61 protein-coding genes and 5 tRNA genes (1 of these 66 running past the window's edge) are annotated in these 86,701 nt (G+C 46.8%); 15 read left to right on the top strand and 51 right to left on the bottom strand.

The window, feature by feature from the left end:
- The 18 genes from rplL to panC form a co-directional block, all read right to left on the bottom strand.
- Positions 1 to 286, bottom strand: the 5' portion of a protein-coding gene (gene rplL, locus SAPGRDRAFT_RS07255; RefSeq protein WP_002658380.1) for a 50S ribosomal protein L7/L12. Its footprint begins 89 nt before the window's first position; the window shows 286 of its 375 coding nt (coding positions 1-286); it begins with the start codon at positions 284 to 286; the stop codon falls past the left edge of the window.
- Positions 287 to 359: 73 nt separating this feature from the next.
- Entirely contained in the window at positions 360 to 896 is a 537-nt protein-coding gene (rplJ, locus tag SAPGRDRAFT_RS07260; protein WP_002658382.1) for a 50S ribosomal protein L10, read from the bottom strand.
- Between the two features lie 42 nt (positions 897 to 938).
- Positions 939 to 1,631, bottom strand: coding sequence for a 50S ribosomal protein L1 (rplA, locus tag SAPGRDRAFT_RS07265; protein ID WP_002658383.1), 693 nt, complete (start codon positions 1,629 to 1,631; stop codon positions 939 to 941).
- A gap of 73 nt (positions 1,632 to 1,704) precedes the next feature.
- Positions 1,705 to 2,163: a 50S ribosomal protein L11 gene (gene rplK / locus SAPGRDRAFT_RS07270; RefSeq protein WP_002658385.1), complete on the bottom strand. Its 459-nt coding sequence runs from the start codon at positions 2,161 to 2,163 to the stop codon at positions 1,705 to 1,707.
- Positions 2,164 to 2,165: 2 nt separating this feature from the next.
- Positions 2,166 to 2,708, bottom strand: a complete 543-nt coding sequence (nusG, locus tag SAPGRDRAFT_RS07275) for a transcription termination/antitermination protein NusG (RefSeq protein ID WP_002658387.1) — start codon at positions 2,706 to 2,708, stop codon at positions 2,166 to 2,168.
- 57 nt (positions 2,709 to 2,765) lie between these two features.
- Positions 2,766 to 2,960, bottom strand: coding sequence for a preprotein translocase subunit SecE (gene secE, locus SAPGRDRAFT_RS07280; protein WP_002658388.1), 195 nt, complete (start codon positions 2,958 to 2,960; stop codon positions 2,766 to 2,768).
- Positions 2,961 to 2,984: 24 nt separating this feature from the next.
- Positions 2,985 to 3,057: transfer RNA gene (locus tag SAPGRDRAFT_RS07285), tRNA-Trp, on the bottom strand.
- A gap of 58 nt (positions 3,058 to 3,115) precedes the next feature.
- The gene (tuf, locus tag SAPGRDRAFT_RS07290; protein WP_002658390.1) at positions 3,116 to 4,303 is read right to left on the bottom strand and encodes an elongation factor Tu; all 1,188 of its coding nucleotides are present in this window, start codon (positions 4,301 to 4,303) and stop codon (positions 3,116 to 3,118) included.
- Positions 4,304 to 4,402: 99 nt separating this feature from the next.
- A tRNA-Thr gene (locus tag SAPGRDRAFT_RS07295) sits at positions 4,403 to 4,477 on the bottom strand.
- 48 nt (positions 4,478 to 4,525) lie between these two features.
- A tRNA-Gly gene (locus SAPGRDRAFT_RS07300) sits at positions 4,526 to 4,598 on the bottom strand.
- A 27-nt stretch (positions 4,599 to 4,625) separates the two neighbouring features.
- Positions 4,626 to 4,708 (bottom strand) — tRNA-Tyr (locus SAPGRDRAFT_RS07305).
- 19 nt (positions 4,709 to 4,727) lie between these two features.
- Positions 4,728 to 4,804: transfer RNA gene (locus tag SAPGRDRAFT_RS07310), tRNA-Thr, on the bottom strand.
- A 168-nt stretch (positions 4,805 to 4,972) separates the two neighbouring features.
- On the bottom strand, positions 4,973 to 5,275 hold the full coding sequence (hpf, locus tag SAPGRDRAFT_RS07315; RefSeq protein ID WP_002658392.1) for a ribosome hibernation-promoting factor, HPF/YfiA family: 303 nt from the start codon (positions 5,273 to 5,275) through the stop codon (positions 4,973 to 4,975).
- Positions 5,276 to 6,021: 746 nt separating this feature from the next.
- Positions 6,022 to 6,825 (bottom strand): 3-deoxy-8-phosphooctulonate synthase, encoded by an 804-nt coding sequence (gene kdsA / locus SAPGRDRAFT_RS07325; RefSeq protein WP_002658393.1) that lies wholly within the window; start codon positions 6,823 to 6,825, stop codon positions 6,022 to 6,024.
- A 12-nt stretch (positions 6,826 to 6,837) separates the two neighbouring features.
- Positions 6,838 to 8,745, bottom strand: a complete 1,908-nt coding sequence (asnB, locus tag SAPGRDRAFT_RS07330; RefSeq protein WP_002658394.1) for an asparagine synthase (glutamine-hydrolyzing) — start codon at positions 8,743 to 8,745, stop codon at positions 6,838 to 6,840.
- A gap of 419 nt (positions 8,746 to 9,164) precedes the next feature.
- Positions 9,165 to 9,557, bottom strand: coding sequence for a hypothetical protein (locus tag SAPGRDRAFT_RS07340; RefSeq protein ID WP_002658395.1), 393 nt, complete (start codon positions 9,555 to 9,557; stop codon positions 9,165 to 9,167).
- 6 nt (positions 9,558 to 9,563) lie between these two features.
- The gene (locus tag SAPGRDRAFT_RS07345) at positions 9,564 to 10,199 is read right to left on the bottom strand and encodes an inorganic pyrophosphatase (protein WP_002658396.1); all 636 of its coding nucleotides are present in this window, start codon (positions 10,197 to 10,199) and stop codon (positions 9,564 to 9,566) included.
- 44 nt (positions 10,200 to 10,243) lie between these two features.
- Positions 10,244 to 11,098 (bottom strand): pantoate--beta-alanine ligase, encoded by an 855-nt coding sequence (gene panC / locus SAPGRDRAFT_RS07350; RefSeq protein ID WP_002658397.1) that lies wholly within the window; start codon positions 11,096 to 11,098, stop codon positions 10,244 to 10,246.
- A gap of 164 nt (positions 11,099 to 11,262) precedes the next feature.
- Between panC and SAPGRDRAFT_RS07355 the strand changes: the two genes are divergently transcribed.
- From SAPGRDRAFT_RS07355 to SAPGRDRAFT_RS07370, 4 genes are all read left to right on the top strand, one after another.
- Positions 11,263 to 12,078 (top strand): glycogen/starch synthase, encoded by an 816-nt coding sequence (locus tag SAPGRDRAFT_RS07355; protein ID WP_002658398.1) that lies wholly within the window; start codon positions 11,263 to 11,265, stop codon positions 12,076 to 12,078.
- A 429-nt stretch (positions 12,079 to 12,507) separates the two neighbouring features.
- The gene (locus SAPGRDRAFT_RS07360) at positions 12,508 to 13,797 is read left to right on the top strand and encodes a DUF4270 family protein (RefSeq protein ID WP_002658399.1); all 1,290 of its coding nucleotides are present in this window, start codon (positions 12,508 to 12,510) and stop codon (positions 13,795 to 13,797) included.
- A gap of 3 nt (positions 13,798 to 13,800) precedes the next feature.
- A complete protein-coding gene (gene glmS / locus SAPGRDRAFT_RS07365) occupies positions 13,801 to 15,657 on the top strand; it encodes a glutamine--fructose-6-phosphate transaminase (isomerizing) (protein ID WP_002658400.1) in 1,857 nt (618 codons plus the stop codon).
- A 250-nt stretch (positions 15,658 to 15,907) separates the two neighbouring features.
- A complete protein-coding gene (locus tag SAPGRDRAFT_RS07370; RefSeq protein ID WP_002658402.1) occupies positions 15,908 to 16,537 on the top strand; it encodes a DUF4290 domain-containing protein in 630 nt (209 codons plus the stop codon).
- A gap of 339 nt (positions 16,538 to 16,876) precedes the next feature.
- Here the strand turns inward: SAPGRDRAFT_RS07370 and SAPGRDRAFT_RS07375 are convergent, their stop codons facing one another.
- The 5 genes from SAPGRDRAFT_RS07375 to SAPGRDRAFT_RS07395 form a co-directional block, all read right to left on the bottom strand.
- The gene (locus SAPGRDRAFT_RS07375; RefSeq protein ID WP_002658405.1) at positions 16,877 to 18,763 is read right to left on the bottom strand and encodes a TaqI-like C-terminal specificity domain-containing protein; all 1,887 of its coding nucleotides are present in this window, start codon (positions 18,761 to 18,763) and stop codon (positions 16,877 to 16,879) included.
- Complete coding sequence (locus SAPGRDRAFT_RS07380; protein ID WP_002658407.1) at positions 18,753 to 19,289, bottom strand: DUF1697 domain-containing protein; 537 nt, start codon at positions 19,287 to 19,289, stop codon at positions 18,753 to 18,755. Before SAPGRDRAFT_RS07380 ends, SAPGRDRAFT_RS07375 begins: the two co-directional genes overlap by 11 nt.
- A gap of 352 nt (positions 19,290 to 19,641) precedes the next feature.
- Positions 19,642 to 21,354 carry an ABC transporter ATP-binding protein gene (locus tag SAPGRDRAFT_RS07385; protein ID WP_002658409.1) on the bottom strand — a complete coding sequence of 571 codons (1,713 nt, stop codon included), beginning with the start codon at positions 21,352 to 21,354 and terminating at the stop codon, positions 19,642 to 19,644.
- A gap of 181 nt (positions 21,355 to 21,535) precedes the next feature.
- Positions 21,536 to 22,324, bottom strand: coding sequence for a hypothetical protein (locus SAPGRDRAFT_RS07390; protein ID WP_002658410.1), 789 nt, complete (start codon positions 22,322 to 22,324; stop codon positions 21,536 to 21,538).
- Between the two features lie 45 nt (positions 22,325 to 22,369).
- Positions 22,370 to 22,969 carry a sigma-70 family RNA polymerase sigma factor gene (locus tag SAPGRDRAFT_RS07395; protein WP_002658411.1) on the bottom strand — a complete coding sequence of 200 codons (600 nt, stop codon included), beginning with the start codon at positions 22,967 to 22,969 and terminating at the stop codon, positions 22,370 to 22,372.
- A gap of 537 nt (positions 22,970 to 23,506) precedes the next feature.
- On the opposite strand from SAPGRDRAFT_RS07395, the gene SAPGRDRAFT_RS07400 reads away from it, so the two are divergent.
- On the top strand, positions 23,507 to 26,467 hold the full coding sequence (locus SAPGRDRAFT_RS07400; protein WP_253271287.1) for a M16 family metallopeptidase: 2,961 nt from the start codon (positions 23,507 to 23,509) through the stop codon (positions 26,465 to 26,467).
- Positions 26,468 to 27,004: 537 nt separating this feature from the next.
- On the opposite strand, the gene SAPGRDRAFT_RS07405 is transcribed toward SAPGRDRAFT_RS07400, so the two are convergent.
- The gene (locus SAPGRDRAFT_RS07405) at positions 27,005 to 27,412 is read right to left on the bottom strand and encodes a thiol-disulfide oxidoreductase DCC family protein (protein WP_002658416.1); all 408 of its coding nucleotides are present in this window, start codon (positions 27,410 to 27,412) and stop codon (positions 27,005 to 27,007) included.
- Complete coding sequence (locus SAPGRDRAFT_RS07410; RefSeq protein WP_002658417.1) at positions 27,396 to 28,949, bottom strand: GH3 family domain-containing protein; 1,554 nt, start codon at positions 28,947 to 28,949, stop codon at positions 27,396 to 27,398. Before SAPGRDRAFT_RS07410 ends, SAPGRDRAFT_RS07405 begins: the two co-directional genes overlap by 17 nt.
- A 136-nt stretch (positions 28,950 to 29,085) precedes the next feature.
- Here SAPGRDRAFT_RS07410 and SAPGRDRAFT_RS07415 point away from each other — a divergent pair, with 136 nt between their 5' ends.
- Together SAPGRDRAFT_RS07415 and pdxA are read left to right on the top strand one after the other, a co-directional pair.
- A complete protein-coding gene (locus SAPGRDRAFT_RS07415; protein WP_002658418.1) occupies positions 29,086 to 29,538 on the top strand; it encodes a low molecular weight protein-tyrosine-phosphatase in 453 nt (150 codons plus the stop codon).
- Positions 29,539 to 29,570: 32 nt separating this feature from the next.
- Positions 29,571 to 31,010 carry a 4-hydroxythreonine-4-phosphate dehydrogenase PdxA gene (gene pdxA, locus SAPGRDRAFT_RS07420; RefSeq protein ID WP_002658420.1) on the top strand — a complete coding sequence of 480 codons (1,440 nt, stop codon included), beginning with the start codon at positions 29,571 to 29,573 and terminating at the stop codon, positions 31,008 to 31,010.
- 264 nt (positions 31,011 to 31,274) lie between these two features.
- On the opposite strand, the gene SAPGRDRAFT_RS07430 is transcribed toward pdxA, so the two are convergent.
- The 3 genes from SAPGRDRAFT_RS07430 to SAPGRDRAFT_RS07440 form a co-directional block, all read right to left on the bottom strand.
- Positions 31,275 to 32,837, bottom strand: coding sequence for a leucine-rich repeat domain-containing protein (locus SAPGRDRAFT_RS07430; RefSeq protein WP_002658421.1), 1,563 nt, complete (start codon positions 32,835 to 32,837; stop codon positions 31,275 to 31,277).
- Between the two features lie 142 nt (positions 32,838 to 32,979).
- Positions 32,980 to 34,449, bottom strand: a complete 1,470-nt coding sequence (locus tag SAPGRDRAFT_RS07435) for an IS4 family transposase (RefSeq protein ID WP_037349936.1) — start codon at positions 34,447 to 34,449, stop codon at positions 32,980 to 32,982.
- Between the two features lie 102 nt (positions 34,450 to 34,551).
- Entirely contained in the window at positions 34,552 to 35,496 is a 945-nt protein-coding gene (locus SAPGRDRAFT_RS07440; RefSeq protein ID WP_002658424.1) for a KpsF/GutQ family sugar-phosphate isomerase, read from the bottom strand.
- A 191-nt stretch (positions 35,497 to 35,687) separates the two neighbouring features.
- On the opposite strand from SAPGRDRAFT_RS07440, the gene pdxH reads away from it, so the two are divergent.
- From pdxH to SAPGRDRAFT_RS07455, 3 genes are all read left to right on the top strand, one after another.
- Positions 35,688 to 36,359 carry a pyridoxamine 5'-phosphate oxidase gene (gene pdxH, locus SAPGRDRAFT_RS07445; protein ID WP_002658426.1) on the top strand — a complete coding sequence of 224 codons (672 nt, stop codon included), beginning with the start codon at positions 35,688 to 35,690 and terminating at the stop codon, positions 36,357 to 36,359.
- A 3-nt stretch (positions 36,360 to 36,362) separates the two neighbouring features.
- Entirely contained in the window at positions 36,363 to 37,241 is an 879-nt protein-coding gene (locus tag SAPGRDRAFT_RS07450; protein WP_002658428.1) for a phosphorothioated DNA-binding restriction endonuclease, read from the top strand.
- Between the two features lie 81 nt (positions 37,242 to 37,322).
- Positions 37,323 to 37,781 carry a hypothetical protein gene (locus SAPGRDRAFT_RS07455; RefSeq protein ID WP_002658429.1) on the top strand — a complete coding sequence of 153 codons (459 nt, stop codon included), beginning with the start codon at positions 37,323 to 37,325 and terminating at the stop codon, positions 37,779 to 37,781.
- 245 nt (positions 37,782 to 38,026) lie between these two features.
- Here SAPGRDRAFT_RS07455 and SAPGRDRAFT_RS07465 read toward each other — a convergent pair whose 3' ends face one another.
- The 6 genes from SAPGRDRAFT_RS07465 to SAPGRDRAFT_RS07495 all read right to left on the bottom strand — a co-directional run bounded on the left by SAPGRDRAFT_RS07465 (position 38,027) and on the right by SAPGRDRAFT_RS07495 (position 44,365).
- Complete coding sequence (locus SAPGRDRAFT_RS07465) at positions 38,027 to 39,346, bottom strand: TIGR02594 family protein (protein ID WP_002658430.1); 1,320 nt, start codon at positions 39,344 to 39,346, stop codon at positions 38,027 to 38,029.
- Between the two features lie 41 nt (positions 39,347 to 39,387).
- Positions 39,388 to 40,038 (bottom strand): hypothetical protein, encoded by a 651-nt coding sequence (locus SAPGRDRAFT_RS07470; protein WP_002658431.1) that lies wholly within the window; start codon positions 40,036 to 40,038, stop codon positions 39,388 to 39,390.
- Between the two features lie 394 nt (positions 40,039 to 40,432).
- The gene (locus SAPGRDRAFT_RS07475) at positions 40,433 to 41,212 is read right to left on the bottom strand and encodes a peptidoglycan-binding protein (protein ID WP_002658433.1); all 780 of its coding nucleotides are present in this window, start codon (positions 41,210 to 41,212) and stop codon (positions 40,433 to 40,435) included.
- 101 nt (positions 41,213 to 41,313) lie between these two features.
- Complete coding sequence (locus tag SAPGRDRAFT_RS07480; protein ID WP_002658434.1) at positions 41,314 to 42,222, bottom strand: DUF368 domain-containing protein; 909 nt, start codon at positions 42,220 to 42,222, stop codon at positions 41,314 to 41,316.
- Between the two features lie 2 nt (positions 42,223 to 42,224).
- Complete coding sequence (prfA, locus tag SAPGRDRAFT_RS07485) at positions 42,225 to 43,307, bottom strand: peptide chain release factor 1 (protein WP_002658436.1); 1,083 nt, start codon at positions 43,305 to 43,307, stop codon at positions 42,225 to 42,227.
- Positions 43,308 to 43,534: 227 nt separating this feature from the next.
- Positions 43,535 to 44,365, bottom strand: coding sequence for a purine-nucleoside phosphorylase (locus tag SAPGRDRAFT_RS07495; protein WP_002658437.1), 831 nt, complete (start codon positions 44,363 to 44,365; stop codon positions 43,535 to 43,537).
- A 322-nt stretch (positions 44,366 to 44,687) separates the two neighbouring features.
- Between SAPGRDRAFT_RS07495 and SAPGRDRAFT_RS07500 the strand changes: the two genes are divergently transcribed.
- The 4 genes from SAPGRDRAFT_RS07500 (at position 44,688) to trpS (ending at position 48,263) form a co-directional block, all read left to right on the top strand.
- Positions 44,688 to 45,149 (top strand): T9SS type A sorting domain-containing protein, encoded by a 462-nt coding sequence (locus SAPGRDRAFT_RS07500; RefSeq protein WP_015692607.1) that lies wholly within the window; start codon positions 44,688 to 44,690, stop codon positions 45,147 to 45,149.
- A 164-nt stretch (positions 45,150 to 45,313) separates the two neighbouring features.
- Positions 45,314 to 45,925 carry a redoxin domain-containing protein gene (locus tag SAPGRDRAFT_RS07505; RefSeq protein ID WP_002658439.1) on the top strand — a complete coding sequence of 204 codons (612 nt, stop codon included), beginning with the start codon at positions 45,314 to 45,316 and terminating at the stop codon, positions 45,923 to 45,925.
- An 8-nt stretch (positions 45,926 to 45,933) separates the two neighbouring features.
- A complete protein-coding gene (locus tag SAPGRDRAFT_RS07510; protein WP_002658440.1) occupies positions 45,934 to 46,836 on the top strand; it encodes a flavin reductase family protein in 903 nt (300 codons plus the stop codon).
- Between the two features lie 410 nt (positions 46,837 to 47,246).
- Positions 47,247 to 48,263: a tryptophan--tRNA ligase gene (trpS, locus tag SAPGRDRAFT_RS07520; RefSeq protein WP_002658442.1), complete on the top strand. Its 1,017-nt coding sequence runs from the start codon at positions 47,247 to 47,249 to the stop codon at positions 48,261 to 48,263.
- A gap of 44 nt (positions 48,264 to 48,307) precedes the next feature.
- Here trpS and SAPGRDRAFT_RS07525 read toward each other — a convergent pair whose 3' ends face one another.
- The 14 genes from SAPGRDRAFT_RS07525 to SAPGRDRAFT_RS07600 form a co-directional block, all read right to left on the bottom strand.
- Positions 48,308 to 49,723: an ankyrin repeat domain-containing protein gene (locus SAPGRDRAFT_RS07525; RefSeq protein WP_037349942.1), complete on the bottom strand. Its 1,416-nt coding sequence runs from the start codon at positions 49,721 to 49,723 to the stop codon at positions 48,308 to 48,310.
- Between the two features lie 1,135 nt (positions 49,724 to 50,858).
- A complete protein-coding gene (locus SAPGRDRAFT_RS07530) occupies positions 50,859 to 51,632 on the bottom strand; it encodes a succinate dehydrogenase/fumarate reductase iron-sulfur subunit (protein ID WP_002658445.1) in 774 nt (257 codons plus the stop codon).
- Between the two features lie 39 nt (positions 51,633 to 51,671).
- The gene (locus tag SAPGRDRAFT_RS07535; RefSeq protein ID WP_002658447.1) at positions 51,672 to 53,675 is read right to left on the bottom strand and encodes a fumarate reductase/succinate dehydrogenase flavoprotein subunit; all 2,004 of its coding nucleotides are present in this window, start codon (positions 53,673 to 53,675) and stop codon (positions 51,672 to 51,674) included.
- Positions 53,676 to 53,780: 105 nt separating this feature from the next.
- Complete coding sequence (locus tag SAPGRDRAFT_RS07540) at positions 53,781 to 54,455, bottom strand: succinate dehydrogenase cytochrome b subunit (protein ID WP_002658450.1); 675 nt, start codon at positions 54,453 to 54,455, stop codon at positions 53,781 to 53,783.
- A 348-nt stretch (positions 54,456 to 54,803) separates the two neighbouring features.
- Positions 54,804 to 56,222 (bottom strand): hypothetical protein, encoded by a 1,419-nt coding sequence (locus SAPGRDRAFT_RS07545; protein WP_002658452.1) that lies wholly within the window; start codon positions 56,220 to 56,222, stop codon positions 54,804 to 54,806.
- Between the two features lie 283 nt (positions 56,223 to 56,505).
- A complete protein-coding gene (locus SAPGRDRAFT_RS07555) occupies positions 56,506 to 58,275 on the bottom strand; it encodes a MutS-related protein (RefSeq protein ID WP_002658454.1) in 1,770 nt (589 codons plus the stop codon).
- A 148-nt stretch (positions 58,276 to 58,423) separates the two neighbouring features.
- Positions 58,424 to 58,999 carry a hypothetical protein gene (locus SAPGRDRAFT_RS07560; protein WP_002658456.1) on the bottom strand — a complete coding sequence of 192 codons (576 nt, stop codon included), beginning with the start codon at positions 58,997 to 58,999 and terminating at the stop codon, positions 58,424 to 58,426.
- Positions 59,000 to 59,108: 109 nt separating this feature from the next.
- Positions 59,109 to 59,771, bottom strand: coding sequence for a hypothetical protein (locus SAPGRDRAFT_RS07565; protein WP_253271288.1), 663 nt, complete (start codon positions 59,769 to 59,771; stop codon positions 59,109 to 59,111).
- Positions 59,755 to 61,302: a hydroxymethylglutaryl-CoA reductase gene (locus SAPGRDRAFT_RS07570; protein WP_002658458.1), complete on the bottom strand. Its 1,548-nt coding sequence runs from the start codon at positions 61,300 to 61,302 to the stop codon at positions 59,755 to 59,757. The genes SAPGRDRAFT_RS07565 and SAPGRDRAFT_RS07570 overlap by 17 nt, the downstream gene beginning before the upstream one ends.
- Positions 61,303 to 61,609: 307 nt before the next feature.
- Positions 61,610 to 62,494, bottom strand: coding sequence for an alpha/beta fold hydrolase (locus SAPGRDRAFT_RS07575; protein ID WP_002658462.1), 885 nt, complete (start codon positions 62,492 to 62,494; stop codon positions 61,610 to 61,612).
- Between the two features lie 275 nt (positions 62,495 to 62,769).
- Positions 62,770 to 63,483: a PIG-L deacetylase family protein gene (locus SAPGRDRAFT_RS07585; protein WP_002658464.1), complete on the bottom strand. Its 714-nt coding sequence runs from the start codon at positions 63,481 to 63,483 to the stop codon at positions 62,770 to 62,772.
- A 13-nt stretch (positions 63,484 to 63,496) separates the two neighbouring features.
- Positions 63,497 to 64,135, bottom strand: coding sequence for a peptidylprolyl isomerase (locus SAPGRDRAFT_RS07590; RefSeq protein ID WP_253271289.1), 639 nt, complete (start codon positions 64,133 to 64,135; stop codon positions 63,497 to 63,499).
- A gap of 126 nt (positions 64,136 to 64,261) precedes the next feature.
- On the bottom strand, positions 64,262 to 64,645 hold the full coding sequence (locus SAPGRDRAFT_RS07595) for a hypothetical protein (protein ID WP_002658466.1): 384 nt from the start codon (positions 64,643 to 64,645) through the stop codon (positions 64,262 to 64,264).
- Between the two features lie 3 nt (positions 64,646 to 64,648).
- Positions 64,649 to 65,125, bottom strand: a complete 477-nt coding sequence (locus SAPGRDRAFT_RS07600; protein ID WP_002658467.1) for a hypothetical protein — start codon at positions 65,123 to 65,125, stop codon at positions 64,649 to 64,651.
- A gap of 55 nt (positions 65,126 to 65,180) precedes the next feature.
- Between SAPGRDRAFT_RS07600 and SAPGRDRAFT_RS07605 the strand changes: the two genes are divergently transcribed.
- Positions 65,181 to 65,762: a hypothetical protein gene (locus tag SAPGRDRAFT_RS07605; RefSeq protein ID WP_002658468.1), complete on the top strand. Its 582-nt coding sequence runs from the start codon at positions 65,181 to 65,183 to the stop codon at positions 65,760 to 65,762.
- A gap of 473 nt (positions 65,763 to 66,235) precedes the next feature.
- On the opposite strand, the gene SAPGRDRAFT_RS07615 is transcribed toward SAPGRDRAFT_RS07605, so the two are convergent.
- The 3 genes from SAPGRDRAFT_RS07615 to SAPGRDRAFT_RS07635 all read right to left on the bottom strand — a co-directional run bounded on the left by SAPGRDRAFT_RS07615 (position 66,236) and on the right by SAPGRDRAFT_RS07635 (position 86,106).
- The gene (locus tag SAPGRDRAFT_RS07615; protein ID WP_002658469.1) at positions 66,236 to 67,294 is read right to left on the bottom strand and encodes a PorP/SprF family type IX secretion system membrane protein; all 1,059 of its coding nucleotides are present in this window, start codon (positions 67,292 to 67,294) and stop codon (positions 66,236 to 66,238) included.
- A 175-nt stretch (positions 67,295 to 67,469) separates the two neighbouring features.
- Positions 67,470 to 85,472 carry a gliding motility-associated C-terminal domain-containing protein gene (locus SAPGRDRAFT_RS23090; RefSeq protein ID WP_002658470.1) on the bottom strand — a complete coding sequence of 6,001 codons (18,003 nt, stop codon included), beginning with the start codon at positions 85,470 to 85,472 and terminating at the stop codon, positions 67,470 to 67,472.
- Positions 85,473 to 85,740: 268 nt separating this feature from the next.
- Complete coding sequence (locus SAPGRDRAFT_RS07635; RefSeq protein ID WP_002658471.1) at positions 85,741 to 86,106, bottom strand: hypothetical protein; 366 nt, start codon at positions 86,104 to 86,106, stop codon at positions 85,741 to 85,743.
- Between the last annotated feature and the right edge of the window lie 595 nt (positions 86,107 to 86,701).

Raw genomic sequence — 86,701 nt, forward strand, 5'->3', positions numbered from 1 at the left:
CGGGAGCGCTATCAACCATAGCTTTAGCTTCTTTTAGGCCTACACCGAGAAGAGTTTTAACAGCCTTAACTACTTGTAGTTTGGCGGCACCAGCAGACTTGAGGATTACGTCAAATTCAGTTTGCTCAGCAGCAGCAGCTTCGCCACCAGCAGCGGGGCCAGCAACAGCAACAGCGGCAGCAGCGGGTTCGATACCGTACTCATCCTTAAGGATGTCAGCCAAGTCTTTTACTTCTTTAACGGTTAGGTTAACTAGTTGTTCTGCTAGTTGATTTAGATCAGCCATTTTATTAGCTTTTAGAGATTGTTGTTAAAAGGAATGTTGGATATATGGGTGATGTTGGTGGAAGCCAAAATCTTTAGGCAGACTCACGCTCTTCGAGCGCTTTGAGGAGTCCTGTGATGGTATTGCCTCCAGATTGGAGAGCGCCCATAACATTTTTGATAGGAGATTCGAGTAGACCGATGATCTCGCCAAGAAGTTCTTCTTTAGATTTGATCTGAGTCAGAGCTTCTACTTGATCGTCTCCGATATATACTGAAGAGTCGATAAAAGCGGCTTTAAGTAGCGGCTTACCATTCTCCTTACGGAACTCTTTAATGAGTTTAGCGGGAACGTTTCCAGTCTCAGTAAACATCACAGCAGAGAAGCCTTTGAGGGCTGAATAGATCTCTGTGTAGTTTTCTTCATTGGCGTCGGCTGCACGTTCGAGAGCTTTACGAATGAGGGTATTTTTGACTACCTTCATTTGGATGTTGCTTTCGAAGCACTTACGACGGAGCTGATTTGTTTTTTCAACAGTTAGCTCAGAAGTATCTGTGATATAGAAATACTTAGAATCTTGGAATTGGCTAGCTAGCTCTTCGATCACCGCAGTTTTCTGTTCGCGTGTCATTATATTGCTATTTTAAAGACCTTACCAATAGTTGAATTTAAATTATCGAGCCGCTTTGGGGTCGATTTTGATACCGGGGCTCATTGTAGAGGCCACAGTAATGCTTTTGAAGTAAATTCCTTTAGCAGAAGAGGGCTTCATGCGAGAGAGGGTATCAATTACTTCTTGGGCATTTTCTACAAGTTGATTAGGTTGAAATTGTACACGTCCGACAGAAGTGTGAACGATACCGTACTTATCTACCCGGAAGGAGGTCTTTCCTTTTTTAATTTCGCGAACAGCATCACCAACATTGGGTGTTACAGTTCCTGTTTTAGGGTTAGGCATGAGGCCACGGGGACCTAGAACACGACCTAAACGACCTACTTGAGCCATTACACTAGGCATTGCCACTACTACATCAACATCGGTCCAACCATCTTGGATTTTAGTGATATATTCCTGTAAACCAGCGTAGTCTGCGCCCGCCTCTTTAGCCTCCTGTTCTTTATCAGGTGTACAGAAAACAAGAACCTTCTTTTCTTTACCTGTACCGTTAGGGAGAGAGATGGTACCTCTTAGATTCTGGTCAGCCTTACGGGGGTCTACCCCTAGTCTGATGTGCAAATCTACAGAAGCATTAAACTTCGCATAGTTCACTTCTTGGAGAAGTGTCATTGCTTCCTCTAGTGTGTACAATTTCTCGGCATCAACTTTTTTAAGCGCTTCGGCTTTTTTCTTACTCAATCGAGCCATTTGATAAATTGTGTTTGAATAGTTATCTCTACTTAGAGGTTCAAGTAGAGACTTAAATAATTTTGTTTACTGCTTACGCCTGAGCCTCTTCCCAGGGTGCGGTGCCTTCTACTGTAAGCCCCATAGAGCGAGCAGTACCTGCGACCATGCGCATACCTGATTCTACTGTAAAGCAGTTAAGGTCAGCCATTTTGTCTTCTGCGATTGCGCGGACTTGGTCCCAAGTTACAGATCCAACTTTCACCAAGTTGGGTTGTGCAGAACCGGGCTTACCCTTAAGGCCAGCGGCCTCTTTTAGCTGAACAGCAGCAGGGGCTGTTTTAATTACAAATGTAAAGGACTTGTCTTTAAAGACTGTGATAATCACAGGACAAACTTGGCCCATTTTATCTTGGGTTTCTGCATTAAAACGTTTGCAGAATTCCATGATGTTCACCCCTTTGGCACCTAGAGCGGGACCTACGGGGGGAGCTGGGTTGGCTTGTCCGCCTTTCACCTGCAATTTAATGAGGGTTTCGACTTCTTTCGCCATTATTAAGATTGTTTTTCAACTTGCATAAAATTTAATTCGACTTCTGTTCCTCGGCCAAAGACTTTGATAATTAGCTTTAGCTTCTTCTTCTCTTCATTTACCTCTTGGATAGTTCCGATAAAGTTTTGGAAGGGGCCTTCAATCACCTTAACATCTTCTCCAACGATAAATGGATCGGCTAGTGATTCGCCCTCTTCCTCTGAAGAGTCAACCTGAGAAAGCATTCGTTTTACTTCATGCTCTTTCATGGGCTCTGGATTATCTCGGCCCAAAAAATGAATAACATCCTTGCTATTAGCAATAGCTTGGATGATTTCAATAGTAAAACGATGTGGATCCGCTTCTACCATAATGTAACCAGGCGTAAGCGTACGCTCTTGGATTACCTTCTTTCCGTTACGGATCTTGTAAATTTTTTCAGTGGGAACAATGATGTGGGGAACGATTTCCCTCCAATTAGAACGTTCAATATGCGAATCTAGACGCTCTTTGATTTTACGTTCTTTATTTGAAATTACTCTAAGGCAATACCAATTTGTAGACATGACAGCTTTAATTCTCTTGATTTGTAGTCGTAATGTTTCCTAAGGAGAAGTCTAGGCTTATCCGCCTATGCTATAAAAGACTTCTAGAACAAAAACTACAAGTTTGTCCATACCATATAATAGCAATGCCAAAAGAATGGAGGCAACAATTACTACCACAGTGGTTTGCTCTAACTCGTTCCATGCGGGCCAAGTCACCTTATGCTTCAGCTCATTGTAACTGTCGCGGAAATATTGTACGATATCATTCATTTTGCCTCCTGTTTAAGGATTTTGCACGGGCGGAGGGACTCGAACCCCCAACCTGCGGTTTTGGAGACCGCTGCTCTACCAATTGAGCCACACCCGTGTATAAAAGTTGGGTGCTTAGAAAGCACCCAACTTTGTATATTCAAAGTAAGAAATTCTTACTCGATGATTTCAGTTACCTGACCAGCTCCTACGGTACGTCCACCTTCGCGGATAGCGAAACGAAGACCTTTTTCCATAGCGATGGGGGCAATCAACTCAACAGATAGTGTCAAGTTATCACCAGGCATTACCATTTCTACGTTCTCAGGAAGAGAGATAGATCCAGTAACGTCAGTTGTACGGAAGTAGAACTGAGGGCGGTATCCGTTAAAGAAAGGCTTGTGACGTCCACCTTCGTCCTTAGATAGTACGTATACTTCGCACTTGAACTTAGTATGAGGAGTTACAGAACCAGGCTTACAGATAACCATACCACGCTTAAGCGCTTTCTTATCTACACCACGGAGAAGAATACCAGCGTTGTCACCAGCTTCACCACGATCTAGAATCTTACGGAACATCTCTACTCCAGTTACAGTAGAAGTCAATTTATCTTCTTGTAGACCGATGATCTCTACAGATTCACCAACGTTTACTACACCGCGCTCAATACGACCAGTAGCAACAGTACCGCGACCTGTGATAGAGAATACATCCTCGATAGGCATCAAGAAAGGCTTATCTACAGCACGCTCGGGCTCAGGAATTTCAGCATCAACAGCAGCCATCAAAGATTCGATAGCAGCAACGCCTTCAGCATCACCTTCTAGAGCTTTCAAAGCAGAACCTTGAATAACAGAAATGTTATCGCCATCAAACTCATAAGAGCTCAACAATTCGCGAACTTCCATCTCTACCAATTCTAGCATTTCTTCATCATCAACAAGATCAACCTTGTTCATGAAAACTACAATCTGAGGTACACCTACCTGACGAGCCAACAAGATGTGCTCGCGAGTTTGAGGCATAGGACCATCAGTAGCAGCTACTACTAGGATAGCACCGTCCATTTGGGCAGCACCAGTAACCATGTTCTTCACATAGTCGGCGTGACCGGGACAGTCTACGTGAGCGTAGTGACGGTTGTCAGTTTCATACTCTACGTGAGCAGTGTTAATAGTAATACCACGCTCTTTTTCCTCAGGAGCTGAGTCAATAGAAGAGTAGTCTTTCTTCTCTGCAGTACCTTTGTTAGACAAAACAGTGGTAATTGCAGCAGTAAGAGTAGTTTTACCGTGATCCACGTGCCCGATAGTACCAATATTCACGTGGGGCTTGGTGCGCTGAAACGTATCCTTAGCCATTGTTTAAATAGGTGTTAAATGATTTTATAAATATATAACTTACTCGTAAACTCGGCTAAGCTGAACTAATTGCAACTAACCTCGTTACTTACACAAGACTGGAGCCAACGATGAGATTTGAACTCACGACCTCTTCCTTACCAAGGAAGTGCTCTACCCCTGAGCTACGTTGGCTTGTCATAAAAAAGACAAAAAGGGAACAAACTCCCTTTTCGTCTGTAGAGCGGGAGACGAGACTCGAACCCGCGACCGTTAGCTTGGAAGGCTAATGCTCTACCAACTGAGCTACTCCCGCTTGATACTGTGTAATCATTAAAATCTGTGGGGATGGAGGGACTCGAACCCCCTCAGCTATAAGCAACAGATTTACAGTCTGCCCCGACTCTCCAACTTCGGCGCATCCCCAAACATCTTGAAAAGAAAGTGGAGCCGGCAGAGGGATTCGAACCCACGACCCCGAGATTACAAATCACGTGCTCTGGCCAACTGAGCTATGCCGGCTTCTTTTCAAGATGCAAATATAAGTTAAAAAAACTTAAGTATCAAAATTTATCAAGAAACTTTTTTTCTTGTCGCTTTTTAAAGGCAGTACTTCCTTAGAAGCGCATGCAAATATAGCAGCTATTTTTGTAATTCAAAACTTTTTATAAAAAAAAGTGAAGTTTTTTTTTAGTTGCGGTCCAAAACCTTCGCTTTGTACTTCAATAACTGGCGCCTTAGCGATTCGGCGCACAAATCTACAGCTTCTTCAAAACTTTTGCAAGTTTCTTTAGCTAAAAGTACATTTCCGGGGACATTTAATTTAACCTCCACGACTTTATCCTGGACTTGCCCTGTTTTTTCAAGCTTCATGATTACATCGGCGCTAACAATGCGGTCCAAAAACGTACTCAACTTGCCTACCTTCTTGTCAATAAAGTCTAACAACTTGACGTCTGCATCAAAGTGAATTGATTGCGTTCTGATATCCATAGGCGTTTCTATTTTCAAAGTTTATAATGAAAAAGTTAGCTCCCTTTTGAAACCAACTTCTTTTGCTTGCTTTTACGGCCTTTCGGCTATTGAAAGTTGCAAATTCAATCAGGATTTTCCAAATTTTACTCTCTTTATTTTAACAATAAATTCCCATTTAGTTTGCATTGGCCCTTTAATCGCTTATTATCAAGCCATTGTAATTTTAGTGGGCAGAGAGGGCTTCTTTTGCGTTTTGCAGGGGGCGAAGCCCCCGCAGGCCTAGCGATGTGCAGCAGTGGCCGTCAGGCCAGACCGAGCCGCTGAAAGCGGCGCAGGGCCGAGCAGACCTGCGAGCTGCGAAACGTAGCGCCGACGAGCGAAGCGAGGCGGAGGCCCCAAAACAGCAGCGAGCTGCGACAACGACAACAAGGACTTTAGTCCGCAGTTCGACGACCAGAGGAAGTAACCGCCGACGAGCCTAGCGATGTGCAGCAGTGGCCCCAAAACAGCAGCGAGCTGCGACAACGACAACAAGGACTTTAGTCCGCAGTTCGACGACCAGAGGAAGTAACCGCCGACGAGCCTAGCGATGTGCAGCAGTGGCCCCAAAACAGCAGCGAGCTGCGACAACGACAACAAGGACTTTAGTCCGCAGTTCGACGACCAGAGGAAGTAACCGCCGACGAGCCTAGCAATCTGCAGCAGTGACCCCAAATAAAAAAGAGGAGCATTTGCCCCTCTCCTACTCTATTATATATATGCCTTTAGAACGTCTGTACCAATTGATGCAAAGCTAGGAGTTGCTGCAAAAGCGTTTCCAGCTCGGCCAGCGGGACCATATTGGGGCCATCAGAGAGGGCTTGGCTAGGGTTGGGATGGGTTTCTATGAAAAAAGCACCGACTCCGATAGCGGCTGCGGCCTTGGCCATATAGGGGGCATAAGCGCCATTTCCGCCACTTTTGCCATTGGCTGCGCCGGGTTTTTGGACCGAATGGGTGGCATCCATGACCACAGGATAGCCCAACTCTTGCATGGCTAAGATGCCCGTATAATCCACTACCAAATTATTGTAGCCAAAAGAGGTTCCTCGTTCCGTTAGCAACAACTGTTTGTTGCCAGCCGCCTCTAGTTTGCCGAGTACGTGTTTCATATCGGGGCCAGAGAGGAACTGGGCCTTTTTGACATTGATAATTTTGTTGGTTTTGGCTGCGGCTACCAACAAATCGGTCTGGCGGCAAAGAAAAGCGGGAATCTGCAAAATGTCGAGCACCTCCGCAGCGGGAGCCGCTTGGCTAGGCAAATGAATATCGCTCAAAATGGGCAGGCCAAACTCCTCTTTGATTTCGGCCAGCATTTGCAAGCCTTTTTCTAGGCCTGGGCCCCGAAAAGAGCCGATAGAGCTGCGGTTGGCCTTATCAAAGGAAGCCTTAAAGACAATTTGCACTGGATATTTCTCTTGCAGGCGAACCAACTCTTGGGCCACTTCCTGCAATAATTCTTTAGATTCGATCACGCAAGGGCCTGCAATCAAGAGCAAGCGCTCGCCAATTTTATGATAATCAATCATTGTAGTAATAATTTAGAACCAGCGCTTGTACCATTGCCGAAGCACATACAAGAACCAGATGAAATGAGGGTTGATATAAGCTTTGCGGTCTAAAAACTGCCGCAAAATATCTTCTAAGACCGTTTGTTGCAGCCCAAAGCAATCGGCAAAGGCCTTATCTTGGGCCAAAGCTTCTAGATCGGGGCGAAGCAAGCCGCGCAGCCATTGCTCAATGGGAATAGAAAATCCCTGCTTGGGGCGTTCAATTAACTCTTTGGGGACAAAATCATACAGCAGCTGCCGCAACAAATATTTGCCTTGGCCAGAGCGAATTTTGAGCTCATCGGGCAAAGAAAGCGCAAAATCAAGCAGTTGATGGTCCAGTAAGGGCTCTCTGCCCTCCAAGGCGACGGCCATTGTGGCCCGATCCACCTTAACCATAATATCGCCTTCTAGGTAAGTGAGCAAATCTAAACTGCCCAAATAGCCAATATAGCGGCCTGCTTGGGGCTTGAGCTCGCCTTGATAGCGAGGCGTGGGCGCTCCAAATAAAGCCTGATGTTTTTGGGGCGAAATATAAGAGGAAGACTGATGAAAAAAAGCCTCTTGATCTTTGGCGCCCAAGGCGGCCACCAATTTTGGCCATTTATTGCTAATATTTTTATAGCCTTTGAGGAGGGGTAACTTGCTGGCATTTCGCTCTAGCCAAAAGGGGTTAACTTGGCCCATTAATGCAGCTACCAAGGGGCGAATAGGGCCCAGTTTCTTTATTTTCGGATAAAAGCGTTGGCAAACCTCATATTTAGTGTAGCCGCCAAAAAGCTCGTCTCCTCCATCGGCTGAAAGGCTCACTTTGACCGATTGCTTGGCCATTTGAGCCACCAAATAAGTGGGAATACCTGAGCTATCGCCAAAAGGCTCGTCATATAGTTCGGCCCAATTGGGAATCAGCTGCTCAAAATCTTCTGGTCCACAATAAAGCTCTTCATGCTGGCTGCCAATATGCTCCGCCACGGCCTTGGCCTGATTGGCCTCATTATATTCTTTGTCCTTAAACCCAATAGTAAAAGTACGCAGTTGCTGGGCCGATTGATCTTGCAGCAAAGCCGCCACAATGGAAGAATCTACACCACCCGACAAAAATACGCCCACGGGCACATCCGCCACCATCCGCAGGGCAAAAGATTGCCGCAACTCTTTCTCCAAAGCCGATTTGAGTTCGGCCTCTGAGGCAGCTGGAATTTCTGCGGCCGCATAGCGCTCGGCCAAAGACCAATAGGGATAAGTTTGCAGCTCGCCTTTTTGGTTGAGCTTGAGAAAATGCCCTCCTTTTAGCTTTTGGCAGCCCTTAAAAATGCAATAGGGCGCAGGAATATAGCCCTGCTGTAAATAGAGCGAAACCGCCTGAGGCGAAATTTCTTTGCGAAAACGAGGATGCTGATGAAAGGCCTTGAGCTCCGAGGCAAACAAAAAGAGCCCATCCTGATAATAATAGTAAAGCGGCTTCACGCCCAAACGATCTCGGCAAATTAATAGCTCCTTATTGGCCTTATCCCAAAGCGCAAAAGCAAACATACCATGAAAGCGATTGACGGCAGCCTCTCCCCATTCTTCTAGGGCCTGAAAAAGCACTTCCGTATCCGATTCTGTTTGAAACCCTCGGCCCAAAAGCTGCAGCTCCTTTCGGATCTCCTGATAATTATAAATTTCCCCATTAAAAATCAGGGCCTTCTCTTTATAATAAAGCGGTTGGTTGCCGGCGGGGCTCAAATCAATAATAGACAAGCGGCGATGGCCTAGGGCCAGGCCCGTTTCGGCATCTAAAAAAGCGCCGCCATAATCGGGGCCACCATGTTGCAGACTATCTCGCATTTTTTGCAAAACCGCCTGGGGGTCATAAGTAGGGCTAGAAAAATCCCAAAATCCGCTAAGTCTACACATATATATAAGGGGCTATTTTTTTGGGGCTTCCCCTTCGGCCCTTTGGGCCTTCGGGTCGGGCTGTGTCGGGGCTCGCAGGTCTGCTCGGCCCTGCAGTTTTTTTCGCTTTGCTCAAAAAACTTGGGTCTGCGGCTTCGCCGCCCCCCTATCCATCCCTAAGCCTGCGGCGGCTTCGCCGCCTGTCTGACCTAAATTTGGTCCAAAACATGCTAAAATTTGGGTAAAACAGCCGCTTTTAGCAAAGGAAAAGGCCGGGCGGCTGTTGGCCTAGCGCTGCGCAGCCGTGGCCCGAAGGGCCAGACCCAAGCCGCCTGCGGCGGCTGCAGGGCCGAGCAGGCTTGCGAGCGGCGCAGCATAGCGGCGGCCAAGCCAGGCAATGCCTGGCTTGGCCGCAGGCCCCAAATTCATTTAAAAAGAGGCTAGAGGTCAATACCTTCTAGGAGGAACTGACCATCTTCACGGAGATGAACTTCAAACTCTCGGCCATCTTTGGCAGAAGTGAGTTCAAACTCAAAGCTAAGGTCGCCATTGCTATAGTGCACCCAAGTGCAGGCATCTACGCTATGGTCGGGATAAAGTTCTGCCAATACATTGCGTACTGATTTTGGTGCTTCTGGGCCTTCAATTTCGGTAAGGAGATGGTGGCCAGTAACGGTAATTTCCACCTCATACTCATGGCCATTCAGTTCAAAATCGGCTTCATAGATTTTGCCGGGCAGTTCCCAGCTCCATTCTACTTGGCAGAGGTCTACATTAGGGTAAAGGCCTCTAAAAACGCGAAGGATATCATTTGGAACAAAAAAATCTTGCATAATTGGTTAGTTTTTGGCCATTTCTTTTTGGCCATAATGCGTGAGATAATCTTTTTGGCCGGCGGTAATCACCTCGAAAGCTTCTTTTTGGCCATATTCCTGAGTAATTTCCACCTTAGGGGCTTGTTTACCGAGGGTATCGGGATGCTCCTTATAGGTAAGGAAATAATGTTTGATACGTTTGATGAGTTTTTCGGGTAGATCGCTCATTTCCTTAATATCGCCATAAGTAGAGTCGCCTTTAAGGATGGCAACAATTTTGTCATCGGCTTCGCCGCCATCGATCATGCGGAAACCGCCTACGGGAATAGCTTCTAGGAGGAGGTCGCCATGTGGGACTTTGCGGTCGGTGAGGACCACGATATCGATGGGATCGCCATCGCCTTCAATATTGCTTAGGCCAGATTGCTTCATGCAATAATTGGCACAAGCCTCGGCAGAATAAGTTTGAGGAATAAAGCCGTATAGGGCGGGCAGAATATTAGAAAACTTATTGGGGCGATCGATCATGAGATAGCCGCTTTCCTTATCTACTTCATATTTCATTTCGTCTCCGGGGACTACTTCGATAAAGCAGGTCACCAATTCGGGAGCTTTCTTACCGGCAGAGATGCCGTGCCATGGGTGGGCTTTGTATTTCATTTTCTCTATAAGTTATAATAATTGCTTTGTGGCGGGGCCACAAATTAAATTTTCTTTAGAATCTGGTTATCGAGCAAGCGTACGCCATCGATACGGACCGTAGCGCAGGCGACCGCAAAGTTAGTATTTTCTAGGGACTTTAGGGGCTGCAAATTATAGCCATCTACAATTTCGAAATAGTCAATTTCTTGGATGCCTGCTGCTTGCAAGCTTTTTTGGGCTTGTTCGACTAGATTTTTGGCCTGAGGTTCCTTTTCGCTAGCGGATTGCATGGCTTGTAGCGATTGGTAGAGGGCGGGGGCCAGGGCGCGGCCTTTGGGGCTGAGGCGCACATTTCGAGAGCTCATAGCTAGGCCATCTTTTTCGCGGACTATAGGGCTGCAGTGCAGCTCTACTGGCAATTGCAGTTCTCTAATCATTTTGCCCACGACAGCATACTGCTGAAAGTCCTTTTGGCCCATATATAGGGCTTTGGGTTGGCAGAGTTCGAGGAGGCGGTAGACCACCTCTACCACCCCCTTGAAGTGGCCTGGGCGATGGGTGCCCTCCATGGGAAGGTCTAGGCCATCTAGCGGGACCTTTGGGGCGGTCCAGTTAGTGGGATAGACCTCTTCTACAGGGGGCAAAAAAAGCAGGTCGCAACCTATGGCTTCTAGGGCGGCAATATCTTTTTCTATGGGGCGGGGATAGGCCTCTAGGTCTTTGGGATCATTAAATTGGGAGGGATTAACAAAGATAGAGCAGAGGGCTAGGCCCTGTTCTTCTTTGGCCTGTTGGAGGAGGCTAAGGTGTCCTTGATGTAGGGCGCCCATAGTGGGCACAAAGCCCCAACTTTTGTTGGCGGCCTTCCAATTGTTTAGAGCTGCTTGCAAGGCAGATCGACTTTTACAAACCAGCATAATTTTCTTGCTTAAAAAACCTACAAACTCCTATGTACAAAGCGCTTGACCGATAGGAATCTGCGAATAAATTCGGAAAAGTCGGTTTTTTTTTGTAATTTTGCAAACGCTTTGAAGTTCGATTTCAAAGAAAATTTTCTTTTAACTATATACATATAAGGTCTATGGCTGATAAAAAAAGAATCTTGGTTGTGAGCCAGGCGTTCAAGCCCTACACAACTGCGTCGGAGATTGCGGAGATTGCTCGTCAGTATACTCAATACATACAGGAGCAGGGTGCGGAATTGCGCATTTTGATGCCTCGATATGGATTGATCAACGAGCGTCGCCACCGTTTGCATGAGGTGGTTCGTCTCTCTGGTATGAACATTAACGTCAGTGATGAAGACTACCCTTTACTTATTAAAGTTGCCTCTTTGCCTGGTACACGTATGCAGGTATATTTTTTGGACAATGATGACTTTTTCAAGCGCAAGCAATTGTTTTTGGACAAGGACGAGCAGCCTTTTGAGGATAACATGAGCCGCATGACCTTCTTTTGTAAGGGAGTCATTGAAACGGTTAAGAAATTTGGTTGGGCGCCTGACCTAATTCATTGCCATGGTTGGATGAGCAGTTTATTGCCTGCTTACCTCAAGAATCATTATAAGAACGAGCCTATTTTCCAAGATAGTCAGTTGGTTTACTCTGCTTATCCTGTGGATGAGAAAGTACAGACAGCTTTGGCTGGGCAGTTTGCTCAGGTAGCTGCAGACAACCAATTGAGTGAAGAAGAGCAGGCCGCTTATATGCCTGAGGGGCAATTGGACCTCAATGCTGGGGCGATTGCCTATGCCGATGCCTTTACGGCGCCGGAGGAGATGATGCAAAAGAGCGATAAAGCTAGCTTTTGCTGTGGGGTAGAAAAAGATGCAGAGGCATGGGGCAAGCAATGGGATTTTTTCCAGGATTTGCTTAAGCCTGTAGAAGAAAACGCCTAGTCGTTTGCCGAGGCTTTCATTTATTTGGAGCAATAAAAAGCGCTTATCAATTTATTGATGAGCGCTTTTTTTGTTTTTGGCCCCACACTTTTGGCCTAAGGGGCGTTGCTAAGGGAGAGCTCCCCTTTTGGCGGCCTACAGGCGGCGAAGCCGCCGCAGGCTTAGGGATGGACAGCAGTGGCCCGCAGGGCCAGACCGAGCCGCCGCAGGCGGCGAAGGGCCGAGCGAAGAGCGAGCTGCGATACAGCCCGGCCCGACCGCAGGGAGGGAAAGCCCCTAAAAATCAAGCTATTGATCTCAATAAGCCGCCCAGTTATATAAAATCTAGAGAAAGCTAAATACTATTTTGTACCTTTGTGACCGCTTAGCGGCCTTGGCCTCTCTAGCATTGAATCACCGCCCGATATGGGCCTTGTAGTCTAAACGTTTATGCAAATTAGAACCCTCTTTTTTTGGAGCAGCCTTTTTTTCTTGGCCGCTTGTAGCAAACCTAGCGAATTAGGTCTTTCTTTAGTAGAGCAAGACCCTGCCAATATTATTTATACCGACAGTTTGAGTCTGGATCTACAAACAGTATTGACCGATCCGCTTACGAGCTCGGCTCGGACGCGTTGGGTTTGCGGCAGTTATTTGGATCCTATTTTTGGTCAGACGGAGGCTGGAGTTTATGCCAACTTTCGATTGACCAGTAGTAATGCTAGTTTTCCCAATGCTAGTTTTGATTCTTTGGTGTTGAGTCTGGCCTATGATTCGGTGGGGCATTATGGTGGAAACATCAGCCAATTGGGGCTTCAGGAATGGCAGGTTTATCGTTTGGCCGAAGACATTGACCCCGATGAAGACTATAGCGCTGATGCTGAATTTTTGACAGGCGATTTGTTGGCTGACTTTAGCTTTATTCCTAAGGTGAATGAGCTCGTGAGTGTGGATGATGCGGCCCTTGACCCTCAGTTGCGTATTCGCTTGGCCGATTCTTTGGGCCAATACCTTATGCAGCCCGATTCGGCTATTTATAGTAGTAATAGTGTTTTTAAAGAAGCCTTTAAGGGGGTCTATATTCGCCCAAAAACCAATGGACAGCAATCGGCTATTCTGCGTTTTTTATCAGAGAGTGCCTATTCTAAGCTGACGCTTTATTATACAGATTCTGCGGGTGTGGCCCAAAGTTACGACTACTTGATGGACGATGATGCGGAATCGGTTTTGAACATTAGCCATAATTATAGCAATACGACTGTGCTTCAAAATAATAGCAGTGATAGCATCGTTTACCTTCAGGGGATGAACGGACTGGGTGTTCGTCTGGCCTTTCCGCATCTGGCTAACTTAGGCGCTATTGTTGTGAACAAAGCGGAGCTAGTCATTCAACTAGCCGAAGAGCAGGATCGAAATTTTCCCGCCCCAGATCAACTTTTTTGTTTAGAGAAGACGAGTACTGACGGTTACCTATTGATTGATGATGTGACCAGTTCTGTCAATCTTAACCCAAGCAACCCTTTCCTCTTATTTGGTGGATTGTTGAGCTATGATGAAGATCAAGCCTATTTTGCCATGAATTTATCTGAGTACCTACAACGCCTAGTTGATCAGGAAACAGAAGAGGCAGCACTTTATATTCAAACGGCTGCTATTACGGATACCGAGCGTATGCGTATTGGAAATGGGCAGGCGAGTAGCCTTCAGGCCAAACTCTTCTTAACCTACACCAAAATCGATTAAATTATGTGTGGAATTGTTGCCTACATTGGAGAGCGTCAGGCTTTCCCTATTCTTATTAAAGGGCTTCAGCGCCTAGAGTATCGTGGCTATGATAGTGCCGGTGTGGCGCTTTTTAATCCTGCCGAAGGAGAAACAGAGATTAAGGTTTATAAACGGCAGGGAAAGGTCAAGGAATTGCTTGATTTTTCTACCGGAAAAAGTACCCAGGCCAATATTGGCATTGGGCATACTCGCTGGGCAACGCATGGCGCACCGAACCACATTAACGCGCACCCCCATATTTCGGGCAACAAGCAGCTGGCCATTATTCATAATGGAATTATTGAAAACTACGATAGCCTTCGGATGGCCCTAGAAAAAGAAGGGCATGAGTTTGAGTCGGAAACCGATACCGAGGTATTGATTCACCTCATTGAAGAGATTCAGAAAAAAGAGGATGTTTCTATTGAGGAGGCGGTAAGAATGTCGCTTAACCGAGTAATTGGCGCTTATGCGATTGTGATTATTGATAAAACGGCTCCCGACCGCATTATTGCCGCCCGAAAAGGCAGCCCAATGGTCCTTGGCTTGGGCGAATCTGGCGAGTTTTTTATTGCCTCTGATGCCTCTCCAATTGTAGAGTATACCAAAAATGTGGTTTACCTCAATGATGAGGAAATCCTAATTGCTCGCGATAATGGCGAGTTTGTGATTAAAACCATTGGCAATGAGGTTCAAACGCCTTTTATCCAATATCTCGAAATGGAGATTGACACTATCGAGAAGGGCGGTTTTGACCACTATATGCTCAAGGAGATTTATCAGCAACCCAAAACTATTGCCGATGCTATGCGTGGGCGAATCAATGCCAAGCAAGGTATTATTACTTTGGGGGGAATCAATGAGTTTGAAAACCGCTTTTTGAATGCCGATCGCATTATTATTGCCGCCTGTGGTACTTCTTGGATTGCCGGCCTAATTGGCGAACACCTTTTTGAAGACCTAGCTCGCATTCCAACCGAAGTAGAGTACGCTTCGGAGTTTCGCTACCGCAACCCGATTATCAAAAATAATGATATCGTTTTGGCCATCTCTCAATCGGGAGAAACTGCCGATACTATTGCCGCTCTAGAATTGGCCCGCGACCGCGATGCCCTGCTCTACGGTATTTGTAATGTGGTGGGCTCTTCTATTGCCCGAATGACGGATGCCGGCTCTTATATTCATGCTGGTCCAGAAATTGGCGTGGCTTCTACCAAGGCCTTTACTGGCCAATTGGTCCTCCTTACCTTGATGGCCCTGCAACTGGCTCGCAAAAAGGGGACGATCTCTAGCTCTTACTTTTTCCAGCTCCTCAATGAGCTAGAAAATATTCCCGCCAAGGTGGAAAGCCTGCTGCAAAATGACGCCAAAATTAAGTACGTGGCCCAGGAAATTAAGGATGCCAATAATGCCCTCTACCTAGGCCGTGGCTATAATTTCCCCGTGGCCCTAGAAGGGGCCCTCAAACTCAAAGAAATTTCTTATATTCACGCAGAGGGCTATCCCGCAGCCGAAATGAAGCATGGTCCAATTGCCCTTATTGACGAGAATATGCCCGTGATCGTGGTGGCCTCCAATGATAGCACCCGCGAAAAGGTCATTAGCAATATTCAGGAAGTTAAGGCCCGAAAAGGGAAGGTGATCGCCATTATCAAGGAAGGCGATCAGGCCATTGAGAAATTGGTCGATTATGCCATCGAAATTCCAGATACCGAGGAGCCACTTTCTCCCCTACTTTCTGTTATCCCCCTGCAATTGCTGGCTTATCATATTGCCATTTTGCGCGACTGTGATGTAGACCAGCCCCGCAACCTTGCCAAATCTGTTACTGTAGAATAGTCTCCTTTTTTGGGGCCTCCCGCAGCCCTCTTCAGTGGGGCTGCGGGCGCTACCTTTCGCAGCTCGCAGGTCTGCTCGGCCCTGCAGGCTTTTTCGCTTTGCTACAAAAGCCTTTGGTCTGCCGCCTGCGGCGGCCCTGCTACAGATCGCTAGTCCGTTCGGCCTAACGGCCGTGGCGGCTTTGCCGCCCCATACCACCGCAAAGGGCCAAATTGGTCCCTTGCTTTCCTTTGTACACAGAATACTATTTATGCAACATCCATCTACTTATCATACTGAAAAGGAGCCCATTCTCGTGCGTGAGTTTGGCCGAAATATGCAAGCCATGATTCTTCATGCCAAAGCCATTGAAGATGCAGAAGAACGACAGGCCGCTATAGAACATATTGTCAAGTTGATTACCAATATGTATCCCGACCCACAAAGAAGCACCGAAGATTACCGCATCAAAATTTGGTCGCATATTTTGCAAATTTGCAATTATGAGCTAGCGGTTGATATTCCAGAGGAGGTTCCTCGCAAGAAGGAAAAAATCAAACCCGATGCTATCCCCTACCCTGAAAACAATCTCCGCTACCGCCAATATGGCCGTGGCATCCCTCAGATGATTGAGAAAGCGATTGCTATGGAGGATGAAGACAAGAAGGCTGATTTTACTCGCATTATTGCGGCCTTTATGAAGCAGGCCTACAATAAATTTAATCAGGGGCATGCGACCAATGAGCTCATTGCCGATGAGCTGCATCGTTTGAGCAATGGAGAGCTAAGTATTTCGCCCAAGGTCTACTTAGACTTTCTCAAGCCGAAGTATCGCCGCAACAATTATTATAAGAAGAACAATAATTACCAAAACAAGCGGCAGTATAACAACCGCCGCTAGGGCAAAGCAAAAGGGCCTCGCTAGATATAGCGAGGCCCTTTTTAGGTCCTACAGGCGGCGAAGCCGCCGCAAAGGAGCGAAGCGACGCGGCTGAGGGATGGACAGCAGGGCCGCCGCAGGCGGCAGACCCAGGCGCCAAAGGCGCCGCAGGGCCGAGCGAACAGCGAGCTGCGACAACCAGCCCCTATAGGGGCGCCAGTTCGACGACCAACGGGAGTACCCAGCCCGACCCGCCCGAAAACTCATGAGGGTTTTAACCCTCATTTTGTATCGCTTCGCAAAGCGATACCGCTTTGCGCTGGGTTTCAAGCCGGCGGAAGGGGCAGCCCCCAAAAAAGCTTAAAGATCTTCTCCGCCCATAGTTTTCCAGAGGACCTCTGTTTCTAGGTCGTCTAGGCCATACATTTTGGCGGTGAGTACATGTAGTTCCCAGCGGCCTTCATGGCCTTCCACCTGCCAATCGTGCAGATTTTCTAGGGCTGGGCTATATTCTTTGAAGGCTTGCGGGATAGGAAAATGCTCAATTTGGCGGCGCAAGACCTTAATAGAATTGAAGAGTCGTTGATAGAGGAAGCTTGCCACAGGCGAGTTGAGGAAGGCGCAAAGGGCCTTAATAGACAGCCGGCGGTCGGGCACAATAAAATTGATACTATTGAGCAGCAAGCTGCCTTTAAAATCGGCCACCACCTTTAGTTCTTTAGAGATAAATCGGTAGCAAATTTTGGGTTGGCGGTAGAGTTGCAGGGGGGCCACCTGTTGTAGTTTTGCGGGTTCAAATCGGATAAACTTGCGGGGGGCATCAAAGGCGAAGGGTTGTAATTCTTTGCCGGTATAAATGGGTTCTAGGCCTGGGGCGGGTTTATTTTTGAGGTGGGCCTTATTATTTCCGGTAACGATACCGAGGCCAAAAGTGCTATCGCCTTGGGCCAGGGTAAAAGAAGGGCGGTCTAGAATTTTTTGGAGAATTTGGAGTTCGGCCTTAGTTTTTAGGGCTGGGGGGCGGAAATAATTTTGGGCCAAGAGCTCAAAGGGAATTTCCATAGACTGGCCCTCTCTTTCGAGTTGGAGTTGGCGTTTTCCTCTTTGGAGTTCTAGGCGAATCACGCTAGACATTACTCCTTTGAAGGCTTTGCCAAAAAAGCGGATTGCAATTTTGTATTGGCGTTCGAAGAGAATTTCTCTTATTCCTTTGTGGGCATCTACATAGAGTAGGGACTCGGGCAGGATAAAAATCAGGCGGCTATCTTGGCGGCTACTGTTTTGTTTTTTGAGTTTGTCTAAGGCATTGAAGACTGCGATACTAAAAGACTCTGGGCTTTTGAGATCTGGATAAGTTTTGCGTAATTCTTTTTTGCGTTTTTTATCTAATTTGGCGCCCCAGGGGGGGTTAGTAATAATATAATCGAATTGTTCTTGGGGTTGTTCCTCTAGCACATCCATTACTTCGGTATGGACCAGTTGATCGATACGGTGAAAAAAGAGGGCAAAATTGACCTTAGCGATGCGGAGTGCTAGGCTATCGACATCTCGGAGGTGGATAAGAGAGGGGGCGTGTGAGCGGTCTAAGACATGGAGTAGAATGGTTCCGGTTCCGCTACAGGGGTCGAGAACAGAAGCGGTAGCGGGCAGTACAATATCCTCGACTAATTCGGCGGGAGTAAAGAAAGCGCCCAGCTTAGCTTTTTCGCTTAGGCTGCGCATAGATTCGTAGATCACCCCCATAAAATCGGGTTCTTTTTCGGGCACACTAAGGCCGAGTAGATCTCTTTGGAGGGGTTCTAAGTTTTTGGGCAGGCTTTGTTCATCTAGCCAAGTTTGCAGAAAGGCGGTAAACTCCTTGGAGTTAGAATTGAGTTGGCTATTGGTCCAATCTATTTTGATGAGTTGAGCATCATCAAGGGCCTTAATAGAGAGGCAACACATGAGTGCATCTATTGAAAGCTGGTGGCGTTCGGAGAGTTGGAGTAGCCATTCGACCAAAAGCTTACTTTCGGCATAGCTTAGGGTTCCGGTTACGATTTGCAATTCATGTTTATGGCTGCGGTTCACTCTACTTTTCAGTTTGTTTGTGGCTTGTATCTGGCTCATGATATCCTCTATCGTTCTGGGGCTATATCCTTCTTGGCCTTTTTGGTAATCGGGTAGCAGGCCGGTTCTAATCCAGTTGCTAATGGTTGAGTTACAGACGCCAAGGGAAGAACTCAACTCTTGTTTGCTAATCAACATAGGTGCTTTTGGCTAAGGCGAGTAAATGCAGGCAAGTTTTATAGTTGCGGCTAGTGCAGGGCATTTTTAGTTGTCGTTCCCAATAGTTGTTGGTTCGTTTTGAGCGGCCATAGCCATTGGGGTAATAGAGAAATAACATTCCTTTTTGCCACTTCCATTTTTCTACTTCATCGCTGGCTTCTTGCTGCCCCTGATAATCAGCAGATTTGAGAAGACAAAGATAAGATTTTTCTAAGGCCTGCTCTTGAAATGGTCGATTTTCTATGGCAGAAATATAATCTTCTATGGTTCGGGCTAGGATACTGGGGGCATCTTGCATTTTGCTTTGGAGCAATTTTTCTAGTTGGTCTTCTAATGCTTTGGGGGATTTTGCTGTTGTTTTGAGCAAAACATTACCGGTTTGCAGGTAGCTTTTTACGGCATGGTAGTTTCCGCTTTCGGCTAGCCAGTTTTGGAGCGACTTCATAGGCAGTTTGCGTTTGCCGCCGACATTGATTCCTCTTAGAAAAACGATATAGCTCTTCAATTTCTGCTAATTTATTAATTCTCAATTGGTTAAGCAATTAGCGTAACTTTTTTATTTTCAGTTAGTTAACTACGGCTGCTAATATATTAATTGTTTTTTGATTCTGCCTAATTTTTTCTTTCTTTGCTTAAGTTTTCTGTTTTGGCCGAGCGTTATTTGGCCCAGCGCTGCGGAGTGGGTGGCCGCAGGCCAGACCGAGTTTTTTGAGCAAAGCGAAAAAAGCGAAGGGCCGAGCAGGCTTGCGAGCCCCGTAGCATAGCGGCGGCCAAGCTAGGCGGAGCCTAGGTTGGCCGCGGGCCCCAAAGCAGTAAAAAAAATAAAGGGGAGAATTTATTTTAATTATGATTTTCAGCTAGTCTTTTGGGATAGCAGCAATAAGTTCTTGGGTATAGGTTTTTTGGGGATTTTCATAAATTTGTTGGCTACTGCCGGCTTCTACAATTTTTCCGTTTTGCATAACGAGCAGGCGGTCGGCCATAAACTTGACTACGGAGAGGTCGTGAGAGATAAAGATATAGCTCAATTGGTACTGTTCTTTTAGGTCTAGCAATAAATTGAGGACCTGTGCCTGCACCGAGACATCTAGGGCCGAAACCGATTCATCGCAAACAATCAGGCGGGGTTGCAGGGCCAAGGCACGAGCGATACAGATTCGTTGTCGTTGTCCGCCAGAAAACTCATGGGGGTATCGGTTATATTGATTGGCAGAAAGCCCTACTTGTTCGAGCAATTCCTCTACTCGTTTTCGGCGTTTTAGTTTAGAGGACAAGATGCCGTGCATGCGCATAGGTTCTTCAATGGCGGCTCCAATTTTTTGTCTAGGATTGAGTGCGGCTAGGGGGTCTTGAAAAATGATTTGCATTTGTGGGCGGAGTTGACGCAACTTTTTGGGCGACAAATTTTGGAGATCTTGTCCATCAAAGCAAAGCTTATCGGCTTGGCAGTCTTGTAGGCGCAGCAAACTGCGGCCTAGGGTAGTTTTGCCTGAGCCTGATTCTCCGACCAGGCCCAACACTTCGCCGGGGTATAAAGCAAAGGACACCCCATCAACGGCTTTAAGGTAGCTTTTGCTACGGCCAAAGAAATTGCGTTGATTGGGGAAATAGGTCCTTAGGTTTTCCACCTCCAAAAGCGGCTGAACGCTAGGTACTTTATAGGTAGGGGCTGGTTTAGCGAGTGCTTTTCGGGCGGCCTTAGCCGAGCTATATTTGGGGGGCTGTCCCATAAAATCGGCCACAGTAGGCAATCGTTTGAGCCAACTATTTAGGGGGGGGTGGCAGGCCAGCAGGCTTCTGGTATAAGGTGATTTTGGTGATTCATAAATCTCTTTGATAGGGCCTTCTTCCATTCGTTTAGCCTGATACATCACTAGGACTCGGTCGGCAATTTCGGCTAAAACGGCCAAATCGTGTGTTACGAATATTACGGCCATATCTAGTTCCTTTTGCAGCTGTTTAATGAGGGCCAAGATAGACTTTTGGACCGAGACATCTAGGGCCGTAGTGGGTTCGTCGGCAATTAGGATTTTAGGGCGGCCTGCCAAAGCCATGGCGATCATTAGGCGTTGTTTTTGGCCACCAGAAAGCTGGTGTGGATAAGCTGCAAAAATGCGTTCACTATCATCTAGGCGTACTTTTTTCAATAAGGCCAAGGCTCGAGCTTTGGCGGCTTCGGTCTCTTTTTTTTCCTCTTTGGGAATAGCTTCTATTAGTTGTTTTCCACAAGAGAGAACGGGATTTAAAGAGCTCATAGGCTCCTGAAAAACCATAGCGATTTCTTGGCCTCGAATCTTTCGCATTTCGGCATCTTTCAGTTGTAGAAGGTCTAGCTCCTCCTCTCCTTTTCGATAAATAATTTGTCCGGCGGTATACTGTGCTGCGGGCCTTGCCAACAGCCGTAGTGCGGCCAGGCAGCTCACTGATTTACCAGAGCCCGATTCTCCGACAATGCCCAACAGCTCTCCAGATCGCAACTGAAAGCTCAGCTGGTCCACGGCTCGGACAGCAGGCAAATTGCCCTGTTTAAAGTCTATTGTCAAGCCTTTATATGCTAACAAAACGGCCATAATATGATACAGATTTAGTCCATTAACTTACGGTAGTTTGGCAAGTTAAACAAACTTATGCTTTATATTTTGGGGCATCTGCCTTCTTTCTATAGTCTCTAGTTTTTTGTGCATTAGCCAAACAAAAAGGCCAGCCCTAAGGTAAGGCTGGCCAGTAGAATTCTATCTTAACAATCACTAATTACTGAGGTAAGGCAAGGTCTTTTTCCTCATAAAAGGCTTGTACTTGCGCATAGCACTCATGTCGAGGCTGCTTTAAGATTTGGGCAGCAAGTGCCTGCATAGCCTCTTGCTTTCCTAATTGATAACTAATCAGAAAGAGTTGAAAGTCCTTGAGCTGCATTAAGCGTATTTTGTTCTCTTCTTGAGGAAAAGCCAAGAGCATAGCCTCTGCTTTTTCCAACTCTTTGCCTGTTTTCACACTACTAAACCCAAAGGCCAGTTGTGTTTTAAGATCCTTGGCTTGCAGTTCGGCCAAAGACAACTGGGCCATCTGTTCTACAAGAGCGGGATAATCTTTATCTCGGTATTTCTGGGCAATCAATGTTTGGCTAGCCTTAGGAGCTTGTCCTCGGGTAAAGCTATACAAAGGAGCGGCCTCCAAGCTAGCAAAATAGCGGTCCTCTTGCGGAAACAACTGATAAAGGCTATAACTCAGGCCAAACAACAAAAGTACAGAAGCGGCCAGCTGCCAAAACTTAAAGTTTGACAAGAAAGAACCCTTTGCAGCAGGCTTTTCTTTTGTCTCCTCCTCCGCTGCCGCTGCCTCTGCATCCCAGCTTTTCATATCGGCCAATAAGCTGTCTGCGGCCAAACCATCCAAACCCTTAAAGAGCATCTCATAATCTTTATACTCTTCTGTAGGCATTGTCTCTTTTAAATCATTTGCCTTTTGGCGCTCTTCTGCCGTCATTTCATAATTGAGGACCAGCTTTTCAATAAGCTCTATTTTCTTCTCTTCTGTGATCATTATTAGGGGCATTTTACTACTAGCAAATATAGGGGGGGCTAGCAATTAGTGAAGCTTATCTTTAAATGACTCTGCAATCTCTCGGAGCTTCTTCATGCAAATCGATTTTCGCTTGCGTGCAACTCGCTCATCAGAGTATTGCATTTGCTCGACAATCTCAGCTAAGCTATAATTTTTATAAAAAATAAGATTGAGCAACTTTTGGCAAGAAGGACTAATGCGACTTAGTAAACCCCTTACTATCTTTTTACGATGCTCATCTTCGTAATGTTCCAAAATAGAGGTATCAACAGAACTAGACTCCCCATCTACATTTAACCAAAATTCGGTATCATGAGTAGACGACTTATCTCTTTGCTTATTCCGGAAAGATTCCTTACGCAAACGCTTAGATATAGCCAGTAAATAAGTATGTAGCTGACAAGTCAGCCTCGTTAATTTACCTTTCTGCACATTATCTACAAAAACAAGAAAACATTCATGATAGTACTCATTGACCTCCGCTTCTTTTTGCATAAAAATTTTACAAGCTGCAGGTACAAACTTTTTCTTGTTCTCCAGATATATCTGCTTTATTACTTTATCGTCTCTCAACCGAATCGCTTCAAGCAATGGAGCGTTCTCTTTACTTCTATCTTTAGACATTTATGCCAAAATTTTGGTTTTTGTTACCTCAAAAATCGAAAAATTAACCCCCTAATAATAAAAAATATTACAACACCTTCACAATCAATCTATTAAGACCCAATTTATTTTATCAGGAATTAACAAAACAATGAATAGGCTAGCCAAAAACTCAGCTATAAACCTCCACAGATTAGAATATTTTAGGTATTTCTCAACAGACAACTCAAAATAATTACAAAAAGTGACGGGGCAAACAGAAAAGGAAAGCCTTGTACTTTAAGGTTGTTCATTTTTAAATACATCCTATAGGTTAACTATCTCGCTCTTCTTTTTCCCTTCTCTCAAGAAGGAGAAAACACTATACAGCCCTATTTAGAGGTTTTACTGCAATATAGCAAAAGTTAAATTTAACTGTTTTTATGGCCTATAAAGGCATATCAGTCGAAAAAAATTCAGTTTCTATTTTCAAATTTTATTTTTGCTTAAATGAAAGTAAAAAATACAACACTAACATACACGCATTACATATACCTTATTTCTTAATTGACATATCTCATGATGAAGCTAAAACAATGGGGCTTGGCCCTAGGATTGCTCCTAATGGGAGTAGCCGCCTGTAAAACTTCTACTAAAGTAAAAGGTGGGCTCTCCTCTAATGATGAGCAGCAAAATAGCCCAGCCCAAGATACTAGCTCGCCCCTTAGCGGCCTAGGCAGTATCTCAGCAAACACCTCTACCGTAAAAGAAAAAGCAAGTGGCATGGAAGCCGCTCTGCCTTTTGACGAAAGTATCCGAACGGGCCAACTCGAAAATGGTATGCGCTATTACCTGCGCAAAAATGCCAAGCCCGAAAACCGCATAGAATTACGCCTAGCTATCGATGCCGGCTCTATGCAAGAGGAAGATAGCCAAAGAGGCCTAGCCCACTTTGTAGAGCATATGTGCTTTAATGGTACCGCCAACTTCAAAAAGAATGAGTTGGTCGACTTTCTAGAAAAAACAGGGGTCCGATTTGGTGCCGACCTCAATGCCTATACTTCTTTCGATGAAACGGTCTATATGCTCCAACTCCCTACCGATAAGGAAGGCCTGGTCGATAAAGGCCTGGTCGTTATGCAAGATTGGGCTTCTGCGGTCTCTTTTGAAGAAGATGAAATTGATAAGGAAAGAGGCGTGATCCTCTCAGAATGGAGAACCCGCCTAGGCGCCGACGAACGTATGCGCCAAGTCTACTGGCCCAAACTCTTCTATAATTCTCGCTATGCCAATCGCCTGCCTATCGGCACAACAGAGGTAATCCAACATGCACCCTACGAACGCCTCACAACGTTCTATAAGGATTGGTACCGCCCCAACCTTATGGCCCTTATCGTGGTCGGCGATATCGACCTAGATGAGATCGAAGCCAAAATCAAAACGAATTTTTCCAAAATGGAAAATCCCGAAAACCCCAAAGAGAAAAAACTCTTTGAGGTCCCCGGCCATAAGGAAACTTTTGTCTCTGTAGCTACCGATAAAGAAGCTACTAATGTAAGCTTCCAAATGATCCATAAACATGCTCCCAAAAGTATTAAGACCCTAGACGATTTTCGGAGCTCTATTGCACACCAACTCTATAATATCATGCTTAATGCTCGCTACGATGAGCTAAGCCAAGACCCCAAAGCCCCCTTCCTCTATGCAGGTTCTGGCTATGGCAATTATGTGCGTAATTCCGACGCCTACTTTATCCAAGCTGGCGCCAAAGAAAATAGTATCGAAGAAGCTATCGCACTGGTCCTACGCGAACAAAAACGAGTGCTAGAACACGGCTTTACCGATACCGAACTAGAACGAGCCAAAGCCGAATACCTCAATTATGTAGAACAAGCCTACCGCAAACGCGATAAGGTCACTTCAGCCTCTATCGCCGGCGAATGCGTGAGCCACTTCCTCCAAGATGCCCCCCTATTCGGTATCGAAAAGGAACTACAGTTGGTCAAGGAGTTTCTCCCTAGTATTAAACTTAAGGAAATGAACGCCCTGCCCAAAACTTGGATCACTAAGGAAAACCGCACGGCTATCCTTACCGCCCCAGCCAAAGAAGGACTCAAAATTCCTACAGAAGAACGCATCCGAGAACTGCTAGCCGAAAACGAAAAGATTGAAGTAGAAGCCTATAAGGATAAATTCCTCGATATGCCGCTGCTCGAAAAAGCCCCCACTGCAGGTAAGGTTACCGCCCAAAAAGAAGTGAAGGAGAAAGATCTCAATATCACAGAATGGACGCTCTCTAACGGCGCTAAGGTGATCTTGAAACCCACCGACTTTGAAGGCGACCAAATTATGCTGCAAGCCTATAGCCCTGGTGGCCACTCTATCTATGATATTAAGGATTTTCTTACGGCTTCTAGCGCCGCCGAATTAGTCAACCGCTCTGGCGTTGGCCAATTTGACCGTATCGCCCTAGATAAGAAATTGACCGCCAAAACAGTCAGCATTAGCCCCTATATTAGCGAACTGAGCGAGGGCTTCTCTGGCCGCTCTTCTACCGCCGATTTCGAAACAATGCTCAAACTACTTTATCTCTATGCCACCCAAAGCCGCCTAGACAAAAAAGCCTATGATGCTTATCTGGAAGAGGCCATTGAGCAAAGCCGTAACGCCCTCTCTAACCCCCAACAGTATTTCTTCAACGAGTACCAAAAGGCCCTTAGCCAAAATCACCCCCGCCGCCCTGGCCTCCTCTCCGAAGAACAAATCCGTAGTATCGATATGAATCGCGCTCAGGAGATTTATAAAGAACGCTTTGCCGATTTTAGTGACTTTACTTTTGTGCTCGTCGGTAACTTTAAACCCGAAGAGATTAAAGGACAGGTAGAGCAATATATCGCTAGCCTCCCTAGCACAAACCGCAAGGAGAATTATCGCAACCCTGAGGTGAAGTTCCCCGCTAAAGGAATGACCAAAAACCTCAAGAAAGGGCTCGCCCCTCAGTCTAATGTGATTCTATCTTTTGCCCAAGAGACCAATTGGTCCGCCCAAGAGGCCTTTAAACTCGATGCCGCTATTAGCGTCCTGAGCATCATGGTCCGCGAAAACCTCCGCGAAGATAAAGGAGGCGTCTATAGCCCATTTGTAGGCGGTGGCATGAGCCGCGAACCCAAGGGAACTAGCCAAATTATTGTCTTTTTCCAATGCGCGCCCGATGATGTGGAGGTCCTCGTAGAAGCCGTTAAAGAAGAAGTGGCCAAGCTCCAAAAAGAGGGCCCCTCTGAGGAAAATCTCGAAAAGGTCCGCGAAACTAAACGCCGTGGCCTAGAAACTTCGCTCAAGGAAAACCGCTTCTGGCTCGGCCAATTACTCAATAAATACCGCTTCAATGAAAACCCCTTGAGCATTTTCGACAAAGAAAAAATGATCGAGGAACTCAAAGCAGAGGATATCAAAAAGGCCATTAACCAATATGCCGATATCGAAAAAGCATTGATTATGACCATCAAACCCGAAAAAGAGGTGGATAACGAACGCCCCTAATCTTTTTTTGACAATTGTCTAAAGGTCTAGTCCATTAAGGGCTAGGCCTTTTTTGTTTTTTTGGGGCCTCCCGCCTGCGGCGGGCGCTACGTTTCGCAGCTCGCAGGTCTGCTCGGCCCTGCGGCGCAAGCGCCTTGGTCTGGCCTGACGGCCACTGCTGCACATCGCTAGGCCAGTCGCTTCGCTCCTTCTAAACGCAGGAATATAATCTTGCTTCTTATGAATCTGTTTAAACTTTTGTGTTTCGCCTTTTACTGCCTAGGGATAAGCCCCTAGACAACTATTGGCAAAACCCTAGCTCGAGCTCAACCAACAGCAGCTCCAGCTAGCAAAACCCTAGGGTTTTGCTCCTTTTTGCGGGCCGAAGAAGAGAGCCAAAAGAAAGCCGAAAAGAGGAGCGGCCCAGCGCTGCGGAGGGGTGGCGCACAGCGCCAGACCGAGCTGGCGAAGCCAGCGAAGGGCCGAACAGACCTGTGAGCCCCGCAGCATAGCGGCGGCCGCCTTGGCAAAGCCAAGGCGGCCGCGGGCCCCAAATTATTAGGATAAAAAACGATCTTGCCAATCCGCTTTAGGCAACATGCACTGCTCTTTTTGGCCAAACCAGCGATAGCGATTTTTGGAAATCCAGTAGTAGACGGGATCTCGAAAGAAGCGAGGCAGCCACAAAAAAACGCCAAATATGGGCCAAGGAAAAGGCAGCAAACAAAGCAGGCGCAAAGCCGCCGTAGAGCCCAAATAGGCCCGGCCATTTTCTACTAAAACCAGGGATTTAAAATCGCTTTGGGCCAGTTGGTGTTGGGCCAAAAGCTGCTGCCCCACCTCCGATTGCAAGGCGGCAAAATGAACCTTAGCCTGCCGATCTCTTTGCAGCACAAACTGCACGCTTTTCTCGCAAAGATGGCAAACCCCATCAAAAAGTAAAATGGCTTTAGTATCCTTTGGCATCTAAAAATTGTTTCCAGTCGGCAAATTGCTTGGCGGTTAGTACCCTAGGAAACTTGGACTGCCCGTCAATGCGTTTTTGCTGCCCCCACCACTCCCAAAATAGGGCATTGGGCAAGAGGCGCAGCTTCACTTTCCTTAACAAATTATCTTCTCTTTCTGTTTTATAATCATCATTTAGGGCCCCCAAATATTGGTCTAGTTGCTGCGCTAGCAGCTCCTCCGACAAGCCTGCCAAGGGAGCACTTTGGCCCAAAAACCAATGGTGCTCAAAATGATTGCCGACCTTAACCGCCTGCAGATGAAACTCGCCAAATTGCAAGCCCAGTTCTGATTCGCAGCGGGCCAGGGCCTCATTCATATTGTCTACAGAAAGATGCTCGCCGCAGATGCTCACAAAATGCTTAATGCGGCCCGTAAGGCGAACCTCGGCCCTTTGTTTATTGAGAATGCGGACCGTATCGCCCAGCAAATAGCGCCAAGCACCCGAGCAAGTACTGAGGAGCAGGGCATACTCCTTGCCTTCCCGAACCTCCCCAATATGCAGGGCTTTGGCTTGGGGAAGCAACTGGCCAGTTGGGCTAAAATTATCGGCATTGAAGGGGATAAACTCAAAGAAAATCCCATTATTCAGAATCAACTCTAGGGGCATGACCTCATCGTCAATGCGGGTTTGGCAGGCCAAGCTCCCCTCCGAGGTATTATAGGTATCTAGGGTATGTACATTACCGCCAATCAGCTCCTTAAATCGTTGCCGGTAAGGCGAAAAGGCGATACCGCCAGAGACATAAATCTTGAGATTGGGCCAGATATCAATAATTTGATCAGCTTTTTGGACCTGCAGCACCCGTTCGAGCATCATTTGCACCCAAGAGGGAATGCCCGCAATCACGCTTAGGTCCCATTTGTGGGCCTGTTCGGCAATAGCCGCAAGTCGTTCCTCCCAATTGGGGAGTTTGATAATTTTGGTCCCTGGTTTATAAAACCCCCGAAACCAGCTTGGCATTTGGGTGGCATTAATCCCCGAAATATCGCCTAGCCAATGTTGGCCCTGTTTGCGCAAAGTGGTGCTACTGCCCATAATGAGGAAATCTCGGCCATAGAAATCGGGGCCCAATTCCCATTGCGTAGAATGGGCAAACATAAACTTTGTGCTGCGTTTCATGGCGCCTAGCATCGCCTTGCTCACGGGAATCTGCTTGCTAGGGCTACCAGAAGTACCCGAACTTTGGGCAAAATAACGAATCTTTCCGGGCCAAACTACATTGGCTTCATCCTCTAGCAAACGATGCCACCAATGGGCATACATCTGTTCATAATCTACAATAGGAAGCTGCTCCTGATAGGCCCGAATGGGGTCTAGAGCCGCCCGAATTTGAGCAAACTTATAGTGATGGCCAAATGCTGTTTGCTCAGACATCTGCAAAAGAAACTGCAAGCTCTGCTGCTGCAAACGCAGCGGAGTTTGTTGCCGTTGAGAGGCTGATCGCAAATGCCACATCAGCCCCCGCTTGAATAGTTGTCCTTTTATTTTTGACATAAATCCGGGGGAGTTTATTTACCTTAAAGTGGAGGATATAAATAAAGCCTGTCTATAAGTTGCAAGAGGACCTAGATTAGCTCATCTCTCCCTCAAAAACTAAACAGTTGTACAAAATAAAAAAGCAAATCGTATAATGAAAATTTTAATGCTTTGCCTAGGCAATATATGCCGCTCTCCGCTAGCGGAGGGCATTCTGCGTAAAAAAGTAAATGATTTAAATTTAGACTGGACCATAGATTCGGCGGGGACCTCCGCCTATCATGCTGGCGAAGCCCCCGATCCTCGTTCTCAGGAGGTGGCCTTAGCCCATGGGATCGACATCAGCCAACAGCGATCTCGAGCCCTAAAACCCAAAGATTTTGCTATCTTTGACCTTATTCTGGCTATGGATAGCCAAAATTATCAAGATGCCCGAAAAATGGCCCAAGGAGAAGAGCAAAAAGCAAAAGTACAGCTCATTATGAACTTCGAACGGCCCCATTTCAACCAAGCCGTTCCCGATCCTTATTGGGATGATAATGGCTTTGAGTTGGTCTATGCCATGTTGGACCGCGCCTGCGATGCGCTGATTCAACAACTGAGCTAGGGCTTTTTTTTATGCGCTCATTTTAAGCAATCATGGAAAAGATTAAAATAGGAATTTCTATTGGAGACATTAACGGTATTGGTCCGGAAGTTCTCCTCAAGACATTAGGCGATAGCCGCATTACCGAACTTTGTACACCCGTTATTTTTGGTTCGGCCAAGATCTTGGCCTACCATAAGAATATTGTCAAACTGCGCAGTTTTCAGTTTCATACCATAGAAGAAGGAGAACAGCCAAAAGAAGGACAAATCAATGTGGTCAATTGCTGGAGCGATAATGTGCGTATCAATCTGGGCAATATCTCTGAAGAAGCCGGCAAATATGCTTATATCGCCCTAGAAAAAGCCGTACAGGCCCTAAAAGATGGCTATGTAGACGCCCTAGTCACTGCCCCAATCAATAAGGAGGCCATGCAGCTAGCCAAATTTCCACATACAGGACATACCGAATATCTGGCCGAGCAACTGGGTAGCAAAGAAAACCTAATGATGCTGGTGCACGAAAACCTCCGTGTGGGCCTAGTGACCAATCATCTCCCCATTCGCCAAGTGGCCGATGCCATCAATAGCCAAACCGTTTTGCGTAAGCTACAGCTGATGCACCATAGCTTGCGGGCCGACTTTGGGCTAGATCGCCCAAAAATTGCCGTCCTTGGCCTCAATCCACACGCTAGCGATGGCGGAAATATTGGGACCGAAGAGCAAGAGGTCATTCTTCCCGCTATCGAGAAAGCTAAAAAGGAAGGCATTATGGCTATTGGCCCCTACCCTGCCGATGGATTCTTTGGTAGCCAAAATTATAAAAACTTTGATGCCATTTTAGCCATGTACCACGACCAAGGTTTGGTCGCTTTTAAGGCCCTCTCTTTTGGCCAAGGGGTCAATTTTACCGCAGGTATGCCCTTTGTCCGCACTTCTCCAGACCATGGGACCGCCTTCAATTTGGCCGGTAAAAATGTAGCCGAATCCGATTCTTTCCGCCGTGCCCTCTATCTCGCTATCGACGCCTATAGGAACCGAGCCAATTATGATGATATGCACGCTAATGAAATGCCTATCATTAGCCTAGAGCAATACGAAAAGGAAGAGGAACAGGAAAGACGGAAATACCGCAAACAACGCCAACAAGAAAGAAAAGACGCCCCTAAACAAGAGGAAACTGATGAGGAAGACCCCAAAGGGAAAGGCAAGCGCAGCAGTAAACGCCCCCCTCGTGGACCAAAACGAAAGGCGCCCCGCCCTACAGACACTGTAGAAAATAAAGAAGCCGAAGCTCCCCAAAATGAGCCCAAGCAAGAACCTCAAAAACAAGAAGCCGAAGCTCCTAAAAATGAGCCCAAGCAGGATCCCCAAAAACAGGAACCTAAGGCCGAAGCTCCTAAAAATGAGCCCAAGCAGGATCCCCAAAAACAGGAACCCAAAGCCGAAGCTCCTAAAAATGAGCCCAAGCAGGAGGAATTGAATAAAGACTAAGCAAAAAGGGCTGTTGGAAAATTCCGACAGCCCTTTTTAGTTTTAGGCATCTGCCTCTAAATGACGCTCAAAGAGAAGAGCTATTTAGATGAGTAATCATCTTTTTTGGGGCCTCCGCCTCCCTTCGGTCGTCGGCGCTACGCTTTGGGGCTCGCAGGTCTGCTCGGCCCTGCAGCCGCCTGCGGCGGCTTTGGTCTGGCCTGACGGCCACCCCGCCGCATCGCTAGGCCATAAAAGGGGCTGCGCCCCCAGTAAAATGAGCTTTTAATAGAGCTTTACGCCAGGCAACCATTCTCGGAGGCAAGCCTTTTCTTCTTCGGGAATAGGGCAGCCTCTCAAATAGATTTTCTTTAGTTTTTTGCATTGCTTAATGCTTTCTGGCAAATGGTCCAATTTGCTGTTATAGCGCAAATCGAGTTCTTCTAAGTTCTCCAATTGCCCAATTTTATGCTTGAGTTTGCGCAGCTTGGTATCGGCCAGATTCAGTTTGCGCAAATTGCGTAGGCTATACAGACTATCGGGTAGTTGGCCAAAATCATTATCCGAGAGGTCCAAGATTTCTAGGGCTTCTAAGTCGCCAATATTGGGAGGGAGGTAGTTATATTTGGTCCCCCCTAGTTTTAGGCTACTCAAGCGAGGGAGCTTGGCCAAGCGAGCAAAGACCTGCCCCGGTTTAAGGTATTTGTTATAGCTCAAATCAATGGCCCGCAAGTTTTGCATCTTTTCCATGCTGCTCGGCAAACTATAAATCTGAATATTGGCAGCATTGAGTTCTTCTAGGTTGGGCAGTTCGCAAACCACCTCGGGAAAGCCCTTGAGGTCCATCACTCGAATACTGAGGTAGCGGAGATTTTCCAGATATTTTAGGCTATCGGGCAAAACCTCTAGGTCATTTCCAGCCAAGCTCAACCAGACCAAATGTTGCAGTTCGCCTATTCTGGGCGAGAGGCTATCGAGTCGGTTATCAGAGAGGTCTAGCCAAAAGAGGTCCTTCATGCTATAGAGGCTTTCATCTATGGCTTTTAGTTTATTTCCTTTCAGGTTGAGGCGTTCTATTTGCTGCAATTGGTCCAAATTACTGGGCAGTTGCTCTAGGCCGAGTTCTGGCAATTGTAGCTCGTAGAGTGCTGTGAGTGCAGGCAACTGCTCAAAGAGTTGTTCTGGATTTTTGAGGGGGTTGCGGCCCAAATTGAGTTGTTGTAGGTTTTCCATTTGCCAAAGCAGGCTATCTAGTTCTTCTAGCTTATTATAGTAGAGATCTAGATACTGCAAATTGGGCAGTTTAGGCAGGCCACCAAGGTCTACAAAATAATTATTGGAGAGGTCCAGATATTGTAAATTTTGCCAGGCGGATAAATCGGCGGGCAGGCTATCAATATCATTTTCTTGCAGTTGCAGTTTTTCTAGGCCGCCTAATTGGTCCAAGGGATAGGGAAAGCTTGTCAGGCGGTTTTTGCTGAGGTCTAGCCACTTGAGGTTTTGCAATTTGGCCAGGGCTTCGGGTAGTTCTTTCACCTTATTATGGCGAAGAGAAAGCAGTTGTAGCTGTTCTAAATCGCCAATGGCCTCCGTTAAATGCTCAAAGTAAATATGCTCGGCATAAAGGGCTTGCAAATTGGGCAATTGGGCCACTAAAGGCGGCAGACTATTGGCCTGTTTGTAGAGGCGTAGCTTATAGGCCTTGGCTTTTTCTAGATAGGCCTTATCTACCGAATAATAGAGGGGGATTTCCTCATCGTTTTCTAGTTGTTCTAAACTAAAGAGGGATTGGGCCCGCAAAAATGAGGACAAACAAAGCAGACAGATGGCAAAAAGGTATGGATACATAGTTTTAGTTTGTGTATAGGGCCAGGCCTCCTTGGCCTAGCGCTGTGGAGGGGTGGCCGTCAGGCCAGACCCAGGCGGCGCAGCCGCCGCAGGGCCGAGCAGACCTGCGAGCCCCGCAACCTTTCTATTACCCACTTTTATTTTATGTGATCTGTCCAAGCATTTTGGCCGTGTCATACATAATGTAAAAACGCTCAAGTCCTTTCTCTACTTTTTTAATGGAAGCCGCATGTTTTATTTTCTTTACAATACCATCAAAGCCTCCGAGCGAGGCTATGACCCAGTAGGCCCAAGCCATTGATTTAGAGTTAAATGGATTACTATTGTAAGGGCTTCTTTTTTCTCCGTCTAGATGTTCTACAAAAATAGTCTCGAGAAAATCAACCTCTTTCTTAGTAAAAATAGTAAGCGCTGAAGTCTCATTATCTTGGTTTAATCCGGCCTCTCGTAGCCTAAGGATCTTGTCTGATGCACTAATTGCCATAAGTATCATTTTGCGGATGGCGCCTCCATCTCTTAAACATATGTTTTCAATATCAAAGCCATCTGATTTTAAATATTTAAAGTATGTTTCAATTCTCCACCGCTGTTGATAGCAGTTAAGTAAATCTAAAAGCTCTTCTTCTGTGTCTACAGACTCGTTGGTAAACAGCCGCCAATAGATTCCTTCTTCTTCTCGATCTTCTTTTTTTAGATAGGGATTAGGGAAAGCTTTAGTAGGGTCAAAAGCCTCTATAACATTTATATACATTGGCTCTGGTCGAGGTTCGCCAATTATATATTTTGAAGATTTTGGAACCTTTAATAGGGTCCTTGTCACACGAACTTTTAGCTGTATTCCTTGTAGGTCTTTACGACTAGTTTCAAGGGGTACGTTTGTACTTAGACGGGCTACTTGGTAATCGAATAGATTGATAAGGGGGACGTTCTTTTTGTCCTCTAAAATAGCTGTTCTCCTATGTTCCTTAGAACGAATCAGGTATTTTATATTATGCCGATTAAGACATTCCATCATAGGATATATATCTGCTTCTCGATCACAAACATGTAAAATATCTAATTCTGGATTCACTTTTTTTAACTCTTTATCGGAGTCTAGCATAGATATCAACCAACGTGTCTTTTCCCCTGCAAAGGGCCCTGAATTTCTATTCTTTTTTTCTTTACAAGTAACTCTATCTTTATCTCTAGAATATAAATCTGCACTTCCAATGCATTGAAAACTAGATGTATCTCGATCGATCACTATGCTTACATGACCAAAAACAGATAAATTGGATTCTCGTCCTCCGGGACCTAAACCTTCTTGGTTCTTAATCCAATTCTTCCTATTATTATAGCTTATTTCTGTAGTATCATGTGGTACAATTACTCGCTGTTTACCTCCTTTCGCTAATGCTTGATGACAGCTTTTAATATATTCCTCTTGGATATAATCCTCCGTAAAGGTTGCATTGCTAAATAAACGGTAAAGCATCTTATGCTCTGCAGCTGTTTTTCCTAAATTCTTAATTTGCGTAGAAGGATTATCTTCTAACATAGAATAAAGCTTTAATATATTGTTTTTAGTTTGCTTATTCATTTTTTTGGGAGCTGCTGAGATCGTCATCATTTTAGCTTATTTTTGAACAAATTTAATCCTTTTTTAAAAAGTGGGTAATAGAAAGCCCCGCAACATAGCGCCGCAAGCGCAGCGCAGCGGAGGCCCCAAATCCTACTTAAGATGTTGCTTGGCAATAATCCCCAGCAGGCGTTCTTCTTCAAGGACCAAAAGGGCGTTGATTCTCAGCTGCTGCATTTGCTCCTCGGCATCGAGCAAAGAGGCTTGGGGCGAAATTGTTTTGGGGGCCGAGGTCATTAGGGCTTTGGCCTGCAGGGCAAAAAAGGCATCATTGGCCGTTTGGCTCAGTTGGCGGCGCAAATCGCCATCGGTAATAATGCCCAACACTTTTCCGGCCTCCTGAACAATGGCTAGGCCCAACTGCCCCGCCGAAATCGTCAATAATAGCTCTTGCATATTGGCATTTGGACCAACAAGGGGCATTTTTTCGCTTTGCATAGCCTCTTGGACCTTCGTGAGCAGGCGCTTGCCCAGGTTGCCGCCAGGATGATAGCGCAAAAAATCGGCCTGTTGGAAATTGCTGGCCTCAATATAGGCCGCGGCTAGGGCATCGCCCATGGCTAGGGCGGTCAGGCTAGAGGCCAAGGGAACCGCCTGAAGGCGGGCAGCCTCTACCGAAACGCCCACATCTAGGACAAAATCGGCATAGCGGGCCAAGGTTGATTTGGGGCGGCCCACAATACAAATATGCGGAAGTTCCAGCGCTTGAATATGAGGCAAAATTTGCAAAAGTTCATCCGTTTCTCCCGAATTAGAAAGGCTCAAAAAGCAGTCATTTTCCATCAGCATCCCCAAATCGCCATGAATGGCCTCTGAGGGGTGGAGGAAAAAGCTCGGCCGACCCACACTAGCCAAAGTTGCCGCAATCTTTTTCCCGATTAGGCCCGATTTGCCCATGCCACAGACCACCAAACGGCCCGAGCAATTCAGAATAGCCTGAACAGCCCCATCAAAATGACTGTTAATTTTTTGGCCAAGTTGCTGAAGGGCCTTGGCCTCCAACTCAAATACCGATTTTGCAGTTTCTAGATAAGACATACACTATTTTTATACAAGTTTTCGGAGAGCAGCCCAAAGATATTAGTTTTGCTGCGCTTTATAGCGCGCTCTATTAAAAACCGCTTTCCTTGGACCAGAAAGCTAATTTTCTGCCTAGCAAATGCCGCTTTTAAAGGAGTTCGTACTAACTTACTGTAAGCCGTTTTTTTCAGTTCAAACAGGATAAGGATATGAATCGAGATTTAAATGAGAAGGTCGCCCAATTAAGAGAAGATTATCAAATGGGAGCCTTGCTAGAAACAGAGGTAGCCGAAAGCCCTTTTCGGCAGTTTGAAAACTGGTTCAAGGCCGCTTTAAACGCCAATTTGCCCGAGCCCAACGCCATGACCTTGGCCACCGTAGACGAACAGGGGCGGCCCGCGGCCCGCATCGTTCTGCTCAAGGGATTTGATGAAAAAGGCCTGTATTTTTATACTAATTATGGCAGCGCCAAAGGGCAGCAAATCGATTTGAACCCACAGGCCGCCTTAGTCTTTGCTTGGATCGAAATGGAGCGCCAAATTCGCATAGATGGCCTAGTCGAAAAATTAAGTGCCTCAGCTTCTGAGCAGTATTTCCGCTCTCGCCCTCGAGATAGCCAATTTGGCGCCCTAGCCTCGGCCCAAAGCCAACTGATTGCCGATCGTTCTGTTTTGGAAGATCGCTTGGCCGAGCTGAAAGCAAAATACCCAGAAGGGACAGAGATCCCCATGCCCGAAAACTGGGGCGGCTATTTGGTCCGACCCTACCGCTTCGAGTTTTGGCAGGGCCGCCGCAGCCGCCTGCACGACCGCCTTCGCTATACCATAGACAAAATTGAGGGCGAAGAGAAAAAATGGAAAATCGAACGCTTAGCGCCTTAAGTCATGGACCGAAAAGAACTAGAAACTCGCTGGACCAAAATCAAAAGCTGGAAAGCCAAAGGCAAACGAGCCCCGCACAAACCGCTTTTGCTGCTGTATGCCCTAGGCGCCTGGCAACAGGGCCGAACAAAACTGCAGTATGCCGAGGAAGAAGCAAAACTGAAGGATTATTTTCGGGAGTTTGGTCCACCCAATAGCGCTCCTGGCCCCAACTACCCTTTTGTTTACCTCAGCTCCGATAAGATCTGGGAGCTCAGCGAACTGCATCGCATCAATGGTAAAATTAATAGCTCGCCCAAACGACTCCGGGAAGAAGGCATCAGCGCCCAATTCCCTGCCGAGATGCAGGCGCTTTTGCGAGAGCAGCCCGATTTAGTTGGGCATTTGGCCGAGCAGCTTTTGCAGCGCAACTTCCCCGAAAGTCTGCACCAAAATATTTTGCAAGCCGTGGGCCTAGAGCTAGAACCGGCGTTTTTGCTCAGCAAAAGGCGAAAAAGAGACCCTCGTTTTCGGGGCCAAATTTTAGAGGCCTATGGCTATGCCTGTGCGGTTTGTGGCTTCAATTTGCGGCTGGGACATCAGCCCTTGGCCTTAGAGGCCGCTCATATTAAATGGCATCAGGCGGGCGGGCCCGATCGGGCAGAAAATGGCCTGGCCCTTTGCAGCATGCACCACAAACTCTTTGATTTAGGCGCTTTTCGAATTGATGATTCGCTGCGCATGCAGGTCTCGCATAAGGTGCATGGCGAGGGCTTAGATTACTATTTATTGCGGCATCAGGCCCAGCAAATCCGTCTGCCTCATCTCAAAAAATATCGGCCCAAAGACGATTACCTCGACTGGCATTTGCAAGAGGTTTTTCAGGGATATAGCCGAGATTAGCAGGGGCATAAAATTTCATTTTCCTTCAAAAAAGCCTATATTGAAGAGATATTAAGCTCATTTCATTTAAAAATAAATCCAATGGCCGAAAACCGCATTTCTATTGAATTGACTACCGATATGGTAGAAGAGGTCCGCCAACTAGTGGCCCAAATTGAAGAAAAGCTCCCCTTTTTGCTCTCGCTTACCCAAGACGAGCGCGCTTCTTTCCCCAAACTCCATAGAGAAAATGAAATCTTTGTCGAGGAGACAATTCGAGCGGCAGAACAGCATCATGATGTTTTGCCCGACTATATTGATGTGGCCGAAATGAAGCGAGATTTAGAACTTTATCAGCAGTTGGGCCGCATGATGTTGCGCCTCAACCGCCTTCACGAAAAGGTCAATGATACCATTCATATTGCTGGCGCCGAGGCCCTTGCCACGGCTCTAGTGACCAATAATATGTTTCAAATTGCCGCCAAAATGGGCGTAGATGGCATGGACCGAGTTTCTTCAGACCTTATGAATTACTTTAATAACGAAGAGCAAGAGCAGTAGTTTTTCTGCTGTTTTTTGGGGCCCGCGGCCGCCTTGGCTTTGCCAAGGCGGCCGCCGCTATGCTGCGCCGCTCGCAGGTCTGCTCGGCCCTGCAGGCTCCACTTCGTTTCGCCTTGGGTCTGGCCTGCGGCCACGGCTGCGCAGCGCTGGGCCGGCTCGACAAAAGGCCCCAAGGGGCCCGAAAAAGACAAAAAAGGGGCGGTCGGATTTTCCGACCGCCCCTTTGCGTCTAACGCCAATTGGCCCTAACGAGTTTGAGAGAAATCTGTAGTCTCAAAATCGCCTTCTGCTTCGCCGAAGGTATAGTAGTTTTCGGGAACCTCAAAGTTATTGGGGAAAACATAAGCGTGAATCTTGCTGGTACTAAAGGCAGAGATTTTCACCATATTGCTTTGGTTGCCGCCCAAAAGCAAGACATTGCCGCCCTTTTTGCCGACCACAAAGCCCACATGGCCTTTTCCGCCGCCATAGCTCAAAACGGCAATAGCGCCATAGGCGGGTTGATCCACCTTTTTACCATATTTGGCCCAAGACATCGCCATTGCGCTGCCTGTTCCACCTTGGCCAGCCTTATTCATGACCCAATTGACAAAAGAGGCGCACCAAGGCGTCTCATCATCTCGGAAGCCACCAGTAGTCGAGTGATACTCAATTACTCGGGGGTTATCTTCTGCGCCGGGGATTTCGGTAACGCCAAGCTCCGACTCTGCTACCTTGATCCAGTTGGGTTTATTCATTGGGCCAGGAATAGCGGCTTCTTGTAAGCCTTCGCCATTGAGGCCCTTCCAGCTTTTTCCAGCTGGATCTACACGGCCATCGGGTTTGCCTACCCCCAATTTAGTAGCTTGGAAATTACTAATTGCGGTAATGGTCTTATTATCGCAAGTTCCGCTAATGTCCACTTTATAGTCAAACTCTTCGCGGAGAAGGGTTTGGACCACCTTGACATCATCGGGATTATTTTTTCCGCCTTGGCCCACAGATCCTTGAAGGTCCTTAATGGGAACGGGCTCTCCAGTTGGAGCGGCTTCTTCTGTTGTGGCAGCAGCATCGGCGCTACTGCTATCTGCTGAAGAGCTAGAAGAGCTTCCGCCGCCAGAGAGGGCGCCCCAGCTTTTTCCGCCTGGATCAATACGGCCATCTTGCCAGCCAAACTCTGCTTGTTGGAAAGCTTTGATAGCGGCGATGGTTTTGGGTCCACAATCGCCATCTACGGCTACATTTTGGCCCTTTTGCTTGAGGAGTTCTTGGACTAATTTCACATCGGCCTCTTTATTGTCTCCGCCTTTGCCCACCGAGCCCGAAATAGAAGAAGCTGTAGGGGCGGGAGTTTCTGCGGCAGTAGTTTCGCTGCCTGTTTCGGCGGGAGTTTCTGCGGCAGTAGTTGCGGCAGCGGTAGCCGAGCCGATGCGCTCGCCTAGGCGGCTAATAGCGGCTTCAATTTGGTTGATTTGCTCTTGTTCTTGGGCATCAATTTTCCCATCACTCATAAAGAGCTCCTTGAGTTGGTCAAGGGTTGTATTATACTGCTCCAAGCGAGCTTGGATTTTATCAAAATTTGCCATAAGGTTGGTCATTAAAAGTTAGTTAGGAGAATGGTATTGGCTTATTTCTTCAGTTTGGCTTCAATCTTCTGAAGGTTTTCAAGCATTTTGGCCATTACTTGACGTCCTTTGGCTTTTTTCTTTTCTAGTTGAGGATCTACAGTGGCAGACTCTGCTCCAGCGGCGGCGGTATCATCGCTAGTGGTTTCGGTGGTTTCGGTAGTTTTACTGTCTTCTGTTGTTGGCTGTGCGGCTTCTTTGGGCGCTTCTTCTTCTCCTTCAGTGGCGGCGGCACCTTCGGCGGCGGCGCTTACAGCTTCTCCGGCCTTAACGAGGGCAAATTTGGCCTTTTTGAGTAGGGCTTTTCCTTCCTTAGCAATTTTGGCCAAGGGCGCATTTCCTTTGATGGGAGAAAGCTCTAGGACATTGCCATTTTCGCTAGCGGTAAAATGCGCTTTAGCGATAAGAATCATCTTTTTGTCGCCTTTAAGGTCTTCCTTAGCTTGCTTTTTCCATTTTGCATCCATTTTAGAGAGGAGCATTAGGGGAGCTTCTGTGCCGCAGGCAAATTTGTGCATACGTTTTACAAAGAAAGTAACGGCATTTTCTTCGCCATTGGCTTGAGTTTCGGCCATTTTGGCTAGGCGTTTAAACTCCTTAACATAGGCGGCATGGGTCAGATTTTCATAATCTGGTTGAATCTTAGCTTTCATTCTTTTTTAGTTAGTTTAGTGGGGTAAAATCTTGCTTGACTACTAAATGTAGAAAAAAGAGATGGGCTCTGCAAAGCATCTGAAGAGTTTTACAGCTAATTTATTTTTCTATTGTTTATCTCATTTTTTAGGTCTATCTTATTGGTTTTTTGCCTATTAAGGGCCGAAGAGCTATAGTTAAAAGCAGTGGTTACAGATGAGCGGATGAGCGATGTGCAGGGGTGGCCGTTAGGCCAGACCAAAGCCGCCTGCGGCGGCTGCAGGGCCGAGCAGACCTGCGAGCCCCGAAACGTAGCGACCCGCCTGAAGGGCGGGGCAGCCCCAAAAAAAGATCCTTAGAGGCATAAAAAAAGGGCTATCCAGATGGACAGCCCTTTAGTTTGTTATATGCGGTTTATTTCCAGCCATGAAGTTGGAACCAGCCCGCTCTTTCTAGCACATTTCGAGAATAATCTCGGCCTGTGGTGTAGTAGTCAATATCGTAGCCTGATTTATGGGCATTGAGGGCACGAGAAGGCCCACAGTTATAGCCAGCGATACCGGCTTGCAGGAGTTGTTTGCTCATTTTCCAGCCCAACTTTTTGGTAAAGAGGTTCATAGAATTTTTGAGCACGGCACAGCCGTAGATAATATTTTCGGTAGCATTTGCCCATTTTCCAGACTGGATAAAAGCGACATGCCAGCGGTCATCCACCTGCATCAGTCCTCTACCGTGGCCACCATCTCCGGTGCCATGTGGGCCGGGAGGGGTGAGGGCCAAGCCCCAATGCGACTCTCTAGAGCCGATGCCAGCGATTACGGAGGCGGGAATGCCGTATTGTTGCGACACTCTTAGCACAGCATTTTTGTACTTGCCATTGAGCTCTGCCAACTGCTTGAGCAAATGGGGATTATTTTTGGCGTAGGAGGTTTGAAACTGAAGATAATTGCCCGAAGGTTGGGGGCGATTCAGCAAGGCCGCCCAAGTAGAAGGGCCTACGATCCCGTCAGGCGTCATTCTTTTTTTATATTGGAAATGCTTGACGCAATTCTCGGTATAGGGACCAAATTCGCCATCGGGGCGAACGCGGTAGCCATAACCTTTGAGTAATGTTTGTAGCTCGGCCACCTCATCGCGCAGATGGGGGGAGGTGTGGCGATAGCCATCATATAGACGGAGTGTAGGTCTTCCCATGAGTCAATATTTAGGGCACCATTTGGTGCTTAAAAAGCAATTTAGAGATTCTATCTCCCTAAAATATAATTTTTTAGTACTTCTAGCAAAGTTTTACTTTCTTATTCCCTTGTTTTTTGTCCTAGGCGTTCTAGGCCAAACACCAAAGCGAAGCCCAAAAGGGCCAAAAGGGCGGCGCTCAAGAGGTAGGGTTCGCCTTCATAGGCGCTAGGCAAAACAGATTGAAATAGGAAAGGTTCTTCTTGGCCATGGCTATTGATGCGTGTTTGAATAACATTTTGCCAGGGCCAAATTTTGGGCAGGGAGCCCAGCATAAAGCCCGTGAGCAAAGCCAAAGCCGCCGAGCGATAATGCTCAAACAGCCAGCTCAATATTCTAGCAAAACTCAATAGGCCCAAAGCACAGCCCATCATAAAGACCAAGAGAAAGAGGATATCTTTTTCATGAATGGCCTCAATCACATGCTTATACATGCCCATCAGGAGCAAAATGAAACTGCCCGAGATGCCAGGTAAAATCATGGCACAAATGGCAATAGCCCCAGAAACAAAAGCCATCAAATAGCTTTTGGGCATTTCGGTAGGCACAAAAAGCGTAATGCCGTAGGCAATGCCCGCTCCCATAATCAAAAGGATAATAGAAGGCAGGTTGTTCCACTTAATTTGCCGCCCAACATATAGGGCCGAAGCCAAGACCAAGCCCATAAAAAAGGACCAAAGCAGCTGCGGGTAATGTTCTAGGGCCGAGCTAAGCAAAGAGGCCAAGCTCAAGACACTGACAAAGATGCCCCCAAAAAGGGCCAATAAAAAATGGCCATCTATGGCGGTCCAAAAGGCAGCGATTCCCTCTTTTTGCAAAACTTTTAAGTTCTCCAAATTAACCCCCTTAATCCCCTGAAGCAAACGCTCATAAATGCCCGTAATAAAGGCTACGGTTCCGCCAGAAACCCCAGGCACCACATCTGCAGCGCCCATGGCCATCCCTTTGAGAAAAGTAAATAGATGTTGCATAATTATACTTCTTCGCTGGCTTTTAGTTTCTCGGCATTATAGGTAGTTTGGATAGCCTCAATGAACTCATCAATGGCTCCATTCATCATATCGCCTAGGTTGTAGCGGGTAAAGTTGATGCGGTGGTCCGTCACTCGGTTTTGAGGATAGTTGTAGGTCCGAATTTTTGAAGAGCGATCACTAGAGACCACCAAGCTATTTCGCAAATCGGTAATGCTATCTTGCTGCTCTTGCTGCTGCAATTCAAACAAACGAGCATAGAGTTTTTGTAAGGCAATCTCTCGGTTGCGGTGCTGCGAACGTCCTTCCTGGCATTCTACCACTACCCCGGTCGGTTTGTGCGTAACCCGCACGGCAGATTCCGTTTTGTTTACGTGCTGCCCCCCTGCCCCACTGGCCCGGAAAGTATCCCAGCTCAAGTCGGCAGTATTGATCTGAATATCTTCGGTCTCAAAAATAGGCATAATGGCCACAGTAGCCGTAGAGGTGTGCACCCGCCCCTGAGATTCCGTTTTTGGCACTCGCTGAACTCGGTGTGTGCCCGACTCATATTTGAGCAGACCATAAACCCCATCGCCAGTTACTTCCATAAATACTTTAGAGTAACCGCCAGAACCACTAGCCGTTTCCGAGATCAACTCCCGCTTCCAACCCATTTTATCAATGTAGCGCTCATACATCCGAAGCAAATCGCCCGCAAAAATAGCCGCTTCATCTCCACCCGCTCCCGAGCGGATTTCAATCGTGACGTTTTTCTCATCTTCAGGGTCTTTGGGAATCAACATATGCTTGATGTCCTCTTCCAATGGCCCCTGCCGCTCCAAAAGCTCGTCCATCTCCATTTTGGCCATTTCCTTAAATTCGGCCTCATCAGAGTGGTCCAAAATTTCTTTGCACTCGGCCAAGCCATCCAATATGGCTTTGTACTCCTCATGCGCTTTTACCAAAGGCTCCAAACCCTTATATTCTTTATTGACCTTCATAAATTTCTTCATATCAGAAGAAATACTGGGGTCCGAAAGCTGCTCTTGCAGGTACTCAAATTTGTCCTTAATCGCAGACAGCTTGCTCAATAAGCTATTCATAGTGTTTTGCGTCGCAAAATGAACTCATCTAGGCTGAGTTCTATGTTAAATAATATTCTAATTGTTTTTTGGGGCCTCCGCAGCAAAGCTGCGGCGCTACGCTTTGGGGCTCGCAGGTCTGCTCGGCCCTTCGCCAGCAAGCTGGCTCGGTCTGGCCTAACGGCCACCCCGCCGCATCGCTAGGCCATACAAAGGCGGCCCCTGGCCGCCCAGCTAGGGCCAAAGCCCTACAGCATCTCCTCCTCCAATAAGGTTTTGACCAAAGCAGAAAGTTTGGGCGAAGCTTTTTCTACAACCCCCAAAACATCTTCTAAACTGGTCTCTTCAATAGCCTCCAAAGGCCAACATTTATTCGAGACAATAGAAGTCACCAAAACAGGCAACTCCGCATGCTTGGCCACAATGACCTCGGGCACCGTAGACATCCCAATGACATCCGCACCCAAAATATGCGCCATCCGATACTCTGCTGGCGTTTCTAAATTTGGACCCTGTAGGGCCAAATAGACCCCCTGATGAATGGACAACCCCATGGCCTTGGCCCTAGCTTCTACCCGATCATTTAATGCATGATCATAGGCCTCTTTCATATCTGGAAAACGAGGCCCCAAACGATCGTCGTTCTTTCCCCGCAACGGATGGTCAGGAATAAAATTGATATGATCTCGGACCAAAATAATGTCGCCCGCATTCATCAACCCATTCACACTGCCCACCGCAGAAGAAATCAACAAACGCTCTACCCCCAAAGCCTTAAATATACGTACCGGAAAAGTAGCCTCCTTGGTCGAATAACCCTCATAGTAATGAAAACGCCCCGACATAGCCACCACCGGCTGCCCCGCCAAATACCCAAAGATCAAACAACCCGCATGCCCCTCTACCGTAGATACCGGAAAATGCGGTATCTCTGCATAAGGAATACGATGAACTTCCTCAATTTCTTCCGCCAAAGGACCTAAACCCGTACCTAAAATTAAACCATAACGAACCTTAAAGGTCTCAGTTCTGTTATCTAAGTACTGATGGCAAACCGCAATTTGTTGTTCTAAACTCATCTAGCAAAAACTTAAAAGTATGCTAATCATCAGGAAATCAATAAATTGAACACCCAAATAATTTTCAAGAAAATGTTATATTTCAAATCCTAAAATTTTGAACTCTAAGGACTTGTACTTATTTTTGTTAGGGCAAGACCAAAGATAAGCAATTTTTTCTGTCTTCGGTGGTTTGCCGCTTTTCCCAAAAAGAAAAGTCCTTTATAAAAGTGACTACCTCAACCCCAGTACGTCTCTATCTAAAAAGCACTCAAAAGGAGTGTTTTCGCCTGCTATTTCTAATCTACTCTTTTTATCTACACTACTCTTAACATTGATCGATATGAAAATTCTATCTTTCGTCCTAGCGCTTGTTCTTGGCTTCAATGCCAGCAACGCTTTCGCTGCCAACCCTAACCATGAAGACAAGATGGTTGCTGTTATTCTCCTTATGGACAATGGCGATGACCGTGAAGTTGTAGCTACAATTTATACTAGCCTTATGTCTGCCGAAAAAGTAGCCAAGGTCCTAGATATCGAAATGGTAGCCTCTGATGATCCCGTTCAAGATGATGTCTATGTTTTCTCTCTAAAATCTCAAGAGCAGAAAGAATTGACCATGAAAATGTTTGACGAAGAGGGCTATGAACTAGCTGCTCACCGTGTTATGGAAGTAACTGAAGGTAGCAACTACCGCGCACTCAACGTAGAAACACTAGAGGACGGTACCTATATGTTCCAAATTACTGACGAATCTGGCGCTGAACTTAACCGTAAGGTGACGATCCAGCGTGAAGAAAAATAAGCGAGACCGCTAATGAGCATCCGCAAATGAAAGGCAAGCCAGATGGCTTGCCTTTTTTTGTGCTTTCTTAAAACTATTTTATCATTTCCTTGAGAACCTCGGCTAATAAAAGAACGTACTTTAAGCCAAATTTTATTTCTCCCCCTCCCCAAAACAATTTACCTATGCGTAGCTTACTCTTATTTTTGGGCCTTCTCATTGGCCAGTTTAATTTGGCCCAAGCCCAAACAGAACGCCTACAGCAAGGCGAAAAAGCCCCCAAAACTACCTTTGAAGCCATAGACGGCAAAAACTATAAGCTCAAAGAGCTGCTGAAGGAAAATGATAAGGTCCTTATCACTTTTTTAAGACCAGTCTGGTGCCCCGTCTGCAACCTGAGAACCCATGAGCTCAAAGATAATTATGAGGCCCTCAAAGCTCAAGGCTATGCCGTTATTGTGGTTTATCCTAGCCCCCTAGACCGCCTCAAGGCCCTAGCCGAAGATGCAGAACTCCCCTTTATTGCCGTAGCCGATCCCGACGAAGAACTTTTTGAAGCCTATAAAATTGAAAAGTCTGCGGGAAAAGTCCGAAATTCCATTTTTAGCAAAAAGGTCCGCAAGGCAGCCAAAAATGGGAAGAAAGCCTATGATGGAGAAAAATACCCCAAAAAAGGCGACCGCCCCGGCCCTATTATCCCTGCCGATTTTGTTATTCAAGATAACCAAGAACTAGAACAAGTGCATTACGGCAAAAATATCGCCGACCATATTACTATCGAATCGCTCTTAAAATAAATTGACTCATGTCAAAAATGCGTAGCATCAACCCTCAAGACCTAGAAATTAAAGACCTGCATCAGTTTATGGTGGGGGCCATTGCCCCTCGTCCCATTGCTTTTGTTTCTACCATTGATGAAAATGGGCTGGCCAATATTGCGCCCTATAGCTTTTTCAATGCCTTTTCCTCTAATCCGCCCATGATGGTCTTCTCTTCTAACCGAACGGTTAGAGGAAATACCACCAAAGATACCTTACACAATATTCAGGCAAATCAAGAGGTAGTCATCAATGTGGTCACCTACGATATGGTCCAACAAATGACCCTAGCCAGCATTTCTTATCCGGCCCATATTGATGAATTTGCCAAAGCGGGCTTTACGCCCCTAGCCGCAGAAACCGTGGCGCCCTTCCGCATTGCCGAATCTCCCGTGCAGTTTGAGTGCAAAGTGGAGCAAATTGTTAGCTTGGGAGAGCATGGCGGAGCCGGCAACCTCATGTTCTGCAAAGTGCAGCGCTTCCATATTGATGAGGCCGTTATTGATGAACGCAACCGCATTGACCCTCACAAACTCGATTTGGTGGGCCGCCTTGGCCGAGCCTATTATGTGCGCGCCAGCGGAGATGCCCTTTTCTCTATCTATCAGAACCCTTCTGATTTGGCCCTAGGCTTTGACCAACTGCCAGCGCACATCCGCCAGAGCAATACCCTTAAGGGGAGTGAAATTGCTTGCATGGCTGGCCTAATGGCCCTACCCACTCCTCAAGAAATAGAACAATTGGTCCAAAAAGATGATAATTTGGCCAATTTGCTCGAGCTAGCCCCCGCAGGCTCTTCAGCCCGCTTTGAGATGCAAGAACGCTATGCCCGTACCCTCATCCAACAAGGAGAATACGCCAATGCCCTGGCCTGCTTGATGATTGAATAAGCTCCTTTAATGGGTCCATATTTTTTAGTTCGCTCTACCTCAAAGGTAGAGCGTTTTTTTGGTCCATTTTGCGGTGGACAGGCGGCGGAGCCGCCGCAGGCTGAGGGATAGAAAGCAGTGGCCGAAGGCCAGACCCAGCCGCCTTTGGCGGCGCAGGGCCGAGCGACCCGACCAACGGGAGCCGACGCAGCGAAGCAAGTAACAGCGAGCTGCGACAACCAGCCCCAAAGGGGCGCCAGTTCGATGACCAACGGGAATACATAGCCCGACCCGAGCGAAGCGAGGGGCAGCCCCAAAAATTAACAGCAGACAAAAAAGCAGCAAGCAAAGGCCCCAAAAGCCAAAAGATTTTTAACTTTGATTCTTTACTATAACCATGTGGGCCCTTGGGTCCAAGAACTTTTAAGAAGATGAAAAAACGCGTTCTCTCAGCCATTCAACCTACCGGAGACCTTCATTTGGGCAACTACTTTGGGGCGGTCCAAAATTGGGTGCGCCTACAAGAAAACTACGACTGCACCTTTGGCGTGGTGGATTATCATGCTATGACCATGCCCTATAAAACCAAAAAACTGCGGGAGAATAGCTGGAACATGATTTTTAATCTTCTGGCCCTAGGCGTAAAGCCAGAGTATCTCTTTTTGCAATCTTTGGTGCCCGAACATGCCGAGCTTTGCTGGATTTTGAGCTGCTTTTGCTCTTATGGCGAACTGAGCCGCATGACGCAGTTTAAGGACAAAAGCCAACAGGTGAAAGAGGGCCAAAAAGATAGCTTTATCTCGGCGGCTTTGTTTAGCTACCCCGTTTTGCAAGCAGCTGATATCCTAATTTATCGGGCCGATTATGTGCCGGTGGGCAAGGATCAAGAGCAGCATCTAGAACTTACTCGCAATATTGCTACTCGCTTTAATCAGGCGGTGGGCAAGGAGTTTTTTGAGCTACCCGAGCCCCTATTTACGGAGTCGCCTAAGATTCGCTCTTTGGCCGACCCCAACCGCAAAATGAGCAAAAGCCTAGGCGAAAAACACTATATCAGTGTTTTTGAGGAGGAAGCTCGCCTCTTTAAGAAGGTGGGTTCTGCCGTAACCGATACGGGGGCAGAACAGGCCCAAGGCATCATGAGCCCTGGGGTAGACAACCTCTTTACTTTGATTAAGGCCGCTGGACATCTCACTGAGCATGAGCAATTATTGGCCGTTTATCAGGACCCCAATCAACAACTTTCTTATAAGGACCTCAAGGAGGCCGCAAAAACGGCTTTGGGCCAATTGATTGGCGGCTTTAAGGAAAAACGAGCCGAGGTTTTGAGCAATAAAAAAGAGTATAAGAAACAAATTAAGGCCAGCTCCGAAGAGATTCGGAAACGAGCCCAGGAGTGCATCAAGGAGGTCAAGGATTTGGCTGGCTTAGGCAATGTTCGCTTCTAAATGTAATAGCCAAAAAGGGCGACCGTTTCTCGGTCGCCCTTTTTTTATGGTCTAGCGGGATAGCGTTTTCGCTGCAATTGCAAAAAGCGGCTAAGGGGCTTTTTGTGCCAGTCTAGGGCCTGCTTAGAGCGGCTGCGTTGCCAGCCTTGCGGGTCTAGCAAAATCAATTCGGGGGCCCGCCAATCCCATGCCTTAATACTATGAAGCTGAGGATCATGAGCGGCTAAAAAAGGCAGATTCTCGGCCTTCATAAAATCTTCTAAGGAATAGGGTTTGGGGTCTAGAGAAATGACTAAAATCCGCCAATTTTTCTGTTTTTCCTGTAATTTATGCAGAGAAATAAGCTGCTCTTTACAGCTTTTGCACCAGCTGGCCCAGGGCACAATCAGCAGCCATTCGCCTTGCAGTTGTTGCAGACTAATAAAGCCTCCGCTCAGGCTGCGCCATTGCATATTTTTCAGGGGTTCTTCGCTCAGTTCAATTTGCTGAAAGATGGGGTCTTTGAGCAGAGCCAAAAAACGGCGATCTTCGGCCTGTAGCTGCCCATTTTTCAAGAGTTTCTGCCAGCTAGAGGAGCTATTTTCGACTAGGGCCAAAAGGACGGCATCGGGCCGTAGTCCTTGGCGGTAGAGCCACTGAAAAGCAAAGAGATTTTGGGCCAAAAAGGCCTGTTCTAATAAGGGGGGCGCTCCTGCTGTAGGGACCAATTTGGCCCCTTTTTGCTTGAGCAGGGGCAGGAGTTCGTTGGCTTCTTTTTGTATGGCCAATTCTAAGGGGCTACAAGCGCCCGGACAATTGGGGCGTTTGGCCTTGGCGGGCGCTTGTTTGCGCAACCATTTTTTGGCCCAGTCTGTTTCGCCCTGCGCAATGGCCTCGGCCAAGATGCCCGGCTGTCGATAATCGGCCCCATAAGAGAGCAATAGGCTAATGAGCTCTTCTCGCTTGGCGGCGGGGGCCTGCAGGGCATAAAATAAGGGAGTATAATGCTTGGGGCCGGCATTGACCAAAGCGCCTCTTTGCAGTAAAAAATCGGCCACCTCAACGCTTCCGTAGGCGGCGGCTACATGTAGGGGCCGGCTCCCCTTTTGGCTCAATGGTCCAGCAGATCGCCAACCTTCCATCAAAGGGGCCCAAAGGCTAGCCCCATTATCTTGCAACAGCCGCACCACCTCAACTTGCCCCATGGCGCAGGCGGCCATCATGGGGGTCCAATAAAAACAATCCTCGGCATAGCGGCTATAAGTGTAGCGACTATCCAACTGCGCCCCCTGCCCCAAAGCCGCCTCTATCTGCTCTAGGTCTTGCTCAAATATGGCGGCAAAAAGGAGTTCTTCGGGGCTTTCAAAGCTCTGGGCGGCACCTAGGTAGCTCAAGAAAATAAAAATAAGGGAGTAGAGTACAGTGGCTTTCATTAGGTCTTTATTAACAAGACGTTTTTTTTCCTCAAATAGTTGTTTCAATTATGTCTTTTGCAAGGATTTGGGGCCTCCCGCCTTCGGCGGGCGCTACGCTTCAGGGCTCGCAGGTCTGCTCGGCCCTGCGGCCTGACGGCCTTGGTCTGCGGCTTCGCCGCCCCCTTTCGCATCGCTAGGCCGAATGGCCTTCGGCCATAGCTGCAGGTTAAAACCCGCAGCCAGATTAGGATCCATCTAGCTAGCTCTTTATCGCCCCTTGGCCTGCAGCTTAAAAGCCGCAGGACCTGAAAAATCTAAGTCCCTGCCTTCTATCCAAGAAGCAGGGGCTTTTAAGCTCCTGCGGCGAGAAAGATGATCGCCCAACCGGATTGGCTGCGGCCTTTAGGCGGCAGATAGAGGGACTTTAGCCCCAATTGTTAGGAAGCTGTTAAAAGTAAAAATAAGGCAACAAAATGAAAAAGGGCAAAAGTTAGGTCTGGCTGCTAGCTGGCTAGGTCTGGTTGCTAGCTGAGTAGGTCTGGTTGCTAGCTGGCTAGGTCTGGTTGCTAGCTGGGTAGGGACTGTTCCGGATTTTGTGTATTAGAATAAAATTTGGGCCTTTAGCTTGTTGGGATTTGGCCAATAGTCGCCCAGGGACAAGCCCCTAGGCTAATCCAATGGAGTCAGCCCTGACAAGGGCCTCAACTGTTGATATACAAGGGCTTGTTCTGGCCGCTCATCTGTCTTTTTTCTTTGGCCGTTTGGGTAGTTTTGGGCCCATGGGCTGAAGCCCATGGTTGTGGGGCTATGCAAACTAGCGGGCTAAAGCCCTTGTTTGCGGCTAGGGTTTGGGCTCATTTTCTTGTTTAGTGAATAGCCTTAGAAGTAGAAAAGCGAACAAGGACTTTAGTCCGTCAGTTCGATCAGTCAATAACCCTGGGCTTCAGCCCAGGGCTATACCCATTGACAGAGATCAAAGGCCGAAGAAGAAACTTAGGCTGAAAAAAGACAGCTGAGCGGCCTAGCGATGCGGCGGGGTGGCCGTCAGGCCAGACCTAGGCGGTGCAGCCGCCGCAGGGCCGAGCGAACAGCGAGCCCCAAAGCGTAGCGCCGACGAGCGTAGCGAGGCGGAGGCCCCAAAAAAAAGGTCAGCACCTAAAGAGGCACTGACCAGTATAAATTGGGGGTCAGAGGAAGCGGTTTATTTAGCAGCTTGGCGGTTAGAGCCAAAGACAGCGGCAATATACTCGCGGTTCATCTGAGCGATATTCTCGATAGAGATTTCCTTGGGGCATTCGGCCTCGCAGGCGCCAATATTAGAGCAAAGGCCAAAGCCCTCGCCATCCATTTGGCTGACCATATTGAGTACACGTTGTTGGGCCTCTACATGACCTTGCGGCATAGTGGCCAAATGCGTTACTTTGGCCGAGGTAAAGAGCATAGCCGAGGCATTGGGGCAGGCGGCCACACAGGCGCCACAGCCAATACAAGCGGCGGCATTAAAGCCCTTGGCGGCTACTTCTTGTTCGATAGGAATAGCGTTACCGTCGGGAGTACCCCCAGTATTTACAGAAACGTAGCCACCAGATTGGATAATGCGATCGAAGGCAGAGCGGTCTACCACAAGGTCCTTCACTACGGGGAAAGCCTTAGCGCGGTAGGGTTCGATCCAGATCGTATCGCCATCATCGAAGTGGCGCATATGCAATTGGCAGGTAGTGGTCCCTTGCATAGGGCCATGTGGGCGGCCATTGATTACGAGGCTACAAGCTCCGCAGATCCCCTCGCGGCAATCGTGTTCAAAAGCGACGGGGTCTTTCTTTTGGGAGTTGAGTTGTTCGTTGAGGACGTCCAACATTTCGAGGAAAGACATATGGGTATTGGCAGTTACCTGATAGCTTTCGAACTTACCGGCTTGGCCTGCACTTTTTTGTCTCCAGACGTTGAGCGTCAGTCTAATTTCGTCATGAGCCATAATATATGGAGTTTAAATAGTCAATAGATGTGAAAAGAATTACTTGTAGCTACGGGTTTTGAGTTCTACATTTTCGAAGGTGAGTTCTTCTTTGTGGAGTTCGGCTTGGCCGGGGCCTTTAAACTCCCAGGCGGCTACATAAGCATATTCTTTATCATTACGTTGGGCTTCTCCTTCTGAAGTAGCGTATTCATCGCGGAAGTGGCCACCGCAAGATTCTTTACGATCTAGGGCGTCCATGATCATTACCTCGGCGAGTTCGAAGAAATCGGCTACGCGGAGCGCTTTTTCGAGTTCGGGGTTATATTCGTTGGCAGCGCCGGGGACGAACACATTTTTCCAGAACTCATCGCGGAGTTTGCGGACCTTTTGCTGGGCGGTTTTGAGGCCATCGGCATTACGGGCCATACCGCAGTACTCCCACATAATATCTACGCCTAGTTCGCGGTGGAAAGACTCTACAGAGCGGTTTCCTTGGATGCTGAGTAATTTCTCGATGCGATCCTTCACTTCATTTTCTGCTTGATCGAAAGCAGCTTGTTCGGGGCTAATTCTTGGCGTACGGATTTCGTCGGCCAAGAAAGTACCGATAGTGTAAGGGATAACGAAGTAGCCATCGGCTAGACCTTGCATCAGGGCAGAGGCACCGAGGCGGTTAGCGCCATGATCAGAGAAATTACATTCGCCTAGGGCGAAGAGGCCGGGGATGGTTGTTTCTAGGTTATAATCTACCCAAAGTCCGCCCATAGTATAGTGGATAGCGGGATAGATCCGCATGGGGGTTTCGTAGGGATTTTCGCCAGTAATCTTCTCGTACATTTCGAAGAGGTTACCATATTTTGCAGAAACCACTTCTTTACCCCATTGGCGGATCTTTGCTTCAGAGGCATCGGGCTGGCCTTTAGAGATGGCTACAGATCGGCCATAGCGCATAGTATTTGTTGCGAAATCTAGGTAAACAGAGAGGCCAGTTGGTCCAACTCCGCGTCCTTCATCACAGACATATTTAGCGGCTCTAGAGGCTACATCACGGGGCACCAAGTTACCGAAAGCGGGATAGATGCGTTCTAGGTAATAGTCGCGATCTTCTTCGGCTACATTTTCGGGTTTAACTTCTCCTTTTCGGAGTTTTTCGACCATAGCCATTTCCTTGGGCACCCATACCCGTCCGTCATTACGGAGAGATTCTGACATCAGTGTTAGTTTAGACTGATAATCGCCAGAAACGGGAATACAGGTGGGGTGAATTTGGCAATAGCAAGGGTTGGCAAAATAGGCACCACGGCGGTGGGCTCTCCAGGCGGCAGAGACATTACATCCCATAGCGTTAGTAGAGAGATAATAGACATTACCGTATCCGCCGGTACCGAGCACAACGGCATGAGCGGCATAGCGTTCAATTTTACCATTGAGGAGGTTACGGGCGATGATTCCTCGGGCTTTACCGTCTACGACCACTAGATCGAGCATTTCGTGGCGGTTATACATGCTCACGTTACCCAAAGAGATTTGGCGAGAGAGGGCACTATAGGCGCCCAACAAAAGTTGTTGGCCAGTTTGGCCACGGGCGTAGAAAGTACGAGAGACCTGTACTCCACCAAAAGAGCGGGTAGAGAGTTCTCCACCATATTCGCGGGCGAAGGGCACCCCTTGGGCCACACATTGGTCAATAATATCGGTAGAGGCTTCGGCTAGGCGGTGCACATTGGCTTCTCTAGAGCGGTAGTCACCTCCTTTGATTGTATCATAGAAAAGGCGGTAAACGCTATCGCCATCATTTCGGTAATTTTTGGCGGCATTGATTCCACCTTGGGCGGCGATAGAGTGAGCGCGGCGGGGGCTATCATGAAAAGTAAAACAAGAAACATTATAGCCTAACTCTCCTAGGGTTGCTGCAGCAGAGGCACCTGCTAGGCCGGTACCGACAACGATAACATCTAGTCGACGTTTGTTGTTGGGGGCTACTAGCGGCATAGTTGAGCGATATTTAACCCATTTTTCGGCTAAGGGACCAGGAGGTACTTTAGAATCTAACTTTCTCATAAGAGTATGATTATTTTTTTAAAGTCGAGTTTGAATACTGTTGGCAGAGCCAAACATTTTGCTGCTAATAAACTAACAGCTAGCTACTTAGATAGTTTGCGTTATCTAGAGCATTTCCTTAATGTAGAAGAAGATTGGCATAGTTGCGAATCCGAGAGGGACCAAGATGGCAAAGGCTAGTCCGATAGCTTTCACAACAGAAGTATACTTTTTGTGGTTGAGTCCCAGGGTTTGGAAAGCAGACTGAAAGCCGTGTAAAAGGTGAGCAGAGAGGGCGAACAAGCCCAACAGGTAAACAATCACTACCCATTCTTGCTGAAAGGCGAGAGAGACCTCATAGTATAGGTCGCCTTCACGAGTAAGGCCAGTAAACTTAGCTTTGAGCCAGAACTGCGCCATATGCAACAGCAAGAAAGCGAGGATAAGCACGCCCAACCACATCATATTGCGAGAAGCTGCGCTAGCTTCTGTTTTGGCTTTTTCGCTACCCTTATAGCGGCTGCTTCCTCCGGCAGAATTGCGGTTAGAGGCCCAAATAGCGATACCTTGTACAGCATGCAGAAAAATGAAGAAATAGAGGCCCAAAGAAACCGTCTTAATGAGGGGGTTGTGGGCCATAAACTCGGCATATTCGTTAAAGCTATGACCGTCGGCATCGGCAAACAGAGCCAGGTTACCAATCATATGCACCAGCAAAAAGGTGCATAAAAAGAGACCGGTAAGACTCATGATGAGCTTTTTGCCCAAAGATGAAGTAAGAAATTTGACTACCCAATTCATGTGTCAAGATTTTGGTTCGATAATGTGTTTTCGTTCTCAGAAGAAGATATTTCTCCCAATTTTGTCTGTTTTTTGCTACAAACAAAGCGGCCGAAAAATATTAAATTTTGTCCTCTTTATTCCCTTTTTTGTAAAGATAGTTACAGAAAGTGCGGGCAAAAGGCTTATCTTCTGAGCCATATTTATATCTAAACTACTATATCAAAACCCAAGAGCCCGCTTTTTGCTTAATTAAAGGGCTAGTTGCTTCTTATTTAGAATAGTTTTAGATTTCTAATTCTTGGTCTTAAGGGGAGGCTCAGGGCAAGCAAAAGGCCCCGCAGATATCTGCGGGGCCTTTTGTTTTGCTTATTTTTTGGCCAATTGTTGAAGCAGCCAGTCTTTTTCGGTTAGGGGTTGGCGGTTAAGGATATCAGTTTTCAGTTTATTTTTTTCTGCTATTTTGGGGTAAGGGGGTAATTGGAGGAGGCGGCGGCAGAAGTAGAGAATATTTTTATAGTTTTCTCGGTGATAGCCAAGTTGGTCTTTGCGTTGCAAATAGATTTTCATGCTATTGATTTGGGCTTCGAGGGCTTCTAGTTCGCCTAATTCGTAGTACATTTTGAGCAAGAGCAGGCGGCTGCTCAGATTCATAAAAATATCGCCAAACTCAATTTCTTGCAGGGCGAGCATAGCGGCTTCATATTGGCCCAAATAATAATAGTATTCGCCTTGGGCATAGTGTAAATAAGCGGCTCGGTGCTTGGGGTCTAAATACTGCGGATACTGCTCAATAAACTCCTTGGCCCAGCTAAACTCTTTGCTTTTGAGGGCGGCCTTGACCATATTCTTAAAGCTGCTTGTTGGCAGGCGGCCATTTTGGATGAGGATACCTTCTTGCAGGCCCGACTTATAGAAATAGAGTAATTCTTTGAGGTAGTGTTTTTGTCCAGAATTAGATCGGCGGATACAGTAATTGATGGCCAATAGATAGAGGTCTTGGAGTTCGGCTTTGGGGAGTGTATTTTGGGCGGGGCCAAGCAGGGCCATTTTAAAGGCTTGGAAACTGGCTTCGGGATAAGGCGGGAGTAAACTTTGGTAGCAATAAAAATAAAGGGAAAGGGGACTATCTTGGGCCAAAAGCTGAGGATTTTGCTGCACATATTGTTCGAGTAGTTCGACCAGGCTGCGGTTGTACTCTACCTTATAAACGGCTTCATGGGCCAGCATTAAGCAAGCTTGTTTGAAGCGTTCGGCCAGAAAGTAAATATCAAAGCTTTGGCTGAGTTTGAAAAGGTTCTTGGCTTGGTGTCTGGGTTCTGTAGTAGATTGTTCGTAGCGTTGGTACTCTAAGTAATAGCCATATCTGTAGTAATTGCTATCTCGGAGTAGAGACTCTTCTCTTAGGGCTTCGGCCTTTCGCCAGCTTTGTTTAAAATGCTTATCGAGGCCCAATTCTAGGTAGCTGCGGTTCAGTTTGATTTGTGACTCTAGGGGTTCTTGCTCGATGCGTTCGACCAACAAAAAGCGTTCGATGAGTTGGAGGAGCATAGACATTAGGTGGTCCATTTTGGCCACCTTATAGGGGCCTTCAAAAAGGGTGGCATAGACCGTTTCTTTGCGCAATGATTGGCGGTCTGTTTGGGCTGCATGATTTTGTATATAATCATAGAGGGCCAAAACATCTTCTCTTTGGTTGTGGTAGGGAGAAGACAAAAAGCGGCTTAGGCGCTGCTGTTGAGCCTTCTCTAAAGAGCGATATAAGGCAAATAATTTACTCTTGTACATAGGTCCCTTTTCTTAGATGGATGAAGAGGAGGGTTATTTTGGCGCATTGCAGAGGAGCGAAGCGACTGGCCACAACAAGGCTGAAAGCCGCAGTTCGACGACCAAAGGGAGTAACCGATGTGCAGCAGTGGCCGAAGGCCAGACCAAGGCCGTCAGGCCGCAGGGCCGAGCAGACCTGCGAGCTGCGAAACGACAACAAGGCCTTTAGGCCGCAGTTCGACGACCAAAGGGAGTAACCGCCGCAGCTTTGCTGCGGAGGCCCCAAACCTATAGATACAACAGCCTACAAATATTTCCGCATCAGGAAGCTAGCTGATTGATTTTGGCAAATGCCCGTTCTTAGTTTATAGTCAAAAAAGAGTTCTTGTTCACGGATTTCGACTTCAAAGCAGGCATTGAGCAAATAGTTGGGATAATTGGCTTGTAGGGCACAGACCTCGAGGTCGTGTGTGGCCAGGGCGCCGATGGCCTTATACTCCACTAGTTTTCGGAGCACGCCCAGGGTACCATTTCGTTTATCGTCGGAATTTGTGCCGCGCAGAATTTCGTCGAGGAGAACAAAATGGGGGGCGTTTTCTAGGGCTTCTAGGATGGTTTGCAGGCGTTTGACCTCGGCAAAAAAGTAGGAGGCATTTTCGCTGAGGGAGTCATTGACCCGCATCGAGAGGTAGAGCGGCAGAGCTTGTAATTGGGCAGTTTTTGCGGCCAGCACCGAGCCCATGCGGGCCATGACCATAGCGAGGCCCATAGCGCGGAGGAAAGTACTTTTGCCCGACATATTGGAGCCGGTAAGGATGATCAATTTTTGTTGGCGGAGATCGAGGTCATTGCCCACTGCCTGTTCTGGGGGAAGCAGTGGGTGTTTAAGATCTTCAAAATAGAAATCGGGTGTATTTTGCAGTTCTGGAAACTGGTAATCGGGGCGATTATAGGCCAGATTGGCCAAGGAATTCAGGCTTTCGACTTCGCCTAGCAGCAGCAGCCATTCGTTGAGTTCTTTGGCGTATTTTTTCCGCCAGTTGTAGAGTTGGGCCAAAAGGTGGAGATGATAGGCGCCGATGCCGTTAAAGACGAGGGCGCCGACCAGGTTGCTAATACTATCGAGTCCAGCCAGCAGGCGGCCCAATTGGCTGAGTGCTTGGGCGGCTTCTGGGCCATTTTTGCGCAAATTGGCCTGCATCTTTTGGAGCAGCGGCGACTGCCAGTTTTTCTTCTCGAACAATTGGAGGAGGATGCCGTATTGGCGGAGTGTAGGCCGCAGGCGGTCTAGTTGTAGGCTTTCGGCTTGAATAGCTTTAAGCTGGCGTTGGACCAGAATAATATTGAGTATAAAGAAGGCTTCGGTCAAGCGTTCCCAAAGCAAACTAAAAGTAAATAGATAGGCGATAGCGGAAAGCAAAAGGCCGATCGGAAAAAGGAAGCGGAGAACATTTGCTAAAGGATGAACTGAAGAGGCCTCTCTTTGGGTCCAGCGCAAGAAATCGGGATAGAGGCTTTGGCTACCTTTGGGCGCTAGGCGGGCTTGGGCCAAAAACTCTTGCCGCCAATCGAGTTCGGCTTTAAGCTCTTCTATAGCGGCATGGCGGGCCAAAATATCGGCCTGTTCTAGGCCCTCTAACAAATCTTTTTGGAGTGCGGCTTGGCCCATAGGGGTGGCCGTACGGTTGAGCAATTGGTAGAGCGAATTAGGGCCAAAGAGATCGAGGTCATGAGAATAGGGATGATCTTGAGGGGCCAGCGCTTGGCCATCTTCAAAGGGAAGTTCTCCATTTTGGGTATGGGCCAGCTCCTGCTCATTGATAATACAAAGTTCCTTGAGGCGGTCTCGTTTGCGTTTTACCTGATCGTGCAGGCGGAGCAGGCCAAAAAAGGCCAGCGTACTGCCCAGCAGCAAATAAGCCCAAAGACTTTCCTGATTATCGAGATAATAATAGCCCGCAATAATAAAGAGCCCCACCGTAATCAGGCGGGCAATACTCAGCAGATTGAACTGTTGTTGAGCCTGTTTGTGGGCAGTAGTAAATTGGTCGAGGCGTTGAGCGTAGATAGACATGTGGCTATATTTTTTATAGAGAGGCCCAAAATAAGGAGCTATAGGGAGAAGGCATAAAAAAGGCCCAGCTTAAAAAAGCTGGGCCTAAAACTTTGCTTAACCTCTTTAGGTCAGAAAGCTATAGCATTCATTGCCAGTTTTGTTTTACTTACAGTACAATTACTGTTTCGCAAGTATCTACAGTACTATCATTGTAGCTAATGGTATAGTTCAAAGTGATCTGGTTACTATTGATTGTTCCTGTACCGTTGAATACGCGGCCAGCAACATCCGTATCATTGATCAAAAGATCGTAGCTGCTAGTAGCTTCCATAGCGATAACATTGCTAGAACCAAATCCACCCAAGTTAGTAGTAGAAAGGTTTACTGAATCAGTTACCGTAATAACCATGTTGTAAGTCTGAGAGAAAGCGCCATTGTCACCATAAACCGTGTCAGTAGCAGGAGCGTTGGAGCCAGTAGCAAATTTAGTGGCCCAGGTCGTATTACAGTCTCCAGTTGCATCTTGCTCATAGCCATAAACACATTCACAGCTACCCGCATCACAAACTGCATTTACACCACAAGTAATTGTATCGCAAGGGTCTATTGCTACACAATCGCCTAGACTATCGAGTACAAAACCAGTGGGGCAAGTCACTTCTGGTTCTTCATCCTTAGTACAAGAAAAAAAGACTAAGGTCATCAATGTGAAAACAGCTAAAAGTTTTAGTTGAACGTTCATTATTGTTTTTTTATATTAGATAATATGAACAAAGGTAGCCTTATTCAACTAAATAAAAAAGGCCCAACTTAAAAAAGTTGGGCCTAAACATTTAGGAATTAAGTCCTAATTATTTTGTGATAACAGTTTCGCAAGTATCTACGGTGTTATCGCTATAAGTCACGGTGTAGTTCAAAGTGATCTCGCTACCGCTGATTGTACCTGTACCGTTGAATACGCGGCCAGTAACATCAGTATCGTTGATCAAAAGATCGTAGCTGCTAGTAACTTCCATATCTACAACATTGCTATTACCAAATCCACTCAAGTTAGTAGTAGAAAGGTTTACAGAATCTACTACAGAAACAGTCATGTTATAAAGCAAAGAAGAAGGTCCGTTGTCACCAAAAACAGTGTCAGCAGCAGGAGCGTTGGGGCCAGCAGCAAATTTAGCCGCCCAAGTAGTGTTACATAGGCCGTCAGCATCTTGCTCATAGCCATAAACACACTCGCAAACGCCTTCGTTACAGCTACCGAAGTCGCCGCAAACTACGTCTTTACAAGGATCGTCTTCAGTACAAGAAGTGGTGAAAGCAGCGAATAGAGCAGCGAACGAAAGAAATTTCACAAGATTTTTCATAGATGTGTGATTTTGTGTAAAATAAAAGCACTGCAAAATTACAGTTTTTACGGAAAGTAAATTGACAAAAGCGAAAAAAGATAAAATTTGCAGCAATTTTTTCTCTTTTGCTAACCTTCCTAGGCAAAAATGGTGCCTATCGGTTACGTCCATATTGTTCGTGGCTAGACACCCAATCGGAAGAGGAGATGGCCGAGGCCAAAGAAATTTCTCCAGCCAGCACAACTCCCGCAATGATTTCGGCTAGCTTATTGACCTTATCGCGCCCTACACAATCCAACATGCTCAAGCATTCGTTCTGCGTGGCTAGGCCTGTTCCGCCTCCAAAAGTGGCCACAATCAGTGAAGGGATGGTGATCGAGAAATAAAGGTCTTTTTCGGGCGTGAGCTCACAGTAGACCAAGCCCGCAGAAGATTCTGAAACATTGGCTACATCTTGGCCCGTAGCAATGAACATGGCCGTAATGGCATTGGCCGAGTGTAGACCGTTATTGTTGGCGCCCGACATAATAGAGCCAATATTAGACACCCCATAGTGATAGGCCAAACTTTCGGGCTCTACCCGCATATTTTGAATGAGTACATCTCGCTTGAGTACCACCTCGGCAGTTACTCGTTTTCCTCGAGTGCGCATGATGTTTACCTGAGAGGCTTTTTTATCGGTCGCAAAATTCGACTCCAAATAAAAGTGCTCTACTTTATGGTCCTTATAGGCGTCTAGAATCCAACTACAAGCCGCAAAAGTAGCTCTACCCACCATGTTTTGCCCCGCAGCATCTCCCGTAAAGAAGTTGAAGCGGAGATAGGCAAATTTATTGGCCAAATAGGGATCAATGTATTGCAAACGGGCCACACTAGAGGTCGCTTCGGCTTCTTCGGCAATTTTAGCAAAATTAACCTTTACCCAGTCTACAAAGTCACGTGCAGCACGAGCATCCTCAAAAACAAAAACAGGCGCTCTTTGCATCGAATCTCTCTGAACGGTGCATTTTACGCCCCCAGAAAGATTAACAACCTTAATACCTCGGTTGTAAGAGGCCACTAGGGTCCCTTCTGAAGTCGCCAAGGGAATCAAAAACTCGCCCTGGGCAAATTCTCCATTTACTTGCAAAGGCCCCGCAACCCCCAAAGGGATCTGAGCCGCCCCAATAAAGTGCTCGCAGTTTCCATTACAGCTATGTGGATCAAAAGAATATTGCCCAACATGATCCAACTTAGCCCCCGTATAATCCTCTACAAACTTTTGACGCTCCTTAATAATGGCATCGCCAAAGTCATCCGCTCGATCTCTAGGAATGCTCACCGTAGACTCCAATTTATCCGAAAGCCCATCTTCTACCACCAAGGTCAATTCGCCAAAAGGCTGAGCAGAAAAAATAATTTCTACCTCATATTTTCCATTGGGCAATTGGGGCATGGCACAATGTAACTGAAAACTGGCCTTTAGGGGCAGCTCTAAGGGCGCTGCTTCGGTCAAACTCACCGCAGACCGCTGACTGCCATCTTCTAGCAAAAGCGTAATTTCATCCGCCTGCAGCCGATGGTCTCCAATACGCACCGATTTGAGTTGGGTAATCTGCGTGTCGCTCAAACGATTTTTCATCATGAACTGCAAACCGCCCTCTACATTGGCAAGGCTATTAAAGTTGTACAGTTGCTTAAGGATAAGGCTTGGAACTAACATGGGTTATCATTTTATGAACTCACTCAAGATCAAATTCTTCAATAAATTCTATGGCTAAAAAGACTATTTTTTATTAGGCTAAGAACTTTTTTTGGGGCTGCCCACTCGCTTCGCTCGGGTCGGGCTCTGTCGTGGCTCGCAGGTCTGCTCGGCCCTGCGCAGGCTCCGCCTGCTGGGTCTGCGGCTGCGCCGCCCCACTTTCCATCCCTCAGCCTGCGGCCCCTTCGGGGCCTGTAGGACGCTCAGAAAAGCAAGATTAAATTATTAAATATTCTGCAGGCTTTGCAAAAGAAGCCCTTTTTTTCTTCTATTTATTTTTTTCACCCTCAGAAATATGGGCAAATTCCGCACTTTCCTGCAAAAAATGTAAGAGGTCCAAAACACTTTCTTCCGGAATTTCCTCCATCGGGATATGCCCTACCCTAGGGTAAATCTTCTGCCAAGAATAAGGCAACAACTTATGAAAACGATCCGCATTATGGACCGGAATCCACATGTCTTCTCTGCCCCACATCACTAAGGTGGGGTTGCTCACATACTTCAAAAAGGGACTATGGTCCGTATAAGGCGAATTGACGAGCTTGAGAAAGGCGTCATTGTTTCCCTCTCGACTAAATAGCTCGTAGTAACGATCCACCAAAGCATGGGTCACTTTATCGCTATGATAGTATACCTGCCGCAAAAAACTCTCTAAAATGGGTTTTCGGACCACATACTTCACCACCCGGCCAAAGATAGGCGCTTGGGCCAGCTTAAAGGGCAAAGGCACATTTTCTTCCTCCATAAAACCCGCCGCATCTATAAGGACCAACTTCCTAACTCGCTGGGGATAACGATAGGCAAACTCCCAGCTGATCCAGCCCCCCAAAGAATTGCCCACCAAATGAAACTGCTCTAGGCCCAAAATATCCAGAAACTGCTTGAGCACCCGAATATGGTTTTCCATGGTGTAATTGCCCGTAGAATTGGGGCCCGTCAAACCAAAGCCCATCAAATCTAAGCGAATTACCCGATAATGGCTTTTGAGGTATTTGGTCCATTCGTTATAAGTATGCAAAGAAGAAAACGCCCCATGCAAAAGGAGCAAGGGTTCTCCACTTCCTTCATCTCGATAATGGATGAGCATATCATCTACAACCAAAAAACGAGAGGCGTCGGTGGTGTACTTAAATAAAAGATCTCTTAACTGCATAATGATTGATTTGGCTGGCCTAAAGTACAGTTTTTTTAGGTTTTTTTGGCCCTTTTTGGATGGAGCAGGGCGCGAAGCGCCCGCAGGCCTAGGGATGGAAAGCGGGGCGGCGAAGCCGCAGACCCAAGTTTTTGAGCAAAGCGAAAAAACTGCAGGGCCGAGCAGACCTGCGAGCCGCGACACAGCCCGCAGCAAGGCGAAGCCGCAGCTGAGGCCCCAAATCCTTGCATAAAAAAAAGTCACTGCCTAAACAATTAAGCAATGACTTTGAGGCCTTAAAGGCCAACCGTTAGTTCTTGGACTGGCGGATCAAAATTTTCTTGAAAAAACTCATAATGGGCCTTCTCATCCAATTTGTTGAGAATCCCCGACTCCTCAATGACCTCTTGATAGCTTTCATAAGCCATCAGGGCCTCCCGATTCTTCTGTATCGCTTGGGCCGAAAGCGGCTCAATGCAATCGATCCGCTCTTTTGTGGAGTGGCGCATACGGATAAAATCTCCGCTGAAAGTAGCTTGTCCGTGGTCCGGAATGGTATAAAAAGCCAGGCGTTTGATCGGCGAATTGCCCTCCGTTTTTAGCTCCAAAAAGCATTGTTTGATGAGGCTATGCGTGACCAAATGATCATGAAAGCCACTAATGCCGTGGACCGGATAAGAGACCAAGATATCGGGTTTCAGTTGCTGGATAAACGCCTTGAGTTCTTGGAGCAGAGGCCGGGGGTCGAGGTCTTGAAGTTGGCTATCGGGCCAGGTCCAGACGGTAAGCGAAGAGAGGCCCAAAACCTCTGCTACCGCCTCCATTTCTTTTCGGCGGACTTGGCCCATTTCTGCTTTAGAAAGGCCCAACTTATGGCGCATTCGGGTAGCTTCCCCCTCTGTTAGGGTCAGGAGGTGGACCTCATGCCCCGCTTGGATTTGCTGATAAATAGCGCCGGCAGGGCCATAAGATTCGTCATCGGGATGCGGGAAGACATAGAGTATTTTCATGATTAAAAGGCGTTTAGCCCTTCACGATCACGGCCTTAATGATGCGAACATCTTGCTTAGGGCGGTCCATCTGATCGCAAGGGAGATTGCTGATTGCATCTAGCACCTCTTCGCCATCTACGAGTTCTCCAAAAACGGTATAATCGGCATCTAGGTGGGGCGTTCCGCCTTTTTCTAGATAAGCCTTCTTTTGCTCTTCTGAATATTTAAACTTGCGAATATTCTCTACTTTTTGGAGGAAATCCTCTTCTACCTTTTGGCCTTGCACAATATAAAACTGTGATCCGCTAGACTTCTTGAGCGGGTTGCCAATTCCACCTTGGCGAGCGGCAGCAATGCGGCCCTTGAGGTGAATATGATTGAGTGTACTATCGGCATTTACGCCTAGTTCGGCATCAATTTGATAGCCGGGGCCACCCATACCTAAGGATTGGCCGGGTTTGGCTTCCTTAGAGTCGGGATCTCCGCCCTGCACCATAAAGTTGGCGATCACACGATGAAAAAGCAAGCCATTATAGTAGCCTTCTTTCACGAGTTCTACAAAATTGTCGCGGTGTTTAGGGGTAGAAGCGTACAATTGGATTTGCAGATTTCCTTGGGTAGTTTGCAGCTCAATGATTGGAGAATATTCTGCAGATTTTGGATTAAACATAGGCTTTTGACAGGCGCTAAATAGCATAAATGTGACAAAAAATAGCAACGCAAATTTAGGCAATTGCCGATAAAATGTATTCATGTAGCTACAATTATTATTAGAACATGAAAATAAATATTTGGTTTAGTTGGGATTTTCTTCTGTGGGTAGGTTTAGCTCTTCTTTGGCATATCGGAGCAGCAGGGTTTTGAGGAGTTTTTCTTGTTCTTTGATGGGCATTTTGGGGGCGAGGCCAAGGTTTTTATAGTGTGGCCAGCCCTCGGCATCTAGGCCTTCAAACTCAAAATAGCCTTCATAGGCCAAGAGGCGGCAAGAGGCCAATTGCATGAGGTCTTGTTTTTCCTCTTTGGTAAACTCCTCTTTTAGCTGCCCCAGTTCTTGGATACCGACGAGCAGGAGCATGGCCTGCAGATTGGGCAGGCTATCTAGTTGGAGTTGATTTTTAAATTGGTGGCGAAGTTGGAGCCATTGGAAATCGAACTCCCAATCTTCTGTTGGTTCGGCCATAATTTAGGATTGCAGCAAGCGGTTCAGCTCGGTTTTAAGATGTTGCACTTCTTCTTTGAGGGCCGTGTAAAATAGGCCGAAAATGGCCAAAAAGAAGAGGATAGGCAGAAAAAATATAAGATCTACCCAATGATCTAATTGGCTAAGGCCTAAAAATACGAAACTCAGGCCCAAAATAAAAAGCAGGAAGATAACAAAAAGGGCCAGCACCCATTTGGAGGGAGAAATTTGCAGAAAGAGGGAGCTTTGGTCTTTGCCCCAGCTATGCCACTGGCCTTTGACCCAAATGGGGAAACTGAGTCCCTGAGCGGGTTTATTTCGACGAAAATGGATCTGTTCTGCCTTAATTTGGCCAACAAAGGGGGCATCGGTTTGCTCTTCATTGGCCAGCAGTCGGGCCAAGGTTTCTGCAAGTTCTGCCGCTTGTTCTGGCCGTTGGATTTGGAGTTGGGCTTGGAGCCCGAGAAATTGAAGAAGCATAATATAGGGGGCTAAAGTTATTCATTCATCTAAACAACAACTAAACTTAGATGATATGAAAAACATTTTTTTGATTTTGATTTTCAGTTTTGGGGCTACTTTATTGTTTGGACAAAAGGAAGAGGCAAGAATTGTTAATGGCGCTCCTGCCCCATTTCATTGGTTTGATCATTTGGGGCCCAATTTGGGGGTTACGGCATTTTTGCCCTATGAAGATAAGGGTTTGGGGGCATTTATTGGGCCTGAGTTTGGCCTAAATCTTTATATGCGGAGTCGGGCGCATGCTCGGACGGGCCCCGCTTATTTTCGGGTCTATGCTCAGGCGGCTTTGCTACGCAGCCAATTGCAAGATACCACTTCTATTCTGAGTACGTCTTTGGGGGTCGAGTTTTCCTTTGAGGATCGCATCAAGCGGGCCGTTTTTGTTCCCTTTTGGGGGCTAGAATATGGCGGTATCCAGCGGTCTGATTTTGAGAAGGCCCGTTCTCGGGCGGCCTTTATTTTGGGCCTCAATCTCTTGCATACGCAGCAAGTCATTTGGCGGGTTCGGGGGGCCTATAGTTATGGGTTTGGGGCCAACTTCGAGGAGTTTTCGGGAATCTATATGCAGACGACCTTAAGTTTTAGGTTTTGGTAATTTTGGGGCCTCCGCCTCCCTTTGGTCGTCGGCGCTACGTTCCACAGCTCGCTATTCGCTCGGCCCTTCGGCGGCTTTGCCGCCTTGGTCTGGCCTTCGGCCACTGCTGCACATCGGTTACTCCCGTTGGTCGTCGAACTGCGGCTTTCAGCCTTGTTGTGGCCAGTTGCTGCTTGGCGGGGCGGCTTTTTTCTTGGTCCAAACAGCATCTGGAGCGGACTAAATATTAAGGGATGAGGAGCGGCAGCGACGAATGCCATTTTTGCGGTTTGCAGGCGGCGAAGCCGCCGCAGGCCCAGCGCTGCGGAGCGGGTGGCCGCAGGCCAGACCGAGTTTTGAGCGCAGCGAAAAACGAAGGGCCGAGCAGGCTTGCGAGCCCCGCAGCATAGCGGCGGCCGGAACGGCCGCGGGCCCCAAAAAAAGGCCCAGCCTTTAGAAAAGCTGGACCTTTAAATAGGGTATAGAATATATTCCTAAAAAGTAGGACATCCCATTTTGCGATTGCGAACGCCGCAAAGCGTGTAGACATAAGAGAGCTCAAAAGCACCATTAGAGTTGGTAGCGGGCTTCAGGGCAGAAATATTCAGGTCGTAGCTCAGGCCAAAAGTAGAGCTGCCGTAGCGCATACGGGCGGCAATAATAGCGGCATCTGAGGTAATAGAATTTGTTTGCGATTGCACTAGGCGGAACATAGGGCCAATTTCGAAAGCTTGGTTAGAATAAGCTCTTTTGCTATAATCGAATCGGACCATAGCGCCAAGATTGACCTCTGTAGAAGGGCCTTGAAAAAGCATAACCATATTGGGGACAACAGCCAATCGGCGTTTGATGCGAAAATCACCACCAATATGTACCGTTGTCTTCATATAAAGTGGGTCAAATCCATTTTCGATAAAAGCAACATTAGATTGCGTAAGGTGGTCAAAAGCGATACCGGCGAAGACATTGCTTTTATCTTTTTTATCGAGGGCCATCCACCAGAACAAGCCAGCGCGAACATCGAGATTTGTGATATTACTATTCCAGTTGGCCAGATTTTCTCCAGAAGAATTAGCGCCATTGTAGGTATCTCCATCCCATTGTTCACCAAACTGCAGATATAGTGTTTCAATACTTCTTTGAGAGAAGCCCACAGCACCACCAGCCACTAGGTACATATTATTAGAACGGCGGCCGCCTAGGCGCTTAATATAAGAAGCGCTAACCGAGCCGTGTACATTACTAAAAGAAGAGGTACCCGCCTTATCGGCCCAAAGGTTCACCCCAAGGCCCCAATAATCGTTTTTACCCACATCGAAGCGAGTTTCTACACCTGCGGAGAAGGTACTAAAGGCCTTATTTCCTAGAGCGCTCGCCCATTGGTTTCGGTAGATAGCAGAGAAGCGCATATCACAGCTAAGCACGCCCGTTGTTGCTGGATTCAGGTTGAGGGGCGAAGCATAGAACTGAGAAAAGTGGATATCCTGGGCCTGTAGAGAAGAGCCAGCAAAGAAGCAAGCTAGCGCCAAATATAGGAGTCTGGACAGTTTCATGATAGGCTATTTTAAAGGCTGTGAGAGCAGCTTATAGGTTTATAAATTTGTGTTCTTATGCAAGAGAATGTTCAGTATTTATAAGAACGCAAATAAACTTTAACTAGTGTATAACAAAGAGATAATATATTAGAAAGAAGGGCCCTTAATTGGGCCCTTTTTCCATATTCAGATATTATCGGAGTAGGGTAACATCACCTTTGCGGACATTTCCGTCCTCAGCGGTTTTGCCATCTACTGTAGTAAACTCGACATAGTAGACAAATACAGCGGGATCCATAAGTTTACCGCGGAAAGTACCATCCCATCCGGCAGAAGGATCATTGGGTGCGAAGTCAGTAGCTTCATAAACCAATTCACCCCAGCGGTCGAATACCATGAACTTGTCGATACGCTCAATATCTACAGATCCGTAGACGGTAAAGACATCGTTAGAGCCATCGCCGTTAGGCGTAAAGGCGTTTGGTACAAAGATCGAGCGGGCTTCATTAACGGTAATCATAACAGAAGCGGTATCGTTACAAGGCGTACCTAGATCGAAGGTCAGTTGAGTAGTTTGGTTGAGATCACCGAGAGTAAGCTCGAAGCAATCGCCACCTTGGCAAAGCACATTTTGGTTACCATCTTGATCAACATAAGACCAGTTGATTAGCGTACTATCGATATTTACAGAGTTCACGCTAGCGTTTACAGTCACCTCTTCACCCATTCGGATAGTTTGGTCACTGAAGGCTTGTACCGTCAACAGAGCGGGTTCAAAGATAGCTAGGCTATCTACCTCGAGCACACAACCATTAGAGTCGCGTACAAAGACCGTGTAGATTCCAGCTTCTTGACCTTGATTAAAGATCGCATTAGAAGTGAAAGGACCGTTTTCGTCTAGGCTAAACTCGTAGTCGGTGCCATTGAAAGGCGTACCACCAGTAATTCCGTTAGAATCGATTTGGATAAGGCCGTCATTGCCAGCGAAACAGCTCACAGAGTCGGTAGTAAATCCGGCAACGATAGGATCGGGTTCATCAACAAATACGGTTGTTACTTCTTCACAACCTTTAGCATCAGTTACAGTAGCTGTATAGAAGATATCTCCGTCTAGGTCAGAGAGCGTAGTTGTAGTGGCTCCATTATCCCAGAGAACAGTAAATCCGTCAATGGTATTTCCGCCTGTGGGGTTGATACTAATGCTAGCGTCGGCGGCGCCGAAGCAGCTTACATTTTGGTCCACAACAGGGTTAATATTCAATGTATCGGGTTCTGCGACACCTACAGCGGCAGAAGTATCTGTACAGCCGTTAGCGTCGGTAACGATAACAAAGTAAGGTGCGGCTTGGAAGACACTATCAATAAAGTTAGCATCTAGGCCGGTAGCTGTTTGTGTAGTTTGCGTGGCTGCGTTAGCAGACCATTCGAAGCTATAGGGTCCAGTACCACCGCTAGCGATAGCGCTTGCGGCACCATCTTCATCGCCTACACAAGAAACAGGGGTAGTTGTTACATCTACTGTAATTCCGTCAGTTTCCAAGATTTCTACAGAGACGGGAATTTCACAGCTAATAGAGCTAGAGTCGCGGATAACGATTTGGTAAGTTCCACCTGCGAGTCCGGTAAGAACAAGCGGGTTAGTTGTTACGGGCGTAAAGTTAGCGCCTCCATCTAGAGAGTAATCATAGCCGCCGTTTCCACCGAAGAGGTTAAGCGTAAGTTCACCATCATTGATTCCGTTACAAGTAACATGTTGGATATCGAGGATATTGGCCTGCATGGCTGTGGGTTCTGCCACAAATACAGTTTGAACATCAGAACATCCGTTGGCATCAGTTACGGTTACGGTGTAGTTCACATTACCTTGTAGGTTTCCGATATTGGCTGTTGTTTGGCCAATTGGAGACCAGTTGTAGACATATCCACCGTTGGGGTAAGGAGTACCACCAGTAACAGTGGTAGTTACCGTACCATCTTGTAGGCCATTACAGCTTACATCTGTAGCGCTAGGTAGAGCAATAAGGGTATCTGGGGCGGTCAAATCAAGAGTAAGAGTTGAGCTACAGAGATTATTGTCTACGACTTCGATGGTGTAAGTTCCACCGCCGAGGTTAGCGAAAGTGGGAGAAGACTGAGCAAGGCCACCGTTGATATTGTAAAGGTATCCAGCGGCTCCGCCATTAGCGGCAACAGTAATGCTACCGTCGGCAGTGCTTCCACAATTAGGATCGATAGTGCTAGCAACGACTAAGTCGAGTGGGCTAGGATCGCTAACCACTACAGAGTCGGTTGTAGTACAACCATTGGCATCAGTAATAGTCACATAGTAAGTATCGGCAGCTAGGCCAGTAATAGTATCGGTGTTAGCGGCATTAGACCAAAGGATGGCATAAGGTGCTTGTCCACCAGAAACGCTTACAGCAGCTTCACCGTCTGTGGCTCCAACACAGCTGATATCAAATCCGCTATAGTTAGAAGTAACAGCGATACCGCTATTTATTGTGCTACCATCATTGACCTGAACTTGCGTACTATTTGTACAGCCATTAGCGTCGGTAATATTGACAATGTAGCTAGCAGGAGTAAGGTTAGAGAAGACTCCAGTAATATTGGTTATTCCGTTAAGCTCGTAAGCATAAGGTGCAGTTCCACCAGTTCCTACGGCAGTTACTTCTCCATCGCTTCCGCCGTTACAGCCAGCAGCTACAGCCGTGGCAGTTACAGCAAGAAGAGTAGGTTCAGTGACTACTACAGAAGTAGTATCGAAGCAACCGTTTGCATCAGTTACAGTGACTACATAAGTGCCAGCTCCTAGGCCAGAGACAGCCTGAGTAGTATCAGCGGTAGACCAGAGGAAGCTATAAGGAGCGATACCGCCAGCAATTGGGCTAGGCACAATTACGCTAGCATCATCAGCGCCATTACAGCTTACATCTTGACCATTGTAGTCAGAAGTAACTACAGCTTGAGGAATAGCCAAAGGAGCAGGATCGTTGAGTGTTACTGTCTCGACGATAGAGCAGCCATTGGCGTCGGCAATTGTAATGTTGTAAGTACCTGCATTTAGGTTGGTAAATACGCCATTATTAGTTGCGCCAGATCCGATATCATAAGTATAAGGACCAGTACCTGTAGTAGGATTAGCTTGGATGCTAATTGCACCGTTGTTATCTCCATTACAAGTGGGATCATTTTGTAGAGTTACTGTTGCAGCTAGGGCAACAGGTTCTGTAAGGATAACAGAATCAGTAGCAGAACAGCCATTGATATCTGTAACGACCACGCTGTGAACTACTCCAGCATCTAGGCCAGTGGCTACAGCTGTAGTTTGACCAGAAGGAGACCAGAGGTAAGTAAATGTTCCAGTTCCACCTACGGCAACAGCAGTTGCTTCGCCATCGGCTGCGGCATTACAAGAAATCGTTCCAGTGATACTAGCATCTACACGGACGGGATCGGGATCATCTAGGAAGATCGCACGAGTACGAGTACAACCTTGAGCATCCATGACCATCACGGTATAATTTCCTTCACAAAGGCCGTTGAAGGCACCTACAGCTTGGAAAGTATTTCCGCCATCGATCGAGAAGCTATAAGGAGCGGTAGCTCCTGTTGCAGAAAGCTGGATTTGACCGTCGCAATCTAGGTTACAGCTGGGGTTGATTGTCGTATCGATGCTCAACACTAGCGGGGTAGGTTCAGAAATCGTTACGGGCAAGCTAGCTTGGCAACCATTTGCATCTTGAGCTACGATAGTGTAGCTAGAAGCGATAAGGTCGGGGAAGCTAGAGGTTGTGTCAAAGGCACCACCTTGGAAGCTATAAGTATAAGGAGCGGTTCCGCCTGTAGCTGTAACAGAGACACTACCATCATTTCCAGCAGCACAGCTTACGTCATTTTCATTGACTAGAATAAGCTGAACTTGAGTGGGTGCATAAACGGTAGCAATTACAGTGTCTTGGCAGCCATTGGCATCTTGAACAATTACAGTATAGTTGATTCCGGCTACAGTACCTGCCAAGTTGTTATAAGTAACTTGGTTAGTAAAGGTATTTCCGTTGTCTACAGAGTAGATATAAGGAGCAACACCACCTGTAGCGGCTACAGTGAAGGCGCCATCGGCTTGGCCGAAGCAGCTAGCTTCAGTAGAATCGATGACTGTAATATCAAGTGCGGCAGGGCCAGTGATTGTTACACAAGCAACAGCATCACATAGGTTAGCATCTGTTACTGTTACACAGTGTGTACCACCAGTTAGGCCAGTTGCGATAGTGGTAGTTTGGCCGTTATCCCAGAGGTAAGTATAAGGAGCGGTTCCACCTGTTACGGATACAGAGGCTTCGCCATCTGCGCTATTTGCGCAGCTAATAGCAGAGCCATTATTATTTGAGATTACCTGAGTGGTCAAGTTCATAGAAGAACCTTGAGTAATCGTAGTACAAATAATATCAGAGCAACCATTGATATCTGTAACGGTCACGCAGTAAGTACCTACACTTAGATTAGAGAAGATACCATTTGCTTGAGGACCATTTCCGATATCGAAGGTATAGTTAGGAGTAGCACCAGAGGCTTGTACTTCAAAAGAGCCTGCAGTTGCACCTGCACATCCAATATCTACTTGGTTAACTACAGCCAATGTAAGCAGACTAGGTTCGCTAAGCGTTACAGAGTCTACAACAGAACAGCCATTTTGATCGGTGATCGTTACATAGGCATTGTTGCAAAGGTTTGTTGCTGTAAAGCTTGTCTGCCCATTGCTCCATTGGAAAGTATAAGTACCTGTTCCACCGGCTCCTACAGCTGTAGCAGCACCATCGCAGGCTCCTGCACAGCTAATTTGGGTGCCATTATAGTTAGAGGTAACATTGATAGTAGAAGTAAGTGCAGCTGGACCATTGATTACGAAAGGAACAGTAGTAAAGCAGCCATTTGCATCGCTAACAGTAGCTTCATAGTTTCCTACAGCTAAGTTAGTGAAGGTATTTGCAGCTTGAGGACCATTTCCGATATCGTAAGTATAGTTAGCTGTACCACCAGTAGAGGTTACAGTAGCTTGACCAGTTGCATCTCCGTTACAGAGTACATCTACAGTAGACTGTAGGCTAGCTACAACAGGAGTAGGATTAGCGATAGTTACAGTAGCTGTAGCTTGGCAGCCATTCGCATCCGTAATTTGTACACTATAGTTTGCTCCACCACAAAGGTTAGTGGCTGTTGCAGTAGACTGGTTATTTGCAGACCATACGTAAGTGTAAGGTGCTGTTCCGCCAGCGGCAGTAACTGTAGCTTCGCCATCGCAGCTATTGAAGCAGCTAACATCTGCTCCATTATAATTTGAAGTTACGATTGCTGAAGCAGTAAGTACTGCAGCGGGTTCTGTAATAGTTACAGAAATAGTAGTCGAGCAATAGTTCAAGTCTGTTACTGTTACGCTATAGAAGCCAGCAGGTAGATTATTGAATACATTGCTAGACACTGGTCCATTACCAATATCATAAGTATAACCAGGAGTACCACCAGTAGCGGCGATAGTAAATGCTCCTGAAGAGTCACCTAGACAGCCAACATTAGTTTGGCTAGCTACTGTAGCATTAACTAGGTTAGGTTCTAAGATCTCGATAGAATCGATTTGAGTACATCCGCCAGCATCAGTAACAGAAACGTAGTACATTCCTACATCGAGGCCAGTTTGGCTAGCTGTAGTAGGTCCGTTACTCCATTGGATAGAGTAAGCGGGAACACCACCTGCTACTGCTACACTAATAGCAGCATCAGCAGCTCCATTACAAGTAATTTGCTGTCCGTTGTACAAAGTATCATTAACTACAGAAAGCAGTAATGGGTTAGCAGGCTGAGCGATAGTAACGCAGGCAGTTGTTGTACAGCCATTATCATCTGTAATAGTCACACAGTTGTTGCCGGCAAATAGTTGAGTAGCAGAAACTGTAGTTTCTCCACTAGGCCATAGGTAAGTCAAAGTACCAGTTCCGCCAGTAGCCGTTACTGTAGCTGCACCATCGTTGCCGCCATTACAGCTTGCATCGTTGTCAACCACAGCTGTGGCGACGATTTGAGCTGGTGCGCTAAGTGTTACTGTTTGGATATCTGTACAGCCACTAGCATCAGTTACCGTTACACTATAAAGTGTGTCTGCACAGAGGCCAGTTGCAGTAGTGGTAGTTTGGGCTGCAGCATTATCCCATTGGAAGGTATAAGGAGCGGTTCCACCGGCAGCTGTCACATTAGCTTCACCATCACAAGTTGTAGGACAGCTTACTTCAGCACCATTATAGTTTGAAGTAATATTTACTGTTGCATTCACAGCGATGAGTGGTTGTCCAATAGTTACTGTTTGTGTGGCTTGACATCCATTTTCGTCTGTAGCAGTCACGGTGTATGAACCTGCAGCGAGAGCAGTAGCAGTAGCTGTAGTTTGTCCAGCAGGGTCATTCCATAGGTAAGTGTAAGTACCTGTGGGTGCTGTACCATTGCTAGCTGTTACCGTTGCTTCTCCATCAGTACCACCATTACAAGTAGCATCTACAGTAGAGACTACAGCAACAGTAACCTGAGTAGGTTCAGTTACAGTAACAGAGGCTGTAGTTTGACAACCATTTGCATCTGTAACGACAACGTTATAGGTACCGGCAGCTACACCAACAACAGTATCAGTAGTTGCGGTATTGCTCCAGTTATAAGTATAAGGGGCTGTTCCTCCAGTAGTGCTTACAGCGATAGTACCATCAGCACTTCCATTACAGCTAACATCTTGACCGTTGTAGGCTGGATTTGCAACAACAGTAGCAGAAGATGCAAGTGCAGCTGCGGGTTCAGCAATAGAACCACAGCTTACCGTTTGACAGCCATTTGCGTCTGTAATAGTGACACAAACAGGGCCGGCAACTAAGCCAGTAGCTGTAGCTGTAGTTTGGGCTGCAGCATCATCCCATTGATAAGTATAGGTTCCTGTTCCTCCAGTTGCAGTGACCGTAGCCACTCCATCATTTCCTCCGAAACAAGAAACATCAGAAGTATTAACTGTTCCGACAAGAGCCACTGGTGCAATCAGCTGAGCCGTATCTACAGCAACACAACCATTTGCATCGGTTACAGTGACACCAACAATACCAGCAGCTAGTCCCGTTACAGAGGCTGTGGTAGGTGCTCCTGCGGAAGACCATTGGTAAGAATAAGTTCCAGTACCACCAACTACATTAACTGTAGCTTCACCATCAGCGAAGGTGTTACAAGAAATTTGAGCTCCATTATAGTTTGAAGTAATTGTAATACTTGCATTCAAAGCATTGCTAGGTGCCGAGATCACTGCAGTAGCGACACGTTGGCAGCCATTTGCATCAGTTACGGTTACATTATAAGTACCCGCAGCTAGGCTATCAGCTGTAGCCGTTGTTTGGTTGCCTGCATTAGCATCCCAGAGATAGCTATAGTTAGCTGTTCCACCAGTAGCTGTTACTGTTGCAGTACCATTATTGCCTGCATTACAGCTTGCGTCTGTAGTAGAAGTGACTGTTGCTACCAATTGTGTAGGTTCAGTAATAGTTACACAAACTACATCCGAGCAACCGTTTGCATCTGTTACAGTCACACAGAAGTTTCCAGCAGACAATCCAGTTGCAGTAGCTGTAGTTTGACTAGCAGCAGTGGCATCCCATAGATAAGTGTAAGGAGCCGTTCCGCCTGTAGCGGCAGCAAGTGCTTCACCATCATTTCCGCCAAAGCAACTAACGGCAGCCACTTCACTAGCTGTAGCTAATACAGAAGAAGCAGGTTCACCAATAATTACACTAGTTTGTGCAGTACAACCATTTGCATCAGTTACAGTAACTGAGTAAGGACTTAGACCAGCGCTCAAGTTTGTCGCTGTAGCAGTCGTTTGGTTAGCTGCATTAGCATCCCACTGATAGGTATAACCAGGAGTTCCAGCGGTTCCAGCTACAGTAGCTGTTCCATCAGAACCTCCGTTACAGCTTGCATCTGTAGTAGAGACAACAGCTGCATTCACTAGAGTAGGTTCAGTTAGAGTAGTACAAGCTTGTTGCACACAGCCATTTGCATCGGTAGCCGTTACGCAGTAGGCACCATCTGCAAGGTTGGTAATACTTTGAGTTGTTTGTCCACCCAAATCCCATACATAGTTGTAGGGAGCTACACCACCTGCAGTATTTGCAGTAAGTGATCCATCACTACCTCCATTACAAGAGATATCAGTTACACTCAATGCTAGCGTAAATACTGTAGCAGGTTCTGTAATTGTATAAGATGCAGTTTGCACACAGCCATTTGCATCGGTTACGGTTACCGTATAAAGTCCAGCTGAGAGGTTCATCAAATTTGCAGTAAATGCACCAGTTGACCAGTTGTAGTTATAAGGAGTAGCTCCTCCACTTACAGCAAGCGTAATAGATCCAGAAGAATCTCCTCTACAGTCTACATCTACTGTTGTTCCAACAACTGTGATTGCAGCAGGATCTACAACAGTAACTGTTGTTACTGCAGTACAACCATTGGCATCAGTTGTAGTCACATTGTATGCTCCAGCACTTAGGTTAATTGCTGTTGCCGTCAATTGACTAGCAGCATTACCGTCCCACTCGTAAGTATAAGGGGCAACACCACCGCTTGCCACAACAGATGCACTACCATCGTTACCAGCTACACAGTTTGGAGAGTTATTAGTTAATTCTGTAAGCTGAACCACTGTTGCAGGTTCAGTAATATTAACACAAACAACATTCTGACAAGCATTTGCATCAGAAACAGTTACACAATGTGTTCCTGCCGATAGAGCAGTTGCAGTAGCTGTAGTTTGTCCATCAGTCCAAATATAAGTATAAGGTGCTGTTCCACCAATAGCAGCTACTGTAGCCTGTCCATTGGCACCTCCATTACAAGCTACATCATTACCAACAGTAGCTGTTGCAGTAAGAACTGCAGGAGCAATAACAGTAACAATAGCTGTATCAGTACAGCCATTTGCATCTGTTGCTGTTACGGTGTAAGTACCTGCTGCAACATTTGGAGCGATTGCAGTTGTAGCACCATTAGACCATGCAAAAGTATATGGTCCAGTGCCGTCTACCGCTGTAGCAGTAAGCTCTCCATCAGCTGCAGTAGCACAGCTCACATCTTGACCGTTAAAGTTTGAAGTAATAGATGCAGTAACATCTACCAAACCAGCAGGCTGAGAAACAGTAGCAGAAGCCACCGAAGTACAACCATTTGCATCAACTACAGTCACGTCATAAGAACCAGCAGCTAGGCCGGTTGCAGTAGCCGTAGTTTGGCCATTTGCATTAGCATCCCAAATATAAGTGTATGCGGGACCTACAGCATTAGGCGTTCCACCTGTAGCAGTAACTGTAGCTGAGCCAGTTGAGTCGTTACGACAATCTACATCAACAATATTACTAATTGTAGCCACAACAAGAGTTGGCTGACCAATAGTGACTGTAGTGACTGCTGTACAGCCATTTGCATCTGTTGCTGTTACTGCATAAGTACCAGCAGACAAATTATTAGCTGTAGCACCAATCTGGCCACCTGTAGCCCCATCCCACTGATAAGTATAGCCGGGGGTGCCATCTAGAGCTGCAACAGTTGCAGAACCATTACTACCTCCATTACAAGAAACATCAGTAGTAGAAACTACATTTACAGCAACAGAAGAAGCAGGTTCTTCAATAATTACTGTAGCATCCGTTGCACAAAGGTTAGCATCAGTAACCGTCACATTATATACACCTGCAGCCAGTCCAGTTGCGATAGCTGTAGTTTGTGTATTAGACCAATTGTAAGTGTAGTTTCCAATACCTCCTAATCCTAGAACAGTTGCTGAACCTGTACTTTGACCTTGACAAAGTACATCTACAGAATCTGTAATTGTCGCTTGGACGGCAGTAGGACCATTTAAGGTTACGCAAGAAGTGTCGCGACAACCATTCGCATCTGTTGCAATTACACAATATGTACTTGCAGCTAGACCTGTTGCCGTTTGTGTAGTTTGAGAGTTAATATCCCAAACATAAGTATAGTTTCCTGCTCCTCCACTAGCATTTGCCGTGGCAGAACCATCAGTATCACCGAAACAAGAAACATTAAATCCATTATAATCTGAGACAGCAGTTGCAGTTACAGCAACAGCAGTTGCAGGTTGGGCAATAGTCACACAGTTAGTTGCAGTACAGCCATTCGCATCTGTTACCGTCACACAATAAGTACCAGCAGCTAAACCAACAATATTCGCTGTTGTCTGAGCCCCTGCGGCAGCATCCCATTGATACCTTAGAGGAGCTACCCCTCCAGATCCCATTACAGTAGCTTCACCGGTAGACTCCCCGAAACAGTTTACATCTACAGTGTTTACTGTAGTTACCACTAACGGAGTGGGGTTCGTCAATGTAATACAATCACTAACTGTACAGCCTAAGCTATCTGTAACTGTAACACAATATGTTCCTGCGCCAAGTCCAGTAAGTGTTGAAGTTACGTCTCCTGTTCCCCACTGGTAAGCTAAAGAACCACTACCACCAGAACCTACAGCCTCTACAGAACCATCTGTATTTCCTGCACAACTAACTGGAGCGAGTTCATTAAGAGTTACCGCTACAGCTTGGGTGGGTTCTGTAATTGTTACGCAAAGACTATTTTGACAATTATTAGCATCTGTAACTGTTACACAATAAGTACCTGCAGCCAAAACTGTTGCTGTTGCTGTATTTTGGTTAGCTGCCGCAGCATCCCATTGGTAAGTATAAGGTGCTGTTCCACCTGTAGTACCAATAGTTGCTTCTCCAGTTGCATCACCAAAACAGTTTACATTAACTTGATTGTCTACAGTTAGAGCAATTTGAGCAGGCTCGGTAACTGTTACACAGCTTACAGCCGTACAACCTAAATTGTCAGTTACAGTGACACAATGTGTTCCAGCTGCTAGACCTGTTGCAACTTGAGTTGTTTGACCGTTAGTCCAAAGATAACTCAAAGGTGCTGTTCCACCTGCAGCAGTTGCTGTTGCCTCTCCATCTGCAGAGCCAGAGCAACTAACATCTTGTCCATTATAGTTAGACGTCACTGCAGTATTTACTGTCACGGCTGAAGCAGGCTGGTTTACTGTAGCACAAACTGTTGCAGTACAAGAATTTGCATCCGTCACAGTTACACAGTGTGTTCCTGCGGCTAAGCCTGCATTAACAGTTGTAGTTGTTCCATTATCCCAAAGATAAGTATAAGGTGCTGTTCCACCTGCGGCAGCTACTGTAGTAGCCCCTGTAGACTGACCAAAGCAATTCACATCTACAGTAGATGTAATTGTTGGCGTCAATACGGCCGGATCGTCTACAGTTACGCTAGCTGTTGCTGTACAGCCATTCGCATCGGTTGATGTTACCGTATATGTTCCTGCGCATAGGCCAGTCGCTGTAGCCGTTGCCTGTCCATCACTCCACACATAAGTGTAAGGTGAGGTTCCACCAGCTCCAGCTGCTGTTGCACTACCATCACAAGCACCGGCACAGCTAATCTCCTCTCCATTATATGGAGTGGCTACTGTGCCCGCTACGGTATGCGCCGCGCCAGGTTCGTTAATTGTTACACATGAGCTAATTGTACAGCCATTTGCATCCGTTACTGTTACGCAGAAGGAAGCAGAGGCCGACAAGTTTGTCGCTGTAGCTGTTGTCTGCCCATCATCCCATAGATAACTATATGCGCCTGTACCACCCACTGCGGTAACAGTAGCCGTTCCGTCTGTTCCTGCATTACAAGACACATCCGTTCCTGCACTGCTTGCAGTTAATACAGCCGGATCATCTACAGTTACGCTAGCTGTTGCTGTACAGCCATTCGCATCGGTTGATGTTACCGTATATGTTCCTGCGCATAGGCCAGTCGCTGTAGCCGTTGCCTGTCCATCACTCCACACATAAGTGTAAGGTGAGGTTCCACCAGCTCCAGCTGCTGTTGCACTACCATCACAAGCGCCAGCACAGCTAATCTCCTCTCCATTATATGGAGTGGCTACTGTGCCCGCTACGGTATGTGCCGCGCCAGGTTCGTTAATTGTTACACATGAGCTAATTGTACAGCCATTTGCATCCGTTACTGTTACGCAGAAGGAAGCAGAGGCCGACAAGTTCGCTGCGGTGGCCGTCGTCTGTCCATCATCCCATAGATAACTATATGCGCCTGTACCACCTACTGCGGTAACAGTAGCCGTTCCGTCTGTTCCTGCATTACAAGATACATCCGTTCCTGCACTGCTTGCAGTTAATGCAGGAGGGTCATTCACAGTTATAGTTGCCGTAGCCGTACAGGCATTAGCATCGGTTGATGTTACCGTATAAGTTCCTGCACATAGACCTGTAGCTGTAGCTGTTGTTTGGCCATCACTCCACACATAAGTGTAAGGTGAAGTTCCACCAGACCCAACTGCCGTAGCGCTACCATCACAAGCTCCTGCACAACTAATTTGCTGACCGTTGTATGCTGCGCTTACTGCAGCATTGACAGTATGTGCAGCTCCTGGTTCGTTAACAGGAACACAAGCACTAACTGTACAACCATTTGCATCAGTTACAGTCAAGCAGAAAGATGCTGAAGCTGACAAGTTTGTCGCTGTAGCTGTTGTCTGCCCATCATCCCATAGATAACTATATGCTCCTGTACCGCCAGAAATAGAAGCCGTCGCGGTTCCATCAGTACCGGCATTACATGAGACATCCGTAGAACTCATAGCAGCAGTCAACGCAGGAGGATCAGATACAGTTACTACAACAGTAGCTGTACATCCATTAGCATCCGTTGAAGTAACATTATAAGTTCCTGCACATAGAGCAGTAGCTGTAGCTGTTGTTTGGCCATCACTCCACACATAAGTGTAAGGTGAGGTTCCACCAGCTCCAGCTGCTGTTGCACTACCATCACAAGCACCAACACAACTAATTTGTTGGCCATTATAAGGTGTAGCTACTGATGCACTAACCGTATGTATGATAGGTTCGCTAATAAGTACACAAGAAGATGAGGTACATCCATTAGCATCTGTAATAGTTACACATTGATTAGCTGCAGGAAGAACTGTTGCCGAAGCTGTTGTTTCTCCATTAGACCATAGATAAGTGTAAGGGGCTGTTCCGCCCGTTGCGGTTGCTGTTGCAGCGCCATCAGTACTGCCGTTACAGCTAACATCCTGATCCAAAGCAGTTGAACTACTTAGTAGTGCAGGCTCATTGATTACAATATTAGTTACTGCAGAACAACCTGGAGTTGTATTGATGTCAGTAACTGTAATGTCATAAGTTCCTGCTGGTAGGTTAGCAAAAGTCACAGGTGTGGCCAATGCACCAGCAGCCTGAGTATCAATTGCTGATATAGGACCAGAAATGGCTACTTCGTAAGGACCAACTCCGTCTGTTGCTCCAGCACGAATTACAGCCGTACTATCTCCATTACATAGAATTTGTGCTGTTTGTACAACCTGAGGAGTAACAGGATACTTGACAGGCATGTTTACAGTCAAAATTGCAGTACAAGCGTTTTCATCAGTAGCTGTTACTGTATAGGAAGTGGCAGGACCACCTGTTAAGCCTGTTACCAAAGCCGTTGTTTGGGCAGTTCCAGACCAACTGTAAGTATATAGCCCCGTACCACCTTGTGCCTCTACTTCAATTACTCCATCCGCATCATAGCTACAGTCTACAGTATCTACTTGGATTAAGTTAATTACTAAAGGATCAGGCTCTCCTACTGTTACACAAGTAGAAGAAGAACAACCATTGTCATCAGTTACAGTAACACAGTAGACGCCTTGGGCCAAACCAGTTTGCTCTGTTGTCAAAACGTTGTTTTCTACAAAACCATTATCCCATACATAATCATATGGAGCAGTTCCATCAATAGTAGTCATGCGAACAAATCCATCAGCCCCCCCCGCACAACTAACATCTACCAAAGAGTCTAATTGAACGCTAGGTTGAGTTGGACCAGCAAAAACAAAAATTGTTTCCACTGTATCACAACCTGTATTCGCATCTGTAATTGTTACAGTATAACCAGCTACAGGAAGACCGCTAATTGTAGAGCTAGCAACAGCTGTCTCCACTACGCCATTAGACCAGTTGAAGTCATAACTCCCAGAACCATTCAAAGGAGCAGCAGTAGCTGTACCATCATTACCACAAATAGTGGTTGTTGAACTGAGGTTAGGATCAAGGTCGGGGTATACATTAACATCAAAAGAAACAGAAGAAGGACAAGACAGACGAGTCTGACCGTTGGTTACTGTTACAGAGTAAATAGTAGCAATATAAGTTGTACTATCATTAGGAGTAACATCTACAGTACCCTGAGAGGTTACCGTCAAGTTTCCTACAGTGGGAGACCAAATAACAGAATCTGTTGGGCTCAAACCATTCAAGGTCAAAGTAGCTGTTTCTCCTTTACAAATATCATTAACCGGATTTGCAGCTGTTGCTGTAGGCACAGGGTCAACATACAAATAAGCTGTATCTAAAGGAGAGTCTCCACAACAGTCTGTGATAAGCTGTAGCTCTACAACATAGAAGCCAGCTACATTAAATTGCGCATTAGGCGTACATTGAACATCAATAGGGTTAGGAATAGCCCCACTAAAGTTCCAAATAATAGAGTCCGCATAGATATCACTACAGAAACTAGCTGTTTCTCCTACACAAAGCTGGAAAGTATCATTTCCAATCAAGTTTGCTGTACTTGAAATAGTAGGTTGGTAGGCCCCATCAAAGGCAATATTATGAAAGTCTGTATAATTAAAGCCCGAATGAGCAATAGTATAACGTCCAACACTATCATATTGAGTCGTGTCAGGGTTATGAATACCATTAGTAGGATTAGCTAGGTTGCCAATCACATCAAAGTCCCAATCTGTGATATTGAAACCCGCACCAGGGTTACCAACAGGCAAGCCAGTATCTTCAAAACGAACGGTTGCTTTCGTACAGTTTACATTTTCTACAATGATGACTGGCTCTACAGTAAAGTCATAAAGAGAGTCAGCATTAACTAGTGGTTGTGAAGCTACAGCAGAAGATACCATAACATTTACTGAATAACCTGAAGTACCATTACCACCACGGCCACCAGCACCACCATCACCACCACGGCCACCAGCGCCACCTTGGCTTACTCCGCCACCAGATAGTCCGCCAGTGCCACCAGTGCCACCAGTGCCACCAGCGCCACCAAGTCCACCAGTTCCACCAACACCTGCAGTAGATGTAGTGATATTACAATCTTGAATATTACCATTGGCTCCGTTGCTGTAGATGTAGACCCCAAAAGAGCCTCCACCACCATAGGCACCAAAACCACCAATACCGCCAGAAGCACCGCCGCCGCCGCCGCCACCACCGCCACCGGTGTTAGGCGCTGCAGCATAGGCTCCTCCTCCTCCACAACCACCAGTTCCACCAATACCATTTTGGCCTTGGAGAGCTTGTGTACCAGGGAAGAAAAATGCCAAAGCAGTTGGAGCAGGACCAACAGGCGCATTTGCACCGTTTGCTCCAGAAGTACCCACGGTACCATTTGCTCCATTCGGAGAACCAGATGTACCAGCAGCAGCACCACCACCAAGTCCAGTTGCTCCAGTAGGACAAGGAACAGAAGTTACATTTCCGCCCAAACCATTTACATCAGGTGGAATACCTCCAGATCCAGCACCACCACCGTCTTGAGCACCAACAACAGAGGGCGAGTGCACATTACCGGCTCCACCGCCGCCACCGCCGCCACCAGAAGAACTGGCAACAGACGCACTATCTCCACCATCACCAGGCAAAGGAATACCAGTATTGCCACCAGAAGCTCCAGAGCCCCCGTTACCAAAACCAGAAAGTCCCCCTCCAGATCCACCATTACCACCACCGGCATAGGTATCTAGAATACCTGCTGAACCAGCAACACCATCCCCACCAGGATCTCCATCAAAACCAATAGAACCAGTAGTTCCAGAAGCTCCGTCTCCAGCAGATCCAGCAGAAACTGAACAGCGTACAATATTATAGTCAGAACAGCTCGTCAAACGAAGACCATAAGTAGACATACCCAAAGAGTCTGCATCATCTGTGGTAATCGTCAAATCTTGCAAACGGAATCCCTGCGCATTCGAGGCATTCATCGCAATGAGTTGATAAGCATTTGCAAAACCTAAGGGGTTTGCATTGGTTCTGTTAATTACAGTCTGTGCTACATCAGATGTTTTCTCCCACAAGTTAGTAGGATCAAATCCACCCTCAATAGTCAAAAAGCTTGTGATGTTTAAGGTAGTGTCAATATTGTACACCCCTTGGGCCATCTTAATTACTGTATTGTTACAAGACGAACGCGCAATCGCCGTCTCAATCGTTGTAGGATCAAACTGCGTACCCGCACCGGTAGCACTAGCTGTAGGCGATACATAGATATTGATACACTCTACAGGTCCGCGAGGTGGCCCAATCACCAAACAAGCTTGCTCTGTAGTTGTACAACCCGTGACAGGATCACTCACAACAACATCATAGCAAATTGTAGAGTCCGTAACATTAGGCAAAGTAATGTCAATAGAAGACTGCGCCCCAGTTACACTACCCGAGCCCATAGAAGCTCCAGTAGGATCAAACCACTCAAAGGTATAAGACGCACGATCCGCAGCACCCACCAAGGTCACTAAAGACCCCGAACAGGCATTTACCCCATTAGGCGTTACCGCCACCATAGGGTCATCCTGTACATTAACCACAACAAAATCACTAGTCGTACAACCATCAGAATAATAAATAGTCGTCTGATATATAGTTGTAATAGCAGGCGTGGCAATAACATTTGCCCCCTGATTCGTATTTAAGCCCGTATTGGGCGACCATACAATACTATCAATTACTGTAGGCGCTGTAGGCGCATTAGCTACCGCTTGCAAAGGCACCGACTCTCCCGCACAAATTGTCGTGTCAGGCAATGCCGTTACCGCAGGGTTGGGGTTTGCAATTACATTCACTGTATAGGTAAATGTATTGGCCCCTAATAAAGGACAGTCATCATCTTGTACCGTTACCGTAAAGGTGTGTTGCCCAACATCAGCAACTGTAGGATTCCAACAAAATTGACCCAAAACAGAATCACCGCTGATCTGTGTGGTCGTAAAGGTGGCACCAGGAATAGCACCATTCCAATACATCAATACATTGTTCCCATCAGGATCAGAACCCAAAATATCAAAACACAAAGCATTACCAAAACAAGAGGTAACCTCATAATCAATCACACCATTCCCCGTAGCTAAGTCAATCCCAGTAGCTGCAGGCAATGTATTCGAACAATTCAATACCGTAAACTGAAGGTCACGAACCGTTTCCCCAATCTTTACACCAGCCCGATACTCCTCTACCAAAACACAAAGTACACCTACTTGCTGTGTGGTAGGTGTAAAGGCTATCGCCCCCGTGTTCGGATCAATGTTGATCCCCGAAGAAGAGGATAAGGGAGTCGTTCCCCCAAATCCACCAGAGTATTCTACCGGATTATTTCTGGCCTCCTCACAATCAATCAAGGAGTAAACCAAAGAATCCCCATCAGGGTCATAGCCCCCATGGTTATAAAATACCGGCTGATTCCGACAAAGAAAAGCCGTCGGGATATTCAAAAATTGTGGCGAATTATCACATGGCGATAAGGTGTTGTCCATATGCGCCTCAATATATAAAGACTCTCCACCTCCATTCGTCAAGGTCGTGATCGCCCTATTTCGACAACACAACTGATAGGAAATTCGGTAATCAGTACATCCCGCAGGCAAAGTAATTACTCGCTCATATAAAAAAGATTCTACCCCATAAGCCCCATTACCACTACATGCAGTAGGCTCAGAGGGACACAATGGCGTAATATCCTGCGGGTAACCTGTCACCCGATTCAACGTATAACTGCTGTTCAATCCACAGCCGTTAATCGTAATCCGGGCCGTTGTTCCCAAATTTACTCCATTACAATCTCGATACAGATTCAAGCGAAACAGATACTGATTCGGCCCCACGCATTCCCAAGCCAAATCCGCCCCCATAACGTGGGTAGCTTTGGCCTCCTGCTGAAATGCGAAACTCAGCAATACCACTAGGGCAAGCTGACTGCAGGCAACTAATAGTTGTCTTAATCGATACATAGGGTTCTCTAATTTTGCGGTAGTATAGAATGATGTTGTTGCGGTAGTCCTACTGTCCATCTAGTTCGATGTCTATTTAAGTTCTAGCCCTATTGGGCCTATTATCTTGCAAAAATAACAGTTTGTTGCAGAGATTTTCTGCTTTCACCTCCCCAAAACGTTAATTTTTAAGGCTCAAGTATAAAAATTTGCTAAAAATATTCAAATTTCTTCTAGCGCATACAACTTTCAAGCCTTTTCTTCTCCCCTCTACCCAACCTCCTCTTTTCTAATTCTCGTTTTTTACTAGGCTGTAAGGCAAAAAAACCAATTCGGTCTGCTCCAAACTCATCATCAAAACGCAGAAGTGCCCGCCTTTGTGATTATACAAAGCCCGAAAATTATCAATTTTTTCTGCCTCCACAATACCTTTTGTATAGAGCTCCTCTAAGGTCGTAGCCCCATGCTGCCAAACGCCCTCAGCCAGTTCTCCCAAATAAATTCCCAAATTTGGCCGAGCCGAACCCGTATACATCCACAAAATAGGGTAATTAGATACGCCCTCCTCTTTTATGGTCTCTACCACCTTCAATAAAGCGGCTTTCTGCTCTACCACAATCTGCTGCAATTCCAATAATTGACTCTCTTTTTGCATCTCTTTCTTTTTAAATTTGGCGCAAAAATACAACTTTCTAGCCGTCTCCCCCCCTCCCCTACCCTATTTATCTGCAACTCTTTCCTTTTTTGGGGCTTGCCCGCCCTGCAGGCGGGCCGGGCTGTGCCAGGGCTCGCAGGCCTGCTCGGCCCTTCGCAAAAAACAAGTTTTTTGCTCGGTCTGCGGCTGCGCCGCCCCCTTTTCCATCCCTAAGCCGGCGGCTTCGCCGCCCCTAAACGCAGTTGGACCAAAAGGCTGAAAACAACCGCCCAACCTAAGATAAACCGATGAGCGGCCTAGCGATGTGGCGGGGTGGCCGTCAGGCCAGACCTAGGCGGCAAAGCCGCCGCAGGGCCGAGCAGACCTGCGAGCCCCAAAACGTAGCGCCGCAAGGCGAAGCCGCAGCGGAGGCCCCAAAACATAAAAAAGGACAGCCCCTCAAAAAAAGACTGTCCCTCTATATATTATATGAGTTTGTTTAAAAATTTCGTTTTAGGAAAATAAGTATAAAGGCTAAATAGTGTAGACTCGCCCAGTTGTCGGCTTTTCTTTCAAAACGAATGAGTAAAATTTTGAATGCGTCAATCCATGCGTT

Origin of the sequence: Saprospira grandis DSM 2844 (genome assembly GCF_000275825.1) — a bacterium.
GTDB classification, from domain to species: domain Bacteria; phylum Bacteroidota; class Bacteroidia; order Chitinophagales; family Saprospiraceae; genus Saprospira; species Saprospira grandis_A.

What these genes read in the sequence shown, in the direction of transcription:
- prfA (WP_002658436.1), bottom strand. Translation starts at nt 43,307, where the DNA reads ATGAATAGCTTATTGAGCAAGCTGTCTGCGATTAAGGACAAATTTGAG.
- SAPGRDRAFT_RS07590 (WP_253271289.1), bottom strand. Translation starts at nt 64,135, where the DNA reads ATGTTTAATCCAAAATCTGCAGAATATTCTCCAATCATTGAGCTGCAA.
- SAPGRDRAFT_RS07450 (WP_002658428.1), top strand. Translation starts at nt 36,363, where the DNA reads ATGGACCGAAAAGAACTAGAAACTCGCTGGACCAAAATCAAAAGCTGG.
- SAPGRDRAFT_RS07500 (WP_015692607.1), top strand. Translation starts at nt 44,688, where the DNA reads ATGAAAATTCTATCTTTCGTCCTAGCGCTTGTTCTTGGCTTCAATGCC.
- SAPGRDRAFT_RS07505 (WP_002658439.1), top strand. Translation starts at nt 45,314, where the DNA reads ATGCGTAGCTTACTCTTATTTTTGGGCCTTCTCATTGGCCAGTTTAAT.
- tuf (WP_002658390.1), bottom strand. Translation starts at nt 4,303, where the DNA reads ATGGCTAAGGATACGTTTCAGCGCACCAAGCCCCACGTGAATATTGGT.
- SAPGRDRAFT_RS07560 (WP_002658456.1), bottom strand. Translation starts at nt 58,999, where the DNA reads ATGAACGTTCAACTAAAACTTTTAGCTGTTTTCACATTGATGACCTTA.
- SAPGRDRAFT_RS07395 (WP_002658411.1), bottom strand. Translation starts at nt 22,969, where the DNA reads ATGTCTAAAGATAGAAGTAAAGAGAACGCTCCATTGCTTGAAGCGATT.
- SAPGRDRAFT_RS07440 (WP_002658424.1), bottom strand. Translation starts at nt 35,496, where the DNA reads ATGTCTTATCTAGAAACTGCAAAATCGGTATTTGAGTTGGAGGCCAAG.
- SAPGRDRAFT_RS07615 (WP_002658469.1), bottom strand. Translation starts at nt 67,294, where the DNA reads ATGAAACTGTCCAGACTCCTATATTTGGCGCTAGCTTGCTTCTTTGCT.
- nusG (WP_002658387.1), bottom strand. Translation starts at nt 2,708, where the DNA reads ATGTCTACAAATTGGTATTGCCTTAGAGTAATTTCAAATAAAGAACGT.
- SAPGRDRAFT_RS07475 (WP_002658433.1), bottom strand. Translation starts at nt 41,212, where the DNA reads ATGGGAAGACCTACACTCCGTCTATATGATGGCTATCGCCACACCTCC.
- SAPGRDRAFT_RS07535 (WP_002658447.1), bottom strand. Translation starts at nt 53,675, where the DNA reads ATGAGAAAGTTAGATTCTAAAGTACCTCCTGGTCCCTTAGCCGAAAAA.
- SAPGRDRAFT_RS07340 (WP_002658395.1), bottom strand. Translation starts at nt 9,557, where the DNA reads ATGCAAGATTTTTTTGTTCCAAATGATATCCTTCGCGTTTTTAGAGGC.
- SAPGRDRAFT_RS07600 (WP_002658467.1), bottom strand. Translation starts at nt 65,125, where the DNA reads ATGCTTCTTCAATTTCTCGGGCTCCAAGCCCAACTCCAAATCCAACGG.
- SAPGRDRAFT_RS07430 (WP_002658421.1), bottom strand. Translation starts at nt 32,837, where the DNA reads ATGTATCCATACCTTTTTGCCATCTGTCTGCTTTGTTTGTCCTCATTT.
- SAPGRDRAFT_RS07410 (WP_002658417.1), bottom strand. Translation starts at nt 28,949, where the DNA reads ATGTCAAAAATAAAAGGACAACTATTCAAGCGGGGGCTGATGTGGCAT.
- rplK (WP_002658385.1), bottom strand. Translation starts at nt 2,163, where the DNA reads ATGGCGAAAGAAGTCGAAACCCTCATTAAATTGCAGGTGAAAGGCGGA.
- SAPGRDRAFT_RS07480 (WP_002658434.1), bottom strand. Translation starts at nt 42,222, where the DNA reads ATGCAACATCTATTTACTTTTCTCAAAGGGATGGCCATGGGCGCTGCA.
- trpS (WP_002658442.1), top strand. Translation starts at nt 47,247, where the DNA reads ATGAAAAAACGCGTTCTCTCAGCCATTCAACCTACCGGAGACCTTCAT.
- secE (WP_002658388.1), bottom strand. Translation starts at nt 2,960, where the DNA reads ATGAATGATATCGTACAATATTTCCGCGACAGTTACAATGAGCTGAAG.
- SAPGRDRAFT_RS07570 (WP_002658458.1), bottom strand. Translation starts at nt 61,302, where the DNA reads ATGTTAGTTCCAAGCCTTATCCTTAAGCAACTGTACAACTTTAATAGC.
- SAPGRDRAFT_RS07465 (WP_002658430.1), bottom strand. Translation starts at nt 39,346, where the DNA reads ATGGCAAATTTTGATAAAATCCAAGCTCGCTTGGAGCAGTATAATACA.
- pdxA (WP_002658420.1), top strand. Translation starts at nt 29,571, where the DNA reads ATGGAAAAGATTAAAATAGGAATTTCTATTGGAGACATTAACGGTATT.
- SAPGRDRAFT_RS07565 (WP_253271288.1), bottom strand. Translation starts at nt 59,771, where the DNA reads ATGGACGTAACCGATAGGCACCATTTTTGCCTAGGAAGGTTAGCAAAA.
- SAPGRDRAFT_RS07390 (WP_002658410.1), bottom strand. Translation starts at nt 22,324, where the DNA reads ATGATCACAGAAGAGAAGAAAATAGAGCTTATTGAAAAGCTGGTCCTC.
- SAPGRDRAFT_RS07585 (WP_002658464.1), bottom strand. Translation starts at nt 63,483, where the DNA reads ATGAAAATACTCTATGTCTTCCCGCATCCCGATGACGAATCTTATGGC.
- SAPGRDRAFT_RS07495 (WP_002658437.1), bottom strand. Translation starts at nt 44,365, where the DNA reads ATGAGTTTAGAACAACAAATTGCGGTTTGCCATCAGTACTTAGATAAC.
- SAPGRDRAFT_RS07345 (WP_002658396.1), bottom strand. Translation starts at nt 10,199, where the DNA reads ATGAAATACAAAGCCCACCCATGGCACGGCATCTCTGCCGGTAAGAAA.
- SAPGRDRAFT_RS07385 (WP_002658409.1), bottom strand. Translation starts at nt 21,354, where the DNA reads ATGGCCGTTTTGTTAGCATATAAAGGCTTGACAATAGACTTTAAACAG.
- SAPGRDRAFT_RS07635 (WP_002658471.1), bottom strand. Translation starts at nt 86,106, where the DNA reads ATGCAAAAAGAGAGTCAATTATTGGAATTGCAGCAGATTGTGGTAGAG.
- asnB (WP_002658394.1), bottom strand. Translation starts at nt 8,745, where the DNA reads ATGTGTAGACTTAGCGGATTTTGGGATTTTTCTAGCCCTACTTATGAC.
- SAPGRDRAFT_RS07510 (WP_002658440.1), top strand. Translation starts at nt 45,934, where the DNA reads ATGTCAAAAATGCGTAGCATCAACCCTCAAGACCTAGAAATTAAAGAC.
- kdsA (WP_002658393.1), bottom strand. Translation starts at nt 6,825, where the DNA reads ATGATTGATTATCATAAAATTGGCGAGCGCTTGCTCTTGATTGCAGGC.
- SAPGRDRAFT_RS07575 (WP_002658462.1), bottom strand. Translation starts at nt 62,494, where the DNA reads ATGCAGTTAAGAGATCTTTTATTTAAGTACACCACCGACGCCTCTCGT.
- SAPGRDRAFT_RS07370 (WP_002658402.1), top strand. Translation starts at nt 15,908, where the DNA reads ATGCAACATCCATCTACTTATCATACTGAAAAGGAGCCCATTCTCGTG.
- SAPGRDRAFT_RS07355 (WP_002658398.1), top strand. Translation starts at nt 11,263, where the DNA reads ATGGCTGATAAAAAAAGAATCTTGGTTGTGAGCCAGGCGTTCAAGCCC.
- SAPGRDRAFT_RS23090 (WP_002658470.1), bottom strand. Translation starts at nt 85,472, where the DNA reads ATGTATCGATTAAGACAACTATTAGTTGCCTGCAGTCAGCTTGCCCTA.
- SAPGRDRAFT_RS07405 (WP_002658416.1), bottom strand. Translation starts at nt 27,412, where the DNA reads ATGCCAAAGGATACTAAAGCCATTTTACTTTTTGATGGGGTTTGCCAT.
- SAPGRDRAFT_RS07595 (WP_002658466.1), bottom strand. Translation starts at nt 64,645, where the DNA reads ATGGCCGAACCAACAGAAGATTGGGAGTTCGATTTCCAATGGCTCCAA.
- SAPGRDRAFT_RS07360 (WP_002658399.1), top strand. Translation starts at nt 12,508, where the DNA reads ATGCAAATTAGAACCCTCTTTTTTTGGAGCAGCCTTTTTTTCTTGGCC.
- glmS (WP_002658400.1), top strand. Translation starts at nt 13,801, where the DNA reads ATGTGTGGAATTGTTGCCTACATTGGAGAGCGTCAGGCTTTCCCTATT.
- SAPGRDRAFT_RS07555 (WP_002658454.1), bottom strand. Translation starts at nt 58,275, where the DNA reads ATGTCTATCTACGCTCAACGCCTCGACCAATTTACTACTGCCCACAAA.
- panC (WP_002658397.1), bottom strand. Translation starts at nt 11,098, where the DNA reads ATGCTGGTTTGTAAAAGTCGATCTGCCTTGCAAGCAGCTCTAAACAAT.
- SAPGRDRAFT_RS07545 (WP_002658452.1), bottom strand. Translation starts at nt 56,222, where the DNA reads ATGTACAAGAGTAAATTATTTGCCTTATATCGCTCTTTAGAGAAGGCT.
- rplJ (WP_002658382.1), bottom strand. Translation starts at nt 896, where the DNA reads ATGACACGCGAACAGAAAACTGCGGTGATCGAAGAGCTAGCTAGCCAA.
- pdxH (WP_002658426.1), top strand. Translation starts at nt 35,688, where the DNA reads ATGAATCGAGATTTAAATGAGAAGGTCGCCCAATTAAGAGAAGATTAT.
- SAPGRDRAFT_RS07400 (WP_253271287.1), top strand. Translation starts at nt 23,507, where the DNA reads ATGATGAAGCTAAAACAATGGGGCTTGGCCCTAGGATTGCTCCTAATG.
- rplA (WP_002658383.1), bottom strand. Translation starts at nt 1,631, where the DNA reads ATGGCTCGATTGAGTAAGAAAAAAGCCGAAGCGCTTAAAAAAGTTGAT.
- hpf (WP_002658392.1), bottom strand. Translation starts at nt 5,275, where the DNA reads ATGGATATCAGAACGCAATCAATTCACTTTGATGCAGACGTCAAGTTG.
- SAPGRDRAFT_RS07375 (WP_002658405.1), bottom strand. Translation starts at nt 18,763, where the DNA reads ATGTTGATTAGCAAACAAGAGTTGAGTTCTTCCCTTGGCGTCTGTAAC.
- SAPGRDRAFT_RS07415 (WP_002658418.1), top strand. Translation starts at nt 29,086, where the DNA reads ATGAAAATTTTAATGCTTTGCCTAGGCAATATATGCCGCTCTCCGCTA.
- SAPGRDRAFT_RS07435 (WP_037349936.1), bottom strand. Translation starts at nt 34,449, where the DNA reads ATGATGACGATCTCAGCAGCTCCCAAAAAAATGAATAAGCAAACTAAA.
- SAPGRDRAFT_RS07605 (WP_002658468.1), top strand. Translation starts at nt 65,181, where the DNA reads ATGAAAAACATTTTTTTGATTTTGATTTTCAGTTTTGGGGCTACTTTA.
- SAPGRDRAFT_RS07540 (WP_002658450.1), bottom strand. Translation starts at nt 54,455, where the DNA reads ATGAATTGGGTAGTCAAATTTCTTACTTCATCTTTGGGCAAAAAGCTC.
- SAPGRDRAFT_RS07470 (WP_002658431.1), bottom strand. Translation starts at nt 40,038, where the DNA reads ATGAAAGCTAAGATTCAACCAGATTATGAAAATCTGACCCATGCCGCC.
- SAPGRDRAFT_RS07530 (WP_002658445.1), bottom strand. Translation starts at nt 51,632, where the DNA reads ATGGCTCATGACGAAATTAGACTGACGCTCAACGTCTGGAGACAAAAA.
- SAPGRDRAFT_RS07455 (WP_002658429.1), top strand. Translation starts at nt 37,323, where the DNA reads ATGGCCGAAAACCGCATTTCTATTGAATTGACTACCGATATGGTAGAA.